General features: G+C 38.9%; 107 protein-coding genes, 1 tRNA gene, 1 pseudogene and 1 other annotated feature (2 of these 110 running past the window's edge). Of the genes and pseudogenes, 84 read left to right on the plus strand and 25 right to left on the minus strand.

All coding sequences use genetic code 11. The features are described 5' to 3' along the window. Positions 1-120, plus strand: the end of a protein-coding gene (locus tag ACLHK8_RS07035; RefSeq protein ID WP_063698655.1) for an NAD(P)H-binding protein. Its footprint begins 525 nt before the window's first position; only the last 120 of its 645 coding nucleotides appear in the window; its start codon lies beyond the left edge, outside the window; its stop codon occupies positions 118-120. A gap of 91 nt (positions 121-211) precedes the next feature. Here the strand turns inward: ACLHK8_RS07035 and ACLHK8_RS07040 are convergent, their stop codons facing one another. The 6 genes from ACLHK8_RS07040 to ACLHK8_RS07065 all read right to left on the minus strand — a co-directional run bounded on the left by ACLHK8_RS07040 (position 212) and on the right by ACLHK8_RS07065 (position 3,544). Then, complete coding sequence (locus ACLHK8_RS07040; protein WP_063696711.1) at positions 212-1,105, minus strand: IS3 family transposase; 894 nt, start codon at positions 1,103-1,105, stop codon at positions 212-214. After that, positions 1,102-1,776 carry a transposase gene (locus ACLHK8_RS07045; RefSeq protein ID WP_434520264.1) on the minus strand — a complete coding sequence of 225 codons (675 nt, stop codon included), beginning with the start codon at positions 1,774-1,776 and terminating at the stop codon, positions 1,102-1,104. Before ACLHK8_RS07045 ends, ACLHK8_RS07040 begins: the two co-directional genes overlap by 4 nt. A gap of 108 nt (positions 1,777-1,884) precedes the next feature. Then, the gene (locus ACLHK8_RS07050) at positions 1,885-2,016 is read right to left on the minus strand and encodes a hypothetical protein (protein WP_269084009.1); all 132 of its coding nucleotides are present in this window, start codon (positions 2,014-2,016) and stop codon (positions 1,885-1,887) included. A 19-nt stretch (positions 2,017-2,035) separates the two neighbouring features. Beyond that, positions 2,036-2,269, minus strand: a complete 234-nt coding sequence (locus tag ACLHK8_RS07055; protein ID WP_057774433.1) for a hypothetical protein — start codon at positions 2,267-2,269, stop codon at positions 2,036-2,038. A 2-nt stretch (positions 2,270-2,271) separates the two neighbouring features. Then, the gene (locus tag ACLHK8_RS07060) at positions 2,272-2,817 is read right to left on the minus strand and encodes a CvpA family protein (protein WP_057774430.1); all 546 of its coding nucleotides are present in this window, start codon (positions 2,815-2,817) and stop codon (positions 2,272-2,274) included. A gap of 139 nt (positions 2,818-2,956) precedes the next feature. Continuing rightward, positions 2,957-3,544 carry a hypothetical protein gene (locus ACLHK8_RS07065; protein WP_057774427.1) on the minus strand — a complete coding sequence of 196 codons (588 nt, stop codon included), beginning with the start codon at positions 3,542-3,544 and terminating at the stop codon, positions 2,957-2,959. A 155-nt stretch (positions 3,545-3,699) separates the two neighbouring features. Between ACLHK8_RS07065 and ACLHK8_RS07070 the strand changes: the two genes are divergently transcribed. Further along, complete coding sequence (locus ACLHK8_RS07070; protein ID WP_434520265.1) at positions 3,700-3,957, plus strand: transposase; 258 nt, start codon at positions 3,700-3,702, stop codon at positions 3,955-3,957. Then, complete coding sequence (locus ACLHK8_RS07075; protein WP_105782191.1) at positions 3,942-4,826, plus strand: IS3 family transposase; 885 nt, start codon at positions 3,942-3,944, stop codon at positions 4,824-4,826. Before ACLHK8_RS07070 ends, ACLHK8_RS07075 begins: the two co-directional genes overlap by 16 nt. Here the strand turns inward: ACLHK8_RS07075 and ACLHK8_RS07080 are convergent. The 4 genes from ACLHK8_RS07080 to ACLHK8_RS07095 all read right to left on the minus strand — a co-directional run bounded on the left by ACLHK8_RS07080 (position 4,823) and on the right by ACLHK8_RS07095 (position 8,093). Further along, entirely contained in the window at positions 4,823-5,590 is a 768-nt protein-coding gene (locus ACLHK8_RS07080; protein ID WP_434520266.1) for a hypothetical protein, read from the minus strand. The two genes, ACLHK8_RS07075 and ACLHK8_RS07080, sit on opposite strands and share 4 nt — an antisense overlap. A gap of 110 nt (positions 5,591-5,700) precedes the next feature. After that, a complete protein-coding gene (locus ACLHK8_RS07085; RefSeq protein WP_434520267.1) occupies positions 5,701-6,294 on the minus strand; it encodes a hypothetical protein in 594 nt (197 codons plus the stop codon). Between the two features lie 187 nt (positions 6,295-6,481). Continuing rightward, positions 6,482-6,554, minus strand: a tRNA-Ala gene (locus ACLHK8_RS07090). A 309-nt stretch (positions 6,555-6,863) separates the two neighbouring features. Continuing rightward, complete coding sequence (locus ACLHK8_RS07095; protein WP_057775612.1) at positions 6,864-8,093, minus strand: IS110 family transposase; 1,230 nt, start codon at positions 8,091-8,093, stop codon at positions 6,864-6,866. A 349-nt stretch (positions 8,094-8,442) separates the two neighbouring features. Between ACLHK8_RS07095 and ACLHK8_RS07100 the strand changes: the two genes are divergently transcribed. The 5 genes from ACLHK8_RS07100 (at position 8,443) to ACLHK8_RS07120 (ending at position 12,734) form a co-directional block, all read left to right on the plus strand. Further along, positions 8,443-9,387, plus strand: coding sequence for an alpha/beta hydrolase (locus ACLHK8_RS07100; RefSeq protein WP_057774296.1), 945 nt, complete (start codon positions 8,443-8,445; stop codon positions 9,385-9,387). 145 nt (positions 9,388-9,532) lie between these two features. Continuing rightward, on the plus strand, positions 9,533-10,480 hold the full coding sequence (locus tag ACLHK8_RS07105) for a diacylglycerol/lipid kinase family protein (RefSeq protein ID WP_082623298.1): 948 nt from the start codon (positions 9,533-9,535) through the stop codon (positions 10,478-10,480). Positions 10,481-10,649: 169 nt separating this feature from the next. Further along, complete coding sequence (locus tag ACLHK8_RS07110) at positions 10,650-11,588, plus strand: aldo/keto reductase (protein WP_057774293.1); 939 nt, start codon at positions 10,650-10,652, stop codon at positions 11,586-11,588. A 48-nt stretch (positions 11,589-11,636) separates the two neighbouring features. Beyond that, on the plus strand, positions 11,637-11,963 hold the full coding sequence (locus ACLHK8_RS07115) for a thioredoxin family protein (protein WP_057774291.1): 327 nt from the start codon (positions 11,637-11,639) through the stop codon (positions 11,961-11,963). A 102-nt stretch (positions 11,964-12,065) separates the two neighbouring features. Then, positions 12,066-12,734: an MgtC/SapB family protein gene (locus ACLHK8_RS07120; RefSeq protein WP_057774288.1), complete on the plus strand. Its 669-nt coding sequence runs from the start codon at positions 12,066-12,068 to the stop codon at positions 12,732-12,734. Between the two features lie 9 nt (positions 12,735-12,743). On the opposite strand, the gene ACLHK8_RS07125 is transcribed toward ACLHK8_RS07120, so the two are convergent. Further along, on the minus strand, positions 12,744-13,520 hold the full coding sequence (locus ACLHK8_RS07125) for an alpha/beta hydrolase (protein WP_063696500.1): 777 nt from the start codon (positions 13,518-13,520) through the stop codon (positions 12,744-12,746). Between the two features lie 111 nt (positions 13,521-13,631). Between ACLHK8_RS07125 and ACLHK8_RS07130 the strand changes: the two genes are divergently transcribed. From ACLHK8_RS07130 to ACLHK8_RS07175, 10 genes are all read left to right on the plus strand, one after another. Then, entirely contained in the window at positions 13,632-14,267 is a 636-nt protein-coding gene (locus ACLHK8_RS07130) for an SDR family oxidoreductase (RefSeq protein WP_057774282.1), read from the plus strand. 229 nt (positions 14,268-14,496) lie between these two features. After that, positions 14,497-15,882 carry a PTS sugar transporter subunit IIC gene (locus ACLHK8_RS07135; RefSeq protein ID WP_057774279.1) on the plus strand — a complete coding sequence of 462 codons (1,386 nt, stop codon included), beginning with the start codon at positions 14,497-14,499 and terminating at the stop codon, positions 15,880-15,882. Positions 15,883-16,049: 167 nt separating this feature from the next. Further along, a complete protein-coding gene (locus tag ACLHK8_RS07140) occupies positions 16,050-17,489 on the plus strand; it encodes a 6-phospho-beta-glucosidase (protein ID WP_057774276.1) in 1,440 nt (479 codons plus the stop codon). A gap of 111 nt (positions 17,490-17,600) precedes the next feature. Then, complete coding sequence (locus ACLHK8_RS07145) at positions 17,601-18,509, plus strand: ROK family protein (RefSeq protein ID WP_063696502.1); 909 nt, start codon at positions 17,601-17,603, stop codon at positions 18,507-18,509. A gap of 129 nt (positions 18,510-18,638) precedes the next feature. Beyond that, a complete protein-coding gene (locus tag ACLHK8_RS07150; RefSeq protein ID WP_057774271.1) occupies positions 18,639-19,103 on the plus strand; it encodes an RrF2 family transcriptional regulator in 465 nt (154 codons plus the stop codon). 12 nt (positions 19,104-19,115) lie between these two features. Next, positions 19,116-19,922, plus strand: coding sequence for a PHP domain-containing protein (locus tag ACLHK8_RS07155; RefSeq protein WP_057774268.1), 807 nt, complete (start codon positions 19,116-19,118; stop codon positions 19,920-19,922). A gap of 349 nt (positions 19,923-20,271) precedes the next feature. Next, complete coding sequence (locus ACLHK8_RS07160; RefSeq protein ID WP_063696504.1) at positions 20,272-21,573, plus strand: sensor histidine kinase; 1,302 nt, start codon at positions 20,272-20,274, stop codon at positions 21,571-21,573. Then, positions 21,574-22,323: a response regulator transcription factor gene (locus ACLHK8_RS07165; protein WP_057774263.1), complete on the plus strand. Its 750-nt coding sequence runs from the start codon at positions 21,574-21,576 to the stop codon at positions 22,321-22,323. Between the two features lie 675 nt (positions 22,324-22,998). Beyond that, entirely contained in the window at positions 22,999-23,313 is a 315-nt protein-coding gene (locus ACLHK8_RS07170; protein ID WP_057774262.1) for a hypothetical protein, read from the plus strand. 1,025 nt (positions 23,314-24,338) lie between these two features. Beyond that, positions 24,339-25,640 (plus strand): D-serine ammonia-lyase, encoded by a 1,302-nt coding sequence (locus tag ACLHK8_RS07175; RefSeq protein WP_057774259.1) that lies wholly within the window; start codon positions 24,339-24,341, stop codon positions 25,638-25,640. A 65-nt stretch (positions 25,641-25,705) separates the two neighbouring features. Here the strand turns inward: ACLHK8_RS07175 and ACLHK8_RS07180 are convergent, their stop codons facing one another. Then, positions 25,706-26,239, minus strand: a complete 534-nt coding sequence (locus ACLHK8_RS07180) for a hypothetical protein (RefSeq protein WP_057774257.1) — start codon at positions 26,237-26,239, stop codon at positions 25,706-25,708. 88 nt (positions 26,240-26,327) lie between these two features. Between ACLHK8_RS07180 and ACLHK8_RS07185 the strand changes: the two genes are divergently transcribed. From ACLHK8_RS07185 to ACLHK8_RS07220, 8 genes are all read left to right on the plus strand, one after another. Further along, positions 26,328-26,477 (plus strand): hypothetical protein, encoded by a 150-nt coding sequence (locus ACLHK8_RS07185; protein WP_156486305.1) that lies wholly within the window; start codon positions 26,328-26,330, stop codon positions 26,475-26,477. A 393-nt stretch (positions 26,478-26,870) separates the two neighbouring features. After that, a complete protein-coding gene (locus tag ACLHK8_RS07190; protein WP_156406528.1) occupies positions 26,871-27,020 on the plus strand; it encodes a hypothetical protein in 150 nt (49 codons plus the stop codon). A 125-nt stretch (positions 27,021-27,145) separates the two neighbouring features. Continuing rightward, the gene (locus ACLHK8_RS07195) at positions 27,146-29,659 is read left to right on the plus strand and encodes an excinuclease ABC subunit UvrA (RefSeq protein ID WP_057774254.1); all 2,514 of its coding nucleotides are present in this window, start codon (positions 27,146-27,148) and stop codon (positions 29,657-29,659) included. Between the two features lie 148 nt (positions 29,660-29,807). Beyond that, positions 29,808-30,959: a hypothetical protein gene (locus tag ACLHK8_RS07200; protein ID WP_063696507.1), complete on the plus strand. Its 1,152-nt coding sequence runs from the start codon at positions 29,808-29,810 to the stop codon at positions 30,957-30,959. A gap of 456 nt (positions 30,960-31,415) precedes the next feature. Further along, the gene (locus tag ACLHK8_RS07205; protein ID WP_057775360.1) at positions 31,416-32,318 is read left to right on the plus strand and encodes a DMT family transporter; all 903 of its coding nucleotides are present in this window, start codon (positions 31,416-31,418) and stop codon (positions 32,316-32,318) included. Between the two features lie 222 nt (positions 32,319-32,540). Next, complete coding sequence (locus ACLHK8_RS07210) at positions 32,541-33,122, plus strand: hypothetical protein (protein ID WP_063696509.1); 582 nt, start codon at positions 32,541-32,543, stop codon at positions 33,120-33,122. Positions 33,123-33,142: 20 nt separating this feature from the next. Then, on the plus strand, positions 33,143-33,733 hold the full coding sequence (locus ACLHK8_RS07215; RefSeq protein WP_156486306.1) for a hypothetical protein: 591 nt from the start codon (positions 33,143-33,145) through the stop codon (positions 33,731-33,733). A gap of 145 nt (positions 33,734-33,878) precedes the next feature. Next, positions 33,879-34,526, plus strand: coding sequence for a hypothetical protein (locus ACLHK8_RS07220; RefSeq protein ID WP_063696511.1), 648 nt, complete (start codon positions 33,879-33,881; stop codon positions 34,524-34,526). A gap of 71 nt (positions 34,527-34,597) precedes the next feature. On the opposite strand, the gene treC is transcribed toward ACLHK8_RS07220, so the two are convergent. Continuing rightward, entirely contained in the window at positions 34,598-36,250 is a 1,653-nt protein-coding gene (treC, locus tag ACLHK8_RS07225) for an alpha,alpha-phosphotrehalase (RefSeq protein ID WP_057775352.1), read from the minus strand. 13 nt (positions 36,251-36,263) lie between these two features. Then, positions 36,264-36,980 carry a trehalose operon repressor gene (gene treR / locus ACLHK8_RS07230; protein WP_063696513.1) on the minus strand — a complete coding sequence of 239 codons (717 nt, stop codon included), beginning with the start codon at positions 36,978-36,980 and terminating at the stop codon, positions 36,264-36,266. Positions 36,981-37,212: 232 nt separating this feature from the next. Here treR and ACLHK8_RS07235 point away from each other — a divergent pair. The 10 genes and pseudogenes from ACLHK8_RS07235 to ACLHK8_RS07280 all read left to right on the plus strand — a co-directional run bounded on the left by ACLHK8_RS07235 (position 37,213) and on the right by ACLHK8_RS07280 (position 45,545). Beyond that, a pseudogene (locus ACLHK8_RS07235) lies at positions 37,213-39,230 on the plus strand (glucose PTS transporter subunit IIA). A gap of 132 nt (positions 39,231-39,362) precedes the next feature. Continuing rightward, positions 39,363-39,567, plus strand: a binding site (T-box leader). Positions 39,568-39,644: 77 nt separating this feature from the next. After that, positions 39,645-40,202, plus strand: coding sequence for an ECF-type riboflavin transporter substrate-binding protein (locus ACLHK8_RS07240; RefSeq protein ID WP_063696515.1), 558 nt, complete (start codon positions 39,645-39,647; stop codon positions 40,200-40,202). Positions 40,203-40,206: 4 nt separating this feature from the next. Continuing rightward, a complete protein-coding gene (locus ACLHK8_RS07245; RefSeq protein ID WP_063696517.1) occupies positions 40,207-41,544 on the plus strand; it encodes an ABC transporter ATP-binding protein in 1,338 nt (445 codons plus the stop codon). Positions 41,545-41,585: 41 nt separating this feature from the next. Beyond that, on the plus strand, positions 41,586-42,071 hold the full coding sequence (locus ACLHK8_RS07250; protein ID WP_063698689.1) for a helix-turn-helix domain-containing protein: 486 nt from the start codon (positions 41,586-41,588) through the stop codon (positions 42,069-42,071). Positions 42,072-42,091: 20 nt separating this feature from the next. Continuing rightward, positions 42,092-42,940: an IS3 family transposase gene (locus tag ACLHK8_RS07255; protein ID WP_320531864.1), complete on the plus strand. Its 849-nt coding sequence runs from the start codon at positions 42,092-42,094 to the stop codon at positions 42,938-42,940. Between the two features lie 56 nt (positions 42,941-42,996). Continuing rightward, the gene (locus tag ACLHK8_RS07260) at positions 42,997-43,341 is read left to right on the plus strand and encodes an energy-coupling factor ABC transporter ATP-binding protein (RefSeq protein WP_063698650.1); all 345 of its coding nucleotides are present in this window, start codon (positions 42,997-42,999) and stop codon (positions 43,339-43,341) included. 4 nt (positions 43,342-43,345) lie between these two features. Further along, a complete protein-coding gene (locus ACLHK8_RS07265) occupies positions 43,346-44,179 on the plus strand; it encodes an energy-coupling factor transporter transmembrane component T family protein (RefSeq protein WP_063698648.1) in 834 nt (277 codons plus the stop codon). A gap of 430 nt (positions 44,180-44,609) precedes the next feature. Beyond that, positions 44,610-44,816: a hypothetical protein gene (locus ACLHK8_RS07270; protein WP_063698646.1), complete on the plus strand. Its 207-nt coding sequence runs from the start codon at positions 44,610-44,612 to the stop codon at positions 44,814-44,816. 59 nt (positions 44,817-44,875) lie between these two features. After that, a complete protein-coding gene (locus tag ACLHK8_RS07275; RefSeq protein ID WP_057773779.1) occupies positions 44,876-45,109 on the plus strand; it encodes a DUF2922 domain-containing protein in 234 nt (77 codons plus the stop codon). Between the two features lie 220 nt (positions 45,110-45,329). Beyond that, entirely contained in the window at positions 45,330-45,545 is a 216-nt protein-coding gene (locus ACLHK8_RS07280) for a P8 family protein (protein ID WP_057773781.1), read from the plus strand. A gap of 62 nt (positions 45,546-45,607) precedes the next feature. On the opposite strand, the gene ACLHK8_RS07285 is transcribed toward ACLHK8_RS07280, so the two are convergent. Continuing rightward, a complete protein-coding gene (locus tag ACLHK8_RS07285) occupies positions 45,608-46,801 on the minus strand; it encodes an MFS transporter (protein ID WP_057773784.1) in 1,194 nt (397 codons plus the stop codon). Positions 46,802-46,889: 88 nt separating this feature from the next. Continuing rightward, on the minus strand, positions 46,890-47,042 hold the full coding sequence (locus tag ACLHK8_RS07290; protein ID WP_156406521.1) for a hypothetical protein: 153 nt from the start codon (positions 47,040-47,042) through the stop codon (positions 46,890-46,892). Between the two features lie 167 nt (positions 47,043-47,209). On the opposite strand from ACLHK8_RS07290, the gene mutY reads away from it, so the two are divergent. The 4 genes from mutY to ACLHK8_RS07310 all read left to right on the plus strand — a co-directional run bounded on the left by mutY (position 47,210) and on the right by ACLHK8_RS07310 (position 51,193). After that, on the plus strand, positions 47,210-48,331 hold the full coding sequence (mutY, locus tag ACLHK8_RS07295; RefSeq protein WP_057773786.1) for an A/G-specific adenine glycosylase: 1,122 nt from the start codon (positions 47,210-47,212) through the stop codon (positions 48,329-48,331). A gap of 16 nt (positions 48,332-48,347) precedes the next feature. Further along, entirely contained in the window at positions 48,348-49,040 is a 693-nt protein-coding gene (locus ACLHK8_RS07300) for an NAD(P)H-dependent oxidoreductase (RefSeq protein WP_063698645.1), read from the plus strand. Then, a complete protein-coding gene (locus ACLHK8_RS07305; protein WP_169790703.1) occupies positions 49,041-49,217 on the plus strand; it encodes a hypothetical protein in 177 nt (58 codons plus the stop codon). 341 nt (positions 49,218-49,558) lie between these two features. Next, entirely contained in the window at positions 49,559-51,193 is a 1,635-nt protein-coding gene (locus ACLHK8_RS07310) for a peptide ABC transporter substrate-binding protein (RefSeq protein ID WP_057773789.1), read from the plus strand. A 53-nt stretch (positions 51,194-51,246) separates the two neighbouring features. Here the strand turns inward: ACLHK8_RS07310 and ACLHK8_RS07315 are convergent, their stop codons facing one another. Further along, the gene (locus ACLHK8_RS07315; protein ID WP_057773791.1) at positions 51,247-52,665 is read right to left on the minus strand and encodes a C69 family dipeptidase; all 1,419 of its coding nucleotides are present in this window, start codon (positions 52,663-52,665) and stop codon (positions 51,247-51,249) included. A 252-nt stretch (positions 52,666-52,917) separates the two neighbouring features. On the opposite strand from ACLHK8_RS07315, the gene ACLHK8_RS07320 reads away from it, so the two are divergent. From ACLHK8_RS07320 to ACLHK8_RS07340, 5 genes are all read left to right on the plus strand, one after another. Further along, entirely contained in the window at positions 52,918-53,055 is a 138-nt protein-coding gene (locus ACLHK8_RS07320; RefSeq protein ID WP_156406522.1) for a hypothetical protein, read from the plus strand. 5 nt (positions 53,056-53,060) lie between these two features. Beyond that, positions 53,061-53,726 carry an endonuclease III domain-containing protein gene (locus ACLHK8_RS07325; RefSeq protein ID WP_236698833.1) on the plus strand — a complete coding sequence of 222 codons (666 nt, stop codon included), beginning with the start codon at positions 53,061-53,063 and terminating at the stop codon, positions 53,724-53,726. Between the two features lie 540 nt (positions 53,727-54,266). Next, the gene (locus ACLHK8_RS07330) at positions 54,267-54,983 is read left to right on the plus strand and encodes an ABC transporter substrate-binding protein (RefSeq protein ID WP_231908626.1); all 717 of its coding nucleotides are present in this window, start codon (positions 54,267-54,269) and stop codon (positions 54,981-54,983) included. Positions 54,984-54,988: 5 nt separating this feature from the next. Next, positions 54,989-55,885, plus strand: coding sequence for an ABC transporter substrate-binding protein (locus tag ACLHK8_RS07335; protein ID WP_231908629.1), 897 nt, complete (start codon positions 54,989-54,991; stop codon positions 55,883-55,885). Positions 55,886-55,904: 19 nt separating this feature from the next. Further along, positions 55,905-57,071, plus strand: a complete 1,167-nt coding sequence (locus tag ACLHK8_RS07340; RefSeq protein WP_057773793.1) for an ArgE/DapE family deacylase — start codon at positions 55,905-55,907, stop codon at positions 57,069-57,071. 58 nt (positions 57,072-57,129) lie between these two features. Here ACLHK8_RS07340 and ACLHK8_RS07345 read toward each other — a convergent pair whose 3' ends face one another. Then, on the minus strand, positions 57,130-57,792 hold the full coding sequence (locus tag ACLHK8_RS07345) for a TetR/AcrR family transcriptional regulator (protein ID WP_057773796.1): 663 nt from the start codon (positions 57,790-57,792) through the stop codon (positions 57,130-57,132). A 155-nt stretch (positions 57,793-57,947) separates the two neighbouring features. Between ACLHK8_RS07345 and ACLHK8_RS07350 the strand changes: the two genes are divergently transcribed. The 5 genes from ACLHK8_RS07350 (at position 57,948) to ACLHK8_RS07370 (ending at position 63,558) form a co-directional block, all read left to right on the plus strand. Continuing rightward, on the plus strand, positions 57,948-59,663 hold the full coding sequence (locus ACLHK8_RS07350) for an ABC transporter ATP-binding protein (RefSeq protein ID WP_057773798.1): 1,716 nt from the start codon (positions 57,948-57,950) through the stop codon (positions 59,661-59,663). Next, positions 59,663-61,432, plus strand: a complete 1,770-nt coding sequence (locus ACLHK8_RS07355) for an ABC transporter ATP-binding protein (RefSeq protein WP_057773799.1) — start codon at positions 59,663-59,665, stop codon at positions 61,430-61,432. The genes ACLHK8_RS07350 and ACLHK8_RS07355 overlap by 1 nt, the downstream gene beginning before the upstream one ends. A gap of 96 nt (positions 61,433-61,528) precedes the next feature. Further along, the gene (locus tag ACLHK8_RS07360; protein ID WP_057773801.1) at positions 61,529-62,827 is read left to right on the plus strand and encodes a DinB/UmuC family translesion DNA polymerase; all 1,299 of its coding nucleotides are present in this window, start codon (positions 61,529-61,531) and stop codon (positions 62,825-62,827) included. After that, complete coding sequence (locus ACLHK8_RS07365) at positions 62,820-63,137, plus strand: hypothetical protein (protein WP_082623283.1); 318 nt, start codon at positions 62,820-62,822, stop codon at positions 63,135-63,137. Before ACLHK8_RS07360 ends, ACLHK8_RS07365 begins: the two co-directional genes overlap by 8 nt. Before the next feature lie 4 nt (positions 63,138-63,141). After that, positions 63,142-63,558, plus strand: coding sequence for a YolD-like family protein (locus tag ACLHK8_RS07370; protein WP_057773805.1), 417 nt, complete (start codon positions 63,142-63,144; stop codon positions 63,556-63,558). A gap of 45 nt (positions 63,559-63,603) precedes the next feature. Here the strand turns inward: ACLHK8_RS07370 and rlmD are convergent, their stop codons facing one another. Both rlmD and ACLHK8_RS07380 read right to left on the minus strand, forming a co-directional pair. Next, positions 63,604-65,046, minus strand: a complete 1,443-nt coding sequence (gene rlmD / locus ACLHK8_RS07375; protein ID WP_063698643.1) for a 23S rRNA (uracil(1939)-C(5))-methyltransferase RlmD — start codon at positions 65,044-65,046, stop codon at positions 63,604-63,606. A gap of 42 nt (positions 65,047-65,088) precedes the next feature. After that, on the minus strand, positions 65,089-65,556 hold the full coding sequence (locus tag ACLHK8_RS07380) for an 8-oxo-dGTP diphosphatase (protein WP_057773809.1): 468 nt from the start codon (positions 65,554-65,556) through the stop codon (positions 65,089-65,091). Positions 65,557-65,699: 143 nt separating this feature from the next. Between ACLHK8_RS07380 and ACLHK8_RS07385 the strand changes: the two genes are divergently transcribed. From ACLHK8_RS07385 to ACLHK8_RS07395, 3 genes are all read left to right on the plus strand, one after another. Continuing rightward, positions 65,700-66,584, plus strand: coding sequence for an NAD(P)-dependent oxidoreductase (locus ACLHK8_RS07385; protein ID WP_057773811.1), 885 nt, complete (start codon positions 65,700-65,702; stop codon positions 66,582-66,584). Between the two features lie 67 nt (positions 66,585-66,651). After that, complete coding sequence (locus ACLHK8_RS07390; protein ID WP_057773813.1) at positions 66,652-67,863, plus strand: multidrug effflux MFS transporter; 1,212 nt, start codon at positions 66,652-66,654, stop codon at positions 67,861-67,863. Positions 67,864-67,945: 82 nt separating this feature from the next. Then, on the plus strand, positions 67,946-68,485 hold the full coding sequence (locus tag ACLHK8_RS07395) for a MerR family transcriptional regulator (RefSeq protein ID WP_057773815.1): 540 nt from the start codon (positions 67,946-67,948) through the stop codon (positions 68,483-68,485). A gap of 54 nt (positions 68,486-68,539) precedes the next feature. Here the strand turns inward: ACLHK8_RS07395 and ACLHK8_RS07400 are convergent, their stop codons facing one another. Further along, positions 68,540-69,475 carry a glycosyltransferase family 2 protein gene (locus tag ACLHK8_RS07400; RefSeq protein ID WP_063698641.1) on the minus strand — a complete coding sequence of 312 codons (936 nt, stop codon included), beginning with the start codon at positions 69,473-69,475 and terminating at the stop codon, positions 68,540-68,542. A 127-nt stretch (positions 69,476-69,602) separates the two neighbouring features. Between ACLHK8_RS07400 and ACLHK8_RS07405 the strand changes: the two genes are divergently transcribed. From ACLHK8_RS07405 to ACLHK8_RS07420, 4 genes are all read left to right on the plus strand, one after another. After that, positions 69,603-70,253: an ABC transporter ATP-binding protein gene (locus ACLHK8_RS07405; protein WP_063698639.1), complete on the plus strand. Its 651-nt coding sequence runs from the start codon at positions 69,603-69,605 to the stop codon at positions 70,251-70,253. Continuing rightward, the gene (locus tag ACLHK8_RS07410) at positions 70,250-71,023 is read left to right on the plus strand and encodes an ABC transporter permease (RefSeq protein ID WP_057773821.1); all 774 of its coding nucleotides are present in this window, start codon (positions 70,250-70,252) and stop codon (positions 71,021-71,023) included. The genes ACLHK8_RS07405 and ACLHK8_RS07410 overlap by 4 nt, the downstream gene beginning before the upstream one ends. A gap of 133 nt (positions 71,024-71,156) precedes the next feature. After that, entirely contained in the window at positions 71,157-72,584 is a 1,428-nt protein-coding gene (locus tag ACLHK8_RS07415) for an APC family permease (RefSeq protein WP_057773823.1), read from the plus strand. A 130-nt stretch (positions 72,585-72,714) separates the two neighbouring features. After that, positions 72,715-74,127: a C69 family dipeptidase gene (locus tag ACLHK8_RS07420; RefSeq protein WP_057773826.1), complete on the plus strand. Its 1,413-nt coding sequence runs from the start codon at positions 72,715-72,717 to the stop codon at positions 74,125-74,127. A gap of 212 nt (positions 74,128-74,339) precedes the next feature. Here the strand turns inward: ACLHK8_RS07420 and ACLHK8_RS07425 are convergent, their stop codons facing one another. Together ACLHK8_RS07425 and ACLHK8_RS07430 are read right to left on the minus strand one after the other, a co-directional pair. Next, positions 74,340-75,629 carry an ISL3 family transposase gene (locus ACLHK8_RS07425; RefSeq protein WP_245080594.1) on the minus strand — a complete coding sequence of 430 codons (1,290 nt, stop codon included), beginning with the start codon at positions 75,627-75,629 and terminating at the stop codon, positions 74,340-74,342. 190 nt (positions 75,630-75,819) lie between these two features. Then, positions 75,820-76,428, minus strand: a complete 609-nt coding sequence (locus ACLHK8_RS07430; RefSeq protein WP_057773769.1) for a C40 family peptidase — start codon at positions 76,426-76,428, stop codon at positions 75,820-75,822. A 123-nt stretch (positions 76,429-76,551) separates the two neighbouring features. Here ACLHK8_RS07430 and ACLHK8_RS07435 point away from each other — a divergent pair, with 123 nt between their 5' ends. The 15 genes from ACLHK8_RS07435 to guaB all read left to right on the plus strand — a co-directional run bounded on the left by ACLHK8_RS07435 (position 76,552) and on the right by guaB (position 93,597). Beyond that, entirely contained in the window at positions 76,552-78,921 is a 2,370-nt protein-coding gene (locus tag ACLHK8_RS07435) for an ATP-dependent DNA helicase (protein ID WP_063698707.1), read from the plus strand. A gap of 249 nt (positions 78,922-79,170) precedes the next feature. Further along, positions 79,171-80,451, plus strand: a complete 1,281-nt coding sequence (locus tag ACLHK8_RS07440) for a NupC/NupG family nucleoside CNT transporter (protein ID WP_057773765.1) — start codon at positions 79,171-79,173, stop codon at positions 80,449-80,451. 278 nt (positions 80,452-80,729) lie between these two features. After that, positions 80,730-83,300: a DUF7601 domain-containing protein gene (locus tag ACLHK8_RS07445; protein WP_320531982.1), complete on the plus strand. Its 2,571-nt coding sequence runs from the start codon at positions 80,730-80,732 to the stop codon at positions 83,298-83,300. Between the two features lie 108 nt (positions 83,301-83,408). After that, the gene (locus ACLHK8_RS07450) at positions 83,409-84,887 is read left to right on the plus strand and encodes a SpaA isopeptide-forming pilin-related protein (protein ID WP_063698632.1); all 1,479 of its coding nucleotides are present in this window, start codon (positions 83,409-83,411) and stop codon (positions 84,885-84,887) included. Between the two features lie 92 nt (positions 84,888-84,979). Then, on the plus strand, positions 84,980-85,804 hold the full coding sequence (locus ACLHK8_RS07455) for a class C sortase (protein ID WP_082623278.1): 825 nt from the start codon (positions 84,980-84,982) through the stop codon (positions 85,802-85,804). Beyond that, complete coding sequence (locus ACLHK8_RS07460) at positions 85,805-86,494, plus strand: class A sortase (protein WP_063698630.1); 690 nt, start codon at positions 85,805-85,807, stop codon at positions 86,492-86,494. It abuts the gene before it with no gap. Between the two features lie 94 nt (positions 86,495-86,588). Next, positions 86,589-87,506, plus strand: a complete 918-nt coding sequence (gene rihC / locus ACLHK8_RS07465; protein ID WP_057773756.1) for a ribonucleoside hydrolase RihC — start codon at positions 86,589-86,591, stop codon at positions 87,504-87,506. A gap of 246 nt (positions 87,507-87,752) precedes the next feature. Then, a complete protein-coding gene (mazE, locus tag ACLHK8_RS07470) occupies positions 87,753-87,995 on the plus strand; it encodes a type II toxin-antitoxin system PemI/MazE family antitoxin (protein ID WP_057773754.1) in 243 nt (80 codons plus the stop codon). Beyond that, positions 87,988-88,329: a type II toxin-antitoxin system PemK/MazF family toxin gene (locus ACLHK8_RS07475; protein ID WP_063698627.1), complete on the plus strand. Its 342-nt coding sequence runs from the start codon at positions 87,988-87,990 to the stop codon at positions 88,327-88,329. The genes mazE and ACLHK8_RS07475 overlap by 8 nt, the downstream gene beginning before the upstream one ends. A gap of 154 nt (positions 88,330-88,483) precedes the next feature. Beyond that, complete coding sequence (rsmG, locus tag ACLHK8_RS07480) at positions 88,484-89,242, plus strand: 16S rRNA (guanine(527)-N(7))-methyltransferase RsmG (protein WP_063698625.1); 759 nt, start codon at positions 88,484-88,486, stop codon at positions 89,240-89,242. Next, positions 89,232-90,095, plus strand: coding sequence for a ParB/RepB/Spo0J family partition protein (locus ACLHK8_RS07485; RefSeq protein WP_057773748.1), 864 nt, complete (start codon positions 89,232-89,234; stop codon positions 90,093-90,095). Before rsmG ends, ACLHK8_RS07485 begins: the two co-directional genes overlap by 11 nt. 40 nt (positions 90,096-90,135) lie before the next feature. Next, positions 90,136-90,321 (plus strand): DUF951 domain-containing protein, encoded by a 186-nt coding sequence (locus ACLHK8_RS07490; protein WP_057773746.1) that lies wholly within the window; start codon positions 90,136-90,138, stop codon positions 90,319-90,321. A gap of 221 nt (positions 90,322-90,542) precedes the next feature. Next, positions 90,543-91,649 carry a redox-regulated ATPase YchF gene (gene ychF / locus ACLHK8_RS07495; protein ID WP_057773744.1) on the plus strand — a complete coding sequence of 369 codons (1,107 nt, stop codon included), beginning with the start codon at positions 90,543-90,545 and terminating at the stop codon, positions 91,647-91,649. Between the two features lie 30 nt (positions 91,650-91,679). Continuing rightward, positions 91,680-92,381 (plus strand): DUF1129 domain-containing protein, encoded by a 702-nt coding sequence (locus ACLHK8_RS07500; protein WP_057773742.1) that lies wholly within the window; start codon positions 91,680-91,682, stop codon positions 92,379-92,381. Positions 92,382-92,451: 70 nt separating this feature from the next. Then, entirely contained in the window at positions 92,452-93,597 is a 1,146-nt protein-coding gene (gene guaB / locus ACLHK8_RS07505; RefSeq protein ID WP_063698623.1) for an IMP dehydrogenase, read from the plus strand. Positions 93,598-93,932: 335 nt separating this feature from the next. On the opposite strand, the gene ACLHK8_RS07510 is transcribed toward guaB, so the two are convergent. Continuing rightward, the gene (locus ACLHK8_RS07510; protein WP_156486359.1) at positions 93,933-94,106 is read right to left on the minus strand and encodes a hypothetical protein; all 174 of its coding nucleotides are present in this window, start codon (positions 94,104-94,106) and stop codon (positions 93,933-93,935) included. Positions 94,107-94,562: 456 nt separating this feature from the next. Between ACLHK8_RS07510 and ACLHK8_RS07515 the strand changes: the two genes are divergently transcribed. From ACLHK8_RS07515 to ACLHK8_RS07560, 10 genes are all read left to right on the plus strand, one after another. Next, positions 94,563-95,252, plus strand: coding sequence for a response regulator transcription factor (locus ACLHK8_RS07515; protein ID WP_057773734.1), 690 nt, complete (start codon positions 94,563-94,565; stop codon positions 95,250-95,252). Between the two features lie 15 nt (positions 95,253-95,267). Then, positions 95,268-96,407 carry a sensor histidine kinase gene (locus ACLHK8_RS07520; RefSeq protein WP_063698621.1) on the plus strand — a complete coding sequence of 380 codons (1,140 nt, stop codon included), beginning with the start codon at positions 95,268-95,270 and terminating at the stop codon, positions 96,405-96,407. Positions 96,408-96,573: 166 nt separating this feature from the next. Then, positions 96,574-97,851, plus strand: a complete 1,278-nt coding sequence (locus ACLHK8_RS07525; RefSeq protein WP_063698619.1) for a D-alanyl-D-alanine carboxypeptidase family protein — start codon at positions 96,574-96,576, stop codon at positions 97,849-97,851. A gap of 15 nt (positions 97,852-97,866) precedes the next feature. Continuing rightward, positions 97,867-98,367, plus strand: coding sequence for a GNAT family N-acetyltransferase (locus ACLHK8_RS07530; RefSeq protein ID WP_057773728.1), 501 nt, complete (start codon positions 97,867-97,869; stop codon positions 98,365-98,367). Between the two features lie 148 nt (positions 98,368-98,515). Then, positions 98,516-99,292 carry an AzlC family ABC transporter permease gene (locus ACLHK8_RS07535; protein WP_057773727.1) on the plus strand — a complete coding sequence of 259 codons (777 nt, stop codon included), beginning with the start codon at positions 98,516-98,518 and terminating at the stop codon, positions 99,290-99,292. 156 nt (positions 99,293-99,448) lie between these two features. Further along, positions 99,449-99,781, plus strand: coding sequence for an AzlD domain-containing protein (locus ACLHK8_RS07540; RefSeq protein ID WP_057773725.1), 333 nt, complete (start codon positions 99,449-99,451; stop codon positions 99,779-99,781). Positions 99,782-99,961: 180 nt separating this feature from the next. Beyond that, positions 99,962-102,748 carry a cation-translocating P-type ATPase gene (locus ACLHK8_RS07545; RefSeq protein WP_063698617.1) on the plus strand — a complete coding sequence of 929 codons (2,787 nt, stop codon included), beginning with the start codon at positions 99,962-99,964 and terminating at the stop codon, positions 102,746-102,748. A 381-nt stretch (positions 102,749-103,129) separates the two neighbouring features. Beyond that, positions 103,130-103,282 (plus strand): KxYKxGKxW signal peptide domain-containing protein, encoded by a 153-nt coding sequence (locus ACLHK8_RS07550; protein ID WP_105782228.1) that lies wholly within the window; start codon positions 103,130-103,132, stop codon positions 103,280-103,282. Between the two features lie 9 nt (positions 103,283-103,291). After that, positions 103,292-106,255 carry an MBG domain-containing protein gene (locus ACLHK8_RS07555; RefSeq protein ID WP_063698615.1) on the plus strand — a complete coding sequence of 988 codons (2,964 nt, stop codon included), beginning with the start codon at positions 103,292-103,294 and terminating at the stop codon, positions 106,253-106,255. Next, positions 106,252-112,800, plus strand: coding sequence for an MBG domain-containing protein (locus ACLHK8_RS07560; RefSeq protein ID WP_434520268.1), 6,549 nt, complete (start codon positions 106,252-106,254; stop codon positions 112,798-112,800). The genes ACLHK8_RS07555 and ACLHK8_RS07560 overlap by 4 nt, the downstream gene beginning before the upstream one ends. 153 nt (positions 112,801-112,953) lie before the next feature. On the opposite strand, the gene ACLHK8_RS07565 is transcribed toward ACLHK8_RS07560, so the two are convergent. Then, the gene (locus tag ACLHK8_RS07565) at positions 112,954-114,132 is read right to left on the minus strand and encodes an SAM-dependent methyltransferase (RefSeq protein ID WP_063698611.1); all 1,179 of its coding nucleotides are present in this window, start codon (positions 114,130-114,132) and stop codon (positions 112,954-112,956) included. Between the two features lie 182 nt (positions 114,133-114,314). Here ACLHK8_RS07565 and ACLHK8_RS07570 point away from each other — a divergent pair, with 182 nt between their 5' ends. Together ACLHK8_RS07570 and ACLHK8_RS07575 are read left to right on the plus strand one after the other, a co-directional pair. Next, positions 114,315-115,232: a hypothetical protein gene (locus ACLHK8_RS07570; protein WP_434520269.1), complete on the plus strand. Its 918-nt coding sequence runs from the start codon at positions 114,315-114,317 to the stop codon at positions 115,230-115,232. A gap of 109 nt (positions 115,233-115,341) precedes the next feature. Continuing rightward, a protein-coding gene (locus ACLHK8_RS07575; RefSeq protein ID WP_057774050.1) for a 2,3-diphosphoglycerate-dependent phosphoglycerate mutase crosses the window boundary here: on the plus strand, positions 115,342-115,343 show a 2-nt sliver of it. It continues 688 nt past the right edge of the window; only 2 of the gene's 690 nt are visible here; its start codon straddles the right edge of the window (only 2 of its three bases are visible, at positions 115,342-115,343); the stop codon falls past the right edge of the window.

Below are 115,343 nucleotides of genomic sequence, written 5' to 3' on the forward strand. Positions count from 1 at the left end.
TCTCGTAAGTCTGTGGCAGATTACGTGGTTAAGCTAATTCAAGATCCGACAAAAGATGTTCGCACATCAATAGGTTTGAATAAACCAAATACTGATGGTGATAAGCCAAGTTTCTATTAAATTTAAACAGACAAAAAAGATTATTTAAAACTCGGATTGCACTAGGCCCTGTCAAGTTGACAGATGAAATAATATAAATTTAAGTTTGTTTCTAAATGGCTTCATTCCAGTATTCATCTGGAGTGAGGCCATTTCTTATTGCTGAACGGTTATGGTGGTTAAAATAATATATTCCATCTTCTACAAGTTTTACTAGTTCTTCATAAGTTTTTGCCAACGGATGGCGAGCCATCCAACGAAGTTTAAATTCATTCCACCAACGTTCCATCGGAGCGTTGTCGTATGGAGTGCCTGGTCTTGACATGCTACGTGTCACGTTATAACGAGCCAAATAATTATTGAAAGCTCCAGAAGTATAAGCAGATCCTCGATCTGTGTGAATTAATGGATGAGCATTACTAAATTGATTGAAAGCTCGCTGAAATACTTGAATTTCGGCTGCACTAGTCTCCGTCAGGCTTAGATTGTAGGCTAACAGTTTTCGCCCGTATAAATCTAAGACACCACTTAAACGTACCTTGTGCTCACCATTTACACCGTAGGTTAATTCAGTTGAGTCTGATAACCAAACTTGATTAGGTGCCGTAACTTTGAAGCTTTGATTTAAAGTGTTATCCAGGATATATTGATCAGACTGTTTAACCCGATTATGTTTCTTAACCTTGATTTCACAGCGTAATCCGAGTTCACGCATAATTCGTTTCACTTGTTTAAGTGTCACAGCAAAAGTGACTTGGTTATCTTTTTCTAGGTTAGTAAGAAGATTCCCAGCTCCTATTCCTTGAAAATGAAAATCAAACCAGTATTGGACACGCTCCTTAAGTACTTTATCTTGTCTTTCCCAAGATGTTATTTGGCGATTAATTCCTTTGTAATAAGCTTGACGGCTTACGCCGACAACTTTAAGTAGTTTGGTGACCGCTCCTTGTTTCCCCTGACTGACTTCACTTATGGCCTGATATGCCAGTCGATGCTGTTTATTCACTCCCTGCGCTGAATTTCTTGAAATTTTTTTATGAAGGCTTCCATAAGTTCTTTATCTTTCAACTCTGATTCTAGTTGTCGGATTCGCAAATTAGCTTTTTCTAAATCAGTTAGTTCACTTAGTTGTTTATGATGTCCACGATTATCAATCAGAGCTTCATAGCCAGCTTGTTTTGTTTTAAGTACCCATGAGCGTGCTTGCTGATAAGAAACAGCGAAATGTTCGGCTGCTTCAGCATAACTATGTTTGTGTCTTGTCACATATTCGACAACCTCAATACGTTCCTTAAAGTTGGTTTTACGACTCATAATAGGGACCTGCTTTCTAAACGGCGAGGCCGTTATTTGTTTATCCCTATTATACCTGGAAACCCAATTGAGTATCTGAGTCGTTGATCGTAATCCATACTTTATAGCTATTTCACGATACGTGCCTTCACCATTCAAAAAATCACTAATGGCTTCCCGTTTTAACTCCTTAGAGTAATGCTTGTTATGATGGGCTTCGGAAAGCTCTTCGGTCCCGCCACTTTGATACTTTACTTGCCAATCTTTCACAGTTTGGGTTGTAACCTTATTGTGTTTGGCAAAGTTACCTAAAGATAAGTTTGACTGTTTAAATTCCGTCAATATCGCTAATTTTTCAGCCGCTGTATATTTAGATCTAGGCATAGAAAAATCCCTCCATGATAATCAGATGAATTATATTATTTCATCTGACAACCATAAAGGGATTATTGCAGATGTTGAATCCAGTTTCAAATAATCTTTTTTAATTTCTTATTTGTTCGTTACTTTCACTAAAAATAAGCGATAACCGATGAATAGCAATCCGCTAATGGATCCAATCGCAAACAACGTAAAAATAACCCGACTGATTGCCAGTGTTAAAAAAATTAGTGGTTCTTTCATAATAATCCCCCCGGAAGTTTTAAAGTGACGACGTTTTGAAATCATGGGTCACTGGGTCGTATTCATGTTTAAATAGTGAGCCGTCATGTTCTTCAAAAAAGGTGTTGTCATTTTTTGAATCTAGATAGAAAAAAGAGCTCTTTCCAGCGTTTTTAAAGAGAATGCCAGTTTTAGGAGTGTCGACTTCAGTTAAGGATGCCGTTGGTGTGGCCAAATGAGAAGCAATATATTTTTTGATTAATCGATTATTCATGGTTAGTTTTCCTCATTCGAAATTGTATTAGTATTGCTTGTGTCGTCAGTATTTAAAATATATTTATTTAAAATATCAGAAGAGATTCCGGGTGTTCGTTTGATGATAAATTGGGCCACTGGAGAATCTGATAGTTGTGCTTGATATGCGTCATTGGGGAAAAATTGACTAACACTTAGCAGAATGAAAATTACAAAATAAGCAATTACGATACTAATAATTCCACCTGCCAGACCGTTTACTTGTTTGATCACAGGAATCCAGGTAATCATTCGTGACCAGCGCGCAATCAGGCGAATCAATAACCAACCAATCGCCATTAGAATCATGAAGGAAACGGAGCTCATGACGGCGGTGTTACTGGTAGAACTTTGATTGCTATTAAAAGATGTCGAGAGGAATGAAGCCAGTGGTGTGCAAAGGACTTTGGCAAAGATAAAGACAACGAAGTAACCGACTGTATACAGTAGTTCGATAACAAAACCTTTGTGAAGTCCGCTGGTAAATTTCCACAACAAAATTGCAATAATGATAATCGAGAGAAGCATCGCGCCACCTCCTTTAAATTGAATACTCTGAATTTACCATAAAATGGGGGTATTTTCAGTGAGATTCAAAAAACTTAACATAATTTAAATAGAAGTTAAACGTTTACTGTTAGTTGAATGGGCAAAGTAACAATCTTTTCTAGTTAATATGTCGAACGTTTCCTTGCCAAACCCAACCTTTTGCTTTGCCATGTTGAGATTTAACATAGTAATAAACTGCACCATTTTCTATTTTTTCTTGTTTGGTTGCCATCCATTTTGTTCGAGGATAGTTTTTTAAATGATGTAATCTTTTACCGCCTGGTTTTGAATAGATCCATGCATTGCTATTTTTACGAAGGTATTTAGTAGTTGGCATCGATTTTGACCATATGACAAAATTTTTATTGTAGAGCGTGACCCAGTTTGTTTTGCTGGTATGATCATTTACCCAATAGTAATGTGCTCTACCAAGTCCATTAGCAAAACCCTTTTTGTTTACAATCCAGGCATGGCTGACAGAATGATGAATAGTAATCACATCGCCTCGATGTAAATTAGCAGTAGCACAATAGTAACTTAAATAGTCCGGATTTACCGGGTGAACTTTGCTGATTGTTGTTGTTTTGGTTACAATGACTTTTCTAGGGAATGTCCACCAATTGAAACTGTGTGCACTAACATTAGTTGATACTCCCAAAAGAACAATGCTCACAACCAATATTAATGTGATTCGTAGTTTATACATTTTAAAAACTCCTCCAAGTGTTTATACGGCTTTTTTATGGCATCATGAGTATTTAACCAAAAGTTTTAATTTAGTTATATAGTATTATTATGAAGGTAGTATGAAATCATGGACACGATTTAGTATAATTCCATAATAGGAAGGATTGTGTTTTTATGATCAAGAAAAAGTACTCAGTAGATTTTAGAAAAATGATTGTCAAGCTGTACCAGGATGGCGCCCCGGTAGCTGATCTTACAGACGAATATGGTGTATCAAATGTAACTATTTACAAATGGATTAATCTATATAAAGAAGACAAAGGAAGTGGAATTTCCAAATCAGATGTTTTAGCGTTGCAAAAACGTTTGAAACAGCTAGAAAGTGAGAATGACATCTTAAAAAAAGCCTTAACCATATTCGCCAAAAAGTAAACCCAGATGACTGGCAGACAGCCGTTGATATTAATTTGAAGCACCATAGTATCAAAGAAACCTGTAAAGTACTCTCAGTTCCACGCTCAACTTACTATGAACATCAGCAGAATCATGTATCGCCACAAGCCAAGCGTCGTAAGACACTTAGCCAGTCGATTAAACGCATTTACTTTAATTCTAGACGTATCTACGGGGCACCTAAAATTCTAAAAGCGTTACAAAAAGAAGGTAAGACTGCCAGTATTAAGCTAGTTCAACGATTAATGCGCCAAATGGGGTTAAAATCAATCACGCGCAAGAAGTGGCATTATCAACAAACTAATGATATTGATGCGACTGATTATTCAAATATACTCGCGCAAGATTTTCGTACAACCAGTCCAAATCAAAAGTGGTGTGCAGACATAACTTATATTCACACCAAAGCCAATGGCTGGTGTTATTTATCAAGCATTCAGGATTTATATTCACGTAAAATCATTGCCCATAAAATCAGCCGTCATATGACTGCTGATCTTGTGATCAGCACTTTTCAACAAGCCTTTGAAACTAGAAAGACGACTAATAACTTAATTGTGCATACCGATCTGGGTAGCCAGTACCGCAGTGCTGGCTTTGAACAGATCTTAGCGCAACACCATATTCGCCATTCTTATAGCAAGCGTGGCTGTCCCTATGACAATTCATGTTTGGAATCATTTCACGCCAGTTTGAAAAAAGAAGAGGTTTACCAACACCATTATCAGGATTTTGAAGAAGCAAATGCTGCAATATTCAGCTACATTGAGAGCTTTTATAACAGTGCTCGAATTCACAGTAGCATTGATTATTTAACTCCAAATGAAAAGGAAAAATTAGTCGCTTAAATTATACATAAAATGTGTCCAGATTCTTGACCTAAATCCAGATTTCCGCAATCAATCGGACTTAGTGTTGAAGTAAATAAGGAGTAGTTTTGGCTGGTATCTGGTTTATTAGCGAAATAAATGGTTGAACTACAAAGGATATATCCTCGCTGATTGTCTAGAACGGCGAGATAGTATGCATGATCATTGTGCCAGACTACACTGTTGGCGTTGATTTTTATAGGGCTATAGTCGCCAGTAACATCTATTTTCTTAAAATTAGTATCGAAAAAATTAGCACTATCCATTACATATCCGTCCCGCGCATCACGATAAGGTTTTTCTGAATCAAAACTAGTTTTGGCATTACGGTATTTAACTTGAGAGGCTTGAGCATTATCAATTAAACTTTGTACATTTGTATTAAAATTTGGATCTATATTGCTTGAGGTAGATTGGCTAGAAAGGTATGGTGCGACTAACTTATCTAATTTTGTTACGGCATCTGAATATGCTTGAATTGTTTTATCAGTGCCATTTTTGTAAAAATCATCTTTCTTTGCAGAATTAAATGTGTCATCAATGTTGTTTATTTTATTTTTTAATATAGATTTATCATTGCTACTAAGAGTATGCAGCTTATCGTATTTACTTTTAGCATTATTGTAATCTGACTGAGTACTTTGGCAAGTGTTCAGCAATTTAGTCTCATTACTTATAAAACTAGAACTGATTTTACTAGGAGTACTCATATCTTTTAAATATGAAGCTACGTAAGTATCCAATTTAGTTACAGCATTATTATATACAGAGATTGTATTACTGTTACTTGATTTATAAAAGCTACTATCTTCAGTTGATTTTAAAGCACTATCGAATTTTGAAACTTTATTTTTTAATGTTTTTTGTTTGCTGGAGTTAATACATTTTTAGCATATTTATATGTAATCGTATAAATAGGTTTTTTCGTTAGTTTAACGATTTTGCTGGATTTCAGTGTAAAACCCGAGTATTTTGACTTGGAGGCAGTGTAATAACTAATATTTTTCTTTGGAGCCTTAAATTTAGAATTCAATTTGATTGTTTGCTTACTCGTTGATAGTAATTTATTGGTGGAATCTCTGTAATATACAATCATTGTAGCGTTCTTAATTGTTTTAGGTACAGCTGCAACTTTAATGGTTGTAGTTTTAGTACGGTACCCTTTCTTAGATGCAGAAACTGTTAGTGACCAAACACCTAATTTGTTTACTTTGACATTATATTTACCCTTGCTAGAGGTTTTTGTAGTACCTAAAGTTTTTGAACCATGTTTTACAGTTATTTTTGCTGATTTTGTGGCAGTTCCCGTAACTGTTCTTGATGCAGTATTAAGCTTTGATACTTTTAGTACTGTGTACTTTGTAGATTTTGCCATGGCGCTAGGTGCTAATACTAATGGTGCAACGATCACTAGTAGTACCATTAGTTTTTTAAAAATGTCCTTCATAATTGCTCCTCCAAAAAAATATATACAGCTTTTTATGTCGTCAGTTTTGGACAAAAATTTAAGATAGTTTTCACTAAATGTTTCTTATAAATGTTAAATAATTAATTTGTTTTGTAGCTGAGCTTGCAAAAAAAGGCTATCATGGTAGGCGTTTGGACGCTTAACCACGATAGCCTTTTTCTATCAATGGACCCTAACGGATTTGAACCGTCGACCTCTTACTTGCGGAGCAAGCGCTCTCCCAGCTGAGCTAAGGGCCCAAAAAGTTTACTTAATTAGTATACCGCAAAGTTGTAGAAGAAGGAATTTAAAATTAGTTGAGGTGAGAAAGATACGTTAACGGCAATTAATTGATAGCGGATTCAATTTCATAAGGCTCCTTCATGTTTTAATCATTATTCTAGGATATAATGAAGTTAATAAATAATATGAGCCTTGTGGTAATAAGTCAAGTATGTAAAAAGCTTTGTTTTTATTATTAATCAGTTCTTGAGAGTATAGCTTCCCCAGCCCACTAAAACAGTTAATTTAGCGGGTTAAGAAGGGACTCAGTATCGTAAACTCGAAAGCTATACCACTTTGGGTGGTATATAAAATTGATGGTTTCTAAGCAAGACTTCCACCAATCTTACAAGCTTTCGTGCCGTCAAGACAATAGCTCGACGATGACGATACTTGGGTACCTCTTCATATTTTTTGTGGTAATAGCGTTGGTAAGTAACATCATAACGTCTTATCGAGTTGGCAGCTTCAACTAGATAATAACGAAGATATTGATTACCCTTACGAGTTCGTGGTGTAGCTTGACGAACGCTTGTGCCTGATTCATGTGGTAACCAAGCCAGGCCAGCATACTTGGCAATATGACTTTCATCGGGAAAACGTTCAATTTGACCAATTTCTGCCACAATACCAGCCGCATAAACTGGGCCAATACCGGGAACACTAGTTAAACAATTGATATCTGTGATTTGAGTAGATATCTGTGTAATTGTTTTATCCAAAACTTGGATTTGTTTTTTTAACATCCGAATTTCATTCGCATAGACCGCCAAAATTTCATCAACAGAATCTGTTACGACTTTTGATAGGCGATAAGAAGAACGGGTTGCTTTCTTAATAGCTTTAGCAACGGCTTCGGCATCACCAAACTTACCGTGAGCTAACTGTTGAAGATGGGTGACTAATTCATCAAGAGGTAGCGCCGCTGCCTCGTCCAAGGTTAACTCTTCATCAGTAATTAGGGTCATCATAGTTGAACCAAAAACGGATGTTGGCAGCTCCCGTTCTAACGTATTACAACGATAATAAAGATTATTCAAAAAATGATTTTTAGAATCAGTCATTTGTTTAACCAAGTGATAACGTTCCCGTGTTAGACGTTGCAAAGCCACATAGTTTTCTTGGCGAGCAACTGAAGTTCCCAGTGGTTTGATCCGTAACAAATCAGCTAATTGTTTGGCATCAATCGCATCCGTCTTACCATCATCAAATAACTGGCTAAAATGATGTGACGTATAGGGGTTAATGGTGATAACCGATAAGCCTAAGGCTTGTAACTCGCTATCTTCGGCGAAAAAAGTCATCGGATGAAAATTATAGACCGAGGTGGCTTCCATACCAACAGTTATCTTTTCATAATGGTGGGTTTTAGTCTCAGTTAAGATTACCTGTTTAATTTTAACGGCACCATTAAGATCATTAGTAGTTTCATCTTGAAAACGGCAATGTTGATCAGAATCTAAAGCACAAAAGTCTAATTTATTTTTACCAACATCAATACCTAAATATAAATTCATAGGATAGGACCTCCTTTCACTTTGAATTAATTGGATAAGCTTAGGTGCTGCGTGATGTTCTCTAATTCCAACTCTAACGGGCATCCTCGCAATATAAGAAGACTAGATTAAAAGATTCAGCTGCGTGTCACGCGAGTGAACACGAATCAAATTAATCGCTACAGCTTGTGGTTTGCGGTGTTTCGAATTGTCTGGGCGGCGCGCTTATAACGTAGATAATCTACAGGAGATGAAAGCCTATACCAGTTGGACCTAAATCCAATGAACAATTAGAGAATATCACGCAACATCTAAGTAGGGAATAGTAAATAACAAAGTTTCAAATTATATAATACGAGGAGATGATGACGTGCGCACAAAGCAGATTTTAAAAGTGGCAGGCATATCATTAATTGGTGTAGCGGCAAGCCTGGGGATTAGTAGTTTAGTGAGTTATCAAAAGGGAATTAAAACGACTAAATCACAAAAACGGCGTGCTATTCAGAATGCCCATAAAAATGATAAGACACTTGATAGTTATGATTGGTATAAACAGTTAATTAAACAGACTTGGTTTATTCGAGCTGAGGATGGGATTCATTTAGCGGCTATTTACCTTTCCAATAATAGTGATAAAACAGTTATTTTAGCGCACGGTTATCACAATGTGCACGACCAAATGATTCCATATGCCAAGTTATTTATGGATTTGGGGTATAACGTCTTAATGCCAGATGCACGTGGTCATGGCGTCAGCGATGGGCACATTATCGGTTTTGGTTGGCTGGATCGACGCGACTATATCAAATGGATTGAAGAAGTGAACAAACGCAGTAAAATCAGGCAGGAAATTGTTTTGTTTGGCGTGAGCATGGGAGCTGCCACCGTTTTGGCGACCGCCGGTGAAGCAGACTTGCCTAAGAATGTGGACGCAGTTATCGAAGACAGTGGCTTTAGTTCAGCTCAAAAAGAATTTAGTTATCGCTTGGGACACCACTACTTTCTGCCACCATTTCTTAGTGTTTTTGTAAGTCTCATGACGCGAGTGACGGGTGGCTATTCGCTTAAAGAAGCTGATATTGCGCAGCAGGCGGCCAACATTTCGATTCCGGTTCTGATGATTCACGGGGATGCCGATCGGTACGTGCCAGTTGAAATGATGGCTGAAATTAAGTCGTCACTTGCTAAACAGTTACCAAAAGAGAGCCATCGGGTTCATGGCGCGGATCATGTGCAGTCTAGATCAGCTGATCCTAAAAAGTATCAACAAACCATTGAGGACTTTTTAAAACAGTGGGTAGATAAAACTAAATAGCTATGAATAAGAGGCAGAGCTGCAAATGGTTTTGTCTTTTTGTTTGACAAAAAATCTGATAATGACGATATTCGCATGGTTTTCATTTAAATTCGTATGGTAAACTAGAGCGAAATGATTATAAAGTTAAGTGTGGTGAGTTTCGGTGACAGAAAAAAGACCAAACTTCCTAATGATTGTGAACCCTTTTGCAGATGCTGGACAGGCGAAAAAGATTTGGCAGAAAATTGAAGTTCAATTGAAGGAAGCAAAAGTTAATTATAGAGTAGAAATGACAGATCATCCCGGAAACGGTGTGCAACTTGCTCGAGAATTTGCGCTACATCATAAATTAGGTGAAAACTGGGTAGTAGTTGCTGTTGGTGGTGATGGGACGTTACATGAAGTTCTAAACGGGCTTCATTTAGGTGGCGGTGATCAGATTCCTTTGGGCTATTTGCCCGCCGGTTCTGGAGATGACTTTGCCCGCGGCGTTCGGCTTCCAACTCAGCCTTTAGCTGCAGTTCAGAAGTTTCTTGAAGTTCAACATACCACTGAATTAGATGTAGGCGTTTATAAAGACCGGATAGACGCACACGAAACGTTATTCACGAATAATGTCGGTGTGGGGTTTGATGCTTCAGTAGTGCATGCCGCTAATGCTGGTCAAAAAGATAATTTGAAGAAATATCATATGCAATCGAATGCGTATGTGGCGTCTTTGATTAAGACATTTTTTAAACAAGATGCATTTGGATTAACTGTAAAAACTGACGAAACCGAAAGAAAATTTCAACACGCCTTTTTAGTTACCACAACAAACATAAAATACTTTGGTGGTGGCGTGCCGATTATGCCACTTGCTGATTTACACGACGGTAAGTTAGATTTGGTTGTGGTCGAAAAAATGAATGCAGTGCGGTTTGTGAAGCTCTTTGTTCAAATGCTCGCGACAGGGAATCATCTGAAATCACCGGTCGTTCATCATTTTCAAACCAAACAACTACATATTGAAACTGATATGCCTGAAAACGGTCAAGTAAACGGTGAGAATATTCAAAAACAGAAATTTGACCTTGATTTTTGGGTGACACAACGACCATTTTGGATTTAAAAAGTATGTAATAATCGCTATGAATGCAGGATTGCTTGCGTTTGTGGCGATTTTTTAAGATTTATTTTAAATTTTCTGAACCGAGGCGGATTATATGCTTTTTTAATAAATGACGTTCAGAATGAATATGAATAAAAGAGTCGCAATATTTGATCGGAGGGCATTTTAAATGGTAGAAAATGTAAAAATTGGTAAGACAAATGTGATGGCGACACCACTTGGATTAGGAACAAACGCGGTCGGTGGCCATAATCTATTTCCTAATTTGAATGACGAGGATGGTATTCAAATTGTCAAAACAGCTTTAGATCATGGTGTTAATTTCTTAGACACGGCCTATGCGTATGGTTTCGGCCGATCAGAAGAGTTAATTGGTAGAGCAATTCAGGGATATGATCGTAAAAAAATTGTGATTGCGACCAAAGCAGCACAGACTCCCGGTCATCCAGATCAATTGAATAATTCGCCGGAGTTTCTCAAACAAGCAGTTGAGGATGCACTAAAAAGGCTTCAAACAGATTATATTGATATTTTCTATATTCATTTTCCAGATGGAAAGACACCGTTAAATGAAGCTGTTAAAGCTTTGGAAGAAAAACGTCAAGAAGGAAAAATTAAGGCAATTGGGATCTCCAATGTGTCTCTTGATCAAGTAAAAGAGGCTAATAAAGATGGTTTAGTTGATATTGTTGAAAATCAGTATAGTTTACTTCATCGAGATGCAGAAAAAGAACTCATGCCTTATTTAAAAGCAAACCAAATCTCGTTTGTACCATTTTTCCCACTCGCTTCCGGATTACTAACTGGTAAGTATTCAAGCAGTGTTTCGTTTGAATCGGATGATATTCGACATAGCAATCCAGATTTTCAAGGGCAACGTTTTGTAGACATCGTAAAACGGGTACAGCAGTTGCAACCTATGGCGGACAAGCATCAAAGTACGATTGCTCAAATTGTTTTGGCGTGGTATATTAAAAATCCGGATGTTTCTGTGGTTATTCCAGGAGCTAAAAAAGCTAAACAAGTTGCCGCTAATGCGGATGCGCAAAAAGTTACCCTATCTAAAGAAGAATATGGTACAATAAATTCATTGTTTAAGGACTTATAAAAAGTAAGCATTAAACAAATAAATTTCAATTTTACGGGAGGAATTATAATGGATGCACAAGAACAACAATTAACGGATCAAGAAATCCTTGATACGATTAAGACTGGTAAAAAAATGCTATTTTTCACAGCTGGATGGTGTCCTGATTGCTCATTCATTAAGCCTGTAATGCCAGAAATTGAAGCTGAATACAACCAATATGATTGGGTAACAGTGGACCGTGATGCTAATATCAAGATTGCACAACAATTTGGTGTTATGGGAATTCCAAGTTTCATTGCCTTAGAAGACGGTGAAGAAATTGGCCGCTTTGTGAATGGCGCTCGAAAGACTCGTCAAGAAGTAGAGGATTTTGTAGATAGTATCGGCAAATAATAAAACGAATCATTAAAAAATAAGCAGGATCGACTGTATACTTAATACAGTTGATCCTGTTTTTCGTATGGGAAAATAAATTTTAAGGAGGTTAGAAGTAACATGTCAATTTCTACACAATTTGATTTGATTTTACGTGTATTAATTGCAGGTGCTTGTGGGTTTGCGATTGGATATGAGCGTGATGCGCGCGCCAAAACTGCCGGGCTGCGGACACACATCATTATTGCAGTTGGTTCAGCATTAATGATGATTGTATCTAAATATGGTTTCATGGATTTGCTGGGAAATAAAGGAATTGGACTAGATCCGTCCCGGATTGCGGCTCAGATTGTGAGCGGGATTGGGTTTATTGGCGCCGGCACTATCATTGTAAAACACGAAGATGTTAACGGCCTAACCACTGCGACTGGGCTATGGACGACGGCTGGCGTCGGGATGGCAATTGGGGCTCGCATGTACATTGTGGGAATTTTCTCTGCACTACTGGTTTTGGCTACCCAAATTATGTTGCACCGTGATTTGAGCTGGCTGCATTTACCCTATTATAGTGAAGTCAGGCTGAGGGTGCAGGTTGGTGATCATAACGTCTCGATGATCCAAAAGCGACTTGAAAAAAATGACATAACTGTAGCGAGTGTGCACGTTAGAAAAGCAGAGACCCAGGATACTGTGCGCATGACCATTCAATATCCAGAGTCGTTTAATAAAGAAAAAATAACTGAAATTTTGGAAGCTATCCCAGAAATTGTGGAGATTGAAATTTATTGAGCACTGCTGTTAGTTCCACAAAAATTCGGCCACTAATTTATCTACTTGGGGATTTTCATGGAGAGCACTATGTTGCGCCTGGCCGCGGTTACCTGTAATTGTGACGTGGCGGTAACTTGCTACATGGCCATTCACAATTGTTTTTAGATTCTCATTGCTTTTCAAGGGGACTGCAGTATCAGTACCGGTGTGATTCAAGTCACCCGCAATGTTGAGAATTTTAAGATTGGCTGGAATATTGGCGGCGGTAATTGCCAAGCCATTGTCGGGTGTGATATAGCCAAACGGCGTTCCGATGGCGACAAATTTATTAACCGTTGGATATTGGTTGGTTTGGGCCTGTTTGTTTTCCAAATACTGCAACACCACACTGCCACCCATTGAATGGGCAACAAAATTAACTTTCTTAATGTGGTAAACAGTTTTTAGTTCTTTCATGAAGGCTGGTAGAAACTGCATTTGTTTTTGAGGATCTGTATTGTCCGTGAAGGTTAATTGAATGAGTGGATTATTGGTCAGCACACCCTTTCTTTGAATATGGGCTTGGCCGCGAGTATCAATATTCACTTTTAAAGCTGCATGAGCTAAATTTTTATGATCTAAGCGGTGAATCATACCATTAAAAGTATGGGCACCGCCTTTATAGCCGGGAATAAAAATAGTTGCTGTGTTATCACCAGTGACTTTGACATGATTTAGCGGTGTATCACGATGCTGCCAATAAACAGTTACCCCAATTAGAAGAACGATAAGTAAAAGGAAGCCGCGAACTAACTTTTGTTTCATAATAAATAAGAACCCTTCAAGCATTTTTGTTTTAACATAGCATGTAAAAATGATAGTGTAAATTTAGGAATCATAATAATTACGGAAGTTTAAACAATAGGAGGTTTTTACATGAAAGTATTTGTAATTGGCGCACATGGTCAAATCGGGCAACTCTTAGTCAAACAATTGTTGGCAAACGGTGATGAAGTAGTAGCCGGAATTCGTGACGATAAACAGAGTGACTTTTTTAAAGATCAGGGTGCAGAAACCCGGCACTATGATTTAAATGAACAGCCGGAAGAACTGGCAAAGTCCTTATCTGATGTTGATGCGATTGTGTTTAGTGCTGGATCTGGTGGTAAAACCGGTGATGACCAGACGCTTTTGATTGATCTAGATGGTGCTGTTAAGAGCATGGAAGCCGCTGAAAAAGCCGGCACCAAACGTTTTGTCTTAGTGAGTGCCATGAATGCCGAAGATCGTACGCGTTGGACGGCCATCAAACCGTATTATGTTGCGAAACATTACGCCGATTTATATTTAAAGGATGAAACGAATTTAGATTACACAATTGTAAAACCTGGTGCGTTAACAAATGATGCTGGTAAAGGTGGCATTGTTTTGGATCAGCAAACTGGTAAAATTGCGCGTGAAGATGTGGCAGCTGTCCTCGTTTCGGTTCTTCATAATCCGGAGACAATCAAAAAAGAATTTGCAGTTAGCAGTGGAGAAACGCCAATTAGTGATGCAGTAAAGCAGCTCTAATCCGCGTTATGTAAACACTCAAAGCTGTTTCATGGAACATGTTCCAAATTAGGTACTTGAACCCTAATTGGAACATGTTTTTTATTTGCGAAACACCTGTACAATAACAAAAGAGAGTGGTTATAATGTATCTGTTGAAAGCGCTTCACGTTACATAATCTTTGGCCAAAGATTTTTCAATTATTTTCTTTAGAACATATATAAGCAATTATTAGTTGAGGTGATATTAATGAACGATTGGATTAACAACAAACTTCTGCCACCAATTATGAAGTTTGTTAATACAAAAGCGATCACGGCTTTAAAGAATGGGATGTTAGTCAGTTTACCATTCATTATGGTCGGATCAATCTTCTTACTGCTAAGTGCATTTCCATTACCAGCAGTTGCCACTTTCATGGATAATACTGGTTTAACGCCTTACTGGACACAAGCATACAATGCTTCATTTGGGATCTTAGCCGTCTTTGCCGTAGTTGGGATTGCGTACAACTGGGTAAAAGATGATGGGTTTGAACCACTTCCAGCCGGGATGACCGCGTTGGTAAGTTTCTTCCTTATCATGCGTCCTACAACAGCTGTTATGAACGCAGCTGGTAAAACAGTTGTTTCAGCTACACAAGCTCCTACAATGTTAACTGGATTTATCGATCGGACTTGGCTTGGTGGTCAAGGAATGATCGCTGCTATCATTATTGGATTATTAACTGGTTGGATTTACTCATGGTTTATCAAGCATCATATTACAATTAAATTACCAGAGCAGGTTCCACCAGCAGTTGCAGAATCATTTGTCGCTTTAATCCCTGCATTTGTAATCATTACTGGTTGGTTGATTGTATACATGCTCTTTGATGCAACAGCTCACACAACAATGACACAGTGGATTTACCAAACCATCCAAACACCTTTACAAGGATTAACAGATTCATTTGGTGGAGTTTTGATTATTTCACTATTGATTCCATTCTTCTGGTTCTTTGGTGTTCATGGCGCGGTTATTGTCAGTGGTATTATGACACCAATCCTGACTGCTAACAGTTTACAAAATGCCGCAATCTTTAAAGCACACGGTGTTGTTACTGCCGCAAACGGTGGCCATGTCTTTGTTCAATCACTACTTGATCAATTTGGTACCGTAACTGGTTCTGGGATGACAATTGGATTAGTCTTCTTCATGGCGTTTATGGCCAAATCAGCTCAAATGAAGAGTATTGGTCGTTTGTCATTCTTACCAGGGCTTTTCAACATTAACGAACCTGTTTTATTCGGGGTTCCAATTGTTATGAACCCACTTTTAATCATTCCATTTATGTTTATGCCTGCAATTTCAATGGGCTCCACATACTGGTTAATTAAATTAGGTGTTATTCCATACTTCACAGGTGTTCAAGTTCCATGGACCACCCCACCAATTCTTTCTGGTTTGTTAGTCGGTGGTTGGAAGATGATGATTTGGCAAGCAGTTGTCTTAGTATTATCATTCTTCGTATACTTACCATTCGCTCACAAGCAAGATCAAATCTTGTATGGACAAGAACAAGCTGCTTTGGACTCAGAAGCACATACTAAAGAAGCTGAAGCTGCTGCAACAACAGAACACGCAACAGACTAGCTTACCTAAAAAATCTATTTATGGCGATGAAAATCAAAGTGAATAGATTTTTTTATAAAAGTTATTGAAAGCGCTATGAAAATAATTGTTTTTCTGTGTAAAACGTTTTCAAAGTGCGCTATACTTGAAATGTACATGAATACTAAAATGAGAGGAGTTCATTAGATATGAGTAAATTAAAGGATGGCTTTTTATGGGGCGGCGCAGTTGCAGCTCACCAACTAGAAGGTGGTTGGCAAGAAGGCGGCAAAGGTGTCAGTGTCGCAGATGTGATGACGGCAGGAGCTAATGGCGTGCCGCGTGAAATCACGGATGGTGTGTTGCCTGGAAAGAACTATCCTAATCATGATGGCATCGATTTCTATCATCGTTACAAGGAAGATGTAAAGTTATTCGCGGAAATGGGCTTTAAGTGTTTCCGAACATCGATTGCTTGGACGCGAATCTTTCCAAATGGGGATGAAGATAAGCCAAATGAAGCAGGATTGAGATTTTACGACGCCTTATTTGATGAATGCCATAAATACGGTATTGAACCAGTTATTACCTTGGCTCACTTTGAAATGCCATATCATCTTATTAAAGAGTATGGTGGTTTCACAAATCGTAAAGTGATCGATTTTTACATGAACTTTGCGGAAACTTGTTTCAAACGTTATAAGAACAAAGTGAAATACTGGATGACATTTAATGAAATTGATAACCAAAGTGATTTCAACAGTGAATTTTCAGTTGCCACAAACTCAGGAATTTTGTTTAGCAATGTAAAAAAAGAAGACCGCGAAGCTGCTATGTATCAGGCTGCCCATTATGAGTTAGTCGCAAGTGCTAAAGCAGTTAAAGTGGGTCATGAAATTAATCCTGATTTCCAAATTGGTTGCATGATTAACATGACGCCAATTTATCCATTGAATGCCGATCCAAAGAATATTATGTTGGCAGAACGCATGATGCAACGTCGTTATTGGTTCTCTGATGTGCATGCAAATGGTGCTTATCCAAATAACATTGAGACATATTTGAAACGTAAGGGATACCGTAAAGATATTACCGATGAAGATCGTGAAATCTTGAAACAAGGCACCGTTGATTATATTGGTTTAAGTTACTACAATTCGATGACTGTTAAAGCAGATGGCATCGACTTAGATGGTGATATTAATCCTGAAGAGCCGGTCACCAAGAATACAACTTTGGAAACTAGCGAATGGGATTGGCCAATTGATCCAGTTGGCTTACGTTACTCTCTAAACTGGTTGACGGACCGTTATCATTTGCCATTATTCATCGTCGAAAATGGGTTAGGTGCCCGTGATAAAGTTGAAGCGGATGGTAGCATTCATGATCCATATCGTGTAGATTACTTGCGTGCCCACATTGCCGAAATGGAAAAGGCTGTGGCTCTCGATGGTGTTGATTTAATGGGTTACACACCATGGGGTTGCATTGATCTTGTTTCTGCCGGAACAGGCCAGATGTCCAAACGTTATGGCTTCATCTATGTTGATAAAGATGATGACGGTAAAGGGACATTGGATCGTTCTAAGAAGGATTCGTTTGATTGGTATAAGAAAGTAATTGCCAGCAATGGTGAGGACTTGAAATAAAAACGTTTTAAAAAAAGAGGATCTGAAATAAAAATGTTGCGGTCATCTTGTTTGAACGTAGCGTTTTGTTTCAATCCTCTTTTCATACATAATGTAAAGGAAGTTAAAAATATGAAATATTATATTGGACTCGATATTGGTGGCACGACGATTAAATATGGCCTAGTTGATGAAACTGGCAAAATCCTTGAAAAAGATGCGGTTAAAACCAGCATTAAAGGTGAAGAGATCCTCAAAAACATTGCCACAATTGTTAATAAATTTACAGCAGAAAAAACCATTACTGCGATTGGTGTGAGTGCCCCTGGGATTGTTCAAAAAGATGGTTTCATGACCACTGGTGGCGCAATTAAAGATTTCTTCGGGATTAACCTGAAACAAGAAATTGAAAAACGCACCCATATTACGACAACCGTTGAAAATGACGCCAATGCGGCGGCCTTTGCGGAACAGTGGAAAGGCAATGCGGTTGGTTTTCATAGTTATTATTGCATGGTTGTCGGCACTGGAATTGGTGGCGGGATCGTCATTAACGACCAAATTTACCGTGGTGGTCACGGAATGGCTGGCGAGTTAGGGATGATGTCCGTCATGAATGTGAATAACGATCAAAATCTGGAGCTTAACAGTTTGAGTTTTACTGGTGCAACTGTGTTTGGTCTTTTAAATTACTACAACAAGCATAGCGGCAAACCAGAAGTGACTGATGCGCGTGTTGTCTATGATTTGGCAGATAAGAACGACAAAATGGCGCTTGAAAGCCTAGACTTCTTCTATACGGCCCTCGCTAAAGGGATTATTAATTTGATGGTGGCAATTGACCCAGAAATTGTCTTAATTGGTGGTGGCATTTCTGCTAATCCGAAATTTATTGATGGTTTGCATGCTAAAATTGCGGATATGAAAGCCCGTAATTCAGATGTCCGCGATTTGACCTTTGCGGAAGTGAAACCTGCTAAACTACGAAATGATGCTGGTATAATCGGGGCTGTTTACCGCGCAATTCAGGCTGGCAAATAGAAAAAAACGCAAAAAAATAAACGTGTTTTGCAAGCTTTCTTGATGTTTTCATTTTCGACCAATTTTCCCAAGAAAATAGGAAATTGTGTTAAAATGTAAGTGTAAACATTAACAAGGAGGTCCGATCGAATGAAATTGGATTTTTCAGTTGCGGTGCACAGTTTGTTTTACTTGGAAGAGAACAATCCACGAAAGATTGCTAGCCGAGAATTAGCCGCTTCGTTGGATCTAAACGCCGTGGTCATTCGTAACATTTTATCCGTCCTCCATAAAAAAGGGTACATTGAGGGATCAGTAGGAAAGAATGGCGGTTATCAGTTAAAAAGAGCACTAGCAGATATTAATGTGGGTGAATTATATGACCTGACGATTCCGCCTACAATAAGTTATGCGCGGTTCATCACGGGAAAATCTGAAGGGGTCAATCAGGCAGATCCTATTTCTGATAATATGTCAGAAACACTAACCGATTTGTTTACTCTTGCAGATGATCAGTATCGCTCGTTCTATCATCGCTTTACCTTAGCGGACCTGAAACAAGATTTATATCATCATGGATATTTTAAACAATTAGTCAAAAAAAATGATAAGTGAGATGAGTTTTCTATGGATTATTATGATCAACATGTACATACAGACTTTTCATTTGATTCAGATGAAAAAATGGCTGCATATTTAAAACTCGCTGGTGACAATTTTGTTAGCACTGAGCATTTAGATTTCAAAGCAAAAGACGACAAAAGCGGGGATGACCTGCTTGATTATGACGCCTACTCGCGTGAGATTAATCGTTTAGAAAAAGAAACTGGGAAACACATTTTTAAGGGTGTGGAGATCGGTTACTTTGCCGGACGTGAAAAAGAGATGCATGCTTATCTAAAACAACACGATTTTGACATTAAATTGTTGAGTTTCCACCGAAGTGCTGAGTATGATTTTAGTGACAGTATGGTATCGACGATGGATCCATTGATGGTCACGGACAAATACTATCGGTTAATGTGGAAGGGCATTAATGCTTTTCACGATGCTGATGTGTTAGCCCACTTTGATTATGGTGTGCGTAACCTTAATTTAACTTCAGGGATGTTTGAAACAACGGCCGGTGTGTTGTTAGCTAACATTTTGAAGTTAGCTGTCCGTTATAATATGGCGTTTGAGTTGAATACCACTAGCATGTATAAGTATCATAATATCGGGTTGTATGATTATGCAGTTGAAATTTACAAACAACTTGGTGGCAAACGATTCACAATTGGCTCAGATGCACATGATAGTAATCAGTATATGCGTAACTATGAAAATGCGGTTGATATGTTGAAGGCTCATGATATTCATCATGTAAATGTTTATCGCAAGAACGCAATGATCATTGTGCCGTTGGATGATGTAGACGAAGGAATTAAGTACTAAAATTTAAGCAATAAGGGATTGAAAATCAGTTTTTGATTTTCAATCCCTTATTTACTGTTTTTGTTTCGGAGAGATTTTTAAAAAATGTTTTCATTTAGGATATGATTAGGTCATAAATTTTTCCTAACTGAAAGCTGTATATTTGTTCACTTACAAAATATTGTACTTTAACCGAAAACGATACGGTTCGCATTGCGCTGTTGATACAATTTAGTTAAACTAAAGAATGTGATGCAAGACGTAGATTTGGTTTAAAGGGAGCCAGCGATGAATGAATTTTGTTATTCATCTAAACTAACAGATAATGATAGAATTTGGAATTATTGAGTATCTCGTTGAGAATTTTGCATTGATTTTTATTGTTTTAAGTACAAATGCTTATCTAAATCATAATTTCAGGCTGAAAGTAGTCGTTTTAAATTTTGTTGTCAGTGTTTTTTGCGCATTTTTAAGTATGATTTTGGAAGATGCTGCCTATCTACCACTAGTTTTAGGGGTAATTATTATTGAAATGATCAGGCAGAGAAAATTGAAAATTGATCCCAGATACATCAATACAATGCTAATCAGTGTCATTATTCAAATAATCTTAATCTCCATTAGTGGATACATTAGTACGACAATTTCGTTGTGGACAAACCATTTTCATTCCATTAAGTCACTTTCGAGTGTCGGTGGTGTACTGGTATTTCAGGATATAACGATTGATTTACTTTTTACCATTCTCTTATTCATTTGGGTTTATCGACATCATGCTTGGTGGCGTCATTTGGTGGATCAGATTGAAGATTTAGGATTATCCACCCGGATTTGTGGGGTGTTAATGATGATTTATGGTTCTATTCAAACGATTTTGATTATTAGCGATATTCAAAACATTACGGCGATCATTCAGGCAGCTAGTATTGTAATTTTTATGCTAATTATTCTTTTGATGGGTTGGCAAATGCAGGTTTTTATCAAAACGTATGCTGTGCAACAGAATATGAAGGATGAAGGAATCAGAAATCAGCAATTACATGATTATTTGGCTAGTATCGAACAGCAGTATACCGAGTTGCGTCAATTTAAGCACGATTATCAGAATATTATACTTTCAATGACGGAACTGGTGAAAAACGATGATCAAACAGAATTGCGGGAGTATTTAAACGAATTAAAAAATAAAAAGCATTTAAATGGTTCGCTAAGTAAAGTTAGTATTGGTGCGCTGGATCATCTAAAAAATGAAACTCTGCGTGGATTGATCATTCAGAAATTTTTTGAAGCACGCAAACAAAAAGTTGAATTAGATTTGGAAATTGAACAAGATGATCTCTTGATCGAAAAACAACTTGTCGATATTGTTAGGATTGTGGGTGTCTTGCTGGATAATGCAATTGAACAGGCTAGTAAAATGCCCGACCAGAAGGTGACCTGTGCGGTTATTAAAACAGATGATACAGTTGAAATTTCAGTGGAAAATTCTGTTGAATTACCGTTTGATATTCAAACTATTTTCAAGTTGGGTTATTCCTCAAAAGGATCAAATCGAGGCTTGGGTCTGGCAAATGTCAAAGAGTTGGTTAATCAAAATGCAAACTTTTATTTGGACACACAGTTGATACAACAAAAGCTGCGGATCACTTTAATTATTACGGGGGAGAAATAAGTGTTTTCAATCTATTTACTAGAAGATAATCTTGAACAACAAGCGTATTATGCGAAAGTTATCAAAAATACCATCATGATTAACAATTATGCAATGAAGTTGGTTTGTGCAACCAATGATGTTGAAAAGTTAGAAAGCAGTATCCTGGATCAAGAGCAGGGACTGTTCTTTTTAGATATGGAAATTGGATCGCAAACAGATGCCGGATTAAAACTAGCTAGTAAAATTCGACAAAAGATGCCCTTTGCTCAAATTGTGTTTATCACAACTCATGATGAACTGGCCTTTTTAACGTTAGAGCGAAAAATTGCACCATTGGATTATATCTTGAAAGATAAAACGCTTGAAGGTATTAAAAGTAAAATAATCGAGGATATCAATTTAGCGCGGGCTCAGTACGTTGAAGCACTGTATCATCAGCAAAAACTATTCGGCTATCGAATCGGATCGCGTTATTTTTCCGTCCCGATGAACGAATTGGTGATGCTATATACGGTTAAGGAACGACCAGGAAGTGTTACGATGATTGCCCAAAATCGGCAGGCTGAATTTCCAGGCAATCTCAATAATCTAGAAGAAAAATATACTAATTTATTTCGCTGTGATAAAAGTTATTTGGTTAATTTAGATCATGTGACAAGTTTTGATGCGCAAGCCAGACAATTACAGTTTAATCAGGGATTAGTTTGCAAGGTATCATTTCGCAAGGCCCGGGATTTGACTAAATTGATGAAAAATCATGTATCTTAAAAAGGATTTACAGTATAAAACTGTAAATCCTTTTTTTTACGTTAACCATTGAAATTGGTACGTTTATTTTTTATTTACTCACACCAGACCGTTTGACTATATACTATAAACATCTAAAAGAGTGTAATTTAAGAGAGCGGAAAAAAGGTTAAGAAAGGGGTGTTAACATAAAAGCAGATAATAAAACCTTAAGTATTATAGAATGGGGACTGTTTATGGGCGGAATTCAGATTGCAAATCACGAATAATTGGGCACGCTGCCATTGTAACATCTTCAAAATATGTGATGGAAATGCCGGGGGTTGAACCACGGAGCTTGGCACAGTTCAAAAAAAAGGCTTTTTTTATCGCAATACAGGTAAAAATAGATTTGTGTATGTTTATCGAATAAAAGCACATCCACATTACGCAGATGCTGCATCGACATATGCATACAAATACATGTATAAAAAGGATAATCCCACATACTTTATTTCTACAAATTTATATCATAAGTCTCCGAGCTATTGTTCTAAGTATGTTTATTTATCATATTGGTTAGGAAGCAACTAAGTCAGCTCTAATTTCCTATAAAACAAACACTCATATTGTGACTCCACACGGACTAACCGGCAATTTTAAAGGTTCTTTCAAACCAACTAATATTCATAAAATTACTTCTTATTGAGGCGAAACATGAAAATAAAAAAAATTATCCTTTCCATAATTACATTTATACTTGGTAGTTATATATATCTATCAGGTGCAGCATCTACCATAAATGATGAACCAGCACGAACGGCATTGTTAGCAGGCTTATATTGGATTTTTGTGGCCATTGCTTTATGGTTCTTCAAACCAACTTGGCCATTCTTTTTTAACGATACGATTATTGTTGGAGTTACCGTTATTATAACTCAGTATCTAATTTTAAATGTCGATATTTTGTTACCTATTCAAATTGTTGTATTACTAATCATTGTAATTTTTAGGTTGCTTAAATGGATTTAAAAGTGTGAAATCCAAAAGAATAGTTGATTGCTATTGTTGAATAAATTGAGAATTTAAAGGAATCAAAAAGTAATTAGATGATGTTGATGAGGGTTTGTTACTTACGTTAATCTTTGAAAAATGTACGTTAATTTTTTATTTTCCTATGTTAGGTCGTATGAATATACAATATATTTATAGAAAATTTCTAAAACAACAAATAGAAATTGGTCAACAACAATTTTCAACTTCATTGAAGTTCAGCATGCATAAATAATGAGCATGTAAACTGATAGTTGCTGGAATGTAAACTACTGGCTTCTGTGCAATCAACTTATTTACTGGCATAATTATTTTTGTTGATTTAGTAAAATTAAGATTCACATTTTATACAACGCGAGATAAGTATCCAAGCTCTGGGGGGAGTTAATAAAAATTCAATCTGAATGTGTGACAATGAAAACTGGTCATATACGAGGTTGGGATATAAATAAGAGCTGGTAGTCTTTTACCGGTTCTTATTTTTTCGTAGGTATTGAAAAAAAGTGAAACAAAGCTGTTTACCATATGCAATACAAAATATGGCGTATTTTAGATCGAGAAAAGCCGAAAATAGCAGAGTTTTGATTGAAAGCGCAAAACTATGGACAGTCATAACGTTAACAACGATTGTTTGGGATGCTTTGTGCTACGGTCATGTTTTTTGGTGGGGAATCTTGATGACTTTGCTGAACTTTTTGTTGAGCTATCTGCTTGTTAGCAGAATGAGGTTATCAAGTGAGTTAATTGTTTTGCTGGTGCTGGTCCAAGTTATTACCCGACTAGTATTTAGGGTGTAGATTTGCATATCAGAGTATTTGGGGGAGATTAAATGTTAAGGAAAATAGAATTAGTCCGATTATTAAAACGCTGAGAACTTTATGTTGCTTTGGCAAAGGTAGCATTATTTTCATTAGACCTCTTAAAAAATTAATCTATTGTTGTTATACTGATTAATGGAGAAAAACATGGGTAAGACAACTATATTAATTTGAGGAGATCTAAAAATGAATGTCGATGATTTGATCGAAAAATATCCAGAAGTAAAGACCATGAAGGACTTGAAGCCTTTTTTTTGGCGAAATCCAGACTATGGGAAAGATGCTAAACTTTCAGTTGGAATTGAGGATATCTTTGATGCAGAAGCGCGTTTTCACCGTTTCGCACCTTATTTTGAGGTCGCTTTTCCAGAAACTTTAGCTACCCAAGGAATTTTGGAATCGCCATTGGTTGACCTGCCAGATATGAAAGCTCGCCTAAATGAAACATTTACAAATAAGATTGAAGGTAACTTATATTTAAAGGCAGATAACTATTTACCAATTTCTGGGTCTATCAAATCTCGTGGTGGTATTTACGAAGTTTTGAAGTTTGCCGAAAAAGTTGCCATCCGTGAAGGTGGTCTAATTTATGCAGATAACTATGCTGTATTGGCCAGTAAAAAATACCATGATTTGTTTTCTAAATATGGGATTGCAGTTGGTTCAACTGGTAACTTGGGTCTTTCAATTGGAATTGTGGCCCAGAAATTAGGCTTTCGGACTTCTGTTCATATGTCGGCTGATGCCTCAAAGTGGAAGAAAGACAAATTGCGTGCCTTTGGTGTAAATGTCGTGGAGTACAATGATAACTTCACACATGCGATTACAGAAGCTCGTAAGATGGCAGCTGAAGACCCAATGACTTACTTTATTGATGATGAAGGCTCATACGATTTATTCTTGGGTTATTCAGTAGCTGCTTTGCGTTTGCAAGCCCAATTGAAGTCACAGGATATCAAAGTTGACAAGGACCATCCTTTATTTGTTTACCTACCAGCTGGAGTTGGTGGCAGCCCAAGTGGGGTTACCTTTGGCTTGAAGAAGGTCTTGGGTGAACATGTGCATGCAATTTTTGCAGAGCCTACTCACATTCCGTCCGTGACGTTGGGGATGGTAACTGGTTTAAACGATAAAATTTCCGTTTATGATATTGGGATTGATGGGACTACCAAAGCAGATGGTTTGGCTGTTGGTCGTGCTTCACGAATTGCTGGTAAAAACATGCGAACTTTGTTGTTAGGAACGGCAACTTTCAAGGACGAAGAAATGATGAAAGATGTTGCACGACTATATGATACAGAAAAGATTGGTTTGGAACCTTCAGCAGCCGCTGGGTTCTCAATTATGGATCAATCATTAGGCGAATTGGCAGCTGATTTTCCATTGAAGAATGCTAATCATATTGTTTGGGCAACTGGTGGTAGCATGGTACCAGAAGATGATATGAAACATTATCTTGAAGTTGGCCGTGAGGAATTAACTAAATAAATAGAGTTTAAGGATCAGTTTGAACTGGTCCTTTTTCTGTACAATATAAAGGTAAATATCTTAGGCTAATGCATGGCAGTTACTTTACCAGTAGCATAGATAACATATGTTGTGTTAGTAGCGTTACTAGTTTCAGAAAAATAAATTGGAGAACTAATACCGACTGTACCGTGCATTGTTATCCATCCTTTGTTACCGTATAATTTAGTGACACGAGCCTCTGCTTGCTGGGCGTTTTTTATAGGTTCCCAATTTAAAGGTTTGTTATCATTTGATTTTTCTTCCGCTGTTATTGCTGCTCGCGTTTGATTGAGTCCAGTATTGTTTGAAGAAGCTGAGGATGAACTTTTAGTTTCTGAAGCTGATGTCGCAGTGGCCTTTTTTGCAGCTGTATGATGTACATTTTTACTGTTGGCGGTTGTAATTCTTTTAGAAGAACTAGTTTTAGTGCTCTTCGATGAATTTATCTTTTTATTGCTAGCTTTACTTGTATGAGCTTCTGAATGAGATGAAGAAACCTTTGCGGAATTATTTTTTTCACACGCAGAAAGTGATGAAAGTAAGGATATACTGATTATAAATACAATTAATTTTTGCATAATAGCCCTTCTACATTATATGTTTTTATCTAATCATAGCATAAATTAATTAGCTGTTTTATATTTATTAAGTAATGGAGGAAATGAAATGGGATTGTGGTTACTCTTAGCGTTATTTATCATTGCCATCGTATGTGGAGTTATGGCAACTAAACAGAGAAATAAGAATCGGCCATTGGCAATTGTGCTCACCGTGATAATGGTCATAGCGTTAGCGGTTGTTCTTTATTTAACATAATAGAGATTAACTTATTTAAAGAAATATAACTATGAAAAGATATTTCTACAAAATGTTTCTAAAAATGAACTTATTGAACTAGATATCAGTTCTATTTCCAAAAGGGTCATATCAATGAGTGAAAAAATTTCAAATTCCAAGGTATTAAAGTATGTTCTCTATTTCGCGGTGTTTTGTCTTATAGCAGGGCCTTGGTTAACAATCTTATGGCAAGAATTTGGAATCGGTGTTGAAGAACTGGAATTTTAAGAATCGGGACATACTTTGAGCTTTTACCAAGATTTCAAGGTAACTTTTTTAAAAGACTATTGGGAGCTTTATTAACTCTGTAGAGATTGTTTATGTATTCGTAATATTAGCGTTATTTAGAGTTTAATTTGGGAGATGATTTAGATGGGCTTTTGGGTTTTGCTTGCTGCATTTATTGTTACGATTATTTGTGGATATTATGCTTATAAGAAACGAAGTACCAATAAGCGGTTGGCAAGAATATCTGCTATTGTGGCGTTAGCGGCACTAATTATTGTAATTTATTTAGTTTAAAATAAGTTGATTGAAAAACACATTCTGAAGTTAAATCTGAACTTCAGAATGTGTTTTTATTTTTGCTAAATATCAACGCGCGTTATACTGAAGGGGAAGTGTAACAGAAAGGTAAGGCGGTTTACATGGCAATTCAACATAAAGAAACGATTCCCGATAACATTGAAGTAATTGGGGCGCATGTTAATAATTTAAAAAATTTGAACGTGACAATTCCGCTAAACGCATTTGTAGCGATTACGGGAAAATCAGGATCAGGAAAATCCTCACTAGCGATGGGTGTTCTTTATGCTGAAGGGGCCCGCCGTTATTTAAATTCTCTTTCAACCTATACGCGACGCCGGATTAGTCAGGCTGGCAAAGCTGATGTTGATGAAGTGAAGTATTTGCCCTCTGCATTGGCGTTAAGGCAACGACCAACCGTTCCTGGCGTTCGTTCAACTGTTGGAACAATGACAGAGAGTTTAAACGTTCTGCGTCTGATGTTTTCACGATTAGGTTCGCATGTTTGTCCCAATGGGCATCGTGTGCCACCAACTTTAGAAGTTGCAGAAAATATGGGCTACGTAATTTGTCCGACTTGTGGAGTGAAATTCATGGCACCCGGTGCAGAAAGTTTTGCGTTCAACTCAGAAGGTGCCTGCCCAACTTGTAATGGTGTCGGTAAAGTCCGCCAGATTGTAAAAAGCCGGTTGATCCCTGATGAAACGAAAACCATTCGTGAGGGGGCGGTGGCTTCATGGCGATTGCCAGGCCGTAATTTTATGATTTATGTGGCTGAACAGATTGGGATTCCAATTGATACGCCATTTAATCAAATGAGTGCGGAAGATCAAGAAATGGTTTGGCATGGTGAAAATAAAAAATATGCGATTAACATTCCATCTAAAACGGGCAAGATTTTCCATATGGACAACGCGCAATTTGAGAATGCCTATTCGGCGGTTGAAGATAGTTTAGCGACAACAACCAATGAACGAGCAATCAAACGGCTCAATCGATTTTATTCATTTGATATTTGCCCAACGTGTCATGGAACGCGTTTTGCGCCCAAATTATTAAACACAAAATTAGTGGATAAAGATATTTCTGAAGTTTCAAAAATGACCATCACCGAATTAACCCAATTTATGCCTAAAATTGTGCCGTGGTTACCAGAAACGATGCACGAACTTGGCGCTAATTTGGTAGGTGAACTTCAAGATAGTGTTCAGCCTGTTTTAGACTTAGGACTGGATTATTTAACCTTGGATCGAGAGGGCGACACCTTATCAACCGGGGAATTACAGCGTATTCAACTCGGGCGAACTTTACGCAGCCAAACGACCGGGGTGCTTTATGTTCTTGATGAACCATCTGTTGGGCTACATCCAGCCAATGTCAGTGGCTTAATTAAGATTTTGCATCAGTTAGTTGCGCAAGGAAATTCATTAGTAGTTGTTGATCATGACACGCGGATTATTTCGGCTGCGGACTATGTGATTGAGATTGGCCCAGGCGCCGGTAAAAACGGGGGTACAGTTGTTGACCAAGGAACAGTTTCTACTATTAAGCAGAGCCCGCAATCGCTCATTGCACCATTTTTAAATGGAACAGCGCAATTATTGGTTAGAAAGCAGGTTCCGAAAGCTAAACTGTTTGATAAGGGCGATCTAACGATTGGTGTGTCTGATCGATATAATCTGCATAATGTCGTCGCTCATTTCCCCAAGGGACGGCTCAGCGTTGTGGCAGGATTTTCAGGTGCTGGGAAGACAACGCTGATTTTAGATAGTTTAATTCCAGCAATTAAAGCGGCGATTAAAAAAGAACCATTACCAGCCCACATTAGTCAGTTAGACCGCGCCCATATTCATCGGGTGGTCATGGTGGATTCGGTACCAGTCGGGAAAAACGTCCGTTCTACAGTCGCAACTTATTCTGGAATTTTGGATACGCTCCGGGCTTTATTCGCTGATACTCCGGAGGCAAAACAACGGAAGTGGACCGCCAGCAATTTTTCTTACAATGTGGCTTCAGGGGCTTGCCCGAACTGTAAGGGGACCGGCACAATTTCACTGGATATTCAGTACCTGCCAGACATGGTAGAAACTTGTCCCGTTTGTCACGGCAAGCGATACAATGATGAAACATTGGCGGTAAAATGGCACGGCTATACCATTGCCGATATTTTGGCGCTTAATGTAGAGCATGCCTTACCAATTTTTAAAGGCGTGCCTGCAATCAAATCAATTTTGGAAAAACTTGATGAAATGGGATTGGGATATCTTGTATTAGGTGAGAGTACGCCAATTCTATCCGGTGGTGAAGCACAGCGTTTGAAGTTAGTTTCACAAATGGGCCGGAAACAAAGCGGGACATTATTTGTGTTTGATGAACCATCTGTAGGGTTACATCCACTTGATATTCAAACGTTGATTCATGTGTTTGATCGGTTGATTGATCAAGGAGCTACAATTATTATCATTGAACATGATTTGGACGTGATTGCGAATGCAGATTATGTGGTCGATCTTGGGCCAAAAGGTGGCCAATTTGGTGGAAAAATCATTGCCGCCGGTACGCCAAAAGAGGTGGCAAATACGCCTCAAAGTGAGACGGGAAAGTATTTGAAACCGCACTTTGAGTTGTTTCAGTAAAATGTAAGTTAGACTTTCATATGGGTTATAAATAATATTCTGCTTATGAACGTTATAACTATACTGGATATTTTGATAGAAAGATGCTATGCTTGGGGTAGAAATAGAAAAGGCTTTCATATCAATATTCTTACTGGAGGAATAACCTATGCGAATTAACAAGAATGATTTAAACGATGTATTGAGCTCAGAACATGGCCCGTTTATCACGATGATTGTGAATAACCCTGCTGATTTAAAAGAGATTCAGCACACAAAAATCACTTTCAAAAATTTGTTGAAGGAAGCAAAAGATAAGTTAACAAAATTGTTTCCTGAAGTTGATCACGAGGCCTACTTAAGTCGTTGGAGTATTTATGGTGATGATAGTAGTTTCTGGTTGGATGATGCAGGCGAAGCAGTGGTTTTAATTGGTGATATGGACAAGGTACAGACATTCCAGCTTTCCGGAAATTGTGTTAATCAAGTTTCCGTTTCACGTCAACCTAATGTGTTGCCAATTATCCAGGAGTTACAGCTTAAATTTGAGTACTTATTAATCGGACTTAATCAAACGTCATTTAAGCTTTATCGCGGAAGTGGGTATGACCTAGAAGAAATTACGCTTGGTGAAGATGCGCCGCGAACATTGAAGGAAGCACTTGGCGATAATGAATTAGTCGGTGGTGAGATGTCGTTTCGTGGAGCTTCCAATCATGGGGGCGATATTGCGGTGGCTTATCATGGGCATAACGAGAAGAGCCAAGAAGTTACTAATGACCAAATTAATTACTATAAGATGGTCGATTCGTATGTGACAAAAAATTATGCGCATCCGGAAGGTTTGATGACGATTGTGTTTGGGTTACCTGAAAATCAGGCACGTTTCCGTCAGGTCACTAAGAATAAGAATCTATCACGTCATTTGTGTGTTGAAGAATCACCTAATGGCTCAAAAATTGATCAATTAGAAAATAAGATGCGTCCAGTTGTACGGAAATGGTTTGAAGGAATTATGGATGTGCAAAAGCAGCGTTATGAAACGGCGAAAGATAGGAATAAGGCAACGAGTGATATGCGTGAGTTGGTGCGCTGTGCGGTGGCCGGTCAAATTGATACGCTGTTTGTAAGAAATGACACAACGGTGGTTGGCATGATTGATGAAGAGGGCAAGTTGGATACAGAAACGACGGAGGCCCAAAATAATAATCTTGTGAACGATATTGTGGATAAAACGATGCAGACAGGTGGAAGGATCGTCTTGCTGGATACGGAAGATATGCCAACCGATAAAGTGGCGGCGGGAATATTGAGGTATTAGAAATAAAGTGAGCGAAGAAAAGCGCTAAAAGACACTAAATAAGTGCACCGGTGCGGGATCACCATCCCGCGTGAGGTGTACTTATTTAGTGTCTTTTGCTTTTCTGAGCTGTCCTCAGTCTCGGCGGATAAAAAGAGGCAACGAGCAAGGTGACGGAGGCAGGATTGCAATCCTGCTGTGAGTCATACTTATCCGCGCCCTTTTGACTTGTCGAGCTGTCCTAAATCTCAGCGGAGAAAAAAAGGCAACGAGCAGCACCGGTGCGGGATTGCCATCCCGCGTGAGGTGTACTTATTTATTGTCTTTTGCTTTTCTGAGCTGTCCTCAGTCTCGGCGGCAAATATTTGAAATGCTAGTTAGTTAAATACAAAATCCTCATTGCGTTCGTTTCCTAATAGTCCGATAATTAGAAGCATGAGTTTTAAATACGGGAAACACTAAACGGGGGATGCAAGTATGAGCAAATCAACACGAGGAATTTTGTACGCGTCAATTGGGGCTATTTGTTGGGGGATTTCAGGACCGATTGCGCAGATTCTATTTGCTGATTACCACATGAAATTAACTTGGTTAATTGGATCCAAGATGTTTTTTGGTGGATTATTATTACTTGCATTTGGGATGCTTCAAGCAAAACAACGACCAAAGCTATTTGCGATTTGGCACGATAAAAAGGCGATTATTCAATTACTTGTTTTTACCATTTTTGGCATGACTGCTATGCAAGCTGTTTACTACAAGGCAGTGGCAGTTGGAAATGCTGCTACGGCTACTATTCTACAGTTTTTAGCGCCGGTCTTTATTGTCGTCTTCACAATCGTGCGTTATAAAAAGGTGCCACGACGCGGAGATGTTTGGGCCATTGTTGCGGCTTTGGTCGGAACCTATCTCTTGATTACGGGCGGGAATCCAACGTCTTTGACTATTTCGCCAGCAGCCTTATTTTGGGGTGTGGTAACGGGAGTGGCCGCGGCTGCTTATGTTTTGTTGCCGGATAAAATACTGGATCAATACGGATCTTTGACCGTTTCTTCATGGTCAATGGTGGTTGGTGGCGCGTTGTTCATGTTTATTCAGCCAGCATGGCGTGATGTGCCAAAATTTGACGCGGCCGGCTGGGCAGGATATTTGTTTATCGTCATTTTTGGTTCCGTCATAGCCTACTTTATTTATCTAGCCAGTTTAGCCTACATTTCTGCAACTGCCACTGGTTTATTGGATGCTTTTGAGCCGTTATCAGCAACGATCGTATCGGTAGTGTTTCTAAACTTAAAGTTTGGTTTGATGGAAACAATTGGGACCATCTTAATCTTAAGCACCGTGTTTATCTTGGCAATTGCCAATCGCCATTCTGCGTAAACTAACGAAAATTTGAGTTTTCTAGCAATAGTTGTCTTTTTTAGAAAAGAGACTAAAATAGAATTTAATGAAAGCGTTTTAAACAGCTCTCTGGGGGGATAACATGTTAGTGAAATTTGTTAGTAGTGATAAATCTGTAAAATGGCAAGGGTTCGATTAAGCTAATTTCATATATTGTTGTTGTGAAATACTCAAGGTTTAATTGAAAGATTGGTGAAGAAGATGCATGAAATTCCAAAAACGGCTTTTGCTAAAACAGGTAATTATAAAAAAGAAAAAGTAGCTTATATTAAAGATTGTTTTACATCAATGCGTATTTTAATTAATGACCAAATTTTTCCACAGAGTCAGAAGAATTCAGATAAAAAAAGTCATAAAGTGGTTAGAGAACTGTTTGGACTGGTACTACCAGAAACGGTGAAGTTTGATGACACTGGAATGCAGGTGATTGGTAAGGATAAGGAAGTAGTTGCGACCACGAAATCAAGTGATATTCAATACATTCAATTTGGTGTGATTCGCAAAATGTCTACCTATTTGGCACCTGGTTTTTATTATGAATTAGCGATAACAATCGGAATAGACAGTGGTAATTATTATTTGTTAAATGATGATTTTGCGGTTTATGAGCAATTAAAGGCTTGGTGTAACCAGCAAAACATCTCGCTTGAAGATCCGTTTGAGTTAGAGTCTATCACGGGCGAACCTAGCACGTGGAAAAACGATCTTGATAGTACATTTGTAGATAAAGTTGCTAAAGCAGAAAAACTGAATTATCCAGAAGAAGTTCAAACCAAATTTTAATTGAAAGATTGGCAAAGAAAATGCATGAAATTTCAAAAACAGCTTTTACTAATAGTAGTATGTATGTGAAAGATAAAATTCGGTATGTTAAGAAATGTTTCACACAAATACGTATTTCGTTCGATGATCAAATTTCTCCGCGTAGTTCAATAAATTCAGATGCGGGAAATCATAAAATCGGTAGGAAAGTATTTGGGGAAAAAGCATCAGAAGAGGTTAATTTTATTGATACAGGGATTCAATTAATCGACAATAACAAAAAAGTGATTGAGACCACAAAGACAGCAGATATTCAGTATGTTCAGTTTGGTGTAATTCGAAGAATGACTACTTTTGTTGCACCCAGTATTCATTACGAATTATCAATAACAATTGGAACTTCGGCTGGCAATTATTATCTTTTAAATGAAAATAATAATCTTGAGATTTATAAACGCTTAACAGCTTGGTGTGAGGAACAAAACATCTTGATTGAAGATCCATTTGATTTGGCTTCTGTTACCACCGGTCCTGCTACTTGGACAGAACTATTTGATGGAATATTTGTTACTCAAGTGGCTAAGGCAGTCAATTTAAATTATCCGGAAGAAGTTCAAACTAATATAAAATAAGTGCCCATTTTAGGAATAGCGAAAGTGAGCACTTTTGTTTGTATATTTGGGTTGGTTTTTTACATTGTGTAGTGTTATGTTTTAGACAAGCAACAACGATCGTGTGATAAATAATATTGCTTAAGTGAGTTAGAGGAAATTATTGATGAGATATCGAAATCTAAGGATACCAATCTATTTTTGTGTTTGGATGGGGTTAAATATTTTATGGGCTTTGCGAGCCGTTTCGTACCCGACCGTTGAATCCACTATGTTGGTCGGCAAAGGAATGGTGTTAAATTTTGTGCCTCTTGCGGGAATCACAGTACTTTTGTTGATGACCTTATTTAAGTGGCGTCCGATTAATCTGATTGCGTTGATATTTTTGATTTTGGCAACTATAACTGCAAAACCACCAATATATTTACTTCCAGTCGCAATGTTTGGCGTAGTATTTGTGCTGATTTGCGATGCCTATTTAACGGTGATCATCTGCAATCAGGATCGACCTGCTAAATATGTAAACCAAATGGCCGTTATAATTGGGGTCCTATTTTGCCTTTGCTTGTTATCTCCCAAGCTGAGTGCCCGCTTGGCCAGTAGTAGTTATGCAGATCCGTTTGCCGCTGCGAAGGCTGAAATTGTTTTGACTGATAGTAACATAAACCAATTAAAGAAAAATAAGCTGACTATTGTTACACCAAAGCAGTCAAGAATTTCTATAAAAGGTGTTGGTAATATTAGCTTTAAGATTAGACGGTTTGGTACTTTTTATGTTTCGTATGCTGATTATAAGTACAATTGGAAAATTTGATTTTTTAGATTCTGATAATAAAGAGCCTCTTCTGTAGCCAACATAATGGATACAGAAGAGGCTCTTTGTGTTTAATTCAGTAAAAACGCTACAGACTGATAGGGTTGAAGTTCAATCTGTTTCTGAAGTTCAATTGCATTATCATAATTTGAAATTAATACTGTACTATTTTGTTCGCATAGCTTGTCTGGTAATTCCACAGTTGTCGATTTTCCGTAGAAGTTGTTTAAGACAATCAAGGTCTGGTCTTGATAATTTCTTAAGTAAGCAAAAACTTGTTTATTATCAATCATTAGCGGCTTGAAATCGCCTTGCGCAATAATTGGCTGAGTTTTTCGCAATTTAATTAGTTTTTGATAGTAAGCAAAAATTTCTCCGTGTGCAAATTCATCTTTAACATTTACTTCATCCTGATTGGTGGGCATTAACCAAGGCTTATGAGCTGAAAAACCAGCATATTTGGAATTATCCCATTGCATGGGGGTCCGACTATTATCCCGTGATTTAGTTTTAATAATTTCAAAAGCCTCAGCTGCAGATTTACCAGTGGCTAAAAGTTCTTGATAAGCATTTTGACATTCCACATCTACATAATCACTCATTGAAGTGTAATCCGGATCGCTCATCCCGATTTCTTCCCCCATATAGATATATGGAGTTCCTCGCAATAAATGCATCGTTGTTGCCAACATTTCTGCTGATTTTGCCCGGTAATGAACAGGATCACCAAATCGATTAATCGCGCGGGGTTGATCATGATTATTCCAGAAAAGGGCATTCCAACCACCGCCTTTGGCCATGCCAATTTGCCACTCGTTTAGGATTTTTTTGAGCTTCATGAAGTCAAATGGCGTTTTTGTCCATTTCTCACCATTTATATAATCAACTTTTAAATGATGAAAAGTGAAAACCATCGTCAATTCGTGGTTACTGGGTAAAGTGTACTCAACACTATTAGCAATCGATGTTGACGACATTTCGCCCACGGTAATCGCATCTGGATCTTGCCCAAAACTTGCTTGATTCATTTCTTTTAGATAATCTTGAACGACTGGTGTATCAGTATATAGAGACTTGCTGGCCACACCAACCGGAGCGTCGATTAGTTCTTTTTTTTTCCCCGTGACGTTGATTACGTCGAAGCGGAAACCATGGACTCCCTTTGATTGCCAAAAGTTAATCACTTTATAGAGTTCTTGACGAACGATAGGATTATGCCAGTCAAGGTCGGCTTGAGTTGGGTCATAGAGATGTAAATAGTACTTTCCAGTTTGACCGAATTTGCCCCAAGCTGGGCCGCCAAATTTAGAATCCCAATTTGTTGGTAGATCCCCATTGGGCTTCGGATCCCGAATATAATAAAAATCTTGGTATTTTGTGTCGCCAGCCAAGGCTTTTTGAAACCATTCATGAGCTGTAGAAGTGTGATTTAAGACCATATCTAGCATAATTCCAATATGATGTTCTTTTAATTTTTGAGCTAGTTCTTCAAAATCGGCCATGGTGCCAAAACGAGGATCAACTTTATAATAATCTGCGATATCATAACCGTTATCATTTTGTGGAGATACAAAAAAGGGATTAAACCAAATCATGTCAATGTTAAGTTTGGCAATGTAAGGAATTTTTTCAATAATCCCGCGAAGATCCCCGATTCCGTCACCGTCACTATCATAAAAAGATTTTGGATAAATTTGATAGATTACTTTGTCTTGAAATGACATATTTAAACACTCCTTAGTTAATTTTTTGACGGCGGGCAAAATCAACAAAGCTAAATTTGTCGGGCCGGTGGATGGATTCTGTAAATTGGAAGAGAGTTGTGTCTTCTAAATAGGTTTGACTGCGGACAACAACTATATCTTGTTGTTCGTTTAGCTCAAGCAATTTAGCTTCTTCTTTAGTAGGATGCTCAACTGTGATGGTCTTGGTTGCGTAGCTAATGACTAAACCAAGCTGGTTTTCAAAATAGTCATATAAAGAATCGGCTGCTACCGTTTGAGAAATCTCAGGGACAATATTTTTTAAAATATAATCGCGATCTAAAACAATGGGTTCGTTGTCAATTTTTCGAAGCCGTTCCACATAGGTTGCCTTTAGTGGGGTAGCTGATTGATAATCAAAGTTTTCGAGTGGCACATGCTGATCTTCAATGCATAGAACTTCGGTACTGGAATTCATGTGTTGAGACTTGTTTAGTTCTTTAAAAGAAGTAATGCCAGAAACTGGAAAATTAAAGCGCTGCAGGTTCAAAACAACTGAACCTTTCCCCCGAATTTTCTGGATAAAACCGTTTGTAAGCAACTCTGATAATGCTTTTCGGATTGTTTCACGAGATGTTCCATATAGTTCAGATAACTGAGTTTCACTAGGAAGATAACTACCAACCGGATAGATATGATGAATGATTTTGTCTGCTAAATCATGATAAATGGCGTTAAATTTATTTTGCATAACTACTCGCCTCCTAAAGCGCTTTCATCATATCATAAAATTACAAGTATAGACAAGATAAAAAGATAATATTTTAAAATACCATGCATTTAAAAGCCGATAAATAAGCAATTAAAAAAATAAGCACTTTAAATTTGACAACATGTATATACAGGATGTATGATGACACCGTTAACAAGAAAGCGCTTAATTTTAAAGCCAAGTTTTATTATTCAGTTGGGAGGTAATGGAAATGTTTGGATTTGGAAAAAAGAAAAAGGTGGCTGATGATAATTCAGTTTACGCACCAGTAACTGGACAAGTTATCGACTTGAGTGAAGTCAGCGATCCAGTTTTTGCACAAAAAGCGATGGGGGAAGGCCTTGGAGTAAAGCCTAGTGACGGACACATTGTGAGTCCGGTGGCTGGAACAGTGACGATGGTTGCCAGCACAAAACACGCGTTGGGATTTACGATGGCCAATGGCATGGAAGTTTTAATTCACATGGGTGTTGATACTGTCGATTTGAAGGGCGCTCCATTTACGATTAGCGTGCAACCTGGTGACATTGTTAATGGTGGGGATGATATTGCCACCATTGATTTAGATCAGGTTCATGAAGCTAAGTTAGATGATGTGATTATTGTGGTCTTTCCGAATTCTGCTGATAAATTAGATCATTTGGATGTATCTACAGGACAAACTAAAGCCAAAGCTAAGATTGGGACTGTCACAGTTAAAGCATAATAAAGGGGGTATTTAAAATGGCAAAGGATTATACAAAGCTTGCTTCCGACATTATCGAGAATGTTGGTGGCAAAGAAAATATAAAAAGTCTGATTCATTGTATTACGCGTCTGCGGTTTTATTTAAAAGATGAAAGCATTGCAAAAGACGATGTGATTCAAAACTTTGAAGATGTCATTACCGTGCGCCATGCACAAGGCCAATACCAAGTTGTAATTGGTGCTGCAGTTACTGAAGTTTATGATGCAGTGATTGCACAAATTGGACAAGAATATGCGGATCCAGATGCAACAGCGGCGATTGTAGCGGAAACATCAGCTGCGGCTAAAGGTCCTGACAATCGAAGCTTTAAGGATAAAATTAAAGACGGTTTTAATTCCTTAATTGGGGTTATCACGGGTTCAATGATGCCTGTCGTTGGTTTATTGGCAGCGAGTGGTATTCTTAAAGGATTACTCCAAATGGCCGTGGATTTTCACTGGACGACTGCAACATCACAAACTTACATTATTATCTCAGCAATGGGTGATTCTGCCTTTTACTTCTTACCAATTATTGTTGGGTTTACGGCTGCCAAAAGGCTTAAATCGGATCCAATTATAATGGCTATTATTGGTGGGGTGTTAGTTTATCCGTCATTATTTGCAATTGCTTCCGGAACCAAAACAACGGGTACTTTATTAGGAATGGCCTTGAACACGAATCTGTTTGGCCTGCCAATTCACATGGTAAATTACACGTACAGTATTTTTCCAATCATTGCGGGGGCATGGATGGCCCACTACATTGAAATTTGGTTAAAAAAATGGATTCCTCAAATTCTCCAAATGATTTTTGTGCCATTATTTGAAGTTATTCTTGTATCAGCAATCATCATGATCGTTGTGGGACCTGCGATTACCTTAGTAAGTACCGGAATTTCATGGCTATTAGATGCAATTTTGAAATTCAATTATCCAATTGCCGGAGCAATCATTGGTGGCTTCTATCAAAGTTTGGTTATCTTCGGATTACACTGGGCGATTGTGCCATTGATTGCAAACGATATTGCATCTAAAGGATACAGTTATTTAAACGCGATTGTTTCAATGACAATGGTTGCTCAAGGTGCTGCAGTTCTAGCAATTTTCATCAAATCAAAAAATGCATCTATTAAAGAACTTTCTGGTGCTGCTACAATTTCAGCCTTTGTCGGAATTACGGAACCTTCCATTTACGGGATTAACTTGAAATACGGACGGGCATTCTTGACGGCTAGTATTGGTGCCGCGGCCGGTGGCTTAGTTTCCGGACTTTTGAATGTAAACATGTACGGATTTACCGGATCAATTATCGGATTTCCTTCCTTCTTCACCCCTGCTAAATTTGGTGGTGGGATGAGTAATGAAATTAATTTCTGGATTGCAACGGTGGTTACGTTAGTTGTTGCGTTTGGGTGCACATGGGCATTTGGATTCAAAGATGCCGATGTTGCAGCTCAAAAGGAAGTTGTTCGTCGCAAAACAATTGGTAAAAATGCTTAATAAATAAATTTTAAAAATAGTGAGTGCTCTTTGAAAATACAGAACACGCACTATTTTTATTTTCAGAAAACGATTTTCACTACTTGTCTAAAAAGCGATTTTGGAGTATCATCAAACTTATTCAGAATATTAAAAAATGCTGTGAACAGATGAGTACGCAAGAACGGAAATTACAGAGAGCTAGGAATGTTGAAATCTAGTGGGAAGTTTTTGCTGAAGATGGTCTGGGAGCGTTGTGGCTCAAGAAAATTTAAAGCCGCGGGTTTAAAAGCCCTTATGAATTAAGGAACGTGTTTGCGTTCAAATAAAGGTGGCACCGCGGTCAAACGCCCTTTACTTCGTTTTTGAAGTAGAGGGCGTTTTTTATTTTTAGTAATAAAAATTAAAAAAATATTGGTATAGGGAGAGAAGCTTATGAATAAGAAGCAAGGTATTTCAGTAAGAACAGTGGTAGCAATTGGGATTGGGACGGCAATTTTCTTTGTCTTGATGCGTTATATTCCGATTCCAACCGGAGTTCCAGATACAAATATTAATTTGGCATATGGATTTTTAGCATTAATGGGTGCAATCTTCGGACCAGTAGCTGGGGGATTAATTGCCTTTCTCGGTCATATGTTTAATGATTTAACATGGGGCGAGCCTTGGTGGACATGGATTGTTGCCGATGGTATTTACGGAGTCCTATTTGGATTAACTAGAAAATACTTGAATATTGAAAATGGTGATTTAACAAAACGTAAGTTAGTTTTCTTCAACATTTACCAAGTAATCATCAGTATTGTTGTCTGGGGAATTATTGCACCAACCGGCGATGTTTTGGTATACTCAGAACCAGCTTCCAAAGTTTATTTACAAGGAATTACGTCGGTTATTTGCAATGCACTTTCAGTCGGAATTTTAGGGACAATTTTATTGGTGGCTTATGCCCGGACCCGTTCCAAGAAAGGCAGCTTAAAGAAAGAGTCATAAATTTATGAAGAACCCAATTATTAGTTTTCAGGATGTCAGCTTTCAGTATCAAAGTCAGTCAGAACCAACGTTAAGTCATTTAAATTTTGATATTTATGCTGGCGAAAAAGTGTTGATTGCTGGCCCATCTGGATCTGGAAAGACCACGATTAGTCGGTTAATGAATGGACTAATTCCGTCAGCTTATCCTGGAAAATTGAGTGGCAAAATTTTAATTAATGGACAATCAGTGGCAGATCAAACAATATTTGATCTGTCTTTGAAGGTTGGGACTGTTTTGCAGGATCCAGACACGCAGTTTGTTGGCTTAACCGTTGCTGAAGATATTGCGTTTGCATTGGAAAACGATGGTGAAAAGCAGTCCGTTTTGAAACAGAAGGCCAGTGAGTGGGCAAAACGATTGGGAATCCCTGAAATTATTAATAATCATCCTCAAGAAATTTCGGGTGGTCAAAAACAACGCGTATCGATGGCCGGTGTTTTAGTTGATGAAGGTAAAATTCTCTTATTTGATGAGCCCCTCGCCAGCCTTGATCCGGTTGCTGGTCGTGAATCAATCGAATTAATTGATGAGATGCAAAAAAGTGGTGATACGACCACAGTGATTATCGAGCATCGAATTGAGAATGTTTTATATAAATCCGTGGATCGGATTATTTTAGTCGATCAAGGCAAGATTGTCGCAAATGATAAGCCTGACACAATTTTAAAAAGTGGTATCTTGGCAAAATTAGGGTTGCGTGAACCCCTCTATTTGTCTGCGCTGAAATATGCGGGCATCGATTTAAGTCAAGTTGATCATGTGGATAGTGTAAATGAGGTAGCGCTAAGTAATGACGCTATTCAAGACGTGCAAAATTGGGTCACGCCACGGCACATTCAATCACATTTAACAGACAAAGAACCTTTATTGAAGGCTGAAAATATTTCTTTTAGTTATGATTCGAAGCAGGTTTTAAACAACCTAAATTTAAGTATTCAGGCTGGTGAGATGGTTAGCTTGGTTGGCAGAAACGGAGTTGGCAAAACAACTTTGAGTAACATCATTACTGGATTTTTGCATCAAAGTTCAGGTAGTTTGACACTAAATGGACAGGTAATTGATGATAATTCTATTAAGGAGCGCGCCGATCATATTGGTTACGTTCTGCAAGACCCAAATATGATGATTTCCAAAAATTCTGTTTCCGAAGAAGTGGCGTTAGGGCTGACACTACGGCAGGTTGAGTCTGATGATATTGAGAAACGTGTAAACGAAACACTAAAAGTCTGTGGTTTGTTTGAATATCGTCACTGGCCTATTTCGGCCTTAAGTTTTGGTCAAAAAAAGCGGGTGAACTGAACCCCGATAATTGGAGTAATCCAAATTATCGGGGTTTTGTTATGTTCTCAAAGGAAAATAAAATAAATGCAGTTTTAGAATTAACTAGTGGCCTGCCGCAAAGTATTATCATGAAAAAGTACGGTATCAAGGGCTCTGCCACTTTATATGAATGGAAACGCAGGTTAGAACAGTTCGGTGTTGAAGGTCTAAGTTTAAACCATAAGAAGACTTACTTTGATTATTCGTTTAAAATGAAAGTAATTAAATGGCGTTTAGATCAAAATGCATCCTTGCCGATAACTGCTAAGCAGTTTCGAATTAAACATCCAGCTGTAATTTGGCAATGGGAACGAGCTCTTGAACAAGGACGCCTTAATCCTAATCAAAGGCGGTCAAATACCATGTCAGATAGTAATAATGAAAAGTCTAAAAAGGAATTAGAAGAAGAAAACCGTGAATTGAGAGTTAAATTAGCTTATTTGGAAAAATTACACGCCTTGGTTCAGAAAAAGAAAGCATTAAAAACCAGGAAAAAGCACAAATAGTTGCTGAATTAAGGCGTGATTTGAACGAAGTGCTTAGCTTTATTTTAAAAGTTGTCGGTATGTCAAGTAGTAGTTATCATGATGCACTTAACCGACAATATAAAACTAATTATTCCCAGGACTTAGTGGATGAAATTCTTCAAATTAGACAAGATAATCCAGATTTCGGGTATCGTACGGTTACCGATGCATTAAGGAACAACGGTAAAATTGTTAACCATAAAGTGGTATTAAAGATCATGAAACAAAATGACGTGCTTTGTCATGCTTTTGATCGAAAAACTAGAAAATATAATTCTTATCGAGGTACTGTTGGTAAACTTGCTAAAAACAAACTGAATCGCAGATTCAATACGGATCGACCTTATCAAAAAGTAGTGACCGATGTGACTGAAGTTCGCTGGGGTTCTGGTTCGATTTCTGAGCGTGCTTATTTTACTTCATTTGTTGATCTTTACAGTAACGAGATATTGTCATGGAATATTGGTCTTAGCCCTAATGTAGCGTTTGTCACAAAACCTTTAATGGATTTAATTCGTTCAAAACCACAATTACCTTATAAGATGACAATTCATTCAGATCAAGGTTTTCAATATCAGAATTATCAGTATGTTTCCAAGCTAAAGAAAAACCACATTATGCAGAGTATGAGTCGCAAAGCGACTTGTCTGGATAATGCGGTTGCTGAGAGTTGTTTCCATATTTTAAAAGTTGGAACGGTGCATAATAACCACTATTCCTCCTACGAAGAATTAAGAATAGCCATAACTGAATACGTTAGTTATTATAATAATAAAAGAATTAGAACAAAACTGGCCGGAAAAACTCCGGTACAATACCGAAACCTATCCGACCAGTTGGTTGCTTAAAATTCACTCCAAATTATGGGGTTCAGTTCAGGGTTACGATCGCGGCTATTTTAGTTTTGAATCCAGAGTTGCTTATTTTAGATGAACCGACTGCTGGTCAAGATTGGCATCATTATACAGAGATGTTGACATTTATTCGTGACTTAAATCAAAAGACAGGTATTTCAGTCATTTTCATTACACATGATATGCATTTAATGATGGAATATTCGGATCGCGTGGTAGTGCTGAATAACGGGGTGATCGCCTATGATGACCAGCCAATGAAGCTTTTTGCCGATTTAGATCTTTTGAAGAAGGCTTCTTTGGTGGAAACAAGTCTATTTACGTTGGCACAGCGCGTGAAGGTTGATCCAGAAGCTTTGATTGCTAGTTTTATTGATCAAGAAAAGGTAGGTTAGAGCAATGAATAACAATGTCTTGATTGGATATAAGCAGCGAGATAACTTTGTGGATCGGTTAACTGGAACAACTAAATTAATTGGGATGATTGCGCTTTCGGTGATTGGAATGGTGAGTTTTGATACACGATTCCTATTAGTGTTAACGATTTGTTCGTTGGCGTTATTTCGAATTTCGGGGATTAAGTTTCACGAAGTATCCTTTGTGTTGGGTTTCATTACGGTGTTTTCCATCCTGAACCTGATTGCAGTCTATATCTTTGGACCGAGGTATGGGGTCCATTTGTATGGATCTGAACACGTGATTTGGCAAGGTATTGGACCATACAATTTAACCTGGGAACAGTTATTTTATGAATTTAATTTATTTTTGAAGTATATATTCACGGTGCCACTGGCATTAATCTTTTTGATGACAACGAATCCCAGTGAATTTTCTTCCAGTTTGAATCGAATTGGAATTTCGTATCGGATTAGTTATGCCGTATCGTTGGCATTACGATATATTCCAGATGTGCAAAACGATTATCGACAAATTAGTCGGGCGCAACAGGCACGAGGTAATGAAATTTCTAAGAAGGGTAAAATTACTCATCGAGTGAAGGTGGCGGCTCAAATTTTGTTGCCCCTGATTTTTACGAGTTTAGATAGAATTGAAACGATCAGTCAGGCAATGGAGCTCCGTCGGTTTGGAAAGCTGAAGAAAAGAAGTTGGTATGCGGCGCGACCGATGAAGAGAAATGACTTTTTGGCATTGATCGTGATTGCACTGGTGGTGCTGATTGGTGTGTATCTATTTAAGGTGAATGCGGGAAGATTTTATGATCCGTTTAATTAAAAGTGAGCGAGACAAAGCGGTAAAGATATGAAAATAGCTAAGGTGGATGCGGGATCGCAATCCCGCGGGAACCTTGGCTATTTTCATATCTTTGCTTTGTCGAGCTGTCCTAAGTCTCAGCGAAAAAAATCATAGTAGGTGGTGGATGCGGGATCGCAATCCCGCGGGAACCTTGGCTATTTTCATATCTTTGCTTTGTCGAGCTGTCCTAAGTCTCAGCGGAAAATCAGTTCAAAAGGTATCCAGTCCAAGTTTCTGAAAATTAAAAATCGCCTTGTAAAGCCGATCTATCAACCATCTACCCAAAAGAATCCGAATTTTTTGATTCTTTTTTAATTTCTTTGTGTACTTTTGGTCCTCTCAAACGTTATTAGTAGATGTAAGCCGTCGCGACACTTACTAATATGAAATGAGAACAGGAGAATGGAAGATGGGAAAAAATTGGTTAAAGACCGCAGTTACAGTAACAATGTCAGGTGAAGGTCATGAGGAAGGTCTCAAACGAAGCTTCGGCAATATGCCAGAAACAGTCACTGATGATCAGATCAAAGGCCTTGGCAGCGTCCTTGAGGCAGTTTCAAAAGACAAATTTGATTTTGCGACAGTTACCACTACAGAAAAAATTGTAAATAACTAAGAAAAATAATCCCTGCACGATTAATGACTATGTATACCAAAATTTAGGAGGAACCAAATATGAAACAATTAGATATGGAATTTGTAAGTAGCTTAGGTAAGGTCCGTCACATTAAGTTAAAATACGTGAGTGAAGACTTGGAACCAACTGCAGTTAAGTCAGCAATGGCTCAACTTGCTGGTTTGAAGGTATTCGTGAAAGACGATGAAGAATTATATGCACAACCTCAAGCAGCTAAGTATATTGAAACAATTAATACACCATTGTTTGATGATAAAGCGGTAAAAGCTTAATAAGCAAGACCCAAGGATTCTTGATTTCAAGAGGCTTGGGTCTTATTTTGTAAAAGGTAAAAAGAAAGTGCTTTTCTAAACACATTTTTAAAATTTGTGTTATAACGAAGGTGTTGGGGGATTTAAAATCAAAGACATTAAACACAATGAAGTGGTGTAGTACTTGGTGGCTACTGAACTTTATTGTGCTTCACCCAAAAATATAATTGGAGGTTTTAATATGGCAGCAGTAGCAGAAAAAACCGCGCTTTTAGACACGGCAACCAAAGATATTTTTGACTGGAGTGACGATGCAACCCCATTGCGTGATTCAATGTGGAACAAGGTCATGGAAAGCAATAACCATAATACGGATGCAACATCCGAACAAGCTGCAAAGTGGGAAGACATGAACGATTCCGACTTGAAGGCTGCAGCTGAAAAATTGTTGAAATAGTAAACAAATTAATATGGTTAACTTAAAAAAGAATTAGCGAATTTTATTTCGCTAATTCTTTTTTATGCTTTTATAAAGTGCAGACCAATTAATGATAAGCCAATCAATAGCAGGAAAATCCCAATAATGAAGAAGGCTAAATTGAACTGTACTAAAGTAATTAATTTGCCAACGACTGGAAATAAGACGATCATGACTAAGCTAAACATCATGCTCATTACACTAAGCAAGGTGGCGCGTGCATTTGATGGAATTTGTTGTTGCAAAAAATCATTAAAAATAGGTTCCACGATGGTAGTCATCAAGCCGATTAGTATAAAGCAAATGGTTAAAATAATGATGTTTTTAAAAATACTGAAAAGTAAACCAGCAATCATTAAGCCAACCAGTCCGTAAATAAGTTGCTGTTTGGACCAATGTTTCTCCAAAGTAGGGGCACTTTTAGCTCCTAAAATATTAAAACAGGAAGCAATGACAATGACGAGACTAATTTGCCAGCCAGTAAAGCGATAATGGGTCATGAGCGTTTGAAAATAAAAGAAATACGTTGTTCCAATCGCTTCATAGCAAGCTAGAAAAAGCATCAATCCTGCGACAATCAGATGACTGATTAAAAATTGCCAACTTGTTTTGATGATCACGGCAAAACTAGTTGCCGGAACGGTTTCTGCGCTGATTTGGGAGTATGGTTCTTGCATGCGTAAAATGGCGCCAATTGCTAAAAATGATGTGAAGATATAAATTACATAGGTTAATGAAAAATGCCAGTGGACGAAAAAGCCCGCGACGATCAGACCTAGCATATCGGCTAGTTCATAGATTGCATTGAGATTAGCCGTAATTTTTAAGTAATGTTTTTCTAAATGGTCTGCTTTAAGAGTTTCAAAGACAAGGGCTTCATTGGTCCCGGAGTTTAAGTTGTAAGAAAAAGCTTGAATAATAAAAGCTAGGGCAAACCACCAGAAACCGGTACCCGATAAGAATAATATCCCGGATAGGATCGCCATGAGACGGCCCATAACCAGAACCGTTTTGTAAGCAAAATGATCTGCTAGCGTCCCGGATGGAACTTCAAATAGGAGACTTGCAGTATGAAAAATACTTTCAAGTAGTCCCACTTGAATTAGGCTCATGCCGTGTTGGGTTAAATAGATTACCCAAAGGCTGGTAATACTAAAGAATGCCCAAAAACTATAATGATAATTAGCGTGAATGGTGCGGTTAACGGATAAATGATTCGTTAGTTTGTTTTTCATGATGTCACTCCTATAATTGGCAGCGACCATCAAAAAGGCGGATCAAAAATTCACGACCCGCCTTTAGTAAATGCAATTGTGGCTGAAATTAAGCACGCATTTGAGTGGTCGCATAGTTAGATTGAAAGTTAAAAATGGACAGACTTGTCCCGTTAGCCTTCAAAATGTATGATTCCGCACAAACAATCCCTGAAAATTCAAGGTAGTCAGTAGTGTGTTTTAACGTTGCTATGACTGACATAATGCGTGTTCCTTTCCGTGTAATGTTACTAAAATTCTAGCATATCCGTTTCTTTCTTACAAGGTGGTTAGAAGACTTGAAAAGACAAGTAAGCAATTTATCAGTATACTAGATATACAATGATCTATTGACGAAAAAAAGTGTAGAAGCTATGAGGAATCCTTAAAATGATTAAATGGTCGAAACCAAAAATTAAAGAGTTTCAAACAACGCTATTAGATTGGTACGATAGCAATCGGCGTGACTTGCCATGGCGTCGGGATCATGAACCTTATCATATTTGGGTTTCTGAGATCATGTTGCAACAAACACAAGTAAATACCGTGATCCCGTATTATCAGCGTTTTATGATGGTATTTCCAACGGTTGAGAAGCTAGCGAATGCACCGGAGGAACAACTACTGAAAGCGTGGGAAGGTTTGGGTTATTATTCTCGGGTGCGCAATATGCAACGCGCGGCGCAGCAATTGTTAAACGATGATGATGGTCAATGGCCCCACACAAAGGCTGAGTTGCAGGAGCTGGTTGGGATTGGTCCATATACGGCAGGCGCAATTGCCAGCATTGCCTTTAATCAACCGGAACCGGCTGTTGATGGGAATGCGTTTCGCGTGTTTTCCCAACTTTTGGAGATTGATGCAGATATTACAAAACCGCAGACCCGTAGCTTATTTGAGGAAGCCATTCGTAAAGTTATGCCAACCGATCGTCCTGGCGATTTTAATCAAGCCATTATGGATCTGGGATCGAGTTATATGACGGCCAAAAATTCAGACAATGAGCATTCACCGGTTCGAAAGTTCAATCAAGCATATTTGGATGGTCGTTTGGATGAATTTCCAGTGCGTTCGAAACGGTTAAAGCCAGTTGATAAGCAGTATTTTGCGCTGGTGATTGAAACTCCATCAGGATTCCTGTTTCAGCAGCGTGCTGGTAACGAATTGTTAGCTAAACTGTGGGTATTTCCGTTGGTTGATGCAGATCAATTGAAAGCAGACCAACCAGAGCTTAATACAACAACGATTATTAAGGCAATTGAAGATCAATTTGCTAGTGAAACTGAAATTCAGACTGAACTTCAATTTATAGATATTCCCATTGTGAATCACACATTTACACATCAAAAATGGCATGTCACGTTGTTGTATGCCAATCTTCAAAAACAACCTGATCTTAGTCATTTTTCTGGGAAAGTGGTGCCGGTTGAAGAGTTTTCAACCTTAGCTTGGCCAACGGTGCAAAAGAAATTATGGCAAGCTTTCAAAAAACGACAAATTCAATTATTTTAGACAAGAGGTAAAAATTGTGAAAACGTTAATTATCGTGGCTCATCCTAATTTAGTGGATTCTGGCACGCAAAAATTTTTGAAAACGAGCCTTTCTAAAATGGACTCAGTTACTTGGCATGTTTTAAATCAGGGATCTTTTGATGTAGCTTCCGAACAGCGCTTACTCCGCGAACACGATCGGATCATTTTTCAATTTCCCCTGTATTGGTATAGCGCACCCGCAATTTTGAAACAGTGGGAAGATGATGTCTTAACGCGCAATTTTGTTTATGGCACGGAACACGCACTCGCCAACAAAGAGTTAGGAATCGTGGTTTCGACTGGTGATCGGCAAAAAGGTTTTGTGGCCGGTGGTGAAGAACAATTCACATTATCTGAATTACTGCGTCCTTATCAAGCTTTGGCTTACAAAGCGCAAATGACATATTTGCAACCTTTTCCAATTTTTCAGTTTGCGTATCTATCTGAAAAAGACAAGCAGCGATTGGTGGCTTCGTATCAGCAATACATCACGAATCCAGATTTTGAGAGTTTTCACGGACAAGAACTTTGGTTTGAACAGCAGTTGGCTGATAAAATTAGTAAGACAAAGGACTCATCTAATTCACAGAAACTCGCGCAGATTTTATCAGTAATTCAAGATAATCGCGAAAACTTAGAAGAATTAGGTTGGACGCTTTCCATGATTAAAGATGATGAGGATGAGTAGATGGACACGAATGATTGGGTAGAAGAACAATTGCATGAATTAGCTAAAACTAGCAAGCAGTACGAAGATAGGGCATTTTATCTTGCTTTGTTTGACCTCGTAAAAGAACAACAAAAACGTTTGGCACAAGGTCAAAGTGAGGTGGATGGCCGGACATGGAATCCAAGCAAGTGGTAGAGCATTATTTAGAGGTTTGCACTAAAATTAAAAATAAATTAAAAAATATGTTGACTTCTAATTTAATCTCGCTATAATAAGTTTATTAAATCAAAGGAGATGAAGTCACATGCAGCGTACACATAAATTAGTTAGTTTGATCAGTTTAGTCATTATTAGCTTAATTATTAAAGTGCACGGTGCTGTGACTTTAACCTTTTAGCTAATAACTTTTTAGCGAACGAAAAAAGAGGATAAAAAGTCGCCCATCGTGCTTTCTAAGGAAAGATGCGGTGGGTGTTTTTTATCCTCTTTTTGTATAGTTTTAGCAGTTAAAAAAATATTTTTAAGGGGATTTGAACATGGAAAATAAGTGGAAAAAGCTAGGCACGGCGACACTTTTATTATCAGTTTTACTGGCAGGTTGTGGAAGCGCAAAAAGCTCTGAATCTAAAAATGAAAGTTTTAGCGTTATGGAACAATCGGATTTGTTAACGACAGATGGATCTAAGTCGATTGATTTAACGTCTTTTAATATGATTAATAATAGTCAGGAGGGTTTATATCGTGTTGCTAAAGGCAATAAGGTAGTTGCCGGATTGGCAGAGAAAGTAGTTAAACCGACAAATGATGGCAAAACGTATACATTTAAACTTCGTAAGGGACTCAAATGGAGTAATGGAGATGCCTTAACAGCAAAAGATTTTGTTTATTCTTGGCGACGCACGGTTAATCCGGATACGAAAGCCGGATATGCCTACATTATGGACAATGTGAAGAATGCAACGGCAATTAATGCAGGAAAGATGAAACCAAGTAAATTAGGGGTAAAGGCTTTAGATAAGCGAACTTTGCAAGTAACTTTAACGCATGCAACGCCGTATTTTAAATATTTGATGGCTTTTGGAACATTTTTCCCACAGAATCAAAATGCAGTAGAAAAATATGGTTCTAAATATGGGACAGCAAGCAAGTACATGGTTTACAGTGGTCCATTTAAATTGCAAGGCTGGACTGGAATAAATATGAGCTGGAAACTTGTGAAGAATAATCAGTACTGGGATAAAAAGAATGTTGCAGTAAGCAAGATTCCCGTTAAAGTTGTTAAGGATCCTAACACGGCTTTGAATTTGTATCAATCTGGTAAGCTAAGTGATGCCTTACTTTCTGGCGAACAAGCCAGTCAAGAAAAGAGCAACAAGGCCTTTGTAAAGTATGAACAAGGACAGACAGCCTATCTTGCCATGAGCTTTAAAAAAGGCAAAGCAACGGCTAATGTAAATGTTCGTAAGGCAGTGTCTCTAGTTGTTAATCGAAAAACGTTAACTTCAAAAGTTCTGGCAGATGGATCCACCCCAGCAACCGGATTTATGCCATCTGACTTTGTTAAGAATCCAAAAACAGGTACTGATTTCACTAAAGATGCAAATGTGTCAGAGGCAGTTGAATATAATGTAGCCAAAGCTAAGAAGTATTGGAAAAAAGGACTCAAAGAAACTGGTAAAACAAAAGTTAACTTTGAATTAGTTGTAAGTGACGATGATTCACAAAAGAAAGTAGCCGAAGCTGTTCAAAGTACCGTTGAGCAGAATTTGCCTGGGGCTACGGTTACAGTTCGCTCACTACCAACTAAAGGTGCGCAGAGTGCGCAACTTGGCGGTAATTTCGATATGACCGTTGTTCGGTGGATTGGTGATTACACCGATCCCTTAACGTTTGCACAACTACAAACAACCGGCAATACCTATAACTATGGAAGCTTCTCTAATAAAACGTATGATAGTTTAGTAGCTGCCACAAATGGTAAAGATGCTAATAACGAACAAAAACGTTACGAAGATTTTGTCAAAGCTGAAAAACTTTTGATGAATCAAGAAGCAGTAGTGCCACTTTATCAAGCGGTTCAAACGCAATTGGTAAATACCAAGGTTAAAGGAATTGTGTACCATCCAACGGGTGCCCCTTATGATTATAAGTGGGTCCACGTTGAAAAATAGGTAGCAAAAAAGAGCTAATCCTGTGAGGTTAGCTCTTTTAGTTTGCAGAAATCTTAAAGATTCTTGTCCATATTAAATGTTAATTTAGAAAGGGTTAAACCTTCAGTTAACAAGTGGTAGAACAAGGACATTGTGCGTTTCTTCATTGCGGCAACTGTTTCGTGGTTAGCATTTGTCAAGAATTCAGTGAGTTGGTCACCAGAATAATCAGCGGCTTTCTTGTCGATTTCAGCGACTAAGCCACGTAATTGTTCTTGAGAAGCGGTGATGTAGTCAGTATCTTCTTGGATGAACTTGCTGTAATGGCCTTCGACAACTGAAGAAAGGGCACGATACATCCAGTAAGCATCGTCCAAATTCATGGTTTCCGAAGTGTTGCTGTAACTTGGGTCCGTGTCCGTTGCGTTGTTGTAGAATGGCACGTAAGGGCAGAATGCTGGGACACCGAAGTTTAACCAGAAGATGGCAGAAAGTTCTTCAGGCACATTGTTGCGAATTTGCAAAACATGCGAGTTTTGAGTCCGGTTCATTGAAATTGGACGGAACTTCAAACGATCTTTGTCAGCAGCGTGACCAAATGGATCGTAAGGTGTTTCGTTGTAATGTGAGCTCAAAATGTAACCCACATCTTCAACAGAAATCTTATGCTCTGTATGGCAGATAAAAGGTAATTCAGGAGATTGAGGATCCTGCTCAATTTCTGGATTCAAGTAATGTTGACCAAACCAAACTCGTGGTGTGTTGTAGTGACGGTCTTTTTCATTTGAAGTACCAAAAATATGACGGAAGTTCCAGCCAGTTTTGTCAGGATTCAAATGATTTGTTTCAACGAAGTCTTGAATATTTTCTGACCACATAAAGTTGTCAGAGTCGTTGAAATCAATTTGTTGAATAGCAACTTGGTTAGCTGCAACAGCGTAAGCATCATCTGGAATGCGTTGAGCAACCCATTGATGGCCAGTGACAATTTCCATGTACCAAACATCATTTTTATCACTAAAAATTACACCATTACCTTCAGGCGAACCATATTTAGCAATTAGTTTACCTAAATATGCGACTCCTTCTTTGGCAGAGTCAATATATGGCAAAACCATGGTTGGCATGCTGTCTTCAGCCAAACCATCAACAACGAAAGGATCGTAAGCTAATGTTTTAGAGCTACCGTAAACACTTTCGGTTGCACTCATAGCGACATTTTTTTCGTTGAAGCCACTTTCGTCATAGATCCCATCTTTAGTAGGATTGATATTAGGAACGGCACTGTGTCGGTAGCCGTTACTTGGCAACTTGGCAGTGAAACCATTTTGTGATGACGTAATAGTTTCGTTAACATCTTTTTCTGCGGGATGCATATAGAAACGATGAGGTGCGACTGGCAAGAATGTATCATCATTACGGGCAATCATTGTTGACCCGTCAATAGAAGCATTTTTACCGACTAAAACAGTTGTACAAGCTTTTTCCATCAATGTAAAAACTCCCTTTATATATATTTGATATCCTCATTTTAACTCAAATCGAAAAAGACTTCATGAGTGACAAGTTAAAGAGCTGTGTGGAGACTATTGGCTTATATTAAAGCGGTACCAATAATATTAGATTTTGGCAAAGTATCGTAAATTCAGAAAAGCTTTTGAACATTTTTAATTGTGCAATTACTTTTAGTTGCTTTATACGTCACTTTATATGAAGATAAATACAGAAATGGAGTGATCAATAAAATGTTATTTTCACATTTAATATTAGGATATGGCGGTTTAACGCATATTCCGTTTCCACGAACGACGGCTAAAATTTTGGCACTTTTGATCATTGTCATTGGTGGCTATCTTTACAATTGGTGGCAAAATCGCAGATGAGGGCAATGGAAAAAATTACGTTAAAAGATTTATACACAATTATGAATACGCACATGGGGCCACAAGTTTGGCTCCAAGATGGGACAGATTGGGCCGAATCTCCCTGGGAAGTTATCTATGGGGCAATTTTGGTTCAAAATACTAATTGGAAAAATGTGGCGCCGAGCTTACTTAAACTAAAAGAGGCAACTAAGTTTGATCCAAAAAGGGTAGAAAATCTTCCTTTAGATGAGTTGACGAACTTGATTCGAACTAGTGGATTTTACACGCGTAAAACGCAGACTATTTATAATGTTTGTCACTGGCTAGAAAAATATCAATTTGAGCTTCCCAAAATAAAGGCGGAGTCACAAACAAAGTTACGTCATGAATTAATGAGCCTAAAGGGCATCGGTAATGAAACGGCCGACTACATTTTAATGTATGTGCTTGATAAACCTAGCTTCATGGTTGACGCATATTCTCGGCGCTTATTTGGTTGGCTTGGTTGCAAATTGCCGAGCCAATATGGGCAAGCTCAAAGCCTGATTGAGTCGCAATTAGATTTTGACTTGTCTGAGTGGCAAAATTTTCATGCATTAATTGTGAACTATGGAAAAGATGTAAAAAAAGCAGCCGATTTTAATTTGAGTTTTCTGGGACAATACGCCGGGCAACTTAAACTTACTTAGAAGTTAGTAGCTGATAAGGCGCCAGTAATCGACTTTTTAAAATGATCCTTGAGACTTCTGCGGGAGTTTCGGGATCTTTTTTTTTGTAGCCAATAATAAATGACATTAAGTAAACTTTGCAAAACAATTTCATGTGCATAATCATCTGGTAGTTCATCAGTTGAAATGCGGCTTACTGAGAATAGTTCTTTGTCTACTAAATCCTTAATTTTATCCAGCAGATCATATTTATCAACATAATGAATGTAAAAAGTCCCTCGCCCAATCTGAGCTTCACAGGTAATGTCAGTAATTCTAAAACAGGTTGCTGAGACACAAAGCAAACAGCAGCAAAAATGGCGGAGTAAGAAGATTAGTTTGCATAAATAACGGTATAAGGACGCTACAAATGATTAAAAATCATTTAAAACCTCCTTTTTATGTATAAATATTTAAAATCGAGTTGACTTCTGCTATACATGTGGTAATATACATCTATTGAATATTTATTCTAATAAAAACAAGGAATATGAATATTAATACTATAGGGAGTTTGAAAATATGAAAAAACAATTTTTAGCAATGGGAGCCATTTTATTTTCAGGAATTTTATTCGCAGGTTGTTCATCAAGTAGCGCAAGTAGTAGTCCGGAAACCATGAACGTAACCTTGGCTGGTAATCCTGCCACTGCCGATCCAAATAAAGGCGGCGATACCAATAGTGGTAGTCTCTTTGCCCAAACAGATGAAGGATTGTATAAACTAGATAAGAATCAAAAGGTGGTCGCTGGAGTTGCAACAAAAATTGTGAAGCCAACTAACAATGGCAAAACTTATACATTCAAGATTAAGAAAAATGCAAAGTGGTCAAACGGTAAGGCCATTACAGCTCAAGATTTTGCAACTTCTTTCCAACGCCAAGTTGATCCAAACACAAAATCACAAGTCGCTAATTTATTAACCTATGTGAAAAATTACCAGGCGGTTCAAGACGGAAAAGTGAAGCCATCTGCTTTAGGAGTCAAGGCGCTGAATAAAGATACATTACAGATGCAATTATCAAAACCAGAGCCTTATTTACAGACAGTTTTAGCCACATCTTTATACCCAGTTAATAGCGCATATGTTAAAAAATATGGTAGTAATTATGGTAGTTCTTCCAGTAAAGTGGTTTCCAGCGGTGCCTATAAGTTAGTCGGTTGGAACGGAACTAAGGATACTTGGACGTACAAGAAAAATCCTTATTATTGGAATGCTAAACAAGTTAAGTTAAGTTAAGTAAAATCAAAGTTCAAGTTGTTAAAGATGATACAACCGGGACGAATTTATTTAAAGGAAACAAAGTTCAAGAAACTGCCATTTCTGGTCAGACAGTGAGTCAGTTTGCTAATTCAAAAAATTTAAACACGCATCTTATTTCACGGATGGCTTTCTTGGAATTTAACTACAAGAAATCTGCCACCAGCAATGAAAATCTTTCTAAAGCAATTAGTTTACTTTTGGATCGAAAAACCATGACTTCCAAGGTTTTGGCAGACGGCTCTGTACCAGCACTAAACATGGTACCAAAGGGTGATTCAACAGATACAGCCAATGGTAAAGATTTTGCAGGTGAGGTCGGCAATCTTCTTTCGTACAACATAAAGGATGCCCAAAAAGATTGGAAATTAGCTCAAAAACAATTGGGTAAGAAAAAACTTACGTTAACGATGTTAGTTGATAACACGACTACTGATAAACAAGTTGGCCAATACATTCAAGGTCAGGCTCATAAATATTTAAAGGGTCTCACAATTGACGTCAAGGCTATGCCACATGCCCAACACATTGGTGTTGCTTCTAATGGTGGTTATGACATTAACTTAGATGGTTGGACAGGTGATAATCAAGATCCCGAAGAATTCCTTCAATTAGGCAATGGTGAAGATCCAGTTAACTTCACAAAGTGGGGCGACAAACACTATACCAAGTTGATGAACGAAATTGATGATACAAATAATCATACAACTAGCGAACGGTGGGCATTGATGCAAGAAGCTGACAAGTATCTGATGGCCAAACAAGGTATTGTGCCACTTTACCAAAGTACCGCAAGTCACTTAGTTAGCAAAGATGTCCAAGGGCTGACTTACTCCAATCAAAGTGGGGATGCATTATATCAATATGCTTCAATCAAATAAATAAATCGAGGAAACTAATATGACAGATAATGAAAAAACTAGTATTTTACAGAATTTAATTCAGATCCCATCCGTAAACGATCACGAAGAAAAAGTGGCAGACTATATCATTTCTTTATTTGAACCTTATTCAGATAAAGTTCAAATAAAGAAAGTACCGTTTGCAGCTGGACGCACAAACTTAGTGATTACAATGGGCAATCCAGCTGGCAAACATCTTGGCTTTTCTGGTCACATGGATGTTGTTGATCCTGGAAACCTTGATCATTGGGAACATGATCCATTTTCTGGGGATGTAGATGCTGGCAAGTTATTTGGACGTGGCGCTTCTGATATGAAGAGTGGTTTAGCGGCGGCAATCATTATTATGCTGGATTTATTGGAAAGTGGAACTTCAATTGAAGGTCAAATTAAGTTATTAGCCACCGTAGGAGAAGAAACCGGTGAATATGGCGCGCATGTTTTGACTCAGCAGGGTTATGCTGATGATTTAGATGGGCTAATTATTACAGAGCCTCATATGGATGGCATCATCACTAGTTGTAAAGGCGTGATTGACTATCAAGTAACTTCAATTGGAAAGCCAGCTCACAGTTCCCGTCCGGATATGGGTGTGAATGCGATTGATAATTTAATGCAATTTTATCTAGCTGTTCAAAATTTAATGGGTCAGCATAACGAGGTCAATCCGACCTTGGGTAAGATGACCCATAGTATTGATATTATTGAAGGTGGCAAACAGGTAAATAGTGTTCCGGATTATGCGATGCTCAAAGGTAATATTCGTTCAATTCCTGAATATTCAAATGATCAAATTTTTGCAGACTTGCAACAAATTATCGATGAACTGAACGCAAATGATCCAAAAATGGATTTATCAATTAAGTTCATTTATCCGGAAGTGCCTATTCTTGATGGTGAAAACTCACTAACTAAATTGGCACAAGAAGTCAGTGGTAAGTACTTTGATGAAATTTTGCCTGTCGAAAGCTCTTCAGGAGCAAATGATGGTTCAGAGTTTGTTCAAGCTAAAAAAGATTTTCCAATTATTTTAGTTGGCCCGGGGAATGATTCTTCACATGGCTATGATGAATACGTAGATATTTCACAGTATCTAACGAGTATCACGTATTTGCAGGATGTTGCTAGTCAGTTTGTTGGTGTTTTGGTTTCTACTAATATTTAAAGGATATTCAAAAAAGGTTTAGAGACCTAATTGGTCTCTAAATCTTTTTGAATACAAACTATTCTGGTGATAGGTCTGCCATCAAGCCGTTTAATATGAGTTTAAGGCCACTCTCAAATTGGCGTTTTGGCGAATGAATATTTTGATTGTTGAGTGAATTTTGAATGTGTTCTAATTTCTCATCTGTGCTAACTTTTTTAACCTGTTGAAACTGCGTATGGGCATAGGAATCTTGTTTATTAGCAAGGCCAGATTGAAGTTGCTTTTCTTTTGAGAGATCAATGATTAGTCCGGCTAGGAAGAAATCAATGGTCGACATAGCTGAGAACGCTTGCGATTCACTAAAACCAGCCTTCACCAAGATTTCGATAATGTAATTAACTAAACTTAATCGAACTTTAGAGGTAGGAACTGTCTCGATCATTAATTCAGCGGAATGGGGATGGGCAGTGTAAACATCAAAAATGTTGTTAAAAACTTGTCTAAGTTGCTCTTGCCAATTTAACTTAGTATTCGGGAAAGCAATCTCAGCGGTTATTTCATCGGCCATAGCCTGCAGTAGCGCTTGTTTGTTGGCAAAATACCAATAAATGGTCGACGCATCAATATCAAGGGTAGTAGCGACCTTGCGCATTGAAAAGTGTTCTAATGACTGACAAGTACTTAGTGTTTTTAATGAGGCTTGGATAATATGAGAACGTGAAATTTTTGCTTTTGGCATTGAATTAACTTCCTTGAAATTAGTTTAATAAACACTTATTTTAAGCGCCTTAAATTTTTAAAAAATTCAGAATACTTTTAATTGACTTATCCAACACTGTTGGATAAACTGAAACAACTAAATAATATCATGAATATTCAAGCGGGGAAAATCATTTGGACATTTTAAAAATACATGCACGAAAATATCGGGGAGATATTTTGTTGGCGTTATTGACCGTAGTGGTGATGGCAGCGGCGACACTTTGGCAACCAAAATTACTTCAAGAAGTAATTAATGCCATTTTAAAGAATCAAAATAGTAAAATCACAACATTGGGGATTTATTTAATTGGGATTGCAGTAATTGGGCTGTTAGCCGGTGTTTTCAACACAATTTTATCTGCTAAAGTGGCTCAATCAATGAGTGCTGATATTCGGGAAACTATTTTTCGAAAAATTGAAACTTTTTCTTTTGGAAATATTGAAAAATTTCAGGCTGGAAATTTAGTTGTTCGATTAACAAATGATGTGACGCAGGTCCAAAATTTAATTATGACAACTTTGCAATCACTTTTACGGGTGCCCATTCTTTTTATTGGGGCCTTTGTTTTAGCAATTCATACGATCCCCCAACTGTGGTGGATCATCTTATTACTCGTCGTTTTGGTCGTTGCAATTTCTGCGGCAACGTTTGGCCAAATGGGGCGCCATTTTGGACTTATGCAGGGTCTAATTGATCGGGTAAATGAGCTAGCAAAAGAAAATTTAATTGGTGTGCGCGTTGTGAAATCATTTAATCAAGAAGAAAACGAAAAGCAACGTTTTAATGAAGTTTCAGATAAGTTAAATGAACAAAATATTTTCGTTGGAACTTTGTTTTCGGTACTGATTCCAGCCTTTACATTAGTTGGAAATTTAGCGGTCGTAGCAGCAATTTACTTTGTGGGCGACTTGGCTAAGAGCGATCCCGGAAGTGTTGCTGCAGTTGCTTCGTTTGTAAACTATCTTATGCAAGTTATGTTCGCCATCATTATTGGTGGGATGATGATGACATTTAGTGCACGGGCGATGGTTTCTTTGCAACGAATTCGTGAAATCCTAAATACAGAGCCAGATATTACCTATCCTGATGTACCGGAACAGGAATTAATGGGCGCCGTCTCGTTTAAAAATGTGTCATTTGCCTATGATAACGATGAGACTCCCACTTTAAAAGATATTAATTTTGAAGTTCAACCTGGTGAAATGATTGGAATTGTTGGGGCTACTGGATCCGGAAAATCAACTTTGGCTCAAATGATTCCTCGGCTATTTGATCCACAAGAAGGAACTATCAAAGTTGGTGGCGTTGATTTGAAGCAGGTGAATGAACGTGCTCTACGAAAGGCTGTCGCGTTTGTGTTGCAGCGGGCAATTCTTTTTTCTGGAACGATTGGTGATAACTTAAAACAAGGGAAAAATGATGCTTCCGAACAGGATATGGATCGAGCTAGTCGCATTGCACAAGCTGCCGAGTTTATTGATCGGTTACCGGAACGGTATGATGCGTTAGTAGAGGAGCGATCAGCCAATTTTTCAGGTGGACAAAAACAACGTTTATCAATTACACGTGGGGTGATTGGCCAGCCTAAAATTTTGATTATGGACGATTCTACTTCGGCTTTGGATGCCCAATCAGAAAAGCTGGTACAAGAGGCGTTAAACCATGAACTAAAAGGAACTACCACGTTTATTATTGCTGAGAAAATTGCTTCTGTTATTCAAGCAGATCGAATTTTTGTAATGAATGATGGCCAACTTGTTGGTGAGGGTACCCACGAGAATTTAGTTAAGCATAATCGTATTTATCAAGAAATATATGCAACTCAAAAAGGAAAGGAGGCAATCTAATGACTGAAATGGGTAAATCAATCAAGTTCTTTTATCATTACATGAAACGCTATAAGCTTGGATTTACGGTCACAATTTTGGCGATTATTGCCTCTACCTATTTTCAAGTGACTGCACCTGTCTATATGGGAAAAGCCATTACAGAACTGGCAAACTATGTGATTGGGTTAACGCATGGCGTGAGTGATAAAGGTTCTTTTATGCAGTCGATTTGGTTGTTATTACTATTTTATGTTTTAACAACGGTCGGAATGTTTATTTCTAACATTGTGGTCACATATATCTCGGGAAATTCAACGAATCGGATGCGACGTGGGTTATTTGGTAAATTGCAAAAAATGACCATTAAATTTTTCGATTCTCATCAAGATGGTGATATTTTAAGCCGGTTTACCAGTGACTTAGATAATATTTCCAATGCCTTAAATCAGGCATTAGGGGAAATCATGATAAATGTCGCCATGATGATTGGGATTATTATCATGATGTTCCATGAAAATGTTTCTTTAGCGTGGGTGACGATTGCTTCTACTCCCGTGGCTGTCATTATCGCAGTGATTCTAATTGCGAAAACGCGAAAATATGTAGATATGCAGCAAGACGAAGTTGGAAAACTGAATGGGTATATTAACGAACAAATTAGTGGTCAGAAAATTGTGATTAGTAATGGCTTACAAGACGAAGCTGTTAAAGGGTTTCTTCCGCACAACGAAAAAGTTCGTAAGGCGACGTTTAAAGGCCAAGTCTATTCAGGGATGCTTTTTCCAGTGATGAATGGATTATCGCTGGTAAATACAGCAATTGTGATCTTCTTTGGGGGCTGGATGGCGCTAAACGGCGATATGGCGCGTACAACAGCGCTAGGATTAGTGGTTGTTTTCGTGCAGTATTCACAACAATTTTATCAACCGATTTCTCAAATTTCTTCACTTTACAGTATGTTTCAAGTGGCCATTACTGGGGCAAGACGACTCAACGAAACCTTTGAAGAACCTGACGAGATTAATCCTAAAAACGGCAAACAACTTACCGATTTACAGCAAGGCGTGGAACTAAAGCATGTCCATTTTGGTTACAATGAAGGTAAAGAAATTTTGCATGATGTGTCAATGAACGTTGAAAAGGGGCACATGGTTGCGCTAGTCGGACCAACTGGATCTGGCAAAACAACGATCATGAATCTGTTGAATCGTTTTTACGACGTTAATGCGGGGTCTGTAACGTTTGATGGAACAGATGTCCGGGATATTGAATTAAAGAGTTTACGAGATCATGTGGGAATTGTGCTACAAGAAAGTGTGATTTTTTCGGGATCCATTCGGGATAATATTAGTTTTGGAAAACCTGATGCTACCGACGAAGAAATTTATGAAGCCGCTAAACAAGCTGATATTCACGAATTCATTCTGAATTTAGATAAAGGATATGATACCCAGGTTTCGGATGAAAATTCTGTTTTCTCTACTGGTCAAAAGCAGCTGGTAAGCATTGCCAGAACAATTCTGACCAATCCAACGCTACTAATTCTTGATGAGGCTACTTCAAATGTTGATACCGTAACCGAAGCTAAAATTCAAAAAGCGATGGACAATGTTATTCAAGGCAGAACCAGTTTTGTAATTGCACACCGTTTAAAAACAATTCTAAATGCTAATAAAATTGTGGTTTTAAAAGACGGAAAAGTTATTGAGCAAGGAAGCCATGATCAGTTGCTGGAAGAAAAAGGGTTTTACTCGGAACTTTATCACAATCAGTTCGTGTTTGAATAGATAGACCTCAGAACGTCACTGAAAAATTAATCAGTGACGTTTTTTTGTTGACTTTTAAGAACGTATGTTCGTATAATGTAACAAGAGGTGAGGGCGATGAATTATGATCGAGAACCGCATGGAGTGTTTTTCATGATTGATAATAAATCATTTTATGCCAGTGTTGAATCCGTCACACGCGATAAGGATCCTTTGGAGTCGGTTTTAGTTGTGATGTCAGAGGCGGATAACACGAATGGGGGCCTTATTTTGGCGTCCTCACCGCGGGCAAAAGAAATCTTTGGAATTACTAACGTCTCTCGTTGTCGAGATCTGCCTGATGATAAACGTTTAACGGTGGTCCCACCACGAATGAATCTGTACATAAAAAAGAATTTAGCGATTAACAAAATCTTTTTACAATTTGTAGCAGACGAGGATTGTTATCCGTATTCAATTGATGAATCGATTTTAGATATGTCGAAATCTTGGCGTTTGTTTGGCCGAACCCCGTTAGAAGTTGCTAAACGAATTCAGACAACTGTTCACGAAAAATTAGGATTGTGGACAACGGTTGGAATTGGTGAGAATCCAGTGCAGGCAAAGCTAGCATTGGATTTAATGGCTAAACATGACAAGGAGCTTATGGGAACTTTAACTTATGAATCGTTTCCAGAAAAAATTTGGCCAATTACAGATTTGAAGTCTGTTTGGAGTATTGGACGACGAACAGCAGCTCATTTAGTGAGGATAGGGATTCATAGCATGGATGATTTGGCCCATTCAAATCCGTATCAACTAAAGGCGGAGTTTGGCATTATCGGTACCCAATTATTAGCTTTAGCGTGGGGGGTTGATCGAAGTCAATTATCAGATTTGATCAAACCAAATGATAAAAGTTGGGGAAACTCACAAGTTTTAGCTAGAGATTACTTGGTGCAGCGAGAAATTGAAACGGTTATTAAAGAAATTGGTAATCAGGTTGCTTCACGCATGCGACATCATCGCCAGCAGGCTGGCTGTGTAAGCTTAATGATTGGCTTTTCCTATGCGAGTGCAGAGGCTAATCATAAAGGCGGATTTGCCCATTCAATGCGAATTGAGGCCACAGAGAGTTCGGATCAGATCAATCAATATTTAATTTATCTATTTCGAAAAACATGGGATGGAGAAGGGATTCGTAACATTGCAGTTTCACTTTCCCGGTTGTCAGCAAACGATGGCCTGCAATTAAATTTGTTTATGAATCCCCATAAACAAATTAAACAAGATTTGATGACACGTGTACTAGACAAGGTGCATGATCAATTTGGAACGACAGCTTTAGTGCCAGCTAGCAGTTTGTTACATGGTGCAACGATGCTAGAACGAGCATCCTTAGTGGGTGGACATAATGGAGGGAATAGTTTTGATTGAAACCAGCGAACAAGCAACCAAATTAATTTTAGAACGCCTACAAAAGGATTTTTTGCGAAAATCGCGTACAATTTATCAGATGTTAATTGTGCGTGACCGATTCAGCCAGACATTTAATTTTTTTCTTGAAATTAAGCCAAAAAATCATCGCGAAAAATCGATTCCCTTACACACGATTGAAAATTATGATTTATCGTACCTAGAGCAGATTATTCGCGATCTGCAAAAACAAACGCAAATTACAATGCAATTTAGAGGCTTTCAAGAATTAGTGTGGCCAGAAAGTCAAAACCGAATTTCAAAGGGATGATTTCATGATTATTAAAAGGGTTGATGAATCAGTTACAGAACAATTTTTTAAAAACGATTATCATGATCGGGGTATGCTGAAGTGGGGTGGATTTTTTCTATCAGACCATACAAGTGCCATTAAAAAAATGAAAAAGGCTGAAATTCCAGAAAAACAATTACCAGAGCAACCGCTTGAAGAGATTAGTCGCCGATTACAACAAGCCTGGATTCATAAGCATTTAGTGCATATCCAGTTAAAATTTCGTACAAATGGAGAGCGAGTTGAGTCGCTGACAGGAATGGTTAGCGGGTATTATGAAGACGAGATAGTTTTAGCTGATTCTGAAGGTGAGCTAAAATCTGTAAGTCTTGAAGATATTTGTAATGTGCACGAACAAAGCGATTCGATCGATTGGAAAAAATTGAATTTAAATGCATAAAAAAATCCCTATCCTATTTCAAATTAGGATGAGGACTGTTGGTTATTATGAACGACGGGTGAACTTCACAACGGCTTCACAACGTGCTGTTTGAGGGAACATATCAATTGATTGAATGTAATCAATAATGTAGTCGGTTGTTAATTGCGTTAAGTCACGTGCCAATGTAGATGGGTTACATGAAATGTACACAAAACGTTCTGGTTTGGCGTGAATGATGGTTTCAAGGAGCTTATCATCCAAACCTGTTCGTGGTGGATCAACGATGATGGCATCCGGATGAAAGCCAGCTGCCATCCATTGCGAAACAAGATCTTCGGCACGACCAACCTCATACGTAGCATTGGTGATCCCGTTTAGTTTTGCATTTTCATTGGCATCTTCGACTGATTCGGGAATGATATCCATCCCCCGAACTTCTTTAACTTGATCAGCCAGAGAAAGACCGATTGTGCCGACTCCAGAATAAGCATCTACTAAGTTATCGGTAGGAGATAATTCTAACGCCTTGCGAGCTTCTGCATATAGTTTAGAAGTTTGAGAAGAGTTCAATTGATAAAAGGCACGCGCTGATAAATTGAAGGTCAATCCGTCTAATTTATCTTGGATAAATGTTTTACCAGCCAAGCAGGCTGTATCATCTCCCCAAACAAGGGACGTTTTACCTTTGTTGACATTTTGCATATAAGAAACGATTTCAGGGAAATCTTTTTGAAGTTCAGCAATCATTTCTCGTTTGTGAGGGAGCTTTGTAGAATTAGTAATGAAAACTAACTGAGCTTCATTAGTTGTAGCAGCCACCCGAACAACAATGGTTTTAACAATGCCTGAGCCGTGTTCTTCATCATAGATCGGAACGTCAAGCTCATCTAATAACGCAACCACCCGACGCATGATTTTCATTGTGAGAGGATGCTGAACACTACATGTAGGTAAGTCAACAAGGTCATGACTGCCTTCTTTATAGAGGCCGGCAGCAACCTTGCCGTCCAATTTACGAACTTGAAATTGAGCCTTATTGCGATATTCATAAGGATTATCCATACCAATAGTTGGTAACAGTTTATAGTATTGATGGCCGGCAGGACGATATTTTTCAAGCGCTTGACGAACAATATCCCGCTTGAACTCAAGTTGAGCGGGGTAGGCAAGGTGTTCTAGTTCAAAGCCGCCCACTTTACCTGCGTACGTATCACGTGGTTCAACCCGATCCTCACTTTTTTCGCGAATGGCATGCAATTCAGCAGTCATATACCGAGGATGGATGGCAGTTACGGTTGCTGTGACAACTTCATCAGGTAAGGCTCCTTTAACGAAACAGATGGTATGCTTGAAGTAACCGATGCCTTCCCCATTGATACCAAGGCGTTTGATGGTCAACGGGATTCGTTGTCCAATTTCAATTGTATCTTGAACGGATCCTTGAGATTGGGGGGATTTATGATAGTCTTTTTTAAATTGTGGCTTGTAATTCTTATTATCGTTCATTAGAGTTCCTTTCTAGATTAGTGTGAACGGATTATATTTAATCTATTCAACACGTTTGACTGACTGCCCATTATAGTCTTGATAGTATAATTCGGAAACATCATAGCTTTTAAAGATTTGTAGAATATCGAAGAAATCATCAACTGCCTGGGTTTGTTTAACTTGATAGGGGTCTTCCCAAAAAACATCACCCTCTGAAGAAGACTGCGGAGTTCCTTTAAATTGATTGGTCCTAAACAAAAATACGATATAACGAACATGAGCATCATACATAAACTGTTTAATGCCAATTAATTGAGGATTTTGAATTTCAAGATGGGTTTCTTCATAAACCTCACGAATAGCAGATTCTACGAATGATTCGCCAACATTAACATGCCCACCAGGGAAGGTGATACCAGCCCAGTTTTTATTACGTCGGTCTTCAAGCAGGACCTTTTTTGTGGTCGGGTCCTCAACCATCACAAGATTAGTTAAAATTGTTTTTTCTGGCAAATGTAATTGTGACATAGGCAACTCTCCCTTTAAGCAATGATCTTATAGTCTATCATACCAGAAATTAAGGTTAAGAATTTATTTTTACTAAGTCATTCCAATGTCATTTTTGGAAAAAGTGCGTATGATAATGGTGTAAAGATTGGGAGATGAACTAATTGAAAAAAATTGGATTTATTGGAACTGGTGTGATGGGCACTGGGATTATTAAAAATATGCTGAAGGCTGGCTATTCAGTGACAGTGTTTAATCGAACAAAAGTGCATGCAGATTCGGTTATTGAAGCTGGTGCTAACTGGGCAGAGTCCCCTCAAAATGTAACTGAAGTCAGCGATATCGTATTTACGATGGTCGGGTTCCCGCCTGATGTTGAAGAAGTCTACTTTGGTGAAAACGGGATTTTTGCCGGGGTTAAACCCGGAAAAATTGTGGTTGATATGACGACTAGCACACCAACTTTAGCTAAAAGAATTAGTGAGCGCGGAGCAGAAAAGAAGATTCTAGTTTTAGATGCGCCAGTTTCGGGTGGTGATATTGGTGCCGAAAAAGGGACACTCACCATTATGGTTGGTGGAAACAAAGACGCTTATGACAGTTTACAACCAATTTTTGATATTATTGGGCAACAAGCAAATTATTTTGGCGAAGCAGGTGCTGGGCAAAATGCAAAGATGGCCAATCAAATCATGATTGCCGGGACTATGACAGGGATGAGCGAGATGCTAGTTTACGCTAATGCTGCTGGATTGGATTTGCCAAAAGTTCTTCAAACCCTTGAAAGCGGTGGGGCTGATAATTGGAGTATGGAAAACTATGCACCAAGAATACTCAAGAATGATTATACGCCAGGATTTTTTGCCAAACATTTCTTGAAGGATTTACGAATTGCTTTAAACGAAGCTGATCGCATGCACATCAGTCTTCCTGCAACAGATGCAGCGCGGAACTTATATGCCCGTTTGGTGGATGAGAAACATCTGGGTAATGATGGCACCCAGGTACTGGTAAAACTTTGGTGGGAAACCGGAAAGCTACCAAATTAATTTGGTTTTTGAAGTTAAATTAGGTACACTAAGTTCTGAAGCTAAATTCAGAACAGGGGTCCTATAAATGAGTATTCATAAAATCTCAAAGAGTCGGAAGCTTTGGTTAACCTTTTTCCTTGGATTGATCAGCGCAACCGGCCCTTTATCGTTAGATATGTATTTACCAGCTTTACCAACTATGCAAACAACATTTCACACAAGTACTTCAGTAATTCAAATGAGCATTACTTTTTGTTTAGTTGGATTGGCAGTAGGACAGTTAATTGTGGGTCCACTCAGTGACAAATTTGGTCGGCGGGTACCGCTTGCCATTGGGTTTGCAGTGTTTGCTTTAACTTCAGTCCTGATCATGCTTGTCCATTCTATTACCCTTTTTCTTATCCTTCGTTTCATTCAAGGATTAGCAGGATCAGCTGGTCAGGTGCTTTCACGTGCCGTCGCTCGCGATTTATTCTCTGGTAAAGAGCTAACTAAATTCTTCGCCTTGCTAATGGGTGTGAATGGTATATTTCCAATTATTTCTCCCATCATTGGTGGCTTCTTACTGAACTTCATGAGTTGGCGTGGAATTTTTGGGCTATTAACTGTTATTGGGATCTTGGTAGTACTGGGAATTTGGTTGACACTAACAGAGACATTACCGTTAAACTTACGAAGCACACAAAGCATCTTTCAAGGATTTAAATCTTTGGGGGTCATGTTTACCAAACGTGATTTTGTTTTGATTGCGTTAATTCAAGGACTGGTATTTGGGTCCTTATTCAGCTACATTTCAGCATCTTCATTTGTTTTTCAAAACTTTTTCCATTTAACAGCTCAACAATTTAGTTTGTTATATGCTTTGAACGGGTTAGGTATCATCATTGGTAACAATATTCCCGCATATCTCACCGAGAAGTTAACGAGTTGGCAGATTTTAAAAGCAACCTTGCTTCTAGGATCATTGTCAGGTGTGGTTATGGTTGGTAGTCTCTTTTTGACACCTAATATTTTGTTGGTGGCAGTTCCACTCTTTATTGTGGTTGTTTGCATCGGGGTTGTTAACACGATTGCTACTTCTCTTGCGATGAGTAGTCAGAGTACAAATACGGGGAGTGCCTCAGCAGTCTTAGGTCTTTTAATGAATATTGTTGGTGGGATATTTACACCTTTAGCGGGTGCGCTGGGCAACCAAAGCTACGCACCAATGGCAATTCTGATCTTGATTAGTGAATTAGGTGCACTCGGATTATTTGTAAATTTAATGAAACTAGAAAAAAAGAAACAAATCCTGTGAGATTAGGGTTTGCCGAACTTAATTTTAACTTCAAATTTTGAACTAATTGTAGTACAATTAAGTTAAAAGCGGGGTGGACAATATGGCAAAAGATATAAAAGCAGATGAATACATAACAGGCTCCGAGGTTGTTCATAAAGTAGAGCGGATCGGTAGTTTGGCAACTTTGGGTAACTGGGCTAAAGAAATGGAACGAATGGGTCATAAGTTCCAACATGATGGTCGTGGACGGCGGATTTATTCCGAGGATGATATGAAGCTTCTCCAACAAATGAATGATTTGTTGGGAGACCGACATACCTTGAAACAGGCTGTTGATGTAACTTTGGGACTTACAGATAAAGAAGCAGCTGAAAGAAGCAAAAAGGCCGACGAAACACCAGCTGTGGTTGATACTAAAATGTTTGAAGCACAGAATAAGGATCTATCTGAGATCAAAGAAATGTTAGCTCAGGTAGTTAAACAAAACCAACAGTATCACGAAGAAAATGTAAAATTACAAACGCAAATTTCTGAACTCACAGAGGTAACTAAAAAAAGTGCTCAGCTATTACAGGAACCACCTAAGAAAAAATCTTGGTGGCAGCGGCATTTTGGTTCCGATGAAACGGATGAAGCCTAATAAATAAAGCATTTGAACTAAGCCTTTCGGCCGAATTCAAATGCTTTTTTGCACCTATTTTTTTTCGTTAATAATATAGATGGGACGGTGTTTGCTTTCTGAATAAATACGACCGACATAATTGCCAAGAATACCTAAGCAGAAAAGCTGAATTCCACCGATGAAAAGGATGATTGCAGCCAAAGATGGCCATCCAGCTGTTGTATCGCCAAAGAAAATAGTGCGAAAAATGATAAAAATAACAGCGATAACGGATATGATACAAGCCAAGATTCCCACAAAACTGGCAATTGCTAAAGGAGCCGCAGAGAAATCGATGATGGCTTCCAGGGAGTATTCAAAAAGCTGCCAAAGTGACCAAGAAGTATTTCCCGCCACACGCTCGCGATTTTCAAAGTCTAGATATTTTGTTTTGAATCCAACCCAGCTAAAAATTCCTTTAGAAAAACGATTGATTTCAGGCATATCTAAAACAGCCTCAACCACCTTACGATTCATAACCCGATAGTCACGAGCATTGGGAATAATTTCAACTTTAGAAATTTTGTTAATTAATTTATAGAACAGGTTTGAAAGAAAAGACCGAAATGCTGGTTCACCTTCACGACCGACACGACGGGTGCCAATGGTGTCGTATTCACCAGTGCGAAGTTCACGAAGCATTTTGGGGAGTAATTCAGGAGGATCCTGTAAATCAACATCCATTAAACCGACAATTTCGCCAGTGGCGGCTTGTAGGCCAGCCAAAATGGCAGACTCTTTTCCAAAATTTCGTGAAAACGAAATATAATGGGCCGTTTCAGGGTGTTGAGTGTTAAGTTTTTTAAGTTCAGTTAAGGTGGCATCTGAGGAACCATCGTCAATTAGCCAAAGCTCCAGTGAATAGTCTCGCATTTGAGGATCTTCGAATACCTTTGTGATAGCGTCAAAATAAATTGGCACGGATTCTTGTTCGTTAAAACATGGCACGATCATTGATACAGTTTGCATTAGTTAAACTCCTCCTACTCTGTTTTAAATTATAACATTTACCTTTGCGGCAAGTACAAAAATTTAATAATTAGATCCAGACAGGCTATAATGTGATCAATAAAGCAAAACGTTGGGAGATGGCAAAATGGCGGCAATATTAGAGCTTCAAGAAGTCGGTTATCGGGTTGAAGACAATCAAATTTTACAAGGAATTTCTTTATCAGTCGAAACGGAGGATTATCTCACCATTACAGGGCCTTCAGGCGGAGGGAAAAGCACCTTGTTACGAGTTCTGTCTTCGTTGTTAACGGCCACTGAAGGAAAGATTTTGTTTAAAGGACAAAATATTAGTAAAAAAGATCCTATTGAATACCGACGACAAGTTTCATACTGTTTTCAGCAACCAACTTTATTTGGGAGAACCGTGGCGGATAATTTGGATTTTCCTTTTCAAATTCGTAATGAAGAGATCAACGTGGCAAAACAACAAGCCGCGCTGCAGTATGTAGGATTACCAGAGGCCTATTTAAGCAAGAAAATTACAGAACTATCTGGTGGTGAAAAGCAACGAGTAGCTATGATTCGTAACATTATGTTCTTACCGGATGTGCTGCTTTTGGATGAAGTAACTGCCGGGCTGGATGAAGAAAATAAAGATATTGTGCATAACTTAATTGAACATTTTCACAAAGATCATCACGTGACGATTTTGTCGGTGACGCATGATGCAACGGAAATTCAGAAAGCTAATCACTTAATTACCATCTCAAAGGGAAGACTGGAGGTTGCACAATGAATCTTGATGTAAGTAATTGGTCGTTATCGTTAGCCACATTGCTGGTCATGGTGGCTTTATGGATTGGCTATCGTGAAAAGCTTGGAATTGACCGGGAAATTATTGTGGGGGTTGTTCGTGCTGTCATTCAACTCTTCGTGGTTGGGTATTTATTGAAATATATTTTCAAAGTTAATAACATTTTCTTAACCCTGGTCATGATTTTTATCATTTTATTTAATGCTTCCTGGAATGCACAAAAGCGAAGTAATGGCATGACGCACGCGTTGCCAATTTCGTTTGTCGCAATTCTTACGAGTACTGGAGTTACGCTGGGAGTACTAATCTTGTCTGGCGCTATAAAACTTGTCCCATCACAAGTGATTCCAATTTCAGGAATGATTGCTAGTAATTCGATGGTGGCAATTGGATTGTGCTATCGCAGTATGAATTCACAATTCCGTGATCAACGGCAAAGTGTTTTAGAACGGCTCGCTTTAGGCGGTACTGTGCGAGATGCTTCAATCGGAATTTTACGGGAAAGTATTAAAACGGGCATGGCACCCACTATTGATTCGGCAAAAACGGTTGGAATTGTTAGTTTACCAGGGATGATGTCTGGACTAATTTTTGCGGGCGTGGATCCGGTCCGGGCAATTAAATACCAAATCATGGTCACTTTTATGTTACTTTCGGCAACTAGTATTGGCTCTGTAATTGCATGTTACCTCGCTTATCGAAACTTTTATAATGAGCGCAAACAACTGAAAGAAATGACTAACAATGATTAACTAATAAAACCGTGAGAAAAAAATTAGCAATTTGTGAAAACGCTCACTAACATCACAGGAAGCCCTTACAGTTATCCGGTATAATAGAGGCAAATATTAGAATGGGGAGCTGGTTAAATTGGGAGACACGAGCATGAACACAAAGCAGTTTCGCTGGTTTACAATTGCACTGATCGCGTTTAACACTGTTTGGGGATTTAACAACGTTGTGAATAATTATGCGCAACAAGGCGCATCCGTTATTACATCGTGGATTATTATTTTAGCGGTTTATTTTATTCCGTATACATTAATGGTTGGTCAACTTGGTTCGACGTTCCAAAAGAGTGGTGGGGGTGTTAGTTCTTGGATTGACGCAACTTCAACACGTGGATTAGCTTACTTTGCCGCTTGGACATATTGGGTAGTCCACGTGCCATATTTGGCACAAAAGCCACAAAATATTTTAATCGCCATTAGTTGGGCGTTTACAGGAGCTGGAACCTACTTCAATCATTTTTCAACAGCTATTTTTTCGATTTTATGTTTAATTGTATTTCTATTTTTCATGTGGGTAGCTTCAAGAGGGATCACAACGCTTGGGGTCATTGCAACGTTGGCTGGGACGGCCACCTTTGTAATGTCGATTCTATTTATCTTTCTCGCCATCGCGGCACCACATTTGCCAAACGTTACTGCAGCGACACAAAACTTAACCCATGTTAAAACTTATATTCCAAACTTTAATTTTAGCTATTTTACAACTTTATCGATGTTAGTTTTAGCAGTTGGTGGTTCTGAAAAAATTGCGCCGTATGTTAACAAGACGAAAAATCCTTCCAAAGAATTTCCACTTGGAATGATTGTGTTGGCCGTCTTGGTTGGTATTTGTGCCATTGTTGGATCAATCGGAATGGCTATCATGTTCAATAGTAAAGCAATTCCCAAGGATTTGATGATGAACGGGGCTTACAGTGCTTTTCAACGGTTAGGGCAGTATTATCACGTTGGGAATGCCTTGATGATTACTTATGGATTAACTAATTCCATTGGCCAAATTGCAGCCTTAATCGTTTCAATTGATGCGCCCCTTCGAATTCTCCTTTCTGGTCATAATGATGAATATGTACCTAAATCACTAATGAAGCTCAACAAGCATGGTGTCTTCATTAATGGATACAAAATGACGGGAATCTTAGTTGGAATTTTAATTGTTTTACCTGGACTCGGAATTAAAAATATTCAACAACTTTACAATTGGTTACTGAACTTGAACTCAATTGTCATGCCGCTTCGTTACTTATGGGTATTCGTAGCCTTCATGCTTTTGAGTAAACATATGAATAAATTCCATTCAGATTATATGTTTGTTAAAAACAAGAAAATCGGTTGGTTACTTGGATTCTGGTGTTTCATTTTTACAGCTTTCGTGTGTGTCTTAGGGATGGTTCCTAAAGTTAATTTTTCTGCAGACCCTCACGGATGGCTTTTACAGTTAGGCTTAAATATTATTACGCCAGTTGTGCTAATTGCCCTTGGTTTTATCATGCCAATGATTGCACGACGCGGCAAAAATAAATAAGAATTTTTAAGAAGTTTGTTTACTTAATTGTGAACAAGCTTTTTATATTAATCTATATAGCACGTTTTCTGGTAGAATAGGCTTATTGACACAGAAATGGAGACGATGAAACGTGAGTAAAGTAACCAGCATGTGTACCTCAGTTTTAGTAGGAAAAAAGGCCAGTTTAGATGGTTCAACAATGATTGCAAGAAACGAAGATCGGTATTTGCCGATTCATCCAAAGAAATTTTATATGCACCCAGCTGTTAAGGGGCAAAAAGTGATTTTAAAGTCCCAATTAAACGGTTTTGAAGCAACGTTACCAGAAAACGGCTATCGTTATACAGCAACGCCAGATGCCGATCCCAGCAAACTTCACGAAGGTGTGAACGATGAAAGTGGGATTAATGAGAAAAACGTGGCGGTCAGTGCTACCGAAAGTACTTACGGAAATGAACGCACGTTAGCATACGATCCTTTGGTTGAAGACGGATTAGGTGAAGATTCGCTTGAAACGATGGTTCTTCCTTATGTGAATTCTGCTGTTGAAGGTGTCCAAAGACTAGGCCAACTAATCACCAAGTATGGTTCTAATGCCGGAAATAGTGTTCTTTTCAGTGATAAAAAAGACGTTTGGTACATGGAAATTGTGACTGGTCATTACTGGGTCGCTCAACGTATTCCAGATGATGCGTATGCTGTAGCTGCTAATGAAGTTGCGATTCAACAAGTTGATTTCAATGATCCCGATAATTTCATGTGGGCCGATGGAATTCAAGAATTTGTTGAAAAACATCATTTGAATGTGGACGATGAGGGTTGGAACTTCCGCCATATTTTTGGCACATTTAACGAAAAAGATCGCCATTACAATACACCACGAGTTTGGTACGCACAAAAATTCCTGAATCCTGAAATTGAACAGGATCCAGAATCTGGTGAGCTGCCATTTATTTGTCATACATCACATAAAATTTCGGTCGAAGATGTGGAATTTATTTTGGGTTCCCACTATAACGAAACACAATACGATCCTCTAGCACCTGGTGAAAGTGCAGATAAATATCGTTATCGTCCAATTTCAATGAACAGAACGCAAAATTCACATGTGCTGCAGATTCGTAATGACGTGCCAGATGAACAGGCCGCAATTTATTGGTTGAACTTTGGGGTGCCTTCTTTCAGTCCTTACGTACCGTTCTACAGCAATGCGACGGATACGGACGACAGTTATAAGAATACAGCCATGAACTTTAATTTCGATGATGCTTACTGGATGTATCGCACATTATCGATGATGGTGGAAAGTCACTATCCACAATTTGTGCAAAACTCTCGCGATTACTTAACAGCAATTCGGGAAACGCAGCGTCGTCATTTGGAAAATACAGATAATAAAGCGCGCGACTTGTCCGGAACAGCTTTATCAGATTACTTAACTGATCAAAATAAAGTTTTAGTTGCTGAAATGCGTAAACAAACCGTTGATTTCATTGGGAGTTTGGTTGTGCAGGGCGCCGGATTGTCGAAACTGACGTTTAATATGGATAAGAATTTATAGGATTAGAATTGAATAGCTAAATAGTTTAAAAAGCTGATTTCCTCCATAAAAATTGGGCTGGAACGCTGTGGACGCAAATTTGAGATAACTTGTTGGCTCAAATCTTGGTCTTATTGTAAATGCTAAAACACATACAATAATTTGGGTCTCTGTCAAACTGTATTGGTAGAGATTTTTGAAGGCATGTTCACTTCGGTGAATGTGCTTTTTGTTTACTCATGAATTAAACTGATACGAATGAAGAAGTTATGAATATTTCGAAAACCAAAACAGCTACGCTTTAATACCTTGATTTTGCGATTAAGTCCTTCAATAGGACCGTTAGAATACGGATAACGACAACTGTTGAGCACTGCTGAGCCGTTCTTAACGAAGGTTGAAATGGTGACGTCCATTTGATTACCAGCTACTTGGTAGTTGGTAATCAAATTTTTAAATCCCGTGGCATTCTTTTGGTGGATAGCAGTTAGAATGCCTTGATAAGTTTGATACACAGTTTTGAATTCTGGAAATTCATCTAAGGCAAGGTCGATGGCGTTCTGTTGGGTCATATACTCGTTAATGCCTCGTAAATAGATAAGCTTAGTGTCATTGATTTTCTCTTCTGCCAAATGAAATAAACGCCATTGAGATTTAAGGATGCGGTAAATGCGTGAATGCTTATCTTGAAAAGTACGGATAATGCGTGTACGTACATTGTCTAGTGCACGACCAGCAAGCTGAATAATGTGGAAACGGTCAATAATCGTGACAGCGTTCGGGAATAAACGATGAATAAAGCTGGCATATTCGGCGTTCATATCAATAGTAATTGTTTGAACTTTCGCACGTTCTTGAACTGAATAACGAGCTTCAAAGTAATCAATGATATCCTTACTGAGACGATCTTCGAGGGTCACAATGCGGCGATGACTAACGGCATCGCAACAGTTAAAGGACATTAGATGATTACAGGAACGAAATTCATCGAAACAAAGATTTGGTGGAAGTTGCTTAACACGGTAAGCCAAGTGAATATTTGCATTTAAAATACGTTGCACACTACTTGGTGAAATGCCACAAATTTTAGCGATTTCTTTACTGGTCAGCATGTCACGAGCTAGCACAATGACCTGATGTTTAACATTGTGGGTAAAAGTTTCATTACGTCTAACGAGGTTAGTTTTAGCTCCACAGGTTTTTAAACAATGTTGGCATTGATATCTTTGTCTTCTTAGCTGCATTTCATAACGTCCGCCTGATAAGGTTCCCAACCTTAGATGACTAACGTGGGTACCGTTTTTAATTAGACTTTTATGGCCACAATGGGGACATTTCACAAGCTGATAAGAAAGGTTGGCGTGAACGACATGAATTCGTTGTCCATTCGGGCAACGTTTCTTGGTAACACCAGTTACGGTTATATTTGGGTCTGTCATTTCAAACAAGCTTAAAATAGAATTAGTTAGGGACATCTGTTTTTCCTCTTTTCGATTTTGTTTGGCGATTAAATCGTAGCACAAAGAGGACAGATGTCCTTTTAATTTTCAAAATAAAAACTGGTATCAGTTATTCACCAATACCAGAAAGTGTAGACCCAATAATTTCACAGCGGATCCCATGTTATTACGGGAATCAGCTTTTTAATCGAAAAAAACGACTCTTGCATGAAATCCTGCAAAAGTCGTTTTAGTTTTTAAGTGTCGTTTTAAATTACTTAAGATCCATCACATGCGCATAGCCAGCAATGTAAGGTTTCCAATAAGATGCCATGTAGCTTTCTTTGATTACGCCACGGTCTTGCGCATCAATCATTTGGTTATCACCAGAAACGACAATCCCCACATGATCAATTGAAGCGCCACCGTTATAACTGAAGAAAACAAGGTCTCCAGGTTTAACGTTATCATGAGAAACATGATCAAAAGCGGCATATTGAGCTGCGGCCGTTCTTGGTAATGTTTTATTGTAGGCATTATCAAAGAGGTATTGGGTTAAGCCAGAGCAATCAAATGTGTCTGGGCCAACAGCTCCCCAAACATAGTTCTTGCCAAGTTGTTTGCGCGCTAAGTTGATCAAAGTACTGTAGCTTTTAGTTGCTTTTTTGGTGCTGGTTTCAGACACTTCTGGTTTGGAGTCAGCTTTGATTTGTTGAGTTTTCTTAGGAATACTAAGCGAAGCCAAACAGTCTTTGTGGTTGACAGTTGTCTGAATTCCTTGAATTGGCTTAATGCTGTCCGCCGAAATTGTAGATTGACCGAAGAAGATCGCCAAAAATGTGGTAAAGAATAGTAAAATAGGTAATGCAGATTTAATTTTCATAAGTACTCCCTTAATTATTTGACCGAATTTAATAATCATAACAAGCTTATATTACGGAAAGTTAACAAAACTGTTTTAAAAGTAAGTCGAGATATTACTAAATGTAAAGAAAGGACGGCACGGATGACAGCTAAAAAAATAGGTATTCGGGAACTAGTTGAGTTTGTTCTCCGTGCTGGTGACCTGAATTCTTCGAGTAATAGTCAAAATACGGCTTTAGAAGGAGCTCGAATTCACCGGAAGCTTCAAAAGGCGGGTGGCGAAAACTATGAAAAAGAAGTTTACGTGAAACGGACAGTTTCCATGGCCGACGAAGACTATGTGATTGATGGGCGCGCAGATGGTGTGATTCAAACTGATGATCAACTCTTAATCGAAGAAATTAAAACGTCGGATCCTGATTTCGAGGATTTATCAGAAAATACACTGACCCTTTATTGGAGTCAGGCCAAAGTTTATGGAGCCATTTTGACCCATGATTTGGATATGCCAGAAGTTACTTTACGCCTAACGTATTACCAACGGACAACTGACAAAATCACCAAAACAGAGCACACCTATACACACGAAGAACTTCAGAAATTCTTTGACGGCTTAATTGAAGAGTATCGCAGCTGGCTAGTCATGCGCAGTGATTGGCGGAAAACGCGAAATCAAAGTATCAAGGACCTAGATTTCCCATTTGACGAATATCGCAATGGCCAACGAGATTTGGCGGTGGCGGTCTACAAGACGGTTGCCTTGAAGAAACGGTTATTTGTTGAAGCACCCACGGGAACGGGCAAGACGATTTCAACCTTATTTCCTAGTATTAAAGCGATGGGTGAAGATTTGTGTGATCGCTTATTTTATCTAACCGCCAAACAAAGTACCCGTAGTGTTGCGGAAAAAGGGCTGCAATTGATGGTGGAAAAGGGTTTGCAGATCAAAAGTATTACGTTAACGGCCAAAGATAAAATCATTTTTCCTGAAGAAGTGGACGTTGCACCAGAAGATAATCCATATATGATTGGCTACTACGATCGCTTGAAGGATGGCATTCGCGACGTTTTTGAAAACGAAAATCAAATTACGCGGCCAACCATTGAAAAGTATGCGAAGAAACATACTTTAGATCCGTTCGAGTTTTCACTAGATATTTCGACCTTCGTGGATGTCATTATCTGTGACTACAATTATCTGTTTGATCCGATCGTGTATCTGCAACGGTTTTTCACCCAACCTGATGATTCTAATTTTTTCTTGGTTGATGAAGCCCATAATTTAGTGTCGCGATCGCGTGATATGTATACTGCCGAAGTCGATGATCGGGTAACTGATGATTTAATTAAAGCTGGCAAAACGGCTAGTAAAAACGAAGATATTCAAGGAATTACCAATCAGTTAAAGAAAGTTCAGACGGTTTTTGATCAAGTAAAACTTCCCTTGACGGAACAACACAAAACCCAAGCAATAACGACTGAAGAGTTGACTGGGTTTCGACATGGGTTAGAGAAGTTCAATACTTTTGTGTCAGATTGGTTGGCGAAACAGGCGCCGACCCCTTTTACCTCCCAAATATTAGATTTTTATTTCACCTTATTAAGGTACGTCAAAATTTCAGCTTTCTACGATGAAAGTTATCGCGTGATTGTGACAATTAATGATGACCAGAGTGTAAGCGTGAAAGAGTTGTGTTTGGATCCGAGTCCGTACTTAGACATGTCATTAAAAATGGGGCGTGGGGTGGTCTTCTTTTCGGCCACGTTATCACCAATGGATTATTTTAAGGAAACGTTGGGATGCGCCGAAAACGGACTGACGTTACAGCTAACTTCGCCATTTATAGAAAAACGGCAAAATATTTTGATTACGCAATATGTCAATACAACCTATCGACAACGAGAAAATAGTTTGGCCAACATTGTTTCAAGCATCTTTGAAATGGTGAATGCCAAAAAGGGAAACTATCTTATTTTTTGCCCGTCATACAAATACATGACACAAATTGAAGACGCCTTTCTTCAAAAGTATCAACAATTCAATGTGATTGAGCAAAGCAATCAGATGAATGAAGAGGCCCGCCAAGAATTTCTCGATGCGTTTGCGAAAAATTATCCGCATTCGTTAATTGGTTTTAGTGTGCTGGGTGGTATTTTTTCTGAAGGAATCGATTTGGTGGGTGATTACTTGATTGGGGTGGCAATTGTGAGTGTTGGCTTGCCGGGATTGAGTGATGAACGCAATTTAATTCGAGACTACTTTGACCAAAAAAATGGCAAAGGATTTGAGTATGCTTATCAACTACCGGGGATGAACCATGTCCTGCAGGCGGCGGGACGCTTGATTCGTAGTGATCAGGATGCCGGCAACGTACTCTTGATGGACAACCGGTTTAGCAGTCAGCGCTATACACAGCTGTTTCCACGACACTGGCAAAACTATCAGCGGGTGTATTCAATCGATCAGTTGGCAAAAAATGTTCAGGAATTTTGGCAAAATTTGAATGAGTAAAAAATCAATTCGAAAATATGAAGCATAAATTTTTGAATAGTTTTCAGAATGAAAATGACCGAGTAGTGAAATATTGCCACTACGTTTCAGTCAACTTTCAGGCTGAAAGCTTTTTTGTTTTAGATGGGTAAACAAGGTCAAAAGGGACCTATCGGATATTTGCTTGTTTACAGCGTGCCACTTAATCTGTATATTATATAAAGACTGTTGTAATTGTGGGGATTATATAGGAAGAGGGAGCTTGCAGACATGTACTTACTCATTAATATTATTGGAATTCTTGTTTTTATCGGTGTCGCGTTTTTGTTCTCCAAAGATAAGAAACATGTTGATTGGCGTTCAGTGATCACGATGTTAGTGATTAACGTCTTCTTGGCCTGGTTTTTAACGGGCTTCTCGATCGGAATTGACGGTGTTAAAGCAGCTGCCAATGCGTTTAATTGGATGGTGCAAATTTCGTATTCAGGAATTGGTTTTGCTTTAGCGAGTTGGGTGGACGTCAAACAAATGGACTTTGTGACAAGTTCGTTATTACCCATTTTGATGATTGTGCCATTATTCGATATTTTGACTTATATTGGGTTCCTACCTTGGTTAATTAAATGGGTAGGTCGTGGTTTGGCATTTGTTACGCGCCAACCAAAATTCGAATCATTTTTCGCTGTTGAAATGATGTTTCTTGGAAATACCGAAGCACTTGCTGTTTCGAGTTTACAATTGAAACAAATGAAAGCTCAACGCCTGGTAACGATTGCCATGATGTCAATGAGTTGTGTGACAGCTTCGATTTTGGGAGCCTACATGCAGATGATGCCCGGTGAGTACGTGATCGCCGCAGTTCCAATTAATATTGTGAATGCAATTATTGTCACAATCATTTTAAATCCCGTGACTGTAACGCCGGAAGAGGATACCATTGCCAAAATCGGTGGAAGTTCACAAGTTGAAGAAAATAATCAAACTACCGATACGAGTGGCTCTGAAGACTTAGCAGAAGCACAAGTTAAAGAAGATATGAAACCCAAGAAAGAACCATTTTTCTCATTCTTGGGAGATTCTATTTTAGGTGCTGGTAAATTAGTGCTAATTATTTTAGCGAACGTTATTGCATTCGTGGCCTTAGCTAAGTTAATTGATGAAGGATTACAATTAATTTTCCCATGGTTAACTTTGGAAAATATTTTAGGAGTGATCATGTTCCCATTTGCTTGGCTTTTAGGGTTAGATGTCCCAACGGCCTTCAAATTTGCCCAATTCATGGGAACCAAGCTGGTTACCAACGAATTTGTCGTTATGGGAAAAGTTTCTCCTGTTGTTGATACGTATGCGCCTCATTTCAAGGCGATGCTAACTGTTTTCTTAACTTCTTTCGCAAACCTTTCAACGACCGGGATGATTATCGGTGCGTTTAAAGGAATTGTTGATCGTAAGAAGAATGATGTGATCTCTAAAAACGTGGGCTACATGCTGTTATCCGGTGTGTTAGTCTCGCTAATGTCAGCCGGCGTGGTTGGGCTGTTTAGCTGGTAGAATCGAAAAATTAAATAAATAGTTCAATCCCCTGGTGGTTGATAAGTGAAAGTTTGCTTATTAACTGTCAGGGGATTTTTTAATTCCAAGAACTCAATTTTAGAGTGGTTATTAAATATAGTTATTTTTAAAGATTATATGCTTAACTATATTATTATTGAAACCATAAGAAAAACATGAGTATATTGATTCCAATCTAGATAAAAGCCATGTTATGATTCCGATAAGATAGATACGATAGTGAGCTGCAATTGACGCAGTATAGGAGGAATAACGGTATGACCATGAGAAAAGTTTACTCGGTTTTAATGATCTGTCTGTTACTCTTCGGGATAGGATACCCTGCTACGGGAGCCTTTGCTGAGGAAGACAAAGACGATCAATTTAAGATCACGGAGACAGAACTGACAAACGAAAATGGCGAAAAACTAGAGGAGGTTGATGCAGACAAGCAAGTGAACGCCAAGTTTCACTTGAAGATGACTGGAAAGCAGGCTCGTGAAAACGATAGTACAGTTTTACAATTGCTTGGGTCAGATAGTTTAAAGATAGCAAGTAGTGCACAACAAATTACGCCAGAGGTTGTTAACGGGACCTTTGTAAAAGCGCCGACAATGACTTTTCAGTATGAATCAAGTCTTAATAGTTACATGTTGAAGTGGAATGAAGCAGATTTTGAGAATATTGAAGATGATCAGGTATTTGATTATGAAGTGACACTTCCACTTGAAGTTCAAACGATTACCGAAGATTCTAAAGCCAATATGGAAATGAAATTTAGTGGTTTGACAGAGACCATCAAATTTGGATCTCTTTCGTTTTTAGCTCCTGTTGAAAATGAAAAGGTTGAATCAGAGGAAAGTACAGCGACTGACAAAGAATCTGAAACATCTTCCAAAGCAAATACTGAGAGTAGTGAAAACAATGAATCAGAGGATGATGCGGATGCGGACGCCGATACTGAAAGTATTGCAGGAAAGGCTGCTAAAGCAATCGAAAACATTGATTTGCCAACTTTGCCTGACCGGACTGGTAATCCATTGGGTGTTGCAGCGAACTTCCATATTTTTGCAGAAAATTTTGTGGCTGGTGGGCATGCCCATACTAGTGGAAACATTGCGGTTAATTCCTTAACCAATACTTCTGGTATTGGTAATGAGAAACGTGATGAGCATTGGCAAGAAACTAGTTATGTAAAGAATTATGATGGCTCAAAAAATGAAATTAGTTTTAGAACCGGTGTTTTTGGTAATAGTCATAGTTTAGTACCGGATGAAAATGATAGTGGAACTTGTTTGACTGGTGGACCATTGGGAACATCATTAATTAGATATCATACCAGTGACGGTAGCGAGTCAAGTAATCCAACTGGAGCTGCAATTAATGAAAATTGGATTGATGTCACGAGTACTTTAAGTCAATTAGATGCGACAAGAGATGACCTAGTTCGAACACCGTATGCAATTGATTTTAATGACACTCGTTATTTGACGACAAATGATGATAATCGGGTAGTGTTAAATTTTGAGAATGAATTGATACAAAATACATTTGTTATTAAGGTCAATAATTCACAAATAGCTGGTAAAGAATTGGACATTAAATTACGAAATGATCAAAATGTCATCTTTATTGCATCGCCAAATAGCGAAGGCACACTGGGTGCTGCTCATATGAAAATAACTGTTGATGGTGATGATGTTGGTGCCGATCCTGAAAGTGGAGGAAATGAATTTAAGTATTCAATTTTGTGGGTAATTCCAGAAGAATTTAAGGACATCACACTTGTTGGTAGTAGGTTCTTTGGATCCATATTGGCACCGACCCAGAAAGTTACAAGTACAACTGACTTTAATGGAACAATTGTTGCTGATACCTATACAGGGTCATCTGCTGAAACGCATTCTTGGACGTACAACCCAACTAAACCAGTAGATCCTGAACCAGAAACTACCCAATTAGTTGTCCAAAAAACAGTTGATGGTAGCGACGAGGACAAAAATAAAGACTTCAAGTTTGTTATTACACGTTTAGATGATGAGACCTTTACAGGTTCTCTCAAAATAAGAATTAATGGTTCAAGCGAGGAAGTTGACCTTAACTTTAAGGATGGTAAATCAGAAGAAATTAGTTTGAAGCATGGAGAGCATGTTTCATTAACCGTACCAAATGGATCTAAATTTTCCATTAATGAAACACAAGCGCATGGGGCAGAAACGAGCATTGATATCGCAGGCGAAGAGGGTTTAATTAGTGGCACACAAACTGGGCAAATTGAAATGGGAACTGAAGAGACCGGTAAGAGCCATATTGTTAACTACACAAATAAATTTGACGAAGAAGAACCAGAAACTAAAGATCTTAAAATTAAAAAAACAGTGACTGGTAATGTTCCAAGCGGCACTAAATTCAAATTTAATTTGAGTATTGATCCAAAAGAAGCGGGTAGTTATAAATACTCAATTGACGGTGGTACAGAACAAACCATTGAATTTGATGAAGAAGGGAACTCAACTTCTTCAATCGAATTAGAAGCCGACCAAACTGCCACAATTAAGGAACTGCCAGAGAATGCAAAGGTCACAATTACTGAAATTGACGCAGATGGATACAAAACAACAGTTAAACATGATGAAAATGATGCTGAAGACAAAAAAGAAATCACAATTGATTTTGAAAATATCAGCGCTAGCTCAACTTCAGTCGTATTTAATAATCATTTAACTGAGCCTACAATGCCTGTAACAGGTGGAATTGGAAACTTTATAGTTATTCTCGTTGGTTTTATATTAGTAGCCTTGGGTGGCTTCTTGTTTAACAAAAACCGCCGAGGTAGCTTAAATGGATAATTGGATCATATTGCCATTAGTACTGGAACGGCGAGGCTAAATGAATTTTTATTGAGCGTCCGAGAAAAAATCAAAGAGGGTAATAGCTAAATATTAGGAGGAAAACACATGACAGTAAAGAAAAAAGGGCTTTTTAAAAAAATTGGGGCCGGCCTGCTGGTTGCAGCAGCCATGGCACCTTTAGCACTTGGGTTAACAAGTATTAAGAGTGTGAGTGCAGCGGAAACAGATTTTACAATTAGTTTGCATAAAATGGTAAAAAACTCTGATGATGCTCAAACTATCGAAAGTGACGGGGCTGAAAAAACTGATATTCCAGGGTACGAAGTCTATGATAAAAAAACAGATGGGAATGTTGAGTTTTCAATTTTCGATATTGAATCAACTTTTGAAGCTTGGAAAGATGAGCAACCATCGGGGCAATATGCAGATGACGGAGAGGCCTTTAACGCTTTTCAGCAGGAATTGATCTCCAAGTTTTCAAAAGATGCCGAGGGTAATGATTTAACTGTTGACGAAATATTGGCGGCACAAAGAACATATCTTACATCTAATGGTTTAACTGCTGTACACACGATTGACACTAAGAGCGAAGGCTGGACAGGAAATACTTTCAATTTCAATAAAGAAGGCATTTCAAATGAAGGTAAATATTTAATTCTAGAAACAGATGCTGATTCTAGTCAAGCAACTTCGATTTCGGCACCGTTAATTTTTGGACTTCCGCTGAAAGATCATGAAACATCAAGTAAAATTCATCTATATGCCAAAAACACAGTTCCCAAAACCGACCTAGGTTTGGAAAAACAAATGCAAGATCCTGAGGATATAACAAAATATATTACAAAAGCAGGCGTTGAATTTACTCTAACAGGGCCGAATGGGAGTGTTACTAAAACAACCGGGGAAGACGGAAAAATTGAAATTCAAAAGCTTTCAAACGGAGACTATTCCCTTGAAGAAACTAAGACTTTAGATGGATGGAAATTACTTGAAGGTAAATTCTTATTTAATGTTAATAACGGAACACTTACAAAGCGTGAAGGATCAGCTGATTGGGCTACATTAACAGAGCCTACAGATGGTAGATGGGTCTTTAAAATTGACAACTTCTTAACGACTGGAGATAAAGACTTTATTAAAGTCGATAGTGAAGATGAAGAATTAGTTTTAGAAGGTGCTGAGTTCGTTGTTACTAATAACAACACGGACACACGTAAGTATGCGCAACTAGATGGTAATAACAAATTTGTTAAATGGGTAACCAATCTTGATAATGCAAGTGAGATTACTTCAGATGACGATGGAAAATTATCTGTTTCTGGATTGCCATATAACGGTGAAGGCACACGATACTATCTCCAAGAAACTAAGGCCCCAGCTGGTTATGGATTAAAGAAAGAATTAATTCCTTTCACAATCAATTCCGGTAGTTCGGCAACTTCTGATCAAGAAATTGAAAATACAAAGATTGGTCTTCCAACCACTGGTGGTATGGGAATCTGGTTATTCGTCCTTGTTGGTGCAGTAATGATGGGTGGCGCAGGATTTTACTACTACAAATCACGTAAAAACAAATTAGTTTAATCACTAATCTGACTTTTACAACATAAGTTTTATCAACGATAAGGATGAAAACTCATCCTTATTGTTATACATAAATAGTAAAAATAAATTTTATGAAGGAGGTGTTAGTCATTAAGAAAAAATGGCTAAAACGAATACTTGCAACGCTAATATTTGTCATCGGGCTGGGAATTCTGGCCTTCCCGTTCGTTTCAAATGCAATGTCGCAACAACAACAGCACCGCATGATCGACACATATAATGACGTTTCGCGACATAGTAAGCAAGCCGTCGTTGTTTCCACCTCCCGCATTAATAAAACGTTGTCCTGGTTTAAAAACCCGTTTCAACAGTTTAATGTCAAAAAGGTAGATAAAGACAAAAAATCACACACGATGAATGGAATGCTGACTCAGGTTGAAATGTTGGGAACGATTAATATTCCTGGTATTGACTCAAAATTACCAATTTTTAAAGGAACTGCGGATCTTCAATTAAGTGAAGGCGCCGGGCTGATGGAAAAGACTTCACCACTAGATGGCAAGAAGGGTTCGCATAGTGTGGTGACGGCTCACCGAGGGTTGCCTGGAAGCAAGCTCTTTACAGATTTGCCCAAATTAAAAAAGGGTGATCGTTTCTTCATTAATTCGAAGGGTAAGAAGATGACTTACAAAGTCGATCGAATCAAAACGATCAAGCCGACCGAACTAGGTAATTTTGCGAAGGATGATAATTATAACTATGTGACGTTGATGACTTGTACGCCATACATGATTAACACGCATCGTTTGTTGGTTCGGGGACATCGGATTCCAAACGAGAAAGAACCAGCCCCTAAGAAACAAATTCCGTGGATCTGGATCGGTCTCGGAGTAATTGTAGCTGGAGGCGCTGCATATGGTGGCTATCGTTGGTATAAGAAAAAGAAGGTGAAGTAGATGAGCCGAAAATTTAAAAAGTGGTTAGTCGCCAGCATCTTTTGTGTCGGATTGATCATCGCGCTGATTGGCTTGTTAAGTAATCCGCTAATTCAAAACATGGGAAATGAAGAAGTGGATAACATGACACCCAAAAAAGTGGAAGCTTCCAAACGAAAACCAGCCAATTTTGATTACTCATCTGTTAAAATGCTGAATCCCGCCAGCACGACTTGGGGTACCGCCAAAGATTTTGTTCAAGGGGATACATCAGACTATGCGCCAGTTGGAAAAGTCGCCATTCCAAATGTTTCGCTGCGACTTCCAATTGGGAAAGGTCTGGGCCACCAGGTGCTTTCTCGCGGTGCTGGAACGATGAGTGAAGATCAACAGATGGGTCAGGGAAACTATGCCATGGCTGGCCATTATATGACGAATACGCAGATTCTATTTTCCCCATTAAAACGAGTTAAAATTGGGGATATGATTTATTTAACGGATATGCAGAAAGTTTATCGTTACCGAACTTACAGCAAACGCACCGTTCCTAAAAATGAGGTTGAAGTTCTAAAAGAGGTTGCAGGGAAAAAAGTAGTGACTTTAATTACCTGTGCGTCGCCATATGCGAATGAACCTAACCGGATCGTGGTGAAAGGAGAACTTGTGGGGACGAGTACCGACTTGAATCAGTACAAAAATATTTTTGGTTAGGCCAAGCACCTGTAAAGAATTTAGACTATTAAAAATCCGAGAATCCAGTACAATGGAGGTTAGAGAGATCTAACAAATCGAGGAGGGCAAAACAATGACCACCAAAATAATTATAGACTGCGACCCAGGAATCGATGATGCTGCGGCAATTTCTGTAGCTTTGAATAATCCAGCATTTGACGTCAAACTAATTACAACAGTTGCCGGCAATGTAACTGTCGATAAAACCACTAAGAATGCTTTGAAATTAGTGCACTTTTTTAACAAAAAAGTACCGGTGGCTAGTGGTGCCGAACAACCTTTACTGAAGCCGTTTGAAGATGCAGCGCGGATTCACGGTGAATCAGGAATGCCTGGCTATGATTTCGATGAACTGGTCGGAGATACTGTGAAGCATTCCGCAATGGAAGCTTTGTACCTTACCATTATGCGCAGCGAGGATCCAATCACCTTAGTTCCAACGGGAGCTTATACGAATATTGCACTACTTTTGGCAGTTCATCCGGAAGTTAAGTCTAAAATTTCTCGGATCGTTGCCATGGGGGGTGCTTTAGGCCGTGGCAACATGACCAGTGCTGCTGAGTTTAATGTTTTTACCGATCCTGACGCAGCAAAGATTATGTATGCCTCTGGAATTCCGATCGTAATGATTGGCTTGGATGTCACAATGAAGGCGTTGCTTACTCCAAAAACACTGGATACCGTTGCAACTCTGGGTGAAGCAGGGAACATGTTGGCAGCCATTTTCAAACATTATTATGAAGGTCATGAAGGTGGCATCCCAATGCACGACGTCAACACGATTTGTTACTTATTACATCCGGAGTTCTACCAAATGGCAAGTTACTGGATTGATGTGCAAACAAGCGGTCCGGCGATCGGTGAAACAGTGGCCGATATTCGCGGGGCTTATCATCAAGGGAAAACGAACGCTGAAGTGGCAGTTGGCATTGATGCCGATGACTTTAATCAGTGGTTCATTGAAGAAGTGCGGAATATGAAAGTCGAATAATTAAAAATAGAGTGAACTTGAAACAAGATTTCGCACAAAAATGTGAGAGCTTGTTTTTTTGTTCAACTGAAAAATGTCCAAATTAATTAGTAGAAAAACGTTCATGGCGCGTAATTTATTTTGTGAGAGTTGTGATAGGGGTTGTAGAAGACCGTTTTTCTTGTAAACACGGTGTGTATACGATATGATTTGAGTTGTTAATGATGACTTTATAATTTCTAGAATACAATGATGAGGAGAGAAAATATGGCAATGGATCAAACAATCAAGCCTCGACACGTTGGTAACTCCACAGTCCTAACCGTTCCCGCAAGCATTAAACTTGATGAAAATGTACGCTATTTTGTGACTAAAGGGCCAGAAGGAGAAATTGTGTTTATGCCAAAAGTTCAGAACCCATTTAAAGATCCCAAATTAATGAAGAAAATCACTCCACAAAAATCAGAATTTGAAGATGTAAAAAGATTAGGGCGTGAATTTGATGACTGAGTATCCTCATTGTCAGGACATTATCTACCTAGGTTTTGATCCTTCTACGGGCAAAGAGATCAATAAACGCCGTCCGGCAGTTGTAATCAGTGTTATGCCGTACAATAAGTTGGTTGGTTTGTGCGTGGTGTGTCCTATTACACATACTAAACATGAATTTGGTTCCGTTAAAGTGCACGACACCAAAATTGATGGCTATGTTAATGCATGGCAAATTTACTCATTTGATTACCGGAAAAGACATATGCAAAAAGTGACCACAATGTCGGCAGCGGATTTTAATTTAGTCATTCAAAATTATACGCAAATTTTAGAAAATGGAATGAGTTTGTGAATTACACAGAAAAGATGCTAATCAAACGATTGGTATCTTTTTTAACAGATAAACAGGCTTAGTTAGCCACTATAGACAAGTCTTACCTTGTTCCATCCGCTTATTTTGTTTATAATAATGTGGAACACTTAATGTTTCACAATGGAGGAACAACATGAACCCAGAAGAATTTCAGCAGACACTTGCGGCACATGGTATCAACCTATCTGAAACGCAAATGGCACAGTTTCATACATATTATCAATACTTAGTAGAAGTGAATGAACACGTAAATTTAACGGCGATTACCAGCCTTGAAGACGTTTATTTGAAACACTTTTACGATTCAATTTTACCAGGAGTCCAAAATCCGGCTTTATTTGAGCAACCAATTACGTTGTGCGATGTGGGTGCCGGTGCTGGTTTTCCCTCAATTCCTCTAAAAATCGTGTTTCCCCAGTTGCAAGTGACAATTGTGGATTCTTTGAATAAGCGCATCACTTTCTTACAAGAGTTAGTGAAAAAATTGCAATTAACAGACGTTACACTTTGTCATGACCGTGCGGAAACCTTTGCGGCTCCTAAGCTTGGTCATCGCGAATCCTTCGATCTTGTGACAGCGCGGGCAGTTGCGCGGTTATCTGTTTTGACGGAGCTTTGTTTACCACTAGTCAAGATCGGCGGCCAATTACTGGCACTGAAGGCGAGTCACACCCAAGACGAACTTACAGATGCCGACAAAGCGATGCAAGTTTTAGGCGGAAAGTTGACTAAAGATGAGCATTTAGAGTTACCCGTTTCAGGTGATGAACGCCATTTAGTTTGGATTGAAAAAATTCGTAAAACGCCAAATAAATATCCGCGTAAACCGGGCACACCAAATCGTGAACCCATTGCCAGCCAGAAAAAGGAAGTTACCAAGCATGACAAGTAAATCTAAACCTACAATGGGCGCCGAAAAGCTTTTGCGAGATGAGGATAGCAAACAAGTTGTAGAGATTAATCTAGACGACATTCGTCCCAATCCTTATCAACCACGCCATAATTTTGATTCTAAGGCTTTGCGAGAACTTGCAAATTCTATTCAAGCTTCTGGAGTCTTTCAACCCATTATTGTGCGCCAGCCACTTTCAAACGCTAATCATTATGAACTGATTGCGGGCGAAAGACGCTATCGAGCTGCTAAAATGGCCGGTTTACATACAATTCCAGCGCTGATAAGCCAACTAAACGATGCGGAAACAATGGAAGCTGCAGTGATTGAGAACTTGCAGCGTGAAGATTTGACGCCGCTAGAAGAAGCGCAGGCTTACGATTCATTGATGGCTAAGCTAAATTTTACGCAGGCTCAAGTTTCAGAAAAATTGGGCAAAAGTCGTCCGTACATTGCGAACTATTTAAGACTTTTACGGTTGCCACAAGCAATTAAAAAAATGTTGCAAGATGGCGACCTATCGATGGGCCAAGCACGAACCTTGCTTGCTTTGAAGGATCGGCATAAACTGATCCCATTGGCCAAACGAGTGATTACTGAACATTTGACTGTTCGTCAATTGGAAAACTTAGTTAATCGTTTGAATGAACAACAAGTCACAAAAAAACAGACCCTCACGAGTGCGCACAGAGAGTCACCATATGTCCGTGAAATTGAAGAACAATTACAGGAAAAATTTGGTACCAAAGCCGTTATTGACCAGAAGAGCAAGGGCGGTAAAATCGAAATTAATTATGTGTCAAATGATGATTTAAGTCGGATTTTGAGTTTGTTAGATATTTCATTGGATTAGAAAAGAAATTGTATGAATACAAAGCAGGAGGAAAAACGGCATGTATGATCTACATGATATTGTTGAAATGAAAAAGCCACATGCTTGTCAGGCTAATGAGTGGCAAATTATCCGCATGGGCATGGACATCAAGATTAAGTGCATGAATTGTGGTCACATTGTCATGCTTTCTCGGCGTGATTTTGAACGCAAATTGAAGAAAATTTTGAAAAAGGCAGAAGCTTAAGTATAAGAGCAGAAGAGTTTTGCAGCCATAGTTAATTTACGGTTGTGAGACTTTTTAATTTGTCTTTTTAGGATTAGCACTGTAAACGAGCGATTATGCTAAATTTAGCGATGCTTTTTAATGGATCGTTAGAGTTGCCTCTGTCCCTTGATGGCCTTTTTTGTTACTATATATACTGTATACACTTAAATTAAAATTATTAAAAAGAAAGCGTGTGAAGAATGTCATTAACAGCAGGAATTGTTGGTTTACCAAATGTTGGGAAGTCAACTTTGTTTAATGCAATTACCAAAGCAGGAGCCGAAATGGCTAACTATCCGTTTGCAACGATTGATCCTAACGTCGGAATGGTTGAAGTGCCAGATGCTCGGTTGGATCGGATTCAAGAAGTTGTGCCAGCCAAAAAGATCGTGCCCACAACCTTTGAATTTACCGATATTGCTGGAATTGTTAAGGGTGCCAGCAAGGGCGAAGGTTTAGGAAACAAGTTTTTGGAAAATATTCGTCAAGTTGATGCCATTGTGCATGTTGTCCGGGCATTCGATGATGATGAAATTACAACTGTTTCTGGAAAAGTGGATCCAGTTGAAGACATCCAAACAATCAATATTGAGTTAAGCATTTCCGATTTAGATGCTGTTAATAAACGCCTTGGTAAGGTCCAACGCGCTGCTAAGAGTCGTGATAAGGACGCTTTAGCTGAGTTAGCTGTTCTTGAAAAAATTCAACCAGTTTTGGAAAGTGGCAAAGCGGTTCGTTCAATTGATTTCGACAAAGACGAACAAAAGATTGTGAGAAGCTTGTTCTTATTGACTTCAAAACCAGTTTTATATGTAGCAAACATTGCCGAAGATGACATGGCGGATCCCGAAAATTCCAAGTACTACCAAACCATCAAGGACTATATTGCGCAAGACGACCCTGATGCAGAGGTTTTAGGAATTTCTGCTGAAACTGAAGAAGAAATTGCTGAGCTTGAAGATGCAGATAAAAAAGATTTCTTAGAGGCTGAAGGAATTGAAGAACCCGGATTGAACCGCTTAATTCGGTCTTCTTATAAATTATTAGGTCTAGAAACATTCTTCACGGCTGGTGGTCCTGAAACACGAGCATGGACTTTCAAAAAGGGAATGACAGCACCTCAATGTGCAGGAATTATTCATTCTGATTTCGAACGAGGCTTTATCCGTGCTGAAACAGTTTCTTATGTTGATTTAGATGAAAAAGGTAGCATGCAAGCTGTTCGTGAAGCCGGCAAGCTTCGTTCAGAAGGTAAAGAATACGTTGTTCAGGATGGAGATATTATCGAGTTCCGGTTTAACGTGTAAACAAGCACAAATAGAGGAGAGAATTCGCATATGAGTGAAGATAAAACAACCGAAGAACGTAATGCTGGCAAGCAGCAGGTTTCAGCTGGCAAAACGAACCAAACATTTACCAAGCGGAACGAAGACTTTATGTTTCGGCTTAAAAAAGAATTAAGTGCAAGTGATGTTGCGGTCGAAAAACAAAATGAAGCACTTGAAGAAACAAAATTACGTTTACTTGCCGGTCAACTAAAGGGCGAAACGGCGAAACAAATTTATGGCACGCCAACCGACCGTGTGAAGTCAATCGTTGAAGGACCTAAAAAGGCGCCGGTAGAAACAAAATACTGGATGAAAGCTTTGGATAACGGAATGGTCTTTCTCATGATCTTTGCTTTAATGTTTGGAATCATGTTGATTGCGCAGCCTAAGTCCATTACTAGTGAGCCAGGACCTGCAGGAATCACCGCGATGTTAGCAATTTCGATCATTGGTGGTGCATGCGCGCCATTCTTGACGGATCGTTTGCAACCAACAAGCAAGAAAAAAGAAAGAACTTCTATTTGGAAGACGATCGGAATGGCTACAGGGATGATTTTGGTTTGGATGGTAGCCTACATGGCGTTCTCATCATTACCACAATCACTGAATCCTGTGTTACCATTTGAAGCATACTTAGTCTTGGCAGCTGTTTTGTTTGGCGTTCGTATGTGGTTCAAACGCCGCTACCACGTAACTGGTGGATTTTTATAGAATATCTTAAGAACAATTTTTGAGAATACGAGGATAGAACTTAAAAACGAAAAGGAGCGAGATCTTAATTATGTCTAACTGGGATACGAAATTTGTAAAAAAAGGGTTAACGTTTGATGATGTGTTATTGATACCGGCAGAAAGTCACGTTTTACCAAATGAAACTGATTTGTCAGTGCAGCTTGCGGACAATATCAAATTAAATATTCCGATTATTAGTGCAGGGATGGACACAGTAACTGAATCAGCAATGGCCATTTCAATGTCACGACAAGGCGGAATGGGCGTTATTCATAAGAATATGTCCATTGAAGATCAAGCAACCCAAGTATTAGAAGCTAAGGCAGCTGGAAAAGCGGATCCTAAAAAGAACCCCCATGCTTCGAGTGATGAAGATGGGCGGCCTTTAGTTGCTGCTGCAGTTGGTGTGACAAGTGACACATTTGACCGTGCAGAGGCGTTGTTGGATGCCGGGGTTGATGCCATTGTAATCGACACCGCTCATGGACATTCAGCAGGTGTTTTACGTAAGATTTCTGAAATTCGTGCGCATTTTCCAAAAGCAACATTAATTGCCGGAAATGTGGCAACAGGCGAGGGAACCAAAGCACTGTTTGACGCTGGTGTGGATGTTGTCAAAGTAGGTATTGGTCCTGGCTCAATTTGTACGACCCGAGTAGTTGCCGGTGTCGGTGTTCCTCAAATTACTGCCATTTATGATGCAGCAACGGTTGCACGAGTATATGGTAAACATATTATTGCGGATGGTGGAATTAAGTTTTCTGGTGATATCGTAAAAGCCTTGGCTGCCGGTGGTAACGCCGTTATGCTGGGTAGTATGTTGTCAGGAACTGACGAAACACCAGGCGAAATCATTGAAGATAACGGTAAAAAGTACAAGAGTTACCGAGGAATGGGAAGCTTGAGTGCAATGTCGAATGGTTCGGCAGATCGCTATTTCCAAGGTGGCGTAAACGAAGCCAATAAGTTGGTGCCTGAAGGTATTGAGGCACGTGTGGAATATAAGGGTTCAGTTGAAGATATTATTTTCCAGATGATTGGTGGATTGCGTTCTGGGATGGGTTATGTGGGCGCACCAACGATTGATGCACTGACAGAGAGTGCCCAATTTGTGCAAATTACGAATGCAGGTTTAGTAGAATCGCATCCGCATGATGTGCAGATGACAAAGGTGGCACCGAATTACAAAAAGTAGTGAGTGAAACAAAGCGGTAAAAGCCAAACTGTAACTGTCCTGGATGCGGGATCGCAATCCCGCGGTAAGACGTTCTTATATCACTAAAGCTGTTTCAAGAAACTGTCCTAAAAAACAAAACAAAAACCGTTATCCTAATCGATAACGGTTTTTCTGTATTTATAAGAAACTAGATAAACTTATTTTCTATAATCATGTTTAGCTAATTGGCGATTAAGTGAAAGAAAGAACCAAATGACCAAAGCCAGAAGAAACCAACAAGCAATGGCAGTAATTAAAATAACCCCCAACAAGGCAGGGCGATTTGGAGCCTCAACAAAACTCAACAGATGCTTTTAACAAGCAACTAGCACCAACAAGGCAGGGCGATTTGGAGCCTCAACAAAACTGGTGACTAGGCTGTTAAATATGGGCCGATGGGTTAACAATTCGATTGGAATTCCTAAAATATGCAGTACAAGCATAGCGACAATAAACAACATACTTTCAAACATAGCTTTTTTAAACATAAATACCCCCCTAAAACCCAGTATATCATAGGAAAAATGACTTTTATTCATTAGTTTTACAGCGGGTATGATATACTTCTCCTGTAAATACTCAGATTAGAGAAGGAACAACAACATGCGAATAACCCTTTATATTATTTTCATGTTTTTAGTTACGCTATATGTGCTCATCAGCTTAATTAGAACAATTAGAAGAGATGGCTTCTTTAACTTATTAGTGCTGATTTGGTTTCTTGTTTTAGTCGCGCTAGCACTCTCGGTGGTGGGTGTATTCACCTTTGTGCAAGGCGTGACAATGCCAACCTGATTTCGAAATAGACGCAAAAACGGGTTAGAAACAGACAAAACTTATAGGCGTATTCTTAACATTACCTAAAACATCGATGGATATAATTCCTTGTTGATGTTTTTTTTGCTACACTAAAGAAAATTGAGTTTATAAGGAGATTTCAAATAATGAAAATTTTAGTCGTTGATGATGATAAAGAAATCGTTGAACTCCTCGATATTTACATTAAAAATGAAGGTTATGAGCCAGTTTCAGCGTTTAATGGCAAAGAGGCACTCACAAAGTTACATACAGATTCGGACATTGGTTTGATGATTTTGGATGTGATGATGCCTGAAATGAGTGGGATTGAAGTTGTTCGCGAAGTTCGTCGTGATTCACAACTCCCAATTTTAATTCTTTCTGCTAAAACGGAAGATATGGATAAAATTAAAGGCCTGTTAACGGGTGCTGATGATTACGTTGCTAAGCCATTCAATCCGTTGGAAGTGATGGCACGTGTAAAGTCGTTGCTTCGCCGGAGTCAAAACGATATGAAACAAGACGAACCCGAAGTCTTGGATATCGGTCCTTTAACGATCAATAGTGATTCCCACGAAGTGAAGACTTTAGCTGGTAAATCAGTTCAGTTAACTGCTTTGGAATTCGGGATTTTATATTTACTGGCAAGTCATCCGAATCGTGTATTTTCAGCAGATGATATTTTTGAGCGTGTTTGGCAGCAGGAAAGCATTATTTCAGCGAAGACGGTTATGGTGCATGTGAGTCATTTGCGTGACAAAATTGAAGAAGCAACTGGCGGCGAGAAAGTAATCGAAACCGTTTGGGGCGTGGGTTACAAGATTGAGTCCCATTAAACGAGGAGTAACGTATTGAAACTAACTGCACGAGAAAAAAGTGAATTATTCGGTGAAGGATTTGTGACAGTTATTTTGTTGCTTCTTTTGAATCTGTCACTTTTGATTTTGCTTAACGAATTTATTCGAACAAACCCGGGTTTGGAGCGAGGAATTTTTCAAATTAAAGAATCCATCACCATTGGTCCCAATAATTATCGAGTTTGGAGTTATCAGAATTTCTTCATTTTCTTTATGGTGATTGTGGATGTGTGGGTGGTTTACTGGCGCTTGATGCGACGGTACAAGCAAATGCAATTGCGGCATATTATTAGTGAGTTGCACTATATTGCTGATGGTCACTTTGATCACCGAATTCCGTTTACGTTAAAAGGCGATACTCAAAGAGTGGTGGATAGTGTCAATGCATTGGTTGATTCAGTGATTGAATCAATGGATGAGGAACGCAAAATTGAGCAATCCAAAGATGATTTGATTACCAACGTAAGTCACGATTTACGGACACCCCTCACTTCAATTATCGGTTACCTAGGTCTGATCGAAAATAAACAGTATAAAACAAAAGACGATGTGCTTAAATATACGCACACAGCGTTTCTTAAGGCTGAGCAGATGAAGTCACTGGTAGAGGATTTGTTTGAATATACAAAGGTCCGCCAAACCTCTACGAAAATGACGTTTAGTGAAATTTCGGTTGAACCGATGTTAGAACAACTGGCTGCAAGTTTTGAATTGGAAGCTCAGAAAAAACAAATTGAAATTGGTGTAAAAACGACCCCAACTGCATTGAAAATTGAGGCAGATGCCGAAAAATTAGGACGGGTCTTTAATAATTTGATTTCAAATGCGTTGAAATACGCGAAGGGCGGTCGCCATATTAATTTGGAAGCAAACCAAAACGGCCAGCAAATTACGTTTATCGTGTCCAACGATGGTGAACAAATTCCGGAAAAATCGCTTAACCATTTATTTGAGCGTTTCTATCGAGTAGAATCTTCACGTTCAAAGGCAACGGGCGGTACTGGACTGGGATTAGCGATTGCCCAAAGTATTGTGGAATTGCACCAAGGAAAAATCCGTGTTGAGTCGAGTGAAAAATTAACCAGCTTTATTATTGATTTACCTTTAAAGCAACATAAATCAAACAAAAAATAAAAATGCAATTCGCGAACGGTTCTCTGATTTAGGCATAACTAGCACTTTTAAATTACCTAAACAGACTGAAATAACCGATTCGCGTTTTTTTGTTTGGAGAAATTAAAAAAAGTTTTGCGTAACACGCGTAGTTTGTTATATTCTTGTTATAAAAGGTGGCGTTTTGATGCTTAAAAAGTGGAAACAAAAGTTAATAGTTATCTTTAGTGCAATTTTAATGTTAAGTACACTGGCGCTGGCACCAACTCAGGCTAACGCAGCGGTCACCAATATTTCAGCCAAAGCTGGGCTTGCTGTGGATGCTAAAACAGGTCAGATTTTATATTCTAAAAATAGTTCAAAGGTAATGCCAATTGCCTCGATGTCAAAAATGTTGGCAATTTATATTATTTTAAAAAGTATTCATGAAGGTAAACTGAAGTGGGACCAGCGTGTACATGTAAGTGCCAACGTGGCCAAAATCAGTCGTAATACGGAACTGACAAATGTGCCTCTGAATGCCAGCCGAACGTACACAGTTCGTGACTTATACAAAGCCTCGTTAATTTATTCGGCTAACGCAGCGGTAATCGCCTTGGGGGTTGCGCAAGCAGGATCGTCTGAAAAATTTGTGAACGAAATGCGCGCACAGGTAAATGCGTGGGGAATCACAGATGCGAAACTCTATAACGCTGCTGGTTTAACAGAAAGCGAAGTTGGCACGGAAGCCTACCCGAATACTGCTAAGTCGGCAGAAAACGAAATGTCAGCTAACGATGTTGCCGTTGTCGCTTCGAAGCTGGTTAACACTTACCCAGAAGTTTTGAATACTACCAAGGAAACTAGCGCTTGGTTTGCGAAAGGGACCGACGATGCCGTCAAAATGACAACGCATAATGAAATGCTGGCGGGCGATGAAAATTACATGAAGGGCTACAATGTAGATGGTCTGAAAACGGGAACCTCTGATAAAGCAGGTAACTGTTTTACGGGAACGGCCAATAAAAATGGTCATCGAGTGATTACCGTGGTGATGAACGCAAATCCGGGTAAAAAGGCGGATGCGCGGTTTACAAACACAGAGACAATTATGAAATATGTGTACACTAATTTCACGCCCATCCGATACAAAAAAGGTGAGCAGTTAAAACAAGCCAATAAATTTAAAGTGCCAGAGGGAAAGACGACCACGGTCAAGGCCGGGATTAGTCAAGCAACCACAATTTGGGTAGCTAATAAACAGTCAAAACAAGCGATCAGTTTTATAAGTAACCAGACTAAAAAGAATCTGACCGCCCCGGTCACGAAAGGCCAAAAATTAGGAACCGCAACTGCCAAGATCGCAGACAAAAATGTTTCTTATTTGCAAGCTGGTGATGCTAAGCTGCAATTAGTTGCTAAAAAGTCTGTTGAAAAGGCCAATATTTTTGTCAGAATGTGGCGATCAGTCGTTAGTGTGTTTTAACATAGAGGAAAGTTAATGAGTAAAATTGAATTTAAAATTGCAACCCAAGCAGATTTACCGTTTATTGTAGAAATATATAATCAAACTATTGCTGGACACATGGTGACTGCCACGTTGACGCCGGTGACGGTTGCTCAACGTCAGCCGTGGTTTCTTGCACACAAACCAGACGAACATCCAATTTGGGTGGCTTTTGTGGATGGTGAGCGGGCTGGATGGGTGAGCTTATCACCTTATCATCCACGGGCAGCCTATCGAATTACGGCTGAGATTAGTATTTATATTGATCAGAAATTTCACCATTTAGGACTAGGAACTAAGATGGTGAAATTTGCAGAAAATGCAGCCCCTAAATTAGGACTTGAAAATATTGTTTGTTTAATTTTCGGAGCTAATCTGCCGAGCTTAGGTTTATTTAAAAAATTAGGCTATGAAACGTGGGGAACGTTGCCAAAAGTTGCATTACTTGCGGGAAATTTGATGGATTTAGAAATTCTGGGTAAAGCCGTTCGGTAATTTTGAATGTTTATTCGCGATTTAACTCCAAAAATGAAAAAAGTTACTATTCAATATAGGTTGAAAATGTTAAAATGATTTCGCAGTGTTTTCTAGTATTTTTCAGTAACTATGGTCCAACTTTAAAGATGTGTTGGAGGAACAAATTGTGAAACAGATTGAAAATGGATCACAATGGCGAGTAACGCTTAAAGAAGCTTGGCCATTGTGCTTAAGTTACACACCAATTGGACTGGCTTGTGGAATCCTTTTACACGCTGCTGGTTTTAATACGCTCATGACAGGGCTTGTATCCATTCTTGTGTTTTCGGGTGGGGCTCAATTTATGATCGCTCAGATGTTAACCACCACAGCACCAATCCTAACCATTATTTTAATGCTTTTTTTCCTTGAATTACGTTATGCATTACTAGGATCAAGTTTAGCCGGTTACTTAAAGGGCCAAAATCATCGCTTTTTATTTTTCTTCGCAGTTTCTATGAATGATGAAAATTATGCAATTAATTATTTGAAATTTGTAACGGATCGTAACTGGACACCAAAAGATGCGTTGCAGGTGGAACACTGGTCTTTATTAGTGTGGACGGTTGCGAACGTTGTGGGAAGCTTGATTGGAAGTGCCGTTTCGATTGACCTTACAGTGGTAAACTTTGCATTGACGGCATTGTTCTTGTATATGATTGTGATGCAACTTAAGACCCGCTTGATTTTATTGGTTTCAATAATTGCGGGCGTGCTGGCGGCAGTCTTTATGATGATGACCAAGAGTACATTAGGGCTGGTAATTTCAACACTGATTGCCTCTTTCTTAGGGTTTATGATTGAAGGATACGTGAAAAAACGTTGGCCAAACAGTCATTTATTGTATAAGATTCACGATCCATCGGGACAACCGGAAGTGGATAAGGAAGATATTGAAATATAAAGAGTGTTTCAAAGAGCGTTTAGCTTTCGAGTATAGCCTAGATAGCCAAATGATTCGTTCTTGGAATCGTTTGGTTATCGTAGCTAAACGGAAAAAGCTGCTCTTTGAAACACGTTTCAGCACAAAGGTATTCAAAAAAGTTCAGGAGATTATGATATGAACTATAGTACAACTGACCATTTGTTAATTGTTATTCTAGGTTTCTTTGTCGCATTTGGTCCGCGATACATACCAATTCTTTTCTTTTCAAATCGAAAAATACCAGAATGGTTTAATGACTGGATGAAATACGTGCCGGTCTCTTTGTTCACGGCTATTGTGGTTAAAGATATTTTTATTTCTGGTTCATATCAGTTTGTGGCCTCCGGCAAACTTGATTTGATTTTGGCTTCCCTGATTGTCATTGTCATTTCTTATTGGACGCGGTCGATGGCACTCTCGGTTGTGTTTGGATTAGTTGCAGTTATCTTGTTATCAATGATTATATAAAATAAAACAAAACAGATAGGGCTCGCTGAACATCCGATAAAGATGTTAAGCGGGCTCTTTTTAGGTTCGACCCGACAGCGTCTGAATTGACGAACCTAGTATTTCTCTGGGATAATTATACTTGTAATAATGTTTTTATTATAAATAATCAACTGACCAATCGCCTAAGGAGGACATGTAATGCATTCACAACACCGTCACGATGTACTTGATCAACTAGAAACTTCACGCCACGATGGTTTGACCACTGAAGCAGCCAGCGAAAGACTAACGAAATATGGTTTAAATGAAATGCAGCACGAGCAACGAGAACCTGCTTGGAAAGTGTTTTTAAAATCTTTAACAGAGCCAATTATCATTATCTTGTGGATTGCAATTATCTTAACTTTAATTAGTGCCAGCTATGATTTTTTTGTCAGAAACGATTTTAATCATGGTATGTCTGCGATTTATGAAGGACTCGTTATTCTAGTCGTAATTTTAGTTAATTCTAGCCTCACTTACTGGCAAAAATTAAAGGCTCAGAAATCGCTAGATGCGCTAAGTTCAGATTCGCGGCATCAATCAAATGTGCTCCGGGGTGAAACGTGGCAAAAAATCGACGCCAATCAACTTGTTCCGGGTGATATCGTGGATGTGAAGATGGGAGATTTTATCGAAGCTGATTTACGGTGGCTTTCTGTAAATGAACTCCAGGTTAATGAATCTCATTTAACGGGAGAAGCAGATGCGGTCGACAAGACGCGGGATGCCTTATCTGAAGATACAGAACTGGGGGATCGAACCAATATGGGTTTCTCCGGCTCGACTGTCGTGAACGGAAGTGGCATCGGGGTGGTAACGGCCACGGGGATGCAAACTGAATTAGGAAAAATTGCTGATCTTCTCCAACAAACGAAACAAGAAAAAACACCGATTGAGCGAACTGTGAGTCAATTAACGAAACGGTTAATGGTTGCGGCTGCTGGAGTGGTTGTTGTCGCCATTACGTTTGATTTAGTTAAAGAGTATCTTAATACAAATGCAATCTCGGTTACTGGGTTAATGGACAGTATTTCTGGTGCCATTGCCTTGGCAGTTGCTGCCATTCCCGATTCTATGCCTGTGGTGCTTTCAATTGTTTTAACGATTGGTGCTCGTTCACTTGCCCGCAATAACGGCTTGATTAAGTCACTTAGTAGCGTTGAAACCCTTGGGGCAACGACGTTTATTGCTTCGGATAAAACGGGAACGTTGACCAAGAATGAAATGACGGTTACGCGGTTCTTTTCTAATGGGATAAATTTTGCTGTGGATGGAAATGGGTACGACCCAGTTGGTGAGATTCATTCCGTTAAAGATGGTAAAAATGTGCAAGAATCCGATTTTGTGCCGTTTTTACAAAGCGCCGTTTTAAATAATGAAGCCCAAATTCAGCGTAATGATGCAGGAAACTATGAACCACTGGGCAATCCTACCGATGTGTCTTTGATTGTGTTGGGACGCAAGGCAAAGATTTCACGGGATAAGCTATTAGGCGAAACTGGTGACAAAGATTGTGATATTTTACGCGTGTTTCCGTTTGAAAGTACCCGAAAAATGATGAGCACGGTGGTTAAGATTGGTGAGAACTATCAATTACTCACTAAGGGTGCTCCGGATGTCATTATGCAACATACAAAAGATGCGATTTTCAATAATAGGGCCGTTTCGATTGATGAGGCGGAACAAACGCTTGAAAAACAGATTTCGGATTATGCGAACGATGCGCTGCGAACCATTGCGGTTGCCAAACGAGATTTAACCAAGGACGAGGCATTAAATGCTAACCAAACTGATTTGGAAACAGAACTCACGATGCTGGGAATTGTCGGAATTATTGATCCTCCCCGCCCAGAAGTGAAAAAATCGATCAGAACTTTGCATAAAGCTTCGGTTGAGGTAGTTATGATTACCGGAGATCATGCAGAAACGGCTCGTGCGATTGCTTATCGGCTTGGCCTGGTTAAAGATAAAGAAGGACGGGTCGTTGAAGGCTATGAAATTGAAAAAATGTCTGACGATGACCTGTTTGAGATAGTCCCTGATATTCGAGTTTATGCACGGGTATCTCCGGAACATAAACAACGGATTATTAAAGCTCTCCAAAGGCATAATGAGATTGTTGCTATGACTGGGGATGGTGTGAACGATGCGCCCGCTTTACGTGCTGCCGATATTGGAATTGCAATGGGGATTAATGGGACTGAAGTAACAAAAGATTCTGCCGATCTCATTTTGATGGATGATAAATTTACCACAATCGAAAAATCAGTATCAGCAGGTCGGACGATTTTTGCAAACATCAAAAACTTTATGCGCCAAGAGCTTACAACCAATGTGGCAGAAGTATTATCTATCTTATTGGGAACGTTTTTAATCACTCAACCGATTGGACACGTTTCTGAATTGACACCAACGCTAACTACAATTATGGTTTTGTGGGTTAACATGATTAGTGATTCCTTGCCATCATTTGCGATGGGATACGACGAACCGGAACACGATATTATGGCGGAAAAGCCGCGGGATGTGAAGGAATCATTATTAGCTAAACATCTCTTGTCACGGGTATTAATTCGGGGCTTTGTTATGGGCCTGGCAGTTTTTGTAGCCTTTTATTGGGCTGCAAGTGCAGGAATGCAAACCAACGAAGCTCAAACAATTGCCTTTTTGACATTAGTATTTGGTCAATTGTGGCACGCGTTTGACGCTCGAAGTGCACATACGTTATTTAGACGAAATCCATTCAGTAATCCCTATTTAATTACTATGATTTTGTTTGCAGGAATTTCTTCCCTAGCGATTACAATGTTGCCGTTCTTTAATATGCTGATGGGGACGAGTGCATTGAGCTGGCAATTGTACCTGGCAGTTATTTTCTTGCCAGCAATTCCTACTTTTGTGCTCTCGGGATTAAAGGAAATATTTGGAATTACGATTTGGTAGTGTAGGACAAATGAATTTGGAACAGGATTAAAAGTTGAAAAACTTTTGATTCTGTTTTTTTGTTTAAATATTTTTATATTCAATCACCCAAAAGAACAAACTGGTAGTCATTAATTATCATTTGATTAAAAAGTAAGATAAATAGACTAATTTTACTGTATATTAAGGAAAATACAGCAGCTTTAATTACTTATTAATGATTAATTCGTGTTTTTATACTTAATAAATCTCATTAAGAGCTATTTATTGTCAGACTTAGTATAATCATATAAAATGCTTTGAATAATAATCATATTTTTAATGTAAACCATTGTAAATGATGTTATACTGTGGGCGCTTACAACTATAACTTCAGTTGATTAAGGAAAATGGGGGATTAACATGTTAAAAAAAGATGAGACAAATAAAAGAAAAATGAAATTATTGCGGAGCTCAGTTCAACAAAAAGAACATTATAAGATGTACAAGGCAGGAAAAAGCTGGTTATTTGCTGGAATTACCATTATATTTTTTGGAGCCGGAGTTTCTTTTTGATTACCAGCTGTGAAGGCTGATACTAATTCAAACGCTTCAAGTGAAACAATCTCAATTGATAGTGCGGCAAATACTTCTTCTGACGCGAGTATTACAGATCAAGCATCGTCCTCTTCTACTGCTGATGTAAATAAAAGTGGACCAAGTAGTGAAACTAGTATAGTTGATGCTTCATCTGCAAGTGCAGTTAATTCTGGTGAAACGTCTAATGCAGCGACAAATTCTGAGGAAAAGGTGTCTTCTTCATCTGCCAGCACAAAGGCAACTTCAGTGGCATCTGGGACCAATTCTAGTCAAAGTTCAAGTATGGTGAGTAGTGCTGTTTCGTCTGTAGATAGCTCTGCCACAAGTGGTTCAAGTACAGAAGGATCCGCTGAAGGTAAAACTATTAGCACAAGCGAGGCTACCAATTCTAATGCGACCAGTGCATCAAAGGTTAATGAATCAACAACGACCAACTCAGATGCATTAGCAACCCTAAAAAATAAATTGCCAGCGGACTCCGTTGTTACAACTAAAAAAGATGGGACGGTGGTGATCGCGCTTGCTGTTGGGGCTGATGAAACGGCCGTTAAAGCATTAGTTGCCAAGGCTAATTTGAATTTGCCGGTAGTAATTGAAGCTAAAGATGCGAACGTTGTTGTTCCTAATTTAAATAATGTGACAAATATTAATAAGGCTGGGGAAAAGTATACTGGCACGTCTAGTACAGTCGCACAAGATTTTACAGCGGCCGGAACAGCTACTGTACCAACCGGAAGTGGTTATTCAAGTTTAACCACGAAAGCACAGAATGAATCTGGTTATTTAGTACTAGACAATCAACTTAATTTTAGTTCTGACTTTAGTATTTCAGGGACAATCTATCTTGGAGACAATGTCAGTAATGCAGCCGATGGTCTGACCTTTGTATTTAGCCCAGGTAACCCGTCCTCACTGGGAACTGCCAGTACTGGTGGGAACCTTGGCTTAGGTGGCTTACCTAATTCATTTGGGTTAGCTCTTGACGAACATTATAATAGTGGCACTTACGGCGACTTTGATAACGCAGGCGCCATATTAGGAAACCCTTATTTGACAGCCGCAACTATCTCGTGGCGCACAACCGATAGTACGGGGAAGTTGAACCCTAACACCAGACAGGGACAAGGAAATATTTTTGGCTATGGAAACGTTAGCGCAATTGATAAGACGTCTCAAGTAGTGGCAATGAATAATAACATGATCGATGGAAAAGCACATGCATTTTCCATTTCATATAATGCCACAACTGGCGTATTAACAATTTCTATTCCGGATAATGATAATCAGAATCAAATTTATAAACCAACCGGCGCCACTAGTGCAACCGTTTGGACGCGCACATTGACGGCTGCACAAAAAGTAGGTATGTCATTGTCGATTGCCGCATCCACCGGAGATGACTTTAATGCTTTTGGCGTTCAGATTAATAATTATAGCTATACTAAAGCAACTGCATCGGTAAATTATCAAGAAGTCGACAGTTCAGGCAAAATTTTACCTGGAACGACTAGTCACTCAATTCTTGGTAATATCGGGGACACCATCCAAGTATTTGCGGATCAAGCGAGTGCTAATGCTGCAATCACAGCAGGAACAGCAACTGCAGAATTATCCGTGGTGGCACCAAAAGTCCCTGGATATGTTTTCCAAGGCCCAGTATCCAGCACCGTTATGGTTGGCTCTTCAAATGTGAACTTAGTTTATAACAAGCAAACAGCGGCAGTTACGGTACATTATCAAGATTATGCTGGCAACACCATTTCAAAGGATGCAACGCTGACGGGCTCTTACGGCGATGCAAAAATTAATGGTACAACAACTACTAATCCAGCTGTTCCAACGATTGCCGGATATACGTTTACTGCAACAGATTCAAAGAACCTTCCAGCAACGGTGGTTAATTTTACCGCACTGGATGCCAATGGTAACGTGTTTGCAACCGATGTAGATGGTAAGACTATTACTTCAATTACGCTTTACTATAAAACCAACGCCACAGTGACCCTGAGTGGTACTGAAACCGAGGTTTATACTGGTGTCCAACAAACACCAAAGGCGACTAACTACAAAATTACTTTACCAACTGGTGTCACATATGCTTTGAAGGATAGCGACATTCAATTAGCAAGCGGTGGTATTAATGTTGGCTCATATAATGTTAAATTAAGTCCAACTGGCTTGAGTAATATTACGACTGCCATTGGGACTAACTACGCGATAACTTTCGGCACGGCTACTGGTTCATTTATCATCAAAGCAGCGGACACCAAGGTCACTTTGAGTGGCACTGAAACAGAAATGTACAATGGCGCACAACAAACACCTAAGGCAAGTAACTTTAAGATTACCTTACCAACCGGCGTCACATATACTTTAAAAGATAGTGATGTTCAGGTGGCTAGCGGTGGCATTAATATTGGTACGTATAATGTTGTATTGAGTACGACTGGTAAAGCGGCGATTCAGAACGCAATTACAGCTGCAACTGGGACAAACTATAATGCAGCTACTTTTGAAGCAGCCAATGGGACAACTTTTACAATTACAAAAGCACCGCTTACTGCAACGATTAGTTCCGGTACAAAAGCTTATGATGGTGCAGCAACAGTCACGACACCAACTGTAGCCTATACGGTTCTCTCTGGTAGTATGGTTGCACCCACAATTGCATGGGACGCTAATGATTTTGAGTATCTAGCGGCTGATGGCACAACGGTGGTATCCACGCCAATTAATGCGGGATCATACACGGTTCAATTGAGCGCAGTAGGCCAAGCTAAACTGACAGCGGCGCAAGCTACAAATGGCGCTGCACAAAACTATACGATTACACCAGCCAATGGAACTTATGTAGTGACGGCAGCGACTGCAACGGTTAACTTAGATGGTACCAAACGGTTTCTTATACAGGTTCACGACAGATTCCAAATTTCGGTAACTATACCGTGACATTATCAAACGGGACAGCCTATGTATTGAAAGCTGGAGATATTGCGTTAGTCAGTGGTGGTACTAATGTCGGATCATACAATGTTCAATTAACAAGAACTGGTTTAAACAATATTACGGCGGCCCTTATCGCAGCGACTGGTGGAAATTATAATAATGTAACCCTTGGTAAATCAACTGGGACATTTATCATTACACCAGCAGACACTACTGTGACATTGAGTGGTAATGAAACCGAGACTTATAATGGCAATCAACAAGTTCCAAAGGCCAGCAACTATCGGGTTACGTTACCAACAGGTGTGACGTATGCGTTGAAGGATAGTGACATTCAATTAACAAGCGGCGGTATTAATACTGGCACTTATGATGTCGTATTGAGTGACACTGGTAAATTAGCCATTCAGGCGGCTATCACGGCCGCAACTGGAAATGGTAATTATACAGTTAACTTTGATCTAGCAACGGCACCATTTAATATTTTGGCAGCTAAAACGTCTGCCGAATTAAGTAAGACAGATTTTGTTTACGATGGGACTACGAAAGCAAGTGGTTCAACTGAATTGTACGCAACTGTTGCTGTTAATGGAGGCAATTCTACAGTTAAGGTTGCCTTATCCAATGCAGATGTTGATTTTGTGACGGATGGAACTAATGCTGATACGTATGCTTATAATCTGAATTCTACTGGTTTGGCGACAGTTAATGCTGCACTTGATGGCTTCACTAACGGCAACTATCAATTAGCGGCAACCAGCGATGCGACGACTGGATTAGTAACGATTAATAAAGCCAAAGCAACTATTGACATCACGAGTAATGACAACATCACATATGATGGCAAGACACACAGTTTTGTAATTACAGTCGCTGGCGCAGTTAATGGCGAAATAATTACCTATACACCGGTCAATAATAGCCAGACGCTGGTCGGCCAATATACTGTTACGGCAACTGCTGATCCGAATGCGGTTAATAGCAACTATGAAATTGCTGAAGGCATGGGTTCAATGACAATTGTCAAAGCACCAACGACTCCAGGTGAGATCGTCATCGGGGATGCAAATGGTGAGAACCTCAATAAGACGTATAATGGCAAGACGTTTGATGGCAGCCCTGTAGTCCAAGGACCAGAGAAAGACGTTACGCTAACAACTGCCGACTATGAGTATTTGGACGCTAACGGTGACACTCTTACAGATCCTGTCAATGCTGGCAGTTACACAATTAAACTAACAGAGGCCGGAATTGCAGCTGTGACTGCCGCAAATAGTAATTATGATTTGGGCGACTTAACTACACTGAAGAATACAGCCACAATCAATAAGGCCCCAGCGAAAATTAATATCGTAAGTAATGACAAAATCACGTATGACGGCAATGCCCATAGTTTGGTTATTGAGGTGACTGGAGCAGTAAACGGCGAAACGATCACTTATACGGTTGAAAACAATAGTCACACAGTGGTCGGTCAATATGACGTCAAAGCAACAGCTGCTGTTGATGCTGTTAATAGTAACTATGATATTACGGTTACTAATGGCTCAATGACAATTGAAAAAGCGGTGACACCGTCTGGCGAAATTCATATCGGTGATGCGAATGGAGATGACTTGAGCAAGACGTATGATGGCAAGTCGTTTAGCGATAGCCTCGTAGTTCAAGGCCCAGAGAAAAACGTTACTTTAACAGCTGGGGAGTACGCGTATTACGATAAAGATGGCAAAGAAGTGACGGATCCAGTTAATGCAGGAAATTACACGATCAAATTAACTGAAGCCGGGATCCAAGCGGTCACAAATGCCAATAGTAATTATGACTTGGGAGATTTGAAGACGCTTGTTAATAATGCCACAATCCAAAAAGCACAGGCTAGCATCAATATCACCAGTGACAATAACATCACGTATGATGGTTCTTCACATAGCTTAAAAATTGAGGTAACTGGTGCGGTAAATGGTGAAACAATCACTTATACAGTTGACAACAATAGTCACACAGCGGTCGGTCAATATAATGTGACGGCCAACGGCGATGGTAGCTTGGTCAACAGTAACTATGAGATTACCAATGGCAAAGGCTCAATGACAATTGTTAAAGCCCCAACAATGCCTGGTGAAATTACGATTGGTGATGCGAACGGCAACGATCTCAGTAAAACATACGATGGCAAGTCGTTTAGCTCGAATCCAGTAGTTCAAGGACCAGAGGCGGATGTTACCTTAGAGGCCGGTGAGTATGCCTATTACAACCAAGACGGTACTGAAGTTACAAATCCAGTTAATGCGGGTGAATATACAATTAACCTAACTTCAAGTGGCGTGGCCAAAGTTAAAGTAGCTAACAGTAACTACGAGTTGGGTGACTTAACCGAGGTGGTTAACAAAGCCACAATCCAAAAAGCGAAGGCTAGTATCAATATCACCAGTGATGATAACATCACGTATGATGGTTCTTCACATAGTTTAGATATTGAGGTGACTGGTGCGGTAAATGGTGAAACGATCACTTATACAGTTGACAACAATAGCCACACAGCGGTTGGTCAATATGACGTGACAGCCAACACTGATGATAGTTCGGTCAATAGTAACTATGAGATTACCAGTGGTAAAGGTTCAATGACGATTGTTAAATCCCCAACAAAGCCTGGTGAAATTAAGATTGGCGATGTGAATGGAGAAGATCTCAGTAAAACTTATGATGGTAAGACATTTAGTGGGAGCCTTGTAGTTCAAGGGCCAGAGAATGACGTCATCTTAACAACTGGAGAGTATGCATTTCACGATAAAGGCGGTAATGAAGTTACAAATCCAGTTAACGCAGGAGATTACACGATTAAGTTAACTAAGTCTGGAATCACTGCGGTCACAGATGCCAATAGTAACTATGATGTAGGCGACTTAACTGAAGTGGTCAACAAAGCCACGATCCAAAAAGCAAAGGCTAGCATCAACATTACCAGTGATAATCATGTTGTGTACAATGGCGATGCACATAGTTTGAAGATTGAAGTCACTGGTGCAGTAAATGGTGAAACCATCACCTATACAACTGTTAATAATAGTCACACATCAGTTGGCCAATACGATGTGACAGCAAGCGCCGATAAGGATAATGCAGTTAACAGCAACTATGAAATTACGGCAGGCTCTGGCTCAATGACGATTGTTAAAGCACCAACGACACCTGGCGAAATCATCATCGGTAATGCAAATGGTAATGATTTAAGCAAGACGTATGATGGCAAAACGTTTGGTGAAAGTCCCGTGGTTCAGGGACCGGAAAAGGATGTTATTTTAACAAGTGACGAATACGAATATTTGGACGTTGAAGGTAAGGTTGTTACAGATCCAGTTAATGCCGGTGATTACACGATTAAACTGACTGAGGCTGGGATTAAAACGGTCACGGATGCGAACAGTGACTACGATTTAGGTGATTTAAGTCCTTTGACGAATGAGGCTACGATCCGAAAAGCACCAGCGAAAATTAATATCGTAAGCAATGACAATATCACATACGATGGCGATACACATAGCATAGATATTGAGGTAACGGGCGCAGTATACGGTGAGACGATCACATATACAGCTAAAAACAACAGTCAGATAACAATCGGTCACTATGAGGTTACGGCCAGTGCCGATGATAATGAAGTTAACAGCAACTATGAGATTACTCCTGGCAAGGGCTCAATGACGATTGTTAAAGCCCCAACAACAGGTGAAATCACTATCGGTAATGCGGACGGAGAAGATCTCAGTAAAACTTATGATGGTAAGACGTTTAGTGGGAATCCTGTTGTTCAAGGACCAGAGAATGACGTCATCTTAACAACTGGAGAGTATGTATTTTACGATAAGGATGGTAATGAAGTAAAAGATCCAGTTAACGCAGGCGACTACACGATTAAATTAACTGAGTCTGGGATCACAGCAGTCACTAATGCCAATAATGGTTACGACTTAGGTGATTTAAGTGCGATTGTCAACAAAGCCACAATTAGTAAAGCTAAAGCAACTTTGACTGTCACAAGTAATGATGAGATTACGTATGATGGGAAGGCACATAGCTTAGACGTTGCGACTGAAGGTGCCGTTAATGGGGAAACCATCACCTATACAACTGATCACAACAGCAATACCAATGTTGGTCAATATGATGTGACGGTAACCGCTGATAAAAATGATGTCAACGATAACTATGACATTACAGTCGTGAAAGGCTCAATGACGATTATCAAAGCAACGACCCCAGAGGGTGAGATTAGTATTGGCAATGCCAAAGGAGAAAATCTTAAAAAGACCTATGATGGAAAGTCGTTTGGTGAAAGTCCAGTGGTTCAAGGACCTGAAGCCGATGTTACTTTAAGAGATGGCGACTACGAATATTTCGATGCCAACGGTAATGTGGTTAAAGATCCTACAAACGCAGGCGATTACACCGTTAAACTAACTGCAGCTGGAATTAAAGCGGTCGCGGATGCCAATAGTAACTATGATTTAGGCGATCTAACCACGCTTGTCAACAAAGCCACAATTAGTAAAGCCAAAGCAACTTTAACCGTCACAAGTAATGATGAGATTACGTATGATGGGGAGGCGCATAGCTTAGACGTTGTGACAGAAGGTGCAGTGAATGGTGAAACCATCACTTATACCACCGGCAACAATGAGCATACGACGGTCGGTCAGTATGATGTGACGGTAACCGCTGATAAAAATGATGTCAACAGCAACTACGACATTACAGTTACTGGTGGTTCGATGACAATTGTGAAAGCCACAACGTCAGACGGCAAAATTAGTATTGGGGATGCTCAAGGTGACAATTTGAGTAAGACGTATGATGGCAAGACGTTTGCTGATAGTCCAGTTGTGCAAGGTCCTGAAAATAATGTGACGTTAGCAGTTGGCGACTATGCTTATTATGATAAAAATGGTAAAGAAGTCACTGACCCAGTTAATGCGGACGACTATCAAATTAAGCTAACAGCAAGTGGGATTGATAAAGTTAAATCGGCTAATAGTAACTATGATTTAGGCGATCTAACCACGCTTGTCAGCAAAGCCACAATTAGTAAAGCCCAAGCAACTTTAACCGTCACAAGTAATGATGACATTACGTACAATGGTCAAGCTCATAGTTTAGACGTTGTGACTGAAGGTGCCGTTGAAGGCGAAACCATCACCTATACAACTGGTAATAATAGTCACACGAATGTTGGCCATTATGATGTGACTGTGAAAGCTGATGATAATGAAGTTAACAGTAACTATGACATTACCGTGAGTGGTGGTTCGATGACAATTGTAAAGGCTGGCACCACACCAGGTGAAACGACCACACAAGTTAAGGTGAATGACGCTTCATCAAATTATGGCGAAAGTTCACCAGACTTTACTATCACGATCGGGTCGGATCTTAAGAATCCAGGCAACTTAACAAACTCTGATTTTGTCTTTGTAGATAAAGCCACAGGTAAAGAGGTTGACGGGGTCCCAATAAACGTTGGTGATTATCAAGTTAGTTTGAACGATAGTGGTAAAGCTAAAGTATCAGCTGCTAATCCAAACTATGATCTTACCGATGGCGACTTTATCAGTGGCACTTACACGATTAAAGATGTCATTACCCACAGTAAAATTACTGTAAACCAGACCGTTCACTATACCGGCGCTGGAGTAAGGACACCTGCTGATAAAACTCAGTCAATCGTTTACGATGTCGCAACAAGCAAGGCCACTGGTGAATCAGTTTACACACCAGAATCTGGCTATGCTGCAGTTAAAACGCCTGACATTAACGGGTTTACCAACAGTGGTGATGTGGCTGGGTATACACCGGCAACAACGACTAATAAGCCGACCGATTCAACTGTGACGGTTACCTACAAACCAACCAATAACCTCGAGTATAGTGAAATTACGGTTACTCGAACCGTTCACTATGAAGGGGCTGGTAAGCAGACACCTCATGATGTGATTGAAAACGTTGTTTACAAGGTAGTCACTAACAAGACAACTGGGGAAGTTTCCTATACACCTCAAGGAGTTTATGAGGCTGTTGCAACGCCAGACTTGTCTGGATACACGAACAGTGGTGATGTAGCTGAGTCCATTCCGACAGCCACAATGAATAAACCAGAAGATAGTTTAGTAGTTGTTCAGTACAAGAAGATTTCTGGTGGCGATGGAACAAACCCTGGAAATCCTTCTAACCCTGGTGAAGGTGGCAACAAACCTGATAATCCTGGTGGAAACCATAAGCCAGGTAATGGTGGGACAACGCCTAATGTGCCAACAACTCCTGGAACGGGTTCTGGATCTGGAAAAGATACTTCGGGTGTAAGTATCGATAATGTTAAGTATTCAAACGCTAAAGGTAAGGCGGACAAAGACATCCCAGTTGTTAAAGCTGGTGTGTTACCACAAACTGATGAACAACATGAAAATGGTGCGTCAGTAATTGGGATGATAATCTTAAGTGGTTTCCTAGCATTGTTTGGATTGAAACGTCGGAAACATGATGATGAAGAGTAAAATTGGATAAATAAGGTTAAAGCAGACCTAGAAGTTGAGCGACTTCTAGGTCTGCTTTTTTAGTAGTTATTTTTAAAAAAATTCAAAAAAAGAAGCATATCCGTAGTGAGATTATCTCTCAAGATTCGATACGTTTCTGGTTAAACTATTTCATTATTTGTACATGTATTCTCTAGTCATTGGCAATACATTGCTGCTTGCGCCAGTCCCTTTTGTTAATAAGTACTGGATGACATCGATATTGCCGGATTCAAATGATGCGGAACATGCTTGCAGATAAAGATCCCACATGCGCACGAAGCGTTCGTCAAACATTTCTTTGACCTCTTCGCGATGTTCATTGAAATTCTTATCCCAGATTTCCGTGGTTTTTTGATAATGACGACGTAAAGGTTCCAGATCGTCAATCTGCAAACCATTTTCGATAATATGGTGAATGTTTTCTTCCAAGCCTGGCACATAGCCACCTGGGAAAATCCATTTGTTTAACCAACCATTATTAGCGCCACCTTGTTGACGAGTGATACCGTGAATCAAAGCCACACCGTCAGTTTTAAGGTAGTCAGCGACACATTTGAAGTAAGTTTGGAGATTCTCTTTACCTACATGTTCAAACATACCAACACTAGTTATGTAGTCGAATTGTTCGTCTTTGATTTCGCGATAATCTTGTAAACGAACTTCAGCCACATTCTCTAAACCTTCATCTTTGATCTTTTGGTTGACCAAGTTGAATTGTTCTTGAGAAAGGGTCACACCAACCACACGTAAGTCGTATTCCTTAGCGGCGGTTAGCATTAAAGTTCCCCAACCACAGCCAATATCCAAAAGAGTTCGCCGAGGTTGCGGGTTCAATTTATTTAAAATATGGTGAACTTTATTAATTTGTGCCGTTTCGAGGTTATCTGTATCTTTTTCGAAATACGCACATGAATAAGTCATCGTTGGATCTAGCCATAAATTATAGAAGTTATTTCCGATGTCATAGTGATTCTGAACATCTTCTTTACTTTCTTTTTCATCATGTTTCTGTTTGGGAAGAAAGTGAATAAACTTCTTATCATGGAAAAAGCTGCCTGCTGTTTCGTAAGCCGAAGTTAATAAGGCCTGGATACTTCCGTCAATTTCAATTCGGCCATCCATAAAGGCTTCGCCAAGGGCAATAGAAGCGTTGTTAATAACTTGCTTGATTGGGACTGCTTCATTGATGGTAATGGTAACCTCTGGAGTAGCATCTCCATATACTTCAGAACTACCATCCCAATAATTAACTTTGATTGGGATATTGAAAGAGTGCTTAAAAAACGTCTTGTAAAATTTCTTTTCTAACATCAATTCGGGTCCTTTCTTATTGAATGCAATCATAAACAAGACTATTATACGCTCTCGGATTTAATTTTTCGAATGTTAAGTTTTATTAGGAATCTTGAAAACGGATTTTTTATTTGAGAACATGATATAATTAATCGTACTGTTGATTGAATTTAGAGTTAATGTAATTGGGGGTGGCACGTTTGAAAAAATGGACATGGGTAATTGTGACATTTGTGGTGATTTTGATAGTTGGAGGCTATGCATTTTCACGACATCAATCTATTGAGAACCAATATCATTTAGAGATGGAGAATGCGGCAGCGGCTATTAAAGATAACAACTACACGGCTGCAGAAAACTACTTTCAGTCCGCTTTGACGCGGAGAAATAGTGATCCAACCGCAACCAATCGGTTGAAACAAACCAAAACATTTGTAAATGGAATGGATCAGCTTGAGAACCATCATTTTTCAGCTTCAAAGAGAACTTTTGCACGGGTTTATAAAATTCACAAAGGTTCAGAAGTTTTAAATGAGCGGGCCCACAAGAAGATTAAAGAGATTGAAGTTGTTCAAAAAAATGTCACTAAATATAATAAAACTTTGGACTATGCGCGGGAATTAAATCAGGCGCAATCGTTTGAACTCTCAAATGAACAATTGGATACTTTATTTAATACCAAGGAGTTCAAAAAGGGATACTATAGTTCAATTTGGAAATCAGCTAAGGCTTTGCAAAAGAGCAATAAAACTGGTTTAGCACAAGCTGTGATGCCCGGGTCAACAAACGGCAATCCGCAGAGCAGTGCAACAAGTGAGAGTAGTACATCTGGGACAGATTCGAAGAGTGGTAACGGAACCGTTTCGAGTTTGCCTAAGCCTAATTTAAGTTCTTCTGAACAACAAGCGGCCGATAATTATTCAGGTAGTAATGAATATACGGTGACGAAGAAAGACACTGAACTGAACGGCCAAGTAATTAGTCAGGCGCAAATAACGCAGGCACGCCAGGATCTAGGCAATAGAGCGGGCCAGTTTAGTGACCAAGACATTCGAAATTTGATTAAAGAAGCTAAGCAAAAGGGCATTTCTGTGAGTGAAGCGGCTAATAACCAGTAAGATAGGTAATTAAATTAAGTTAAACGTTTGATATAGGGACTGCAAAAAGTTTCGTTTTAGTGTAAAATAGCAAATGTAAACTTAAAAAAGAAAGAGGTTTTCATACATTAT

The sequence above is a fragment of the Pediococcus sp. M21F004 genome (genome assembly GCF_051122535.1).
GTDB classification, from domain to species: domain Bacteria; phylum Bacillota; class Bacilli; order Lactobacillales; family Lactobacillaceae; genus Pediococcus; species Pediococcus inopinatus.

Coding starts and splice junctions, on each gene's coding strand:
- ACLHK8_RS07045 (WP_434520264.1), bottom strand. CDS start 1,776: ATGCCTAGATCTAAATATACAGCGGCTGAAAAATTAGCGATATTGACG.
- ACLHK8_RS07050 (WP_269084009.1), bottom strand. CDS start 2,016: ATGAAAGAACCACTAATTTTTTTAACACTGGCAATCAGTCGGGTTATT.
- ACLHK8_RS07055 (WP_057774433.1), bottom strand. CDS start 2,269: ATGAATAATCGATTAATCAAAAAATATATTGCTTCTCATTTGGCCACA.
- ACLHK8_RS07060 (WP_057774430.1), bottom strand. CDS start 2,817: ATGCTTCTCTCGATTATCATTATTGCAATTTTGTTGTGGAAATTTACC.
- ACLHK8_RS07065 (WP_057774427.1), bottom strand. CDS start 3,544: ATGTATAAACTACGAATCACATTAATATTGGTTGTGAGCATTGTTCTT.
- ACLHK8_RS07070 (WP_434520265.1), top strand. CDS start 3,700: ATGATCAAGAAAAAGTACTCAGTAGATTTTAGAAAAATGATTGTCAAG.
- ACLHK8_RS07085 (WP_434520267.1), bottom strand. CDS start 6,294: ATGAAGGACATTTTTAAAAAACTAATGGTACTACTAGTGATCGTTGCA.
- ACLHK8_RS07095 (WP_057775612.1), bottom strand. CDS start 8,093: ATGAATTTATATTTAGGTATTGATGTTGGTAAAAATAAATTAGACTTT.
- ACLHK8_RS07110 (WP_057774293.1), top strand. CDS start 10,650: ATGGTAGAAAATGTAAAAATTGGTAAGACAAATGTGATGGCGACACCA.
- ACLHK8_RS07115 (WP_057774291.1), top strand. CDS start 11,637: ATGGATGCACAAGAACAACAATTAACGGATCAAGAAATCCTTGATACG.
- ACLHK8_RS07120 (WP_057774288.1), top strand. CDS start 12,066: ATGTCAATTTCTACACAATTTGATTTGATTTTACGTGTATTAATTGCA.
- ACLHK8_RS07125 (WP_063696500.1), bottom strand. CDS start 13,520: ATGAAACAAAAGTTAGTTCGCGGCTTCCTTTTACTTATCGTTCTTCTA.
- ACLHK8_RS07130 (WP_057774282.1), top strand. CDS start 13,632: ATGAAAGTATTTGTAATTGGCGCACATGGTCAAATCGGGCAACTCTTA.
- ACLHK8_RS07135 (WP_057774279.1), top strand. CDS start 14,497: ATGAACGATTGGATTAACAACAAACTTCTGCCACCAATTATGAAGTTT.
- ACLHK8_RS07140 (WP_057774276.1), top strand. CDS start 16,050: ATGAGTAAATTAAAGGATGGCTTTTTATGGGGCGGCGCAGTTGCAGCT.
- ACLHK8_RS07145 (WP_063696502.1), top strand. CDS start 17,601: ATGAAATATTATATTGGACTCGATATTGGTGGCACGACGATTAAATAT.
- ACLHK8_RS07150 (WP_057774271.1), top strand. CDS start 18,639: ATGAAATTGGATTTTTCAGTTGCGGTGCACAGTTTGTTTTACTTGGAA.
- ACLHK8_RS07155 (WP_057774268.1), top strand. CDS start 19,116: ATGGATTATTATGATCAACATGTACATACAGACTTTTCATTTGATTCA.
- ACLHK8_RS07170 (WP_057774262.1), top strand. CDS start 22,999: ATGAAAATAAAAAAAATTATCCTTTCCATAATTACATTTATACTTGGT.
- ACLHK8_RS07175 (WP_057774259.1), top strand. CDS start 24,339: ATGAATGTCGATGATTTGATCGAAAAATATCCAGAAGTAAAGACCATG.
- ACLHK8_RS07180 (WP_057774257.1), bottom strand. CDS start 26,239: ATGCAAAAATTAATTGTATTTATAATCAGTATATCCTTACTTTCATCA.
- ACLHK8_RS07185 (WP_156486305.1), top strand. CDS start 26,328: ATGGGATTGTGGTTACTCTTAGCGTTATTTATCATTGCCATCGTATGT.
- ACLHK8_RS07190 (WP_156406528.1), top strand. CDS start 26,871: ATGGGCTTTTGGGTTTTGCTTGCTGCATTTATTGTTACGATTATTTGT.
- ACLHK8_RS07195 (WP_057774254.1), top strand. CDS start 27,146: ATGGCAATTCAACATAAAGAAACGATTCCCGATAACATTGAAGTAATT.
- ACLHK8_RS07200 (WP_063696507.1), top strand. CDS start 29,808: ATGCGAATTAACAAGAATGATTTAAACGATGTATTGAGCTCAGAACAT.
- ACLHK8_RS07205 (WP_057775360.1), top strand. CDS start 31,416: ATGAGCAAATCAACACGAGGAATTTTGTACGCGTCAATTGGGGCTATT.
- ACLHK8_RS07210 (WP_063696509.1), top strand. CDS start 32,541: ATGCATGAAATTCCAAAAACGGCTTTTGCTAAAACAGGTAATTATAAA.
- ACLHK8_RS07215 (WP_156486306.1), top strand. CDS start 33,143: ATGCATGAAATTTCAAAAACAGCTTTTACTAATAGTAGTATGTATGTG.
- ACLHK8_RS07220 (WP_063696511.1), top strand. CDS start 33,879: ATGAGATATCGAAATCTAAGGATACCAATCTATTTTTGTGTTTGGATG.
- treC (WP_057775352.1), bottom strand. CDS start 36,250: ATGTCATTTCAAGACAAAGTAATCTATCAAATTTATCCAAAATCTTTT.
- treR (WP_063696513.1), bottom strand. CDS start 36,980: ATGCAAAATAAATTTAACGCCATTTATCATGATTTAGCAGACAAAATC.
- ACLHK8_RS07240 (WP_063696515.1), top strand. CDS start 39,645: ATGAATAAGAAGCAAGGTATTTCAGTAAGAACAGTGGTAGCAATTGGG.
- ACLHK8_RS07245 (WP_063696517.1), top strand. CDS start 40,207: ATGAAGAACCCAATTATTAGTTTTCAGGATGTCAGCTTTCAGTATCAA.
- ACLHK8_RS07250 (WP_063698689.1), top strand. CDS start 41,586: ATGTTCTCAAAGGAAAATAAAATAAATGCAGTTTTAGAATTAACTAGT.
- ACLHK8_RS07265 (WP_063698648.1), top strand. CDS start 43,346: ATGAATAACAATGTCTTGATTGGATATAAGCAGCGAGATAACTTTGTG.
- ACLHK8_RS07270 (WP_063698646.1), top strand. CDS start 44,610: ATGGGAAAAAATTGGTTAAAGACCGCAGTTACAGTAACAATGTCAGGT.
- ACLHK8_RS07275 (WP_057773779.1), top strand. CDS start 44,876: ATGAAACAATTAGATATGGAATTTGTAAGTAGCTTAGGTAAGGTCCGT.
- ACLHK8_RS07280 (WP_057773781.1), top strand. CDS start 45,330: ATGGCAGCAGTAGCAGAAAAAACCGCGCTTTTAGACACGGCAACCAAA.
- ACLHK8_RS07285 (WP_057773784.1), bottom strand. CDS start 46,801: ATGAAAAACAAACTAACGAATCATTTATCCGTTAACCGCACCATTCAC.
- ACLHK8_RS07290 (WP_156406521.1), bottom strand. CDS start 47,042: ATGTCAGTCATAGCAACGTTAAAACACACTACTGACTACCTTGAATTT.
- mutY (WP_057773786.1), top strand. CDS start 47,210: ATGATTAAATGGTCGAAACCAAAAATTAAAGAGTTTCAAACAACGCTA.
- ACLHK8_RS07305 (WP_169790703.1), top strand. CDS start 49,041: ATGGACACGAATGATTGGGTAGAAGAACAATTGCATGAATTAGCTAAA.
- ACLHK8_RS07310 (WP_057773789.1), top strand. CDS start 49,559: ATGGAAAATAAGTGGAAAAAGCTAGGCACGGCGACACTTTTATTATCA.
- ACLHK8_RS07320 (WP_156406522.1), top strand. CDS start 52,918: ATGTTATTTTCACATTTAATATTAGGATATGGCGGTTTAACGCATATT.
- ACLHK8_RS07325 (WP_236698833.1), top strand. CDS start 53,061: ATGGAAAAAATTACGTTAAAAGATTTATACACAATTATGAATACGCAC.
- ACLHK8_RS07330 (WP_231908626.1), top strand. CDS start 54,267: ATGAAAAAACAATTTTTAGCAATGGGAGCCATTTTATTTTCAGGAATT.
- ACLHK8_RS07340 (WP_057773793.1), top strand. CDS start 55,905: ATGACAGATAATGAAAAAACTAGTATTTTACAGAATTTAATTCAGATC.
- ACLHK8_RS07345 (WP_057773796.1), bottom strand. CDS start 57,792: ATGCCAAAAGCAAAAATTTCACGTTCTCATATTATCCAAGCCTCATTA.
- ACLHK8_RS07355 (WP_057773799.1), top strand. CDS start 59,663: ATGACTGAAATGGGTAAATCAATCAAGTTCTTTTATCATTACATGAAA.
- ACLHK8_RS07360 (WP_057773801.1), top strand. CDS start 61,529: ATGAATTATGATCGAGAACCGCATGGAGTGTTTTTCATGATTGATAAT.
- ACLHK8_RS07370 (WP_057773805.1), top strand. CDS start 63,142: ATGATTATTAAAAGGGTTGATGAATCAGTTACAGAACAATTTTTTAAA.
- rlmD (WP_063698643.1), bottom strand. CDS start 65,046: ATGAACGATAATAAGAATTACAAGCCACAATTTAAAAAAGACTATCAT.
- ACLHK8_RS07380 (WP_057773809.1), bottom strand. CDS start 65,556: ATGTCACAATTACATTTGCCAGAAAAAACAATTTTAACTAATCTTGTG.
- ACLHK8_RS07390 (WP_057773813.1), top strand. CDS start 66,652: ATGAGTATTCATAAAATCTCAAAGAGTCGGAAGCTTTGGTTAACCTTT.
- ACLHK8_RS07395 (WP_057773815.1), top strand. CDS start 67,946: ATGGCAAAAGATATAAAAGCAGATGAATACATAACAGGCTCCGAGGTT.
- ACLHK8_RS07400 (WP_063698641.1), bottom strand. CDS start 69,475: ATGCAAACTGTATCAATGATCGTGCCATGTTTTAACGAACAAGAATCC.
- ACLHK8_RS07405 (WP_063698639.1), top strand. CDS start 69,603: ATGGCGGCAATATTAGAGCTTCAAGAAGTCGGTTATCGGGTTGAAGAC.
- ACLHK8_RS07410 (WP_057773821.1), top strand. CDS start 70,250: ATGAATCTTGATGTAAGTAATTGGTCGTTATCGTTAGCCACATTGCTG.
- ACLHK8_RS07415 (WP_057773823.1), top strand. CDS start 71,157: ATGAACACAAAGCAGTTTCGCTGGTTTACAATTGCACTGATCGCGTTT.
- ACLHK8_RS07420 (WP_057773826.1), top strand. CDS start 72,715: ATGTGTACCTCAGTTTTAGTAGGAAAAAAGGCCAGTTTAGATGGTTCA.
- ACLHK8_RS07430 (WP_057773769.1), bottom strand. CDS start 76,428: ATGAAAATTAAATCTGCATTACCTATTTTACTATTCTTTACCACATTT.
- ACLHK8_RS07435 (WP_063698707.1), top strand. CDS start 76,552: ATGACAGCTAAAAAAATAGGTATTCGGGAACTAGTTGAGTTTGTTCTC.
- ACLHK8_RS07440 (WP_057773765.1), top strand. CDS start 79,171: ATGTACTTACTCATTAATATTATTGGAATTCTTGTTTTTATCGGTGTC.
- ACLHK8_RS07445 (WP_320531982.1), top strand. CDS start 80,730: ATGACCATGAGAAAAGTTTACTCGGTTTTAATGATCTGTCTGTTACTC.
- ACLHK8_RS07450 (WP_063698632.1), top strand. CDS start 83,409: ATGACAGTAAAGAAAAAAGGGCTTTTTAAAAAAATTGGGGCCGGCCTG.
- ACLHK8_RS07455 (WP_082623278.1), top strand. CDS start 84,980: ATGAAGGAGGTGTTAGTCATTAAGAAAAAATGGCTAAAACGAATACTT.
- ACLHK8_RS07460 (WP_063698630.1), top strand. CDS start 85,805: ATGAGCCGAAAATTTAAAAAGTGGTTAGTCGCCAGCATCTTTTGTGTC.
- rihC (WP_057773756.1), top strand. CDS start 86,589: ATGACCACCAAAATAATTATAGACTGCGACCCAGGAATCGATGATGCT.
- mazE (WP_057773754.1), top strand. CDS start 87,753: ATGGCAATGGATCAAACAATCAAGCCTCGACACGTTGGTAACTCCACA.
- ACLHK8_RS07475 (WP_063698627.1), top strand. CDS start 87,988: ATGACTGAGTATCCTCATTGTCAGGACATTATCTACCTAGGTTTTGAT.
- rsmG (WP_063698625.1), top strand. CDS start 88,484: ATGAACCCAGAAGAATTTCAGCAGACACTTGCGGCACATGGTATCAAC.
- ACLHK8_RS07485 (WP_057773748.1), top strand. CDS start 89,232: ATGACAAGTAAATCTAAACCTACAATGGGCGCCGAAAAGCTTTTGCGA.
- ACLHK8_RS07490 (WP_057773746.1), top strand. CDS start 90,136: ATGTATGATCTACATGATATTGTTGAAATGAAAAAGCCACATGCTTGT.
- ychF (WP_057773744.1), top strand. CDS start 90,543: ATGTCATTAACAGCAGGAATTGTTGGTTTACCAAATGTTGGGAAGTCA.
- ACLHK8_RS07500 (WP_057773742.1), top strand. CDS start 91,680: ATGAGTGAAGATAAAACAACCGAAGAACGTAATGCTGGCAAGCAGCAG.
- guaB (WP_063698623.1), top strand. CDS start 92,452: ATGTCTAACTGGGATACGAAATTTGTAAAAAAAGGGTTAACGTTTGAT.
- ACLHK8_RS07510 (WP_156486359.1), bottom strand. CDS start 94,106: ATGTTTAAAAAAGCTATGTTTGAAAGTATGTTGTTTATTGTCGCTATG.
- ACLHK8_RS07515 (WP_057773734.1), top strand. CDS start 94,563: ATGAAAATTTTAGTCGTTGATGATGATAAAGAAATCGTTGAACTCCTC.
- ACLHK8_RS07525 (WP_063698619.1), top strand. CDS start 96,574: ATGCTTAAAAAGTGGAAACAAAAGTTAATAGTTATCTTTAGTGCAATT.
- ACLHK8_RS07530 (WP_057773728.1), top strand. CDS start 97,867: ATGAGTAAAATTGAATTTAAAATTGCAACCCAAGCAGATTTACCGTTT.
- ACLHK8_RS07540 (WP_057773725.1), top strand. CDS start 99,449: ATGAACTATAGTACAACTGACCATTTGTTAATTGTTATTCTAGGTTTC.
- ACLHK8_RS07545 (WP_063698617.1), top strand. CDS start 99,962: ATGCATTCACAACACCGTCACGATGTACTTGATCAACTAGAAACTTCA.
- ACLHK8_RS07550 (WP_105782228.1), top strand. CDS start 103,130: ATGTTAAAAAAAGATGAGACAAATAAAAGAAAAATGAAATTATTGCGG.
- ACLHK8_RS07565 (WP_063698611.1), bottom strand. CDS start 114,132: ATGTTAGAAAAGAAATTTTACAAGACGTTTTTTAAGCACTCTTTCAAT.